The sequence below is a fragment of the Janthinobacterium lividum genome (assembly GCF_011601275.1).
Classification (GTDB): Bacteria; Pseudomonadota; Gammaproteobacteria; order Burkholderiales; family Burkholderiaceae_D; genus Janthinobacterium; species Janthinobacterium lividum_E.
In genome coordinates, this window is record NZ_JAAOLY010000005.1 from 57,672 (window position 1) to 173,014 (window position 115,343).

The following is a 115,343-nucleotide window of genomic DNA, read 5'->3' on the forward strand; positions in this document are numbered from 1 at the left end:
CGCCAGGGTATCGCCTTTGCCCAGCGGGTACGCCGGGTTCAGCATGGGTGCGCCGCTTTCCACGGGCGACCAGCCGATGTTGAAACGCCGTATCAGCGCCAGATGGTGCACATTGAGCACCTTGGGCGGCGGTGCGTCGAGGGTGGCCACGATGCGCTGGCGCACGGCGCGGGGCAGGTCGTTGTCTGCCGCGCGCGCCAGCAGGGGCGAGCACAGCAGGACACCGGCGAGGCGCAGCAGCTGGCGCCGCAGGGGCTGGAGCAGGTGCGCCATCACGGTGTCGTCAAGTCCTGGCGCTGGAATTCGATGCGGTTTTCCTGGTAGTCCCACTTGGTGTAGGGCCCGAATACGCGCCGGTTTTCCTTGCTGTCGGCATTCGACAGCTCGCGCTTCATGCGCCGCACGAGGGCGGGGTCCGTGAGTGGCGCGGTGGTGGCGGCGAACACGTCATGCCGTACGCTCTGTTTTGCGTCGGCGCCGCGCGAAATGATGGTGAGCTTGCGCGAGGCGGGATCGAAGTACAGGCGCATGGCGAAGGTATTCATGTCCTGCAAATACAGGCCGTCGTCGCGTTGTTGGGCATAGAAATAATCGCCGCAGACGGCCTTCGGTTCGCGTTTCCACTCGCAGGACAGGACGATCATCAGATGCCGGTCATCGAGCTGCTTGACCAAGATGCGACCCTTGGAATATCCCCAGGTACTGGCCGGCACGGTCGCCGACGAGGCCAGATTGTATTCGCCCACCAGCTTGGTCAAAGAACGAGGAGCTTGCGCCGAAGCGCTGATGCAGAGGGTCAAGGCGGCTGCCGCTGCGCCGCCGCGTATGCAGGAAAATGGAGTCATGATGGCCATAAAGAAAAGTTGCCATATTATAGATGGCAACTTGCCAAGATGGTCGCGCGCTTGCGCAGCGCCGGCCTTACTTCAGCTTGCTCAGTTCCGCGATGTCGATCTTGACGACCTTGTCGCCCACGGCGGCGACCAGGGTCTTGAAGTGGGGCGTCGCTTCATGCGCCGTGTGGCCTGCCTTGTCGGTCCACTCTTCCAGCATGATGAAGCGCGTGGGAATCTTGTTGTCGAGGTGCAGTTCGTAGCGCAGGCAGGCGCTTTCCGCGCGGCTCGGCGGTACGACGGCTTCCAGTGCGGCGCGCACGGCGTCGATATGTTGGGCTTGGGCATCGATGGTGGCGACGATGATCAGGGTCATGTTGGTCCTTGTGGTTGGGGTTCCGGCAGCTTAGCGCATCTGGCGCTTCCTTGCCGGCCGGCCACCGTGGGCTGCGCCGCAACGGTTCGCGGCGCAGCCGGCGATCCCTTACGCGGCTTGCAGCGCGCCGATCTGCTCGAAAGCGCCTGTCAATGCCTGCGCCCTGGCCGCGTCGCTGACCTTGACGCCTTCGGCGCGCACGATCTCGATCTGCGTGACGCCGAGGAAACCGAGGAAGGCGCGCAGATGGCTTTCCTGGTGTTCCAGACTGGCCATCGGCGTGTCGGCGCCATAGTAGCCGCCGCGCGTCGACGCGATGATCACGCGCTTGCTGCCCAGCAATCCTTCGGGGCCATTGGCGCCGTACTGGAAGGTCTTGCCGGGCACGGCCAGCGCGTCGAGCCACGATTTGAGCTGGCTGGGGATGGCGAAGTTGTACATGGGCGCGCCGATGATGATGACGTCGGCAGCCAGCACTTGCTCGAGCGTACCGGCCAGCGTTGCGCCGTCGGCGTCGCTGGGGGCGGCCGTAAATTGCGGCAGCGGTTGCGCCACCAGGTCGCGGTACTGGACGGTGGCGCCAGGCGCGGCCGCTTGCAGGCGGGTGGCGATGGCGGCGGACAACTGGCGGCTGATGGAATGCTCGCCGAGGATGCTCGAATCGATGTGCAGGATGTTCATATAGGCCTTCTTGGGTGGTATGATCGGGTGGTATATTTTTGTAACCGAGTTAAATATAGTGACTATCAAATGAACGCACAAGAAGGCACTTTTTCCACACTGGGGCACATGGATGTGACTATTGGCGACGCCGCCGCGCAAGGGGCGGAGCTGGAACGGCGCATGCGCGACGAAGGCGGCCATGCGGGCGTGGCCGCTTCCTGCCGCCCGATCACGGATATTCTCACGCGCGTGGGCGACAAATGGAGCGTGATGGCGGTGATCTTGCTGGGCAATGGCACCAAGCGCTTCAACGAGATGCGCCGCCTGATCGGCGGCATTTCGCAGCGCATGCTGACCTTGACCTTGCGCGGGCTCGAGCGCGACGGCCTCTTGACGCGCACCGTGTTTCCCACCGTGCCGCCGCGCGTCGATTACGCCTTGACGGACCTGGGCCGTTCGCTGCTGATCCCCATCGGCGCGCTGGGCGCCTGGGCGCATGGCCACCGCGACGCCATCGATGCGGCGCGTCTGGCGTTCGATGCCAGGGCCGATGCGAACGCGGCGCCAGACAGTCAGGCCAGCTGAATCACGGCCAGCATGTCATTGCCATCGGCATCCATGCCATTTTCCACGAAGCCCATGCTGGCATAGAACTGTTTCGCGTTGGCATTGCCGGGCTTGTAGCAAATCTCGATGCTGCGCGCATCCGGGCGGGCGCGGATTTCCGCCAGCGCCAGGGCGAGCGCGGCTCGTCCATGGCCTTGCCCCTGGCGCCGGTGGTCGACCATGAAGCGCCAGATCTGGTAATAGCCGGGCGGGTCGTCGGCATCGGGCGAGACAAACATCAGGAAGCCGATCACTTCCTCATCGCAATACACGGCGCGCGTATGCATGGTGGCGGGGTAGAAGCTGGCCTGCGCAATCGAATAGTCATTGCTGGCCAGATAGTTGCGCTGCTGTGGCAGCAGGGGCAGCTCGCTGATGATGTCGAAATTGTCGGCGGTAACGGGACGCAGGCTGATGGTCATGTTCAAAGATGGGATGCAAGGGCAAGGCCTGGCAGTATGGGGAGAAATTACTCAATTGGCAATGCTGTTCCACCGTCCGCGCCAGACAGCGGTGGAACAATGAGGGCATGACTGCCGTCCGCATTTACCTGGTGGCCACCGCCTGCGTTTCGTCTTGCGGCGCCTGCCATCCGCCGCCCAGCGCTCGGTAGGTGGCCACGGCCGCGCGCGCCGATGCCGTTTGCGCCTGCGTACGCGCGTCCGCTGCGCGCAGCAGCCTGGTGTCGGCCTGCAGTACGTCAAGTCGGCTGACCGCGCCTTTTTCGTAGGCGGCCAGCGAGGCGGCGCTGGCGCGCTCGAGCGATTCCACGCTTTGCGCCAGCAACGCGGCCTGTTCTTCGTGGCGCAGCAGGGCCGAACCGGCGTTTTCCACGTCTTCGGCAGCGTGCAGCACCGCGAGCCGGTAGGCCGCCAGCAGTTCGGCTTCCTGGCCGCGGGAAGCTTCGATCTGCGCGTCGATGCGGCCGAAATCGAACAGGCGCCAGCGCAGGCCCAGCATGCCGGCGGCCTGGCCGGAGCCGTTGCCGAACAGGGCGCCGCCGGCCGTGGCGCTGCCAAACAGGGCGCCCAGGCTCAGTTTCGGGTAGTACTCGGCGACGGCCGCGCCGGTGCGCGCGCTGGCGGCGGCCAGGCGCCGTTCGGCGGCGATCAGGTCGGGCCGCCTCCGAAGCAGTTCGCCCGGCGAGCCGCCGGCCGTGATGCGCGGCGCGCGCGCCGTCACGCCGGCGGCGGCCATGTCATCGCCATAGGTGCCTGGCGCCGCACCCAGCATCACGTCGAGCGCATGCAGCGCGACTTCGCGCGCCGCGTCCAGGCCGGGCACGACGGCGCGCGCCTGCGCCAGCGACGCTTCGGCCTGCCGCAGCACCGGCTCGTTCGCCAATCCCTTGCCATACAGCAGCGTGGCCAGTTCCAGCAGCGCCGCGTCGGTGTCGACCTGGCGGCGCGCCAACTCCAGCCGCGCCTGCAGGCCCTGGATCGTCAGGTACAGGTCCGCCGTTTGCGCCGCCACGGCCAGCCGCGTGGCGGCCCATCCCGCTTCGCTGGCTGCGTAATCGGCCTGCGCCGCTTCGCGTTCGCGGCGCAGGCCGCCGAACAGGTCGAGTTCCCACGACGCCTGCAGGTTCAATTCGCGCGCGCTGCCGGCGCGGTCATAGCCTGGCGTGGCGTTCAAGACCTGGCCCAGCGGCGTTTGCACCGACTGGTAGGCGCGCGCCGCCTGGCCGTCAAGGCTGGCCGACGGCCGCAGCGCGGCGTCGGCCGCACCGGTGGCCGCCCGCGCCTGGCTGACCCTGGCCTGCGCTTGCGCCAGGTCGAGGTTTTGCGCCAGCGCCACCGTTACCAGGCGGGTCAGGCGCGGATCGCCGAAGGCCGTCCACCATTGCCGCAGTTCGGCAGAGTCAGCGTCCTGGCGCGCGCCGAGCGCCGCCTGGTGCAGGTACTGCGCCGCTTGCGGCAGCTCGGGCCGGCGGTAGTCGGCGCCCACAGTGCAGCCGGCGGCGGCCAGGCCGGTGGCGATCAGCAGAAAGGGGAGGCGCAGGCGGGGCAGTAGCATGATGGTCTTCCTGTTCAAAAGAGAATAATGTGTGACTATAATACATTTTGGTCACTTATTGTGCATTCCGGCGCCGCGCGTTAAGCTGTCGCCATGAATTCCACCACACCCGACACACCAACTCCTGCACGCGGCCCCGCCGGCCACGACGTGCGCGACCAGATCGTTGCCGCCGCCACCGATTACTTCAGCCGCTACGGCTATGAAAAGACGACTGTCTCCGACCTGGCCAGGGCGATCGGCTTTTCCAAGGCCTATATCTACAAGTTCTTCGAATCCAAGCAGGCCATCGGCGAGCATATCTGCGCCAGTTGCCTGCGTCAGATCGAAACCGAGGCGAGAAGCGCGGTCGCGGCGGCCGGCCAGCCGCCTGAGCAGCTGCGGCGCATGTTCAAGGCCAGCGTCGAGGCCAGCCTGCGGCTGTTTTTCCAGGACCGCAAGCTGTACGATATCGCCGCCTCAGCCGCCACCGAGCGCTGGCCGGCCGTGCAGACCTATGAACTGGCGATGGGCGCCTTGCTGCAGGATATCTTGCAGCAGGGGCGCAAGACGGGCGACTTCGAACGCAAGACGCCGCTCGACGAAACGGCCAGCGCGATCTACCTGGTGATGCGCCCCTACGTCAATCCCTTGCTGCTGCAACACAGCGTTGACAGCAGCGAAACGGCGGTGGTGCAACTGTCCAGTCTGGTGTTGCGCAGCCTGTCTCCATAATCTGCTGATTAGGTTGTGACCATTGACTTATTTGGTCACTGGTATCAGAATGAGAACCCTGATCACTCGTTCATGGGATTCTTATGCGCTGGCGCCGCCTCGCTTCATCTGTAGTCATCTCTACCTTACCCCTGGCTTTGAGCGCCTGCGCCGACAAGGCGCAGGCCGATCCGCGCACCGCCATGCCGCTGGTGCGCGCCGTTGCGGTGCAGGGCGCCGAAGCGGGCACGCGCAGTTTTACAGGCGTGGTCGCGCCGCGCGTGCAGAGCGATCTTGGTTTTCGCGTTGCCGGCAAGGTGCACGAACGGCTGGTCGACGCCGGGCAGGCCGTGCGCCGTGGACAGCCATTGATGCGTCTCGACGCCGAGGACTTGCAGTTGCTGGCGCAGGCGCGGCAGGAATCGGTCGTCGCCGACCGCGCCCGCGCGCGCCAGGCGGTGGACGAGGAAGCGCGCTACCGTGACCTGCGCGGCACGGGCGCCATCTCGGCATCGAGCTACGACCAGGTGAAGGCGGCGGCCGACGCGGCCGGCGCCCAGCTCAAGGCGTCCGAAGCCCAGGCCGGGGTGGCGCGCAATGCGCTGCAGTACGCGGTGCTGCTGGCCGATGCCGACGGCGTCGTGATGGACACCCTGGCCGAACCGGGCCAGGTGGTCGCGGCCGGGCAGGCGGTAGTGCGCCTGGCCCATGACGGCCGGCGCGAAGCGGCGATCCAGCTGCCGGAAACCGTGCGCCCCGCGCTCGGCTCCACCGGCCAGGCCACCCTGTTCGGCCGGCCGGGCGCCGGCGTGCCGGCCACCTTGCGCCAGCTGTCGCAGACGGCGGACCGGCAGACGCGCACTTTCGAGGCGCGCTATGTGCTCGATGCGGCGCTGTCAAGTACACCGCTGGGCGCTACCGTCACCTTGCGCTTGCCCGGCGCGCAAGCTGCCGGCGGCACCGTACAAGTGCCGCTGGCGGCGCTGTACGATGCGGGCAAGGGGCAGGGCGTGTGGGTCATCGGCGGTGCGCCGGCGCAAGTGACCTGGAGGCCCGTCAGCTTGCTGCGGCTGCACGATGACGGCGCCGACGTGAATGGCCTGAAGGCGGGTGAGCGCATCGTCGCGCTGGGCGCCCATCTGCTGCATCAGGGCGAACGGGTCAGGATCGAACAGGCGCCGGTGGTAGCGGTCGCGGGAGCACGTCCATGAGCGCGGCGGGCTTCAACCTGTCGGCGCTGGCCGTGCGCGAGCGTTCCGTCACCCTGTTCCTGATTTGCCTCATTTCGCTGGCCGGCCTGCTGTCCTTCTTCAAGCTGGGGCGCGCGGAAGACCCGGCCTTCACGGTCAAGGTGATGACCATCGTCACCGCCTGGCCCGGCGCCAGCGCGCGTGAAATGCAGGACCAGGTGGCCGAGAAGATCGAAAAGCGCCTGCAGGAGCTGCGCTGGTATGAACGGGCCGAAACCTATACCACGCCGGGCCTGGCGTTTACCACCCTGACCCTGCTCGACAGCACGCCACCCGGGGAAGTGCAGGCCGAGTTTTACCAGGCGCGCAAGAAGGCCGGCGACGAGGCGGCCAATTTGCCGGCCGGGGTGATCGGCCCCATGATCAATGACGAATACGCCGACGTCACCTTCGCCCTGTATGCGCTCAAGGCCAAAGGCGAGCCGCAGCGCCTGCTGGTGCGCGAGGCGGAAACCTTGCGCCAGCGGCTGCTGCATGTGCCGGGCGTAAAAAAAGTCAATATCATCGGCGAGCAGGCCGAACGCATCTATGTCGAGTTTTCGCAGGAGCGCCTGGCCACCCTGGGCGTGCGGGCGCAGGACGTGTTCGCCGCGCTGAACGGCCAGAATGTCCTGACGCCGGCAGGCTCGGTGGAAACGCGCGGGCCGCAGGTGTTCATCCGCCTCGACGGCGCGCTCGACGCGCTGCAAAAGATCCGCGATACGCCCGTGGCGGCGCAGGGGCGCACCTTGGCGCTGTCCGATATCGCCAGCGTGCGCCGCGGCCAGGAAGATCCGGCCAGCTTCATGGTGCGCAATGGCGGCGAGCCGGCGCTGCTGCTGGGCGTGGTCATGCGCGACGGCTGGAACGGGCTGGATCTGGGCAAGGCGCTGGACGGGGAAGTGACGGCCATCGGCGCCGCCATGCCGCTGGGCATGAGCCTGGCCAAGGTCACCGACCAGGCCGTCAATATCGGCGCGGCGGTCGATGAATTCATGCTCAAGTTTCTCGCCGCGCTGCTGGTGGTGATGCTGGTGTGCTTTATCAGCATGGGCTGGCGGGTCGGCATCGTGGTGGCCGCCGCCGTGCCGCTGACCCTGGCCGTGGTGTTCATCGTGATGGCGGCGACGGGCAAGAACTTCGACCGCATCACCCTCGGTTCCCTGATCCTGGGTCTCGGTCTGCTGGTGGACGACGCCATCATCGCCATCGAAATGATGGTCGTGAAAATGGAGGAGGGCTACAGCCGCATCGCCGCCTCCGCCTATGCGTGGAGCCACACGGCCGCGCCCATGCTGGCCGGTACCCTGGTGACGGCCGTCGGCTTCATGCCCAACGGCTTCGCCCGCTCCACTGCCGGTGAATACACCAGCAATATGTTCTGGATCGTCGGCATCGCGCTGATTGCCTCGTGGGTGGTGGCGGTGGTATTCACTCCCTACCTGGGCGTGAAGCTGCTGCCTGAACTCAAACACGTCGCCGGCGGCCATGACGCGCTGTACGACACGCCGCGCTACCACCGTTTTCGCCGGTTGCTGGGAAGCGTGATCGCCCGCAAATGGCTGGTGTTCTGTACCGTGATCGGCCTGTTCGTGCTGGCCGTGCTGGGCATGGCCGTCGTCAAGAAGCAGTTTTTCCCGATTTCGGACCGTCCCGAAGTGCTGATCGAAGTACAACTGCCGTACGGCAGCGCGATCACGCAGACCAGCGGCGCGGCGGCCAAAGTGGAAGCATGGCTGGCGCGCCAGAGCGAGGCGAAGATCGTCACGGCCTATGTGGGCCAGGGCGCGCCGCGCTTTTACCTGGCGATGGGGCCGGAATTGCCCGACCCGTCGTTTGCCAAGATCGTCGTGCGCACCGACAGCCAGCAGGCGCGCGACGCCCTGAAGCAGCGCTTGCGCGTTGCCGTCGCCGCGGGGCTGGCGCCCGAAGCCAGGGTGCGCGTCACGCAACTGGTGTTCGGCCCGTATTCGCCGTTCCCCGTCGCCTACCGGGTCAGCGGCCCCGATCCCGAGGTCTTGCGCGGCATCGCCGCTCAGGTGCAAGCCGTGATGCAGGCCAGTCCCTTGATGCGGACCGTGAACACCGACTGGGGTACGCGCACGCCGACCCTGCATTTCAGCCTGCAGCAGGAGCGTCTGCAGGCGATGGGATTGACCTCGGCCGCGGTGGCACAGCAGCTGCAGTTTTTGCTCAGCGGCGTGCCCGTCACGGCCGTGCGCGAAGATATCCGCACGGTGCAGGTGGTGGCGCGCGCGGCCGGCGACGTGCGGCTGGACCCGGCACGCATCGCCGACCTGACGCTGGCCGGCGCGAATGGCGAACGCATCGCGCTGTCGCAGGTGGGCAGCGTCGAGGTGCGCTCGGAAGAGCCCGTGATGCGCCGGCGCGACCGCCAGCCGACGATTACCGTACGCGGTGACATCGCCGACGGCATGCAGCCGCCCGACGTCTCGGGCGCCATCACGGCGCAGCTGCAAACGGTCATCGACAAGCTGCCGGCCGGCTACCGCATCGAGCAGGCTGGCTCCATCGAGGAATCGGCCAAGGCCACGCAGGCCATGCTGCCGCTGTTCCCCATCATGCTGGCATTGACGCTGTTGATGATTATCCTGCAGGTGCGTTCGATCTCGGCGATGGTGATGGTGTTCCTCACCAGCCCCCTGGGTCTGATCGGCGTGGTACCCACCTTGCTGCTGTTCCAGCAGCCGTTCGGCATCAACGCGCTGGTCGGCCTGATCGCGCTGTCGGGCATTTTGATGCGCAATACCCTGATCCTGATCGGCCAGATCCACCAGAACGAGGCGGCCGGCCTGGCGCCGTTCGACGCCGTGGTCGAAGCGACCGTGCAGCGCGCGCGACCCGTGATCCTCACGGCGCTGGCGGCCATTTTGGCGTTTATTCCGCTGACCCATTCGGTTTTCTGGGGTACCTTGGCCTATACCCTGATCGGCGGCACGTTTGCCGGCACGGTATTGACCCTGGTATTTCTGCCGGCCATGTATGCGATCTGGTTCCGGATACGGGGGAAGACAGGGGGGGGCACACTAGAGCTTTAAACAGCGGGCCGGAGACGCGGGCCTGAGAAAATGCCGATGGCGGCGTTGCGGCTTCCTTGCCGTACTTGCGTACTGTCTGCGTCGCCGTGCCTTGCCCTCGACATTTTTCAGGTCCGCTTGGCCCGGGGAGCCTGTCTCCACGACTTGGGCCGTTTCGTGGTTTGGCGGTTTGCCGGTTTGCTTGTTTCTTGTGCTTGTTGCTCGTCTCTTTCTCTAGGCTCCGGCGGCATCCTGCCGGTAGCGCGCCGGCGGCAGTTCGAACTGGTTCTTGAAGAAACGGGTAAACGCGCTTTGCGAGGAAAAGCCCAGGCGGTCGCCGATTTCCGCCACGCTCAGGCTCGTTTCGCGTAGCAAACGGCGCGATTCGCGGCTCTTGGCGCGCAGTTCCAGCGCGCGGAACGAGGTCTGTTCCTGCTGCAGCTGGCGCTGCAGGGTCCAGCGGTTCATCGCCAGGCCGTCGCACAGGGCCGGCAGCAGCGAGGCGCTATCGGCATCGCCTGCGCCTTGCTGGCCCAGCAGATCGATGATGGCTTGCTCCACGCGGGCCGAAAATAGCTGCGCCCCCTGCAGCTGCTGCAATTGCCCCTGCGCGTGCCGCAGCGCGTGCGGCGCCAGCATGGCGTTGAACTGGGCGAAGGGGCGGTCCAGCGCCGGCGCGTCAAATGTCAATGTATTGCGCGCCTGGCCAAAGGTGGCGGCGGCGCCGAAGCACGCGGAAATGGCCGACGCGAACCATGGCGCCTTGCCCTGGAAGCCTGCATGGAAGGCGGTGGGCGCGCCATCGTCGTAGGCGCGCGCCACCAGCGACAGCATGCGGAAATTGGCTAGCGCCTGCATGGCGCCGCCCGATGGGCAGAACTCGGACAGGTATTCGATCTCGATGCGCGTGCCATTTTCACTCATCAGCATGAAATCGAATTCGCCGATCAGGCCCCGCAAATGCAGCAGTTCGTGCAGCGCGCTGCGCAGGGTGGGGCGGTTGAAGCAGACGTGGGCGATGCCGGAGTAATGCGCGAACCAGTGTGTCACGTCGAGGTCAAGCAAGCCGCGGTGCTGCGGCAGTTGCTGGGCGTAGGCCGTCATGCGGCGGTGCCGCTCGGCGTTGATGCGGCCGCCCGGTTCGTCCAGCTGCGCCGGCGTGATGCCCGTGCGCTGAAAAAACTCGGCGGGGTCGTGGCCATCGGCCTGCATGGCGCGCGCGCATTGCTGCGCGATGCGGTTCGAAACCGTGCGCGTGTCGGGTTTGTGCAAGGTTGTCTCCTGCTTATCCTGCTTGTTGTAGTAATTTTTCACAAATATTAGCACTTTGTAGGAGATTGTTGGTTGTTGTGCCATCTAACCAAAAATTGTTCTCGCGGGTATAAAACGCGTGCTGCGCGGTCAAGAAACTCACGCATTCTCACGCTATATTGTTTTCGGCCGGCCTTGCTGCCGCGCCTTGATACCTACAAAAACAGTCTTGGAGATAATGATGAATTGCACTTTGAAACCGATGGCCCGACTGGTCGCCGGCTGCGTCGCCACGCTTGCCCTGGCGGCCTGCGGCAACGACACCGTCAGCGAGGAATACAAGCAGCCCGTGTTCGGCGCCACCACCTATGCCCAGCTCAGGGGCGACGCCTATACCTTCAAGGACATGAACCGCAACGGCAAGATCGATCCGTATGAGGATTGGCGCCTGTCGGCCGAGGCGCGCGCGGACGACCTGTTGTCGCGCATGAGCCTCGATGAAAAAGCGGGCCTGATGATGCACGGCACGGCGCCCACCGTGGCCGACCCCACCGGCATCGGCCAGGGCGGCGCGTACGACTTGACGGCCCTGCAAGACCTGATCGTCAAGCAGTACGTCAACACCTTCATCACGCGCATGGCGGGCGACACGGCCAACATGGCGACCCAGTACAACAAGGTGCAAGCCTTGAGCGAAACGTCGCGCCACGGCATTCCCGTCTCCATCAGCACGGACCCGCGTCACCATTTCCAGTACACGGTGGGCGCCAGCGCCGGCACCAAGGGTTTTTCGCAGTGGCCTGAAACCCTGGGCCTGGCCGCCATCGGCGACGATGCGCTGGTACGCCGCTTCGGCGACGTCGCGCGCCAGGAATACCTGGCCGTCGGCATCACGCAAGCGCTGTCGCCGCAGGCCGACCTGGCCACCGAGCCGCGCTGGTCGCGCATCAACGGTACCTTTGGCGAAGACGCGGACCTGGCCAAACGCATGGTGCAGCACTATATCGAAGGTTTCCAGGATGGGAACACGGGCCTGCACGACGGCAGCGTGGTGGCCGTCGTCAAGCACTGGGTCGGCTACGGCGCCACGAAAGAGGGCTACGACGGCCACAATTACTATGGCCGCTACATGACTTACCCGGGCAACAACTTCGCTTACCACGTGAAACCGTTCGAAGGGGCATTCACGGCCAAGGCGGCTTCCGTCATGCCGACCTACGCTCTGCCAGACGGCAATATCACGATCGACGGCATCACCCTGGAACAAGTGGCGGCCGGCTTCAGCAAGTCCATGCTGACGGATCTGCTGCGCGGCAAATACGGTTTTGAAGGCGTGATCCTGTCCGACTGGGGCATCACTTCCGACTGCGACGCCAACTGCCGCAACGGCACCGCGCCAGGCGTCGCGCCTTCCTTCATGGGCTTCGGCACGCCGTGGGGCATGGAAAACGCCACCAAGGCCGAGCGCTATGTGAAAGCCGTCACGGCGGGGATGGACCAGTTTGGCGGGGTGACGGAAGCGCCGTACCTGACGCAAGCCGTGCAACGCGGCCAGCTGACGGAGGCGCGCATCAACGCGTCGGCGCGCCGTATCCTGATCCAGAAATTCAAGCAGGGCCTGTTCGAGCATCCTTTCGTCGACGCGGCGAAGGCAGCCACCACCGTGGGCAAGGCGGACTTCATCGAGGCGGGCCTGGAGGCCCAGCGCCGCTCGCTGGTCCTGCTGGAAAACAAGGACAAGGTCTTGCCGCTGGCGGCCACCGTCAAGAAGGTCTACCTGTACGGCATCGATGCGGCCGTGGCCAAGCAGTATGGCTACACGGTGGTCGCTACGCCGCAGGAAGCGGACGTGGCCCTGCTGCGCGTGGCCGCGCCGTATGAAACGCTGCACCCGAACTACATCTTCGGCAGCATGCAGCATGAGGGACGGTTGAACTACGCCGATGGCGACGCCGACTACGAGGCGATCAAGAACGCGGCGAAATTCGCGCCGAAGACGGTGGTCACCGTGTACCTGGACCGCCCGGCCATCCTCGGCAACGTGCAGGACAAGGCCAGCGCCATCCTCGCCAACTTCGGCGTGAGCGACGGCGCGCTGTTCGATGTCCTGACGGGCAAGGCCAAGCCGCAAGGCAAGCTGCCGTTCGAACTGCCATCGTCTATGGCCGAAGTGCAGGTGCAGAAATCGGACGTGCCGTATGACACGGCCCATCCGCTGTACAAGTTCGGTTACGGCCTGGCCTATTAAACGCCGTTCAACGTACGGTAACCCAGCTGCGCTCCTTGACGGAGCGCAGCGCGGCGGCGATCAGCCGGTCCACTTCGTAGCCATCGCGGAAGGTGGGCCAGACCGGCTGGCCGCTGGCGATCGCTTGCAGAAAATCGCGCGCTTCGATGACGATCTGCTCGTTGTAGCCGGTGCCGTGCCCGGCGCCCTGGCTGAACGCCAGGTAGTCGGGGTGGGCGGGTCCCATCAGCAGGCGCTGGAAACCCTGGCGCTGCGCGGGGCGGTTGGCGTCGTACAGCCAGAGTTCATTCTGGTTTTCCTGGTCGAAGGCGAGCGCGCCTTTCGTCCCCGTGATGCGGTATGTGTACCCCATCTTGCGCCCGGCCGCCACGCGGCTGAAGGTCAGGGCGCCCAGCGCGCCGCTGGCAAAGCGCAGCATCACATTCCCCTGGTCGTCATTCTCCACCGCCTCCATGCCAGCCGGCCCTTGGCGCTGCGCGTGCACGGTATTCATGTCGGCCACGAGAGAGTCGACGGGGCCGCCCAGGCGCAGGGCCAGGTTGAGCAGGTGCGAGCCCACGTCGGCCAGCGCGCCGGCACGCGTCGCTGTCGCTTCGCGCGTGCGCCACGAGGCAGGCGCGCCCGGGTCGTGCAGATAGTCTTCCACGTGTTCTGCGGCGACGTGGATGATCTCGCCGATTTCGCCCGATTCGATGATCTGCCGCGCCAGCTGGCTGGCCGGCGTGCGGATGTAGTTATAGCCCACCATGTTGGCCACGCCCGCCGCTTCGGCCGCCTGCGCCAGCAGCAGGGATTCGGCGGCCGTCATGCCCAGCGGCTTTTCGCAGAATACGGGTTTGCCCAAGGCCAGGGCGGCCAGCACGATGTCCTTGTGCGTGGCTGGCGGCGTGGCGACGACGATGGCGTCGATGGCGGGATCGGCCACCAGTGCGCGCCAGTCGCTAGTCGAGCGGTTCCAGCCCAGTTCCCGCGCGCTGCGGGCGGCGCCTGCTTCGCTGCTGGTGCTGATGCATTCGCACACGGGGTTCAAGGCCGTGTGAAAAATGCTGCGCACGGCCTTGTAGGCGATGGTGTGGGCCTTGCCCATGTAGCCGGCGCCGATCAGGCCTATGTTGATGTCTTGCATAGGGAGTCTCCGAGGGTGTCGCGGTTTGGGATCAAGCTTGCTGGCGCCAGGCATGGCTGTCCAGCGCGTCGAGGAAGCGCGTGGCGGGCCAGTCCTGCGCCAGCGCCTCGTGCATGAGCTGCTGCTGCGTGGGCGGCGCCATGCCGCCTATGGGCTGGTCGCGGTCAAGGTTGCTGGGAAAGGCGTAGCCTTCGGCGCAGGCGGCTATCGCGTGAACAATGCCGTCGGCGGACAGGACTCCCTGCGCGCGCAAGGTCTGCAGCGCCGGATACAGCGCGGCGCTCATGGCGTGGCGGTCCAGCGCTTCCATGGCGCGCCCGAATGGTGACGACACTTGCAGCAAATTCGCCATGCGGCGGATGTCGGACGAACGGTTATGGCCCGCCGCATGGAACAGGGCGGGGTTGAAGAAGACGGCGTCGCCTTGGGACAGCGGCAGTTGCACGCAATGCCGGGCGAAATAATCGCGGAAGGGCGCCTGCTGCCAGGCGAGGAAACCGGCCTGGTAGCGCTGCGAATACGGCAGGTACAGGGTGGGACCGGATTCGACCGGCATGTCGCAGTGGGCGACGGCGCCCTGCAAGGTCAAAAGGGCCGACATCTGGTGCACGGGCGCCGGGTAGGCGGCGCAGGCGGCGGCGCTCTGGAAGCCCAGGTGATAGTCGCGGTGCGGTGCCTGGGCCGCACCGCCCGGGTTGACGACGTTCACCTGCGCCGTCATCTGGTAGGCGGGGCCCAGCCACGCCTGGGCTATCCACGCAAACACGGGATTGGCGTAGTAGCGCGCGAACGCCTCGGGCGCGCGCAGACACAGTTTTTGCTGGGCGTTCCAGATGCGGTCGTTCGCGCCTGGTTTGGCGAAATGGTCGCCGCCCGCCTGGCCGCTGGCATGCTGCTCGGCGATCAGCGCGCGAAACACGCCGCTCACCTGATCCAGGGTCGCTGTGTCCTCGACGGCGTGTTTGAGCACGACGACGCCGGGGCCATCCCTCAGCACCTTGCCCCATTCAGCCTGCAGCGCGCGCAGCGACGCCTTGCTGGCGGCCAGCGCACGCACCTGGTCGCAATCGTAGACGAGAATATTTTCTTCCACCGATGCTGCATGGGGATAGTCGGCCAGCGCCGTGCGTTGGCTGACTGTGCGGATGAAATCATCGAGCTGGCAATCCTGCTGCGACAGCCAGAAGGGGGCGGGCGGCACGGCGTCTTGGGTGATCATCCGGTGTCTCCATGTTTAAGTTGTAGAATCAGTATAGGGATGAAAATCCGCATTTTTCATCAAGAAATCCATCAAAAAACCATCAATTACAATGGACATCGCATGACGCATCCGTTTCCCGTCAAGGTCGTGGCGCTGCAGGCCGGCGTCAGTGTGGCGACCGTCGACCGCGTGATCAAGCAGCGCGGGGGCGTACATGCCAATACGGTGCGCCGCGTGATGCAGGCGCTCGACGAGCTGGCGCGGCAAAGCACGCAGGCGGGCCTGGCGGGCAGAAAATTCATGCTCGACGTGCTGATGGTGGCGCCGCGCCGCTTTACGGATGCCGTGCGCACCGCACTCGAATCGGAGCTGCCGTCCCTGCATCCGGCTGTGCTGCGCTCGCGTTTTCACCTGCATGAAACGCTGGACGCGGACGGCATCGTCGACCAGCTGGAACGCATCCGCAAGAATGGCAGCCACGGCGTGCTGCTGAAAGCGCCGGACTTGCCTCCGGTGGCTGATGCGGTGAACCGGCTGGCGGCGGCCGGCATTCCCGTGGTGACGCTGGTAACGGATTTACCGTCCTCCGCGCGCCGCGGCTACGTGGGCATGGATAACCGCGCGGCGGGCGAGACGGCCGCCTGCCTGATCGGCCAGTGGCTGGGCGCGGGCCAGCGGCCCAGGAAACAGCAGGTGCTGGTGACTTTGAGCAGCAACCGTTTTCATGGCGAGGAAGAGCGCGAGATCGGTTTCCGCCGGGCGCTGCGCGAACGGCACCGCCATTTATCCATCGTCGAAGTGAGCGAGGGCCACGGCATCGACGGCGCCACGGGCGCGCTGGTGCGCCAGGCCCTGGCCGGACATCCCGGCATCGCCGCCGTGTATTCCATCGGCGGCGGCAATGCCGCCATCGTGCAGGCATTCGCGCAGGCGGGCCGGCCCTGCCGGGTCTTCATCGGCCACGACCTCGACGCGGACAACGTGGCGCTGCTCAAGTCGGGCGCCATCCAGGCCGTGCTGCACCATGACCTGGGCCAGGATATGCGCCGCGCCTGCCAGGAAATCCTGCGAGCGCAGCGCGCGCTGCCGGCCCTGGCGCAGGCGCCGCTATTGTCTGCCATACAGATCGTCACGCCGTGGAATTTGCCCGCACTGAACGGGCTGAATTGACAGGCATGCGAGGCTGGCCGATACTCGCCGCTTCGCTCATCGCTCACCTCAGGAAGGAATCCCCCGATGTCCGTCACTCCGCAATTATGCAAGACCGTGCTGGTAGCCGCACTCTCCATCGCGTTTGCCACGCCCGCCATGGCCGCCGTCCCCATCGTTTCCGCAGCTGCCGCCGCTTCATCGGCGTGGGTCGAGACCAGCAACCGCAACGCGGCCATCGTGCTGGCGGCGCAGGCGCAATTTTCGCCCGAAGACGCCTCCGACACAGGCCTGGCCCAATACGACGGCCTGGCTGCCGACCTGGGGCCTAACATCACCGAGCGCCATGTGGCGGCCATGCAGAAGGCGCGCGCGCAATTGCAGCAAAAGCTGGAGCTGGAACGCGACGAGCGCATACGCCAGGACCTGGAAATCCTGATCGGCGCCGTCGACCAGGAGATCATGGGCACCCAGCTGGAAGCCAAATACACGCTGCCGTGGGTCGATGTGCCGCAGATGGTGTTCGGCTCCATGCAAAGCCTGCTGCAGGAACAGCGTCCGGCCGCGCGCCGCGCCAAGGCGCTCGAACGCCTGCAGCGCTACGTGGGCCAGTTCCCGGGCAGCACGCCGATCACGACGCAGGCCAGGGCGCGCTTCACGGAAAAAATCGGCCAGCCTGGCCTGGCGGGACCCGTGCGCCTGCAGGTGCAGCAGTCGCTGGAAAACGTACCGACGTATATCGCCGGCATCCGCAAGCTGTTCGCCGACATGAAGATCACGGGTGCGGAAAGTGCGCTGGCGGCCATGGAGCAGCAGATGAACGAATACGCGGCGTGGGAAAAGCAAGTGGTGCTGCCGTTGGCGCGCACGGATTTCCGCATGGCGCCCGAGCTGTATGCGTTTCGCCTGAAACAGGTGGGCATCGACATCGAGCCGCGCGCGCTGGTCGAGCGGGCGCAGGTGGCTTACCTGGAAACGCGCGCCGCCATGCAGGCGCTGGCGCCCGTGGTGGCGGCCAAGCTGGCGCTGAAGGGCGTCGACGGCACGGACTACCGCCAGGTGCTGCGCGCGCTGAAGGCCGATTCCATCCCGAACGAGCAGTTAGAAGCGCACTACAAGGGCGTCAATACGCAGCTGGAACAGCGCATCACCCGGCAGCGCGTGGTCGATATTCCAGCACGCGCCATGACCATGCGCCTGGCGTCCGCCGCAGAATCGGCGGCCCAGCCGGCGCCGCATATGCGTCCGCCTCCGCTGATCGGCAATACGGGCGAACACGGCCAGTTCGTCCTCCCCGTCAGCAATCCTGCCGCCAGCGGCAAGGGCGAGGCGTATGACGATTTCAATTTCGCGGGCGCCGCCTGGACCCTGAGCGCGCATGAAGGCCGTCCAGGCCACGAGCTGCAGTTCAGCGCCATGGTGGAGCGGGGCGTGTCGCAGGCGCGCAGCCTGTATGCGTTCAACAGCGTCAACGTGGAAGGCTGGGCCCTGTACGCGGAAGCGGAGATGATCCCGTACGAGCCGGCCGAAGGCCAGTTCATCGCGCTGCAATTTCGCATGCTGCGCGCGGCGCGCGCCATGCTCGACCCGATGCTGAACCTGGGGCAGGTCACGCGCGAGGAAGCGGGGCGCATCCTGACGGATGAAGTGATGCTGTCGAAACCGATGGCGCGCCAGGAACTGGACCGCTACACCTTCAATATGCCGGGCCAGGCGGGCAGCTATTTCTATGGCTATACGCGCATCCTGCAGCTGCGTGCGGAAACGGAGTTGGCGCTGGGAGACAGGTTCGACCGCTTGGCCTTCAATAACTTCCTGCTGGGGCAGGGCTTGCTGCCGCCGGAGCTGCTGGCCAAGGCCGTGCGTGAACACTTCATCCCCGAGCAGAGAAAAACCAAAAGCTGACGCCATGGCACGGGAGCGGCAGGGAAGGGGAATTTTGCCGCTATTGTCCCCGGGCCAGTCGTATAATGACGCTCATTGTGCTGGCCCACTCAGGAGTTCCACTTGCAGCTACCGATCCGTTATCCGAACATGCCGCAACTGCTGCTGAAGGCCCGCGACAGCCTGCTCCAGCATTTTCGTCCCATCCTCAATCACTTCGGCGTGACGGAGCAGCAGTGGCGCATCATGCGCGCGCTGAATGAAAGCCCGACCCTGGAACCGCGCGAGCTGTGCGAGATCTGCCAGATTTCCAGTCCCAGCATGAGCGGCATCCTGGCGCGCATGGAAGAAATCGGCTTGATCGGGCGCAGCAAGTTCGAAGGCGACCAGCGCCGCCGCAAGGTGCACCTGTCCGAAGCGGGCGCCAGTTTGCTGATGCAGATGGGGAAGTTGATCGACCTGCAGTATGCCCACCTGGAAGCGGCTTACGGCAAGCAAGTGTTTGAAGACATGCGCCGCACCCTGGAAGCGTTTATTGCCCTTGAAACCCTGCCGGTGGCGCCCGCCATCCTGCGCTGATTTCCCCAGCCCCGCGTTTTTCTGCCTGCCTGACTATTCATCGGGCGCGTGTTTTCCGACACGCGCCGTCGCTGCTTTCCCCATGCCTGTCCCCGTGATTTCCCCGTGCTGCGGGGCGTGCGCCCGCACGCCTGCCGGATTTGCTATAAGACTAAGCCTTACAGTCAATCACTTACATGTGAGTAAATAAGCGTATAATTTGCCTCACTTGATCCAAATCAAGAAGAGCAGCGGACGCCCGTATCAATGGATGGGGCGGCAATGTGGCGCCACGCCCGTATTTCGCCAGATAAAACAGCAAAGTCAGGAAAAAAATGAACACACCATGCATGCGCGCTGCGGCGCTGGCCGTCTCCACGCTCATCGGCGCAAACGTTTGCGCCCAAAGCAATGTCACCATTTACGGCGTGGTCGACGCGGCGACCGCGTACGCGAGCAACCAGGGCGGCAAGTCGACTACCTATATGCGCAGCGGCAGCTTGTCCGCCAGCAAGATCGGTTTCCAGGGCGTGGAAGATCTGGGCGGCGACCTGAAGGCGCTGTTCCTGCTGGAAAACGGCTTTGAAAGCGATACGGGCGCGCAAAGTTCGGCCAGCTCCCTGTTCAACCGCCAAGCTTACGTGGGCTTGCAATCGGCAGCCTACGGCAGCGTGACGGCCGGGCGCCAGTACACGCCGTACTATCTGCTCGTGGGCTCGCTGGCGTCGAGCAATGTCTTGACGGGCGCCACCGGCGCTCATCCTGGCGACATTGACGGCCTCGATACCACCGTGCGCATCAGCAATTCCGTCACCTACAGCATGCCCGCATGGCGTGGCTTGCAGGCCAGCGCCCAATACGGCTTTGGCGAGGCGGCCGACGGCAATGCCGTGGGCAGCAGCTTCAGCGCCGCCGTCAAGTACAGCACGTCGCCAGCCGAATTCGCGCTTGGCTACCTGAAACTGAAAAATGGACAGAATGGCGCCGGCTGGAGCGACAACGCATCGGGCAGCTTCGGCATCTCGGCCCTCAACCAGGGCTACGCCTCGGCGGAAAGCATAGCATTCATCGCCGCCAGCGCGCGCTATACCATGGGCAAGTGGATGGTGGGCGCCAATGCCAGCAACGTGCAATACCAGGCCGGCAGCAGCTCGGCCTTCCGCGACACGGCCATCTTCAATACTGCCGGCCTGATCTCGAGCTACCAGCTGACGCCCCAGTGGTTCCTGTCCGCCGGCTACAGCGACACCTTCGCCAGCCACGCCAACGGCATTGCCGACCGCGCGCGCTACCGCCAGTTGTCGTTCGAACAGACTTACGCGCTGTCGAAGCGCACGGCGATCTACCTGATCGAAGCGCGCCAGCTGGCGCGCGGCCAGACCCTGGGCCAGGACGGCGGCATCGTCAACGCCGTCGCCTCGGTCGGCGATTCGCAAAACGGCACGCCGTCGTCGAACGGCGGCCAGACGGTGGTCATGATCGGTCTCAAGCATTCTTTCTGAACGGTTGCTGAACTCACGGGAGCTTCAATTGGACGCTACACATCACAAGGAGGGCCGCGGCCCCCTGAATCCCGGCCGCCGCATGGTGCTGGCCGGCTTGCTGTCGGCGTCGGCCGCGGCGCTGATTCCCTGGGCGCTGGCCGAACCGGTCGCCAGCGCGGAGCAGGGCGCTTTCCTGGGCGTGTCGGCCATGCTGGTCGGGCGCCAGGTGCTCGATCCCGTGCTGGCCAAGCGCCTGTATGACGCTCTGGTGGCGCAGGACGCTGTCTTCCCGACGAAGGTGCGCGCGCTGCTGGCGCTGATCAATGCGCAGGGCTTGCAGGCGGCCGGCTTGCAGGAAGCGCTCGACGGGCTCGATCCGGCCCAGTCGCCGCTGGCGGCCTTGCCGCGCCAGATCGCCAGCGCCTGGTACCTGGGCATAGTCGGCACGGGCGAGGCGGCCGTCTGCGTCGCCTACGAGCAGGCCTTGAACGCGGCCGTCGTCGCCGATGTGCTCAAGCCTCCCACGTATTCCTACGGCGCCTACGGCAGCTGGGCCAGAAAACCAATTTAAGGAGCCATCATGGCTGAAGAAATCTGCGCCGATTACCTCGTGATCGGCTCCGGCATCATCGGCTCCCTGGCCGCGCGCAAGCTGGCGCTGGCCGGCGCCTCGGTGCTGATCCTGGAAGCGGGACCGCGCGTGTCGCGCGGCGAAATCGTCGCCCGTTTCCGCAACACGACGCGCCGCAGCGATTGGATGTCGCCGTATCCATCGGTGGCCACGGCGCCGCACCCGATCTACCAGCCGAACGATAACGGCTACTTGGTGCAGGCCGGCCCGTATCCGTACCCGGCCGAATACATCCGCCAGTTCGGCGGCACTTCGTGGCACTGGGCCGCCCAGGCGTGGCGCAACGTGCCGAACGACTTCCGCATCCATACCCTGTATGGCGTGGGCGTCGACTGGCCGATCAGCTATGCAGACCTGGAGCCGTTCTACCAGGAAGCGGAAGAGATCATGGGCGTCTCGGGTGCCGACAATACGGGTTCGCCGCGCAAGCAGGCATTCCCGATGGACCCGGTGACGGAGCCGTACGCCATGCGCCGCATCCGCGAGCGCCTCGCCCCCTCGTTCAAGGTCGTCGGCAACACTGTGGCGCGCAACAGCGTCAGCTACGATGGCCGCCCGGCCTGCTGCGGCAACAACAGCTGCCAGCCGATCTGTCCCATCGACGCGCAATACCACGGCGGCATCGCCGCGCTGCAGGCGGAAGAAGCTGGCGTCAAGATCGTCTGCAATGCCAACGTCTACAAGCTGGAACACGACGCGCAGGGCAGCATCACGGCCGCCCTGTACTACGACGTGGACAAGAAGAGCCACCGGGTCACGGCCAAGACGTTTATTCTGGCCGCCAACGGCATCGAAAGCCCCCGCTTGCTGCTCGTTTCCGCCTCGGACAAATACCCGAACGGCCTGGCCAACAGCAGCGACATGGTGGGCCGCAATCTGATGGACCACCCGAGCACCTCGATCACCTTCGACGCCGATGAGGACCTGTGGCTGGGCCGGGGCCCGCAAAGCCCCAATTCCATCAACACCATGCGCGACGGCGATTTCCGCAGCCAGCATTCGCCGTACCGCCTGGATTTCACGAACATCTCGAGAGTGGACGGCGCCTCGAAGGAACTGATCGGCAAGGGCATCTTCGGCGCGGAATTCGAACAGCAGCTGCGTTTCCGCTCGGCCCGTGAAATGAGCTTGAAAAACGTGCTGGAAGTGCTGCCGAACCCGGAAAACCGCATCGCCCTCAGCAGCGAAAAGGATGCCATGGGCATTCCCAAGCCGCAGGCGCATTATGCGATCGACGAGTACACGAAGCGGGGCCACGAGCGCTCGAAGCAGGATTTCGAGCGCATCGCAAAACTGATGGGCGGCACCAATCTGCGCCATAGCAAGGAAGGCGTGTTCGCCAACAACCAGCACATCTGCGGCACCCTGTCGATGGGATCCGACCCGGCCAAGGCCGTATGCGACCAGTGGGGCCGCACGTTTGATCACGCCAACCTGTTCCTGTGCAGCACGGGCGTGCTGCCCACGTCCGGCACCTGCAACTCGACGGAAAACGGCCTGGCCGTGGCGCTGCGCACCGTCAAGCATATCCTCGACGAGCAACAGGGAGGAACGGCATGATGGCGGCTTCCAGACTGGCGGCCGGCGCCGCCTTGCTGTCCCTGGCCTTGCCCGTGCTGGCGGCGCCAGCGCCGGGCGCGGACGTGCGGGCAATCGAACGTGGCCGCTACCTGGCCACGGCCGGCGACTGCATCGCCTGCCATAGCGTGCGTGGCGGCAAGCCGATGGCGGGCGGCCTGGCCTTGGCCACGCCATTGGGCGCCATCGTCGCCACCAACATCACGCCATCGAAAACGCATGGCATCGGCAACTATACGCTGGCGCAGTTTTCCGCCGCCGTGCGCCATGGCGTGCGGGCCGATGGTGCGCACTTGTACCCGGCCATGCCCTACACGGCCTACGCCAAGGTGACGGATGACGACACGGCCGCCCTGTACGCCTACTTCATGCATGGCGTGGCGGCGGTGGATACGACGCCGGTGCAAAAGACGGCCTTGCCGTTCCCGTTCAACATCCGCCTGTCGATGGCGGGCTGGAACCTGCTCTTCCTCGATAAAAAACCGTTCGTGGCCGATAGGTCGAAGAGCATGGAGTGGAACCGCGGCGCTTACCTGACGCAAGGCCTGGCCCACTGCGCCACCTGCCACACGCCGCGCAACGCGCTGATGGCCGAGCAACTGTCGAAGGAGCTGGGCGGCGCGGACCTGGGCACGTGGTACGCGCCGAACATCACGTCGGACGTCAACAGCGGCATCGGCAGCTGGAGCCAGCAGGACCTGGCCGGCTACCTGCGCACGGGTCGCGCCGCGCATCGGGGCCAGGCGGCAGGCCCGATGGCCGAAGCCATCGACCATAGCCTCAAGCACCTGAGCGACGCGGACTTGAACGCTATCGCCCACTACATCAAGAGCGTGCCGGCCATCCGCGACAAGGCGGACGTGAAACCGGTGACGCAATGGGGCCAGGCGGGCGACGAGCTGAGCGGCATACGCGGCGTGCCGCTGCCGCAAAACCTGAACACGATGTCGGGCGCGCAGCTGTACGATGCGCAGTGCGCCAGCTGCCACCAGGCCAGGGGCGAAGGCAGTTTCGGCGGCAGCTTGCCGCCGCTGTTCCACAACTCGGCGACAGGCCGCAGCAACAGCAACAACCTGGTGATGGCGATACTCGATGGGGTGGAGCGGCGGGACGGCAAAGGTCCTCATGCGGGTCGCGCTGTCAGCCATATCATGCCTGCCTTCCGCCAGACCCTGTCGGACGAGCAGATCGTCACCCTCGGCAATTACGTGCAGCGGATGTACGGCAATCCCACCATCAAGGTGACGGCGGAGCAGGTGACGACCCTGCGCAACGGCGGCGCGCCGTCCAACCTGATCGGCCTGGCCCGCGCGGGCGTCATCGTCGGCATGCTGGTTCTGCTGGGTCTGCTGCTGTGGTGGCGGGGACGCAGGCGCAAGGAAACATCAGCAGCGTAAAAATACACCCTGAAGCAAAGGCTGGGGCCAGACCGAAAAGTCTGGCCCTTTTTTGCGCAGGATTTTGCAACTGGATTGCATCTGTCGGAATTATGTACTATCATTAGTTACATGAGACGCGACAGCAAACTATCATCGATCCTCCATGTGCTGCTGCACATGGCTCATGCGGGACGCCCGACGACGTCCGAGGAACTCTCCGGCTACCTGGACACCAACCCCGTGCTGGTGCGGCGCGTGATGGCCGGCTTGCGCGAGCGCGGCTACGTGGCGTCGGGCAAGGGCCACGGCGGTGGCTGGCGCATCGTCTGCGACCTGCACAGCGTGACCTTGCAAGACATCTACGTGGCCGTGGGATCGCCCACCATCTTCGCCATGGGCAATCGCGTCGATCAGCCGGGCTGCCTGGTCGAGCAAGTGGTCAACCAGTCGCTGGCCGGCGCCTTCGACGAAGCCGAGGCGCTGCTGATCCGGCGCTTTGGCGCCGTCACCCTGGCCGACCTGGCCGACCGTTTCAGCCAACAATACGCCACCCACAAAGGAGCATCGCATGCACATTCCTGAACCGCTTGGCGTCCCGTTCGACGCCATCATCGTCGGCGGCAGCTACGCGGGCCTGTCCGCCGCCACGCAACTGGCGCGCGCCCGCCGTCGCGTGCTGGTGATCGACGGCGGCCAGCGCCGCAACCGCCATGCCAGCCATTCCCACGGTTTCCTGACCCAGGACGGCAGCGGCACGGCAGCCATTGCGGCCGAGGGCAAGGCGCAGTTGATGGCGTATGCCACCGTCACCTGGCTGGATGGCACGGCCGCGCGGGCAGTGGCCTGCGGCGATGGCGATGGTTTTGATGTGACCCTGGCGGACGGCCGTGTCGTCCATGGCCGCCGCCTGCTGCTGGCCACCGGCGTGATCGATGAACTGCCGCCCGTCGACGGCCTGGCCGAGCGCTGGGGCGGCAGCGTCTTTCATTGCCCATACTGTCACGGCTATGAACTGGAGCAGGGCGCCATCGGCGTGCTGGCCACCGGCTCCCTGTCCATGCACCATGCGCTGATGCTGCCCGACTGGGGCACGGTGACTTTTTTCCTGAATGGCGAGTTCGCGCCCGATGTGGCGCAGCTGGCGCAACTGGAGGCGCGCGGCGTCAAGCTGGTGCGCACGCCCGTGGCGCGGATCGACGGCGTGGCCGACGTGGTCATGGCGGACGGCAGCCGCCACGCGATGGCCGGCCTGTTCGTGGCGACCCGTACCCGCCTGGCCAGTTCCCTGGCCAGTGAGTTGGGCTGCTTGCTGGAAGAGGGACCCATGGGACCGTTCGTGCGCACCGACGAGCAAAAGGCCAGCAGCGTGCCCGGCGTCTTTTGCTGCGGCGACGCGGGCCGCATGGCGGGCAGCGTGGCGTTCGCGGTGGCCGATGGCGCCATGGCAGGCGTGGCGGCGCACCGCTCGCTGATGTTCGGACTCGATCAGGCGGCAAAACCGCCATCGATCTTCAGCCCGGCGCCCGTGACGAAGGCCGCTTCCGCGCTGGCCAGGTAAGCCACCATGCCGGCGATTTCATCGGCCGTGCCGTGGCGGGGCAGGGCCATCAGGCCGTGCATCAGGTCGGCGAAGTCGCCCGTCGGCGGGTTCATGTCCGTGGCGACCGGGCCCGGTTCCACGTTGTTGATGGTGATGCCGCGCGGGCCCAGGTCGCGCGACAGGCCTTGCGTCAGGCCGCTCAGCGCCGATTTGCTCATGGCGTAGGCGGCCGCCCCGCCGAACGGCATGCGGTGCGCATTCGTGCTGCCGATGTTGATAATGCGCCCGCCCGTTGGCATGTGCGCCACGGCCGCCTTGATGGCCACGAACACGGCGCGCACGTTGACGTTCAAGGTCTTGTCGAAGTCTTCCAGCGAAAAGTCATCAATGGCGCCGGGCAGGAACACGCCCGCATTGTTGACGAGGATGTCGATCCTGCCAAACTGCGCCGCCACCTTGGCTATGGCCGCCGTCAGGGCGGAGGCGTCGGCCGCATCGGCCTGCACGCCCAGGGCCTTGCCGCCGCTTGCCTCCACTTTGGCGGCCAGGGCCTGCGCTTCGGCGGCGGAACTTTGATAGGTGAAGACGACGTTGGCGCCCTGGCTGGCAAGGCGGCGTACGATGGCGGCGCCGATGCCGCGCGAGCCGCCCGTCACAAACGCGATCTTGTCTTGCAGTGGCAGGGAAGTGCTGGTGGTGGCTTGGGTTTGCATGATGTGCTTTCGTGTGAGGAGTCGAGGAATTCAGTATCTGCCTTTCATTCCTGCCGCGCTAGCCATGAATCGCTACAATCACTTTCAACCGTGAGTATCAAATGAGCGGGTAGAATAGGCGCATGGAAGCCCTCAATCACTTGCAATCGTTTGTGCTGTCTGCCGAGCTGGGCAGCTTTTCGGCGGCCGCGCGCCGCCTGGGGCTGACGCCGGCGGCCGTCAGCAAGAACGTGGCGCGGCTGGAAGCGAGCCTGGGGCTGCGCCTGTTCCAGCGCAGCACGCGCCGCCTGACCCTGACGGAAGGGGGCGAGCGCTTCCTGCAGCAGATCGGCGGCGCTCTGTCCACCTTGCGCGAGGCGATCGCCGGCGTGGCGGAAGAGGGCGGCCAGCCGGCCGGCATACTGAAAATCAGCATGGCGCCGTCGTTTGGGCGCAGCTACGTGGTGCCCTTGCTGGGCGACTTCATCGCCCGCTACCCTGGCGTCATCCCCGACTGCCATTTCGACAACCGGCAAGTGGACCTGATCGGCGAAGGTTTTGACGTGGCCATCGGCGGCGGCATCGAACTGACGCCGGGCGTGGTGGCGCGCGAACTGGGCCACGCCCACATCGTCGCCACGGCGTCACCCGCCTTCATGCAGGGGAAAACCATGCCGACGCATCCGTCGGACCTGGCCCAATTCGACGGCGTGACGCGCCGCTCGGCCGGCAGCGGCCGATTGCGCAGCTGGATACTGCGCGATGGCGCGGGCGACGAAGGCGTGGCCGAATGCCGCCCGCGCGCCATCTTCGATGATCCTGAAGCGATGGCGCAGGCGGCCATCCTCGGTGTCGGCGTGGCGCTGCTGCCCATGCCGCACGCGCTGGCCCACTTGCGCAGCGGCGCCCTGGTCCGGCTGCTGCCCGGCTGGCATGCCGATTCCGGCCCCCTGTCCGTGTACTATCCGAGCAAGAAACTGCTGCCCGCAAAGACGCGCGTGTTCGTCGATTTTTTGCTGGAACAGTTCCGCCAGCGCGATTTCGCCGCGCAGATACGGCCCGATTAAACAATGAAAAATCTTATGCCTGACGACTACAGCCTGTTTTATACCTTCGACGGCGGTCAAGTGGGCCGCTTCCAGGAAGCGCGCGTGTTCGGCGAGACCGTCTGGACGGCCAGTGGCGCGGCCATGACTTGGGGCGCGGAGACGCGCACGCAGTACGCCAGCGTAGCCGAAGCGCAGGCCGCCTATCTGGCCCACTGCGATGCGGCTGTTGCCGATGGCTATACCCTGGCGCGCGCCATGCTCATCGACCCGGCCGTCTTTGATTTCGCGCTGCTGCAAACACTGGTTGCGGATGCCGCGCGCAGTGCTTTCGCTGCCGTGCGCCGTACCCATCCGGACCAGCACATCAACGCTTTTGCGCTGGTCAGCGATGACAGCGCCATGACCATCGGCCCGGCGGCCAACAGCCGCGAAGCGCTGGCCGCGTCGGAATACGGCGAAGAGATGCTGTGGAATCCGGCCGAATGGGCGTTTGAGGATGGGGTCGCCTATTTCGACAGCGCCTACCGCTTGCTGCTGCAGGCGCACCGCGACTTGCCGTTCGACGTCGATTTCGACACCTTCCGCACCGGCGTGTTCGACGCCTGCATTGCGGCGCTGGCGCAGCTTGACGCCGAAGGCTGTTTTGGTGCGGGAGCGCAGCGCGACGATTTCGTGCTGCTGTTCGAGATCAGCGACAGCGAAGCGGTGGAAGGCGCGATGGAACGATTGAATCCGCCGGCCGTGGCGGCGCGTTTCGCGGCGTGGATGGCCAGCTGCGCGGAGTAACGCTTACGCCGCCACCAGCCTCAGTCTCGTAATCTCCGCCGGCGCGCCGATGCGTTTCGGCGGCCCCCAGTAACCGGTGCCGCGGCTGACATAAATCCACAAGCGGCCTTGCCGGTGCAGGCCCGCCACATACGGCTGCTGCAGGGGCACGAACAGATTCCAGGGCCAGAATTGTCCCCCGTGCGTATGGCCCGACAATTGCACGTCGTAACCGGCCGCTTCGGCCTCGGGCGCGCTGCGCGGCTGGTGCGCCAGCAGGATGCGGGGGATATCGGCGGGCGCGCCGGCGATGGCCGCCTGCGGGTCGCTTTTCTGGGCAGGGTCGAAACTGGCCGCATTGAAATCGGTGACGCCGGCCAGCGCCAGGCGCGCGCCGTCGTGTTCGAGGACCGTGTGTTCATTCATCAGCACGCGCAAGCCCAGGCGGCGGAATTCCGCCACCCACGGCGCGGCGCCCGAATAGTATTCGTGGTTGCCCGTCACGAGGAAGACGCCATGGCGCGCGCGCAGCTCGCCCAGGGGCGCCGTGTGGCTGGCCAGTTGCGCCACCGTGCCGTCGACCACGTCGCCCGTGATGGCGACGATGTCGGCCCGCAGGCCGTTGGCGCGCGCGACGATGGCTTCCACATAGGCGCGCTTGATGGTGGCACCCACGTGGATGTCGCTCAGTTGCACGATGGTCAAGCCCTGCAAGGCGGCCGGCAGGCCGGCGATAGGCACGTCGACCTCGCGCACGCGCGCCACCCTGCGGGCGTTGAGGTAGCCGACGGCGGTGGCCAGCAGTGCCAGAACGAGGACGGCCACGGCGGACGCCTGCGCATGCGGTCGGGTGGCGGGAATCAGCATCAGCAACTCGCGCAGCACGGTGAGCACGAACAGCGAGGAAAAAAAGCCCATGCACAGCGAGCCGGCCCAGCTCAAGCGGTCGGCCAGGCGCCCATCGTTGGTGACGGCGCGCGCGAAGATGGCCATCGGCATGAGCATGGTCGAGGCGAGCAAGACGGCGCCGCCCAGCAGCCAGCCGGCCAGGCCGACAGGCAGGGCAGGCAACAACAGCCAGCCCAGCAGGGCGTGCAGGGCGCCCAGTATCATGGTGATGCGCAGCAGCGGCGTGCGGGTTTTCATGTCATGGTTCCAGAGGTGAGGCGGCCGCCGATTATAGCGGACGCCCCGGCAACACGCAGCCGCCACCCCCGCTCATGGCGCGATATGCAATCCCAGCATGGCCAGCTTGCCGAAATCGACAGGCTTGGCGAAGTGCTCATTGAAACCCGACGCCAGGGCCGCCTGGCGGTCGTGTTCCTGCCCATAGCCGGTCAGCGCGACGAGCAGGAATTGCTGCGGTATCGGCAGCTGGCGCATTTTGACGGCCACGTCGTAGCCGCTCATGTCGGGCAGGCCGATGTCGAGAAAGACGATGTCGGGCTTGAATTCCAAGGTGCGCTCGGTCGCCTGCGTGCCCGTGTAGGCCGTGCGCACCGTGTGGCCGTACATTTCCAGCAGTTCGGCCAGGGTATCGGCCGCATCGCGGTTGTCGTCGACGACGAGGATGCGCTGGCTGCCGCCGGTGGCCGCTTCCGGCACTGGCGCGGCCGGCTGCGGAAGGTTGGCGTCGAGCGGCAGGATGACTTCGAAGGTACTGCCCAGCCCCACGCCCGGGCTGTGCACGCTGACCTGGCCGCCGTGCAAGGTCACCAGGTTGCGTACCAGCGACAGGCCGATGCCCAGGCCGTCCTGCACCCGGTCGGGCGAGTGGCCGCTTTGCTCGAACAGGCCGAAGATGCTGTCGATGCTGGCGGCGGCGATACCGATGCCGTTGTCGCTGAGGCGGATGCGCACGTTGTCGCCGTCGCGCGCGGCGGTAATGACGATGCGCCCGCCCGGCGCCGTGAACTTGGCCGCGTTGAGCAGCAGGTTGGCGACGATCTGCGACAGGCGCACGGCGTCGCCGCAGACCCACAGTTCTTCCTTGGGCAGGTTCACGTCCAGCGCATGGCCGCGCGCTTCGACGCTGTGCGAGCTCGTCTCCAGCGCGCTGCGGATGACGCTGGCCAGGCTCACGCTTTCCCATTGCAGCGAGATTTTGCCCTGCGAGATGCGCGACACGTCGAGCAGGTCGTCCACCAGGCGCACCAGGTGGTCCGTGTGGCGGCCGATGGTGCGGCGCGCGTTGTCCTGCACGGCCGGCACGACGGGGTCGAGCTTGCACAGCAGGGCCAGCGCCGTGCGGATGGGGCCCAGCGGGTTGCGCAATTCGTGCGCCAGGGTGGCCAGGAATTCGTCCTTGCGGCGGTCCACGTCGCGCAGCGCGCGCTCGACCCGTCCCAGCCGCAGCAGCGCCTTGACGTTGGCGATCAGTTCATCGGCCTCGATCGGCTCGACCAGGTAATTGTCGGCGCCGCCATCGAGGGCGCGGATCTTGTCGGCCGAGCCGATGCAGGAAGCGGACGTTTGCAGCACGAGGATGGTGTTCGTCTCGTCGCCGCCCTTCAGTTGGCGGCACACTTCCAGGCCGTTGATGTCGGGCAGCTTGACGTCGAGGAGGATCAGGTTGGGGCGGTCCTGGCGGGCGCGCAGCAGCGCGTCGCCCCCGTTTGAGGCTTCGATGACCTTGAAGCCGGCGCGTTTGAGGATGCGCGATTTGGCGTAGCGTGCGCCGTCGCTGTCATCGACGTTCAGGATCAGAGCATCGCTGTTGTTATCCGGTAGCATGCGCATTGTCCCAGGTGGTTGTGCCTTGCGGCGGAACCGGCTCTTGCCGGTGGTGTGTATTGCCGATCAGCGCGCGCAGGGTCGCCAGCAATTGCTGGCGCGACAGCGGCTTGACGTAGTAGGCGTCGGCGCCCAGGGCCAGCCCCTTGCGCACGTCGTCGATCTCGGTGGCGACGATGACGGGTACCTGGCGCCGCAGCGGGTCGTTTTTCAGCTCGGCCAGCCAGTGCCAGGCTGTTTCGCCGTGCAGCAGGATGTCGAGGATGACGGCGGCGGGGCGCTGCTGTTCCCAGCGCTCCTGCGCTTCGCGCACGCTACGCGCGGGGACCACGCGAAATTCGCTGCCGGCCAAAAATTTTTCATACAGCAGGCGCACGGGAGGATTGTCTTCCACCACCAGCACGCCGATGCGCTGGTCGTTGCCATTGTCGTTGGCCGGCGCGCTGGGCGGCAGGCTGCCTTCGGGCGCATGGTAGCTGGTGGGCAGGACGACGGAAAACAGCGAACCGTGGCCCGGCGTGCTTTCCACGCTCACCGTGCCATTGAGCAAGGTGGCCAGGTTGCGGCACAGGGGCAGGCCCAGGCCTGTGCCCTTGACCTTGCGCTGCATGTGGTTTTCCACCTGGCTGAATTCCTCGAAGATCAGCTGCACGTCTTCGGCATCGATGCCCAGGCCCGTGTCGGAGACGGAAAAGCGGATGGCGTCCTGCTCCGGCAAGGGCGTGGCGCTGACGACGATGGCCCCGGCTTCCGTGAACTTCAGGGCGTTGGAAATGAAGTTGCGCAGGATTTGCGACAGCTTGCCTTCATCCGTGTGGATATGCAGCGCCGGGTCGGGGTCGATGAAGGTCAGGGTGAGCGTATCGGACACCAGCAGCGGGCGCAGCATGCCGCGCAGGGCGCTGAACAGGTCGGCCACCTGGAAGCTGTTGGCATGCACGTCGACCTTGCCCGCTTCGATCTTGGCCAGGTCCAGCAAGTCGTTGACCAGGTCGCTCAGGCTGACGGCGCTTTGCAGGATGAACAGCACCTGCTTTTCCTGTTCCTCGGACAGCTCGCCGTCGATGCGGTCGAGCAGCAGCTTGGACAGGGCGCGGATAGAGCTGAGCGGGGTGCGGAACTCATGGCTCATGTTCGACAGGAAGCGCGATTTCATCTGGTCGGCGCGGCGCAGGTGGTCGGCTTTTTCGTCCAGTTCCGCGAATAGCGCCACCACGCCGCGGTTGGTGTCTTCCAGTTCGCGCGTCAGCTGCAGCAGGTCGTCCTGGCGCGTCTTCAGTTCGGCCAGGGTGGTCAATAGTTCGCGGTTCTGCTGCTGCACTTCGGACAGCGTGATATCCGAGGGCAGCGCCTGCAGGCTGCCGGACAGCGTGCCGATCATGCTGCCGTCGAGCAGGGGCGCGTCGCGCGGGAACAGCTTGTGCAGCGTGATGTGCGTGCCTTCTCCCGGCGTGCTGTGGATATGGCAGCGGTCCATCAGGCGCTGCGCGCCCAGGATGCCCAGGCCCATGCCCGTCGGCGAGCGGTAGGTGCCGGCCAGTATCTTGTCGAGCTGCGCGATGCCGGGGCCCTGGTCTTCGATGCGGATGCTGAGCACCTGCGGCGCCGTCTGGCCATCGATGGCGAAATGCACCTTGCCGCTGCCGGCGTAGTTGTAGACGTTGCGCGCCAGTTCCGACACGGCCGTCGCGATGCGTACCTGGTCCTGCACGCCGAAGCCGCACAGGGCGGCGATCTGCCGCGCGCGCTGGCGTGCGCCCACCACATCGAGTTCGCTGCCGATATGGGCCGTCAATATGCGTTGCGTCATGCCGCACCTGTCCCTTCTGCTGTTTCTGCTGTTGCAGCCTGATATTCCTCATGTTCGCGCAGAACCACCACCGTGACGTCGTCGCGTCCGCGCGCAAAATCGCGGTACAGCACGGCGGCGACGAGGCTGGGATGGCATTGCGCCAGGCCCGGATACTGTTCCAGGTCCCAGCGCGTGTGCAAACCGTCCGAGTGCATGATCAATGTCGCGCCCAGCTGCCACGGATAGCAGAATTCCTGCACCTTGCGCAGGTTGCTGCCGACGATGCCGTTATGCGACAGCAGGTGCCGGCGCTGCTGCGCATCGAAGGCGCAGGCGGCGATATTGCCCACGCCCGCATAGCGCAATTCGCGGCGCGCGCTGTCGATATGCGCCACGGCCATGGCCGCGCCGCGCGTCGTGCGCAGAGCGCCGTGGGCAAGTTCGATGAAGGGGGCGGGCAGGGGCGGCAGGCCGGGCGTGTCGGTTTCCAGCAGGGCGCTGGCGCGTTCCGAGGCGCGCGCCGCCAGCGGGCCGTGGCCCAAGCCATCGGCCACCATCAGGCTCAGTTCATGCCCTTCGCACACCACGTTCCAGGCGTCGCCGCACACTTGCTCAGAGGCCAGCGGCAGGCACACGGCGCCGATGCGCCAGTTCGGATGGGCGGGAATGGCGCTGCTGGCGTGTTGGCCCCAGACCACCACCATCAGCACCGTGCCCTTGCCGGGTGCCGTGTACAGGTCGAATTCCTGGCCCAGGCGGCGTATCGCGCCCAGCCCCACGCCGTAGGTGCCCGTGGTGGAATGGCCATCCTGCATGTGCTGGCGCACATTCGCCATGCCGGGGCCGTTGTCGATGGCCAGCACTTCGATGCCGCTGGTGCCGCCGCGCAGCACCTTGCGCAGCAGGATTTCGCCGCGCTGCGCATGCTTGACGATGTTGGTTGCCGCTTCGCTGATGATGATGGCCAACTGGCCCGTGCGCACGTCGTCGAAGCCGATGCGGCGCGCCAGTTCGTTGCCGGCGCGGCGGGCCGCCGCGATCTCGCTCGGTTCGCCGATGGGAAAACTTCTTTGCCTGAGAATGTCAGGCTGTGGTTCCTGGTGGTTCAAAACAGCTTCCATTTCGCGATGGTGACGGTGGTGCCCGCGCCGGGCACCGTGTCGATGTGAAATGCGTCGGCCAGGCGCTTGGCGCCGCCCAGCCCCAGTCCCAGCCCGCCGCCGCTGGTGTAGCCATCGGTCAGCGCCAGGGGGATATCTTCGATGCCCGGTCCCGCATCGATAAAGCGCAGCTCCAGTCCCTGCCGCGCGCCATCGTAGACGCGCGCGATGCGCGCTTCGCCGCCGCCGCCGTAGCGCAAGGTATTGCGCGCCAGCTCGCTGGCTGCCGTGATGATCTTGGTCTGTTCGATCAGGCTAAACCCCATGGCGACCATGCTGTCGCGCACCTGCTTGCGCAAGCGCACGACGTCTTCATCGCTGTGCAGGGGCAGGATCTGCTGCATCTGCTGTCCCCCCGCCTGCGCCCGTTCCTGAGCCTGCGCGCCTAGCATGGCGCCCCCGTCATGCGCATGCGCCGCCCCGTTCCAGCATCTTGATGCCCAGCTCCACGTTGAGCGCCGTGCTCACGCCTTCCAGGGTCAGCCCCAGTTCCACCAGGGTGATGGCGACGGCCGGCTGCATGCCGACGACGACGGTGCGCGCGTCGAGGATTTTCGCCATCGCGGCCGTGTTGCTGATCATGCGGCCGATGAAGGAGTCGACGATGTCGAGCGCTGAAATGTCGATCAGCACGCCCGTGGCGCGGTCCGTCACGATGCGGTTGGTCAGGTCGTCCTGCAAAGTCATCGCCAGGCGGTCATGCATGTCCACCTGGATCGTCACCAGCAGCAGCCGGCCCATGCGTAAAATGGGGATTCTTTCCATAGGCGCCTCAGTGTGGTTGCTGCTGGTAGGTGATGCTGGAGCCCGTGCGTTTCAGGGCCACGACGAAGGCGTCGGCCAGGGTGGCCTTGGTCATCACGTCTTCCAAGTTGACGCCCAGGTGCACGATGGTTTGCGCGATCTGCGGGCGGATGCCGCTGATGATGCAGTCGGCGCCCATCAGGCGCGCGGCGGCGATGGTTTTCAGCAGGTGCTGCGCCACCAGGGTGTCGACGGTCGGCACGCCCGTGATATCGATGATGGCGATCAGGGCGCCCGTGTCGACGATTTTTTGCAGCAGGCTTTCCATCACCACCTGCGTCCGGGCGCTGTCGAGCGTGCCGATCAGGGGCAGGGCCAGCACGTTTTGCCACAGCTGCACCACGGGCGTGGACAGCTCCAGCAATTCCTGCTGCTGGCGCAGGATCACCTGTTCGCGCGCCTTCTGGTAGATGGCGATGGTCAGCAAGCCCAGTTCATCGAACAATTTGCTGGTGCTGACGATGGCGTCGCCCAGCAGCTCCGGCTGCGCCGTGATTGCCTTGCGCAGGTAGCCGAACAGCGGCTCTTTCAAGGCGAACATGAAGCTGGCCGTGTCGATCGGCGAATAGCCCTGGCGCACGCGCGACTGCGATATTTCCGCGATCAGCTGGCGCGTATCGTCCCAGGCGCCACCTTCGATGTCGAACGAGTCGCCGCTTTCCAGCGCGCCCGCCAGCAGGGGCAGGAATTGCGATGCCTGCTGGCGCAGCTCGTTTTCGGCGATCTTGTCGCGCCGCACGAGGCGGGCGATCAGGCCGGCCATCCAGCCGTCCAGCAGTTCCGTGTGGTGCTCGTTGATGATGCTGGCCAGTTGCTGCGAATGGCCCGTGCCCGTCTTGTTTTTCATGCTCATCCTTGGCTGGAGTAAAAGTTGCGCCGCGGCCCGCATTGGAAAGGGGGCCGTGCTGTCATGGACAAGTATAGGCAGGCACGGTTTATTGTTGTGTTCTGTGCCGCACATAGTAGGCATATCGATGCCTGTTCCGCGCATAAATGCCAGCTTTAAAGATGTATATAATTTGCATGTTTAAGTGAATTCCGCTACACTGGCCACACTCAACAAGAGAAAAACGCCATGAATATCGATAAATTCAAACAGCAGCACCTGGCCATCCTGGCCGCCATCGACGACTTGCGCCAGCTGGCGCGCGGCGGTGTGGCCGCGCAGGCGCAGGCCATCGCGGAACAGATCGTCGCCATGAGCGGCTTGATCAAGCTGCACCTGGCCGTCGAGCAGCGCTACCTGTATCCGGCCGCGCAAGCGTCCGGCGTGGCCAAGGTGGCCCAGCTGGGGCGCCAGTACGAAAACGAAATGCACGGCATCGCCGGCGCCTACCTCGATTTCGCCGGCCGCTGGAATACGCCCGTGCGCCTGGAAGCGGAACCGGAAGCTTTCCGCAGCGAAGCCAATACCGTGCTGCACGCGCTGTTCCAGCGCATGCGCCGCGAAGACCATGATTTGTACCCGGCCATCGAATCTCTGGCCTGAGACCGCTTACCCATATATACACAGGAGTTTTACATGCTGACCCAAGAACAACGCGCCATCATCACGGCCACCGTCCCCATCCTCGAGCAGGGCGGCGAAGCGCTGACGCGCCACTTCTACAAGAACCTGTTCCGCGACCATCCGGAAGTGCTGCCGTACTTTAACCAGGCGCACCAGCACAGCGGCGACCAGCAGCGCGCGCTGGCCAATGGCGTGCTGATGTATGCCAAGCATATCGATCAACTGGATGCGCTGGGCGACCTTGTGGCCACCATCGTCAACAAGCACGTGGCCTTGCAGATCCGCGCCGAGCACTATCCGCTGGTGGGCGCCAGCCTGCTGCAGGCGATCCGCGAAGTGCTGGGCGAAGAGGTCGCCAGCGACGCCGTCATCGACGCCTGGGGCGCGGCCTACGGCCAGCTGGCCGACATCCTGGCCGGCGAGGAAGGGCGCATCTACAAGGCGCAGGCGGCCGCACCGGGCGGCTGGAGCGGCGCGCGCGACTTTGTAGTGCGCGGCAAGACGGTGGAAAGCGGCGAGATCACGTCCTTCCTGCTGGCGCCCGCCGATGGCCAGCCCGTGCTCGACTTTGCGCCTGGCCAGTATATCGGCGTACTGGCCACCGTCGATGGCGTGCCCATGCGCCGCCAGTACTCGTTGTCGGCCGCCAGCAATGGCCAGACCTACCGTATCAGCGTCAAGCGCGAAGCGGGCGGCAAGGTGTCGAATTTCTTCCACGACCACGTGCAGGCGGGCGACACCGTGCAGCTGACGCCGCCATCGGGCGACTTCGTGCTGAGGGATGGCGACAAGCCGCTGGTGCTGATCAGCGGCGGCGTGGGCATCACGCCGACCCTGGCCATGCTGACGGCGGCCCTGCGCGGCAAGCGTCCCGTGCATTTCATCCATGCGGCGCGCAACCACGGCGTGCATGCGTTCCGCACGCAGATCGACGAGCTGGCCGCGCAGCACCCGCAGTTGCAGCGCTATTACTGCTATGCGGAGCATGGCGGTGAACAGGACGCGCCGGACGCCGTCGGCTTGCTGAATAAAGAGCAGCTGAAAAACTGGCTGCCGGCCTCGCGCGACGTCGACGCCTACTTCCTGGGACCGCAGCCGTTCATGCGGGCCGTCAAGCAATACTTGCGCGAACTGGGCGTGCCGGAACAGCAGACGCACCATGAATTTTTCGGACCGGCTGCCGTCTTGAACTGATTTTTCTGCCTGCCTTGTGTTGTCGCCGCGAGAAAAAACGCTGCCGTAAGGGGCGGGTAAGCCTCGCGCTGTACTGTGAATCCAAGCTCGCACAAAAGAGCACGCTTTTACATAACAGGAGGCAACACAATGCATGACGATCTGGTTCAAAAAATCAAGAGCGACCCCAGCTACCATGAGCTGGTCAAGGTACGTTCCCGCTTCGGCTGGGCGCTGACGGGCCTGATGATGCTCGTGTACTACGGCTACATTCTGCTCATCGCCTTCAACAAGGAATTCCTGGCCACGAAAACGGGCGCCGGCGTGATGACCTGGGGCATGCCGATCGGCCTGTTCGTCATCGTATTCACCGTGCTGGTCACCGGCATCTATGTGCGCCGCGCCAACAAGCAATTCGACGACCTGACCAGCGCCATCCAGGCACGGGTGCAGGCATGAGCGGCGCGCCATCGACGCAACGCCAGCTGGCCGGCCTGAGCGTTTTGGCGTTGCTGGGCGCCAGCAATGCCGCGTTCGCGGCCGGCGCCGACCTGGGCCAGGCAGTCAAGCAACCGACCAACTGGACGGCGATCATCATGTTCGCCGCCTTCGTCATTTTCACCCTGTTCGTCACCAAGTGGGCGGCCAAGAAGACCAAATCGGCCTCCGATTTCTACACTGCCGGCGGCGGCATCACGGGCTTCCAGAACGGCCTGGCCATCGCGGGCGATTACATGTCGGCCGCATCGTTTCTCGGCATTTCCGCCGCCGTCTTTTTGAACGGCTACGATGGCCTGATCTACGCCATCGGCTTTCTCGTCGGCTGGCCCGTCATCACCTTTTTGATGGCCGAGCGCCTGCGCAATCTGGGCCGCTTCACCTTTGCCGACGTGGCCGCCTACCGCTTCAAGCAGGCGCCGATCCGCATCTTTTCCGCGTCCGGCACCCTCGTCGTCGTGGCGTTCTACCTGATCGCGCAGATGGTGGGCGCGGGCCAGCTGATCAAGCTGCTGTTCGGCCTCGAATACTGGATCGCCGTTGTCCTCGTCGGTACATTGATGATGATCTACGTGCTGTTCGGCGGCATGACGGCCACCACCTGGGTGCAGATCATCAAGGCCGTGATGCTGCTGGGCGGCGCCACTTTCATGGCCGTTGCCGTGCTGGCGCAATTCAACTTCAGCCCGGAAGCGCTGTTCGCCAAGTCGGTGGACGTGCACGCCACCAAGGAAGCCATCATGGGCCCAGGCTCCTTCATCAAGGACCCGATCTCGGCCATCTCGTTCGGCATGGCGCTGATGTTCGGCACGGCCGGCCTGCCGCACATCCTGATGCGTTTCTTCACGGTGCCGAGCGCCAAGGAAGCACGCAAATCCGTATTCTGGGCCACTACCTGGATCGCTTATTTCTATATCCTGACCTTCATCATCGGCTTTGGCGCCATCGTGCTGGTGAGCACGAATCCCGAGTTCAAGGATGCGGCCGGCAAGCTTTTGGGCGGTAACAACATGGCGGCCGTGCATCTGGCCAAGGCCGTGGGCGGCAACGTCTTCCTCGGCTTCATGTCGGCGGTCGCGTTCGCCACCATCCTGGCTGTCGTGGCGGGCTTGACCCTGTCGGGCGCGTCGGCCGTGTCGCACGATCTGTATGCCACCGTCATCAAGAAGGGCAAGGCCACGGGCGCCAACGAATTGAAGGTGTCGCGCGTGACGACGATCGTGCTGGGCATTATCGCCGTGGTGCTCGGCATCGCCTTTGAAAAGCAGAACATCGCCTTCATGGTGTCGCTGGCGTTCGCGATTGCCGCCTCGGCCAACTTCCCCGTGCTGTTCATGTCGGTGCTGTGGAAAGACTGCACCACGCGGGGGGCCACCATCGGCGGCTTCCTCGGTTTGATCACGGCCGTCGCGCTGACGGTGGTGTCGAAGTCCGTGTGGGTCGACGTGCTCGGTCATGGCGAAGCGCTGTTTCCGTATGCCTCGCCGGCGCTGTTCTCGATGACGGCCGGCTTTGTCGGCATCTGGCTGTTCTCGGTGCTCGACAAGAGCCCCCGCGCGCGCATCGACCGCGCCGGCTACGAAGCGCAGCAAATGCGTTCGGAAACGGGCATCGGCGCGGCAGGCGCCAGCGCGCATTGATGTTTTAAATAGTTGCAGCAGGGAACAATGCCCGGTTCACCGGGCATTGTTGTTTTTGGCGCGCTTACTTTGCCACGCGCAGGGGAATCACGCCGGCCGCCAGCGCCGGCGCGCCTGGCGTCGCTTCGAGTATCGATGCCAGGGTCACCGTGTCGAGCACGGCCAGGAAGGCGGCCGTGGCCTGGCCCAGCTTGGCTTTCAGCAGGCAATCGGGCGTCAGCGGGCAAGTATTGTTTTCCTTGTTAAAACACTCGGCCATGAAAAAATCGCTTTCCGTCTCGCGCACGACAGTGCCGATATTGATCTCGGCCGGGTCGCGCGCCAGGCGCAGGCCGCCATTCCTGCCACGCACCGTTTCCACGATGCCGGACAGGCCCAGCTGGTGCACTACCTTCATCAAATGATTCTTCGAGATGGCATGCAGGTCGGCGATGTCCTGGATGGTCACGAGGTGGTCGCGGTGCACGCCCAGGTACATCAGGGTGCGCAGGGTGTAGTCGGTGTAGGCAGTCAGTCGCATGGGCTTCGTTCATAAAGATGTGGATGGCATCCTTGTTTCAGCCGCAGCATACAGGAGAGAGCCGGCCATGTGTGTCGCGCCGTCACTTTTCAGCTTCGAAAGACAAAAGTTGATTGCCTTTCGCTTAAATGCGTAGTAAATTTTCATATTGTTGCCCTGGCAAACAGCTCGCAAGCCCTTGTCGTCCCTTTGGGTATGATTTTTATTGATGGAAATCAAGAGGATGGTGAAGCAATAAGGTAAATTTACTACAAATTCGACGATGGGCGTTTCCCGGGCCGGGAAGCGCGTACTACGCAATCTGTGCGGTGCCGCCGTGGCCGCCCCAGGAAATGAATACCATGCAAATGAATGAAGTGAAAGACGAGCTGCTGAGCAGCGATATCCGCCAGCTGGGCCGTCTGCTGGGCGACGCCATCCGCAACCATCTGGGCGACCCCGCTTTCGAGCGCATCGAACACGTGCGCCAGTTGGCCATCCGTTTCCGCCGCGATAATGATGAAGCGGCGCGCGCGCAACTGTCGGACGCGCTGCAAGCGCTGTCGCAGGAAGAAACCACGCAATTGACGCGCGCTTTCAGCTATTTCTCGCTGCTGGCCAATATTGCGGAAGACCAGCATCACATCCGCCGCACGCGCGCCCATTTGATCGCCGGCTCGCCGCCGCGCCAGGGTAGCCTCAGCCATGCCGTCGGCAACGTGTTTGACGCGGGCAAGGCCGACGCGCTGGCATCCTTCTTTGAAGATGCGTTCGTCAGCCCCGTCTTCACGGCGCACCCGACGGAAGTGCAGCGCAAGAGTATCCAGAATTGCCAGATGGCCATCGCCCGTCTGTTGAGCGAGCGCGACCGCGTGCAAATGACGCCAGAAGAAGCGGAACAGAACGAAGAAGCGCTGGGCCGCGGCATCGTCACCCTGTGGCAGACGCGTTTGCTGCGCACGAGCAAGCTGTCCGTCATGGATGAAGTGGCCAATGGCCTGTCGTTCTACGACCACACGATTTTGCGTGAATTGCCGAAATTATATTCCTCGCTGGAAACGATGCTGGCCCAGCGCGATGCCCGCTGGGAAGATGCGGAATTGCCGAATTTCATGAAGGTCGGCAGCTGGATAGGCGGCGACCGCGACGGTAATCCCTTCGTCACGGCGGACATCCTGCGCAGCACCCTGCAAACGCAGGCCGACAAGGTGCTCGACTTTTACCTCGGTGAATTGCGCAAGCTCGCTTCGCAGCTGTCGCTGGCGCAAATCCTCAATGCCTGCAGTGAGCCGCTGCGCGCGCTGGCCGAACGCTCGGCCGATGCCTCGCCGCACCGCGTCGATGAACCATACCGCCGCGCCTTGCATGGCATCCACGCGCGCCTCGATGCCACGCGTTTTAATCTGACAGGCAAGGGCAGGCAAGCCGACGGCGTGCAGCCTTATGCTGCGGCTGCCGAACTGCTGGCCGACCTGGACGTGGTCCAGCATTCGCTGGTCAGCAATGGCTTGCGCGCGCTGGCCCGTGGCCGGCTGCGCCAACTGCGCCGCGCCGTCAAGGTGTTCGGCTTTTCGCTGGCGCCGCTGGACTTGCGCCAGAATTCCGACGTGCATGAGCGCGTCGTGGGCGAACTGTTCGCGGGCGCCCAGCCGGGTCTCGTCTACCTGGACCTCGATGAAGAGCAGCGCATCAGCTTGCTGTTGGCCGAGCTGGAGTCGCCACGCCTGCTGACGTCGCCGTATGCGCGGTATTCGGAAGAAACGACGTCCGAACTCGATATCTTCCGCGCCGTGCGCGAAGCCCACGTCAAATACGGCAAGGAATCGGTGCCGAACTGCATCATCTCGAAGGCGGCCAGCGTCTCGGACTTGCTGGAAGTGGCTTTGCTGCTGAAAGAAGTGGGCTTGCTGCGCCAGGATAGCCGTGAAGCGGACGTCAACATCATCCCCCTGTTTGAAACCATCGACGACTTGCGCGCCGGCCCCGCCATCATGGCGCGCGCGTTTGGCTTGCCGTTCTACCGTGGCTTGCTCAAGTCGCGCGCGGACCAGCAGGAAGTCATGCTCGGCTACTCGGACAGCAACAAGGACGGCGGCTTCCTGACGTCCGGTTGGGAGCTCTACAAGGCCGAGATCGAGCTGGTGACCGTCTTCAAGGAATATAACATCAAGCTGCGTTTGTTCCACGGCCGCGGCGGTTCCGTGGGGCGCGGCGGCGGACCCAGCTACGAAGCCATCCTGGCCCAGCCGGCAGGCGCCGTGCAGGGACAGATCCGTCTGACGGAGCAGGGCGAAGTCATCACTGCCAAGTATGCGAACCCGGAAGTGGGGCGCCGCAACCTGGAAGTGCTGGTGGCCGCCACCATCCAGTCGACCCTGCTGCCGCAGGCCCAGCTGCAGCCGAAGGCTTCGGCCGGCGCGGGCCACCTTGCCGCGATGGAAGAGCTGTCGGGCACGGCCCTGAACGCCTACCGCGACCTCGTCTACGGCACGGACGGCTTCGAGCAGTATTTCTGGGAATCGACGGTGATCGCGGAGATTGCCGCACTGAACATCGGCAGCCGTCCCGCCTCGCGCAAGAAATCGACCTCGATCGAGGATTTACGCGCCATTCCCTGGGTCTTGAGCTGGGCGCAATGCCGCTTGATGCTGCCGGGCTGGTTCGGTTTCGGTTCCGCCGTGCAAGCCTACCTGGCCGCCCATCCCGCCGATGGCGCGGACGTGCTGCGCGGCATGTACACGGACTGGCCATTCTTCACGTCCTTGCTGTCGAACATGGATATGGTCCTGGCCAAGAGCGACATCGCCATTGCCGGCAAGTATGCCGAGCTGGTCAAGGACAAGGCCTTGCGCGACGCCATCTTCACGCGCATCCGCGCCGAATACGCGGCTACCCTGGACGCCTTGAAATTGATCACGGGCCAGGAAGAGCTACAGCAAGCCAATCCGCTGATGCAGCGTTCGATACGCAACCGTTTCCCGTATATCGACCCGCTCAATCACGTGCAGGTGGAGTTGCTGAAGCGCTTCCGCGAGGGCAAGCAGGATGCGGCGGCGCGCACGGGCATCCATTTGTCGATCAATGGTATTGCGGCAGGGTTGCGCAACAGCGGCTAAGCGATCGATTCAAACTCAGTCATTCAAACAAGTTCAAGGAGACAGCATGACCATCAAAGTTGCCATCAATGGCTATGGCCGCATCGGCCGCAACGTCTTGCGCGCGTTTTATGAAGGCGGCAAGCAGCAGGATATCGAGATCGTCGCCATCAACGACCTGGGCGACGCCAAGTCGAATGCGCACTTGACGCGCTACGACACGGTGCACGGCAAGTTTCCCGGCGTCGTCACCATCGACGGCGACAACATGATCGTCAATGGCGACCGCATCCGCGTCTTCGCGCAGCGCGACCCGGCACTGATTCCATGGGGCGAACTCGGTGTCGACGTGGTGCTCGAATGCACGGGTTTCTTCACGACCAAGGAAAAAGCCTCGGCTCACCTGAAGGGTGGCGCAAAGAAAGTCATCATTTCCGCGCCGGGCGGCAAGGACGTGGACGCCACCATCGTGTTCGGCGTCAACCAGCACGTGCTGAAAGCCACGGATACCGTGATTTCCAACGCTTCGTGCACGACGAATTGCCTGGCGCCATTAGTAAAACCGCTCAACGACGCCATCGGCATCGAATCGGGCCTGATGACCACGGTGCACGCCTACACGAATGACCAGGTGCTGTCCGACGTGATGCATGAAGACTTGCGCCGCGCCCGCTCGGCCACGCATTCGATGATTCCCACCAAGACCGGCGCGGCTGCCGCTGTCGGCCTGGTCTTGCCGGAACTTAATGGCAAGCTCGATGGCTTTGCCATCCGCGTGCCGACGATTAACGTCTCCCTGGTCGACCTGTCGTTCATCGCCAAGCGTGATACCAGCGTCGAGGAAGTCAACGCCTTGCTGAAAACGGCATCGGAAGGCGCGCTGCAGGGCATCCTGACGTACCAGACGGAACCGCTCGTTTCCATCGATTTCAACCACAACCCGGCCTCGTCGAATTTCGATTCGACCCTGACCAAGGTTTCGGGCCGCCTCGTGAAAGTGTCGTCGTGGTACGACAACGAGTGGGGCTTCTCGAACCGCATGCTCGACACGACGGTCGCCCTGATGGCGGCCAAGTAAGAACGTAGTACCGCTGATCCAGCGCACCAGGACGGCCGGCCCACAAGGCTGGCCCTTGTAGCAACTTATTATAGAAAGCAGCAACCATGACCATGCAAGTACAGCAACGCGCCACCAAGATCGTTTCCACCATCGGCCCCGCTTCGAACGATATCGATACCCTCGTCCGCATGTTCAAGGCTGGCGTCGACGTCGTGCGCCTGAACTTTTCGCATGGCAAGGCGCAAGATCATATCGACCGCGCCCGCATGGTGCGTGAAGCGGCTGCCCTGTGCGGCCGCGAAGTGGCCATCATGGCCGACTTGCAAGGCCCGAAAATTCGCGTCGGCAAGTTTGAAGAAGGCAAGATTTTCCTGGAAAACGGCGCCAAGTTCATCCTCGACGCGAAATGGGGCGAGAACGGCGAACTGGGCAATCTCGAGCGCTGCGGCCTCGACTACAAGGAATTGCCGCGCGACTTGCGTGCTGCCGACGTATTGCTGCTCAACGACGGCCTGATCGTGCTGACGGTCGATAAAGTCGTCGGCAGCGAAATCCACACCACCGTCAAGATCGGCGGCGAATTGTCGAACAACAAGGGCATCAACCGCCAGGGCGGCGGCTTGTCGGCCCCGGCCCTGACGGCGAAAGACATGGAAGACGTGAAAACGGCGATGAGCTTCCAGGCCGATTACGTGGCCGTCTCGTTCCCGAAAAACGCCACCGACATGGTCATGGCGCGCCAGCTGGCCAACATCGCTGGCGAAGCATGGGACCACAAGCCGATGATGATCGCCAAGATCGAGCGCGCGGAAGCCATTCCTGCGCTGCAGGAAATTCTCGACGCTTCCGACGGCATCATGGTGGCCCGTGGCGATTTGGCCGTGGAAGTGGGCAATGCGGCCGTGCCGGCCTTGCAGAAACGCATGATCAAGATGGCGCGCGCATCGAACAAGCTGGCCATCACGGCCACGCAGATGATGGAATCGATGATCGTCAACGCCGTGCCGACCCGCGCGGAAGTATCCGACGTGGCCAATGCCGTGCTTGACGGCACGGATGCCGTCATGACGTCGGCGGAAACGGCGTCGGGCCGCTATCCGATTGAAACGGTGGAAGCGATGGCCGCCATCTGCCTGGACGCGGAAAAATGGGACACCTGCAAGCTGGACGCCGATTTCCTCAACGCCACGTTCTCGCGCATCGACCAGTCGATCGCCTACGGCGCCCTGTTTACGGCCCACCACCTGCGCGTGAAAGCCATCGCCACCCTGACGGAATCGGGTTCCACGGCCTTGTGGATGAGCCGCTGCAACATCGACATCCCCATCGTTGCACTGACCCCGAGCGTGGGCACGCGCCGCAAGCTGGCCCTGTACCGCAACGTCAGCACCCTGGAACTGACGTCCGGCACCGACCGCGACAAGGTCTTGCAGCAGGCGGAAGATTTGCTGGTGGAACATAAAGTCGTGGCCAAGGGCGACACCGTCGTGCTGACCTGGGGCGAGCCGATGGGCAAGGTCGGCGGCACGAACGCGCTGAAAATCATGAAGATCGGTCAGCACTGATCGTATTAGACCCGTATCCACCGCAATGGCAGATGCCCAATCTGCCATTGCGGGGATCAAATTTTCATGTCAGCATGGTTTCCTGCCTTCCAGGGCGCATCCGGAGTTTATGATGACTGCATACCTGCCTGCCTTGACCTGGTCGCTGTCGGCCTTCGCCTGCCTCTTCATTGCCAAACGCCGCTCCTTACGAATAACGGCCATCCGTGCCATCCTGGTGACTTTCCTGGGGCCGTTCGCCATTCCCTTCGTGTTGGCCGCAAGGCCCGGGATGCAGGGCCTTGCGTGCGGCCTGCGCGCGTTCCTCTTTGCTATATTTGCAGCACCTAACAAAACCGTAGCGAGCGGAAGGAAGTTGCGGTTGAGAAGCGCAACTGTACGAAGGTACAGTGAGCATCGCAGACCGCAAATTACGACGCGCAGTAGGTTTTGATAGGTGTTCTTAAACTTTTAGCTAAAAGGAATGCTTATGAAGCGCAGCGCGACCTTGATTCTGATGACTGTTTTCCCCTTGTGCGCGGCCACGTTCGCTTCGGCGGCCGAGCCTGTGCAGCGCTTGCAGCGCGCCACGGGGCTGTGGAAGGTGACGCCCGCCACCTCGCCATTTTCCTGGGAAATCTGCGTCGACCACGCGCGCGACCGCCTGATCGACGACGACCTGTGGTCCGGCTTCGAGCAGGAATGCAAGATCGAGTCGCACAGCCGCGAGGGCGACAGCTACCAATTCGCGTCCAGCTGTCCGGACGCCAGGCTGACCGGCACCTTCAAGGGCGATCTGGCCAAGGCATATACCCTGAGCGCCGATACCACCGTGCAAGTCAATGGCAAGAGCGAGATGCAGCATACGGAATTGGCAGCCGTGTTCCAGGGCGCCTGTCCGGCGGGGTTGGCGCCGGGCGCAAAGAAAATGCGCGGCGGCATGGTGATGAAGAGCTTGTATACCGACCGCTAGAAGATTGCAGCCACGCTGAAACAACAGTTTCCAAGGATAGGCAGGCGCCGGCATTGACGCCGGAGGCCATGATTTGTGATAATGAGAATTATTATCAATTAGCCGCGCCTTGCCTTGCGTGCATCGGAGTCCCTAGTGAACATTGCACAGTCCAGCGAGTCGATAGCCTGCATCTACAGCAGCCACCACGGCTGGCTGATGCGCTGGCTGCGCGCCAAGCTGCAGTGCGCCGACCATGCGGCCGACCTGGCGCACGATACCTTCGTGCGCCTGCTGACGGCGCCGCCGGAGAGCCGGCAAAGCTTGCGCGAGCCGCGCGCCTACCTGACGACGGTGGCGCAGCGCCTGCTGATCGACCACTACCGGCGCCTGTCGCTGGAGCAGGCATGGCTGGAAACCCTGGCGCAGCAGCCTGAATTGCTGATGCAGTCGCCGGAAGAGCGGCTGCTCGTGCGCGAAGCCTTGCAGCGCATCGACGCCATGCTCGACGGCTTGCCGCCGCTCGTGCGCAGCGCCTTCCTGCTGGCCCATGTCGATGGCCTTGGCTACGGGGAAATCGCCCGGCGCCTGGCCGTGAGCGAGCGCAGCATCAAGCGCTACATGGTGCAGGCGTTCGAGCGCTGCATCCTGCTGATCCTGTGAGCGGGGGCATCGATCCCCGCGCGGCGCGGGCGGCGGCGCAATGGCTGGTGCGCCTGCATGGGGGCGCCTTGACTCCGGATGAGCAGCAAGCATTCCAGGCCTGGCGCGCCAGCGATCCCGCGCATGAAGCGGCGTGGCAGAGGGCCGAGCTGGTGTGCAGCACCCTGGCCAGCGTGCCGCCTGCATTGCGCCAGACGGCGGATGCGGCGCCGCAGTCGCCGCAGCGGCGCGCCGTGCTCTACGGCCTGGCCGGGCTGATCGCGGCCGGCCCGGCGCTGTGGCTGGCCAGCCAGTCGGCGCCATGGCAAGCGTGGCGCGCCGGCATCCGCACGGCCAGGGGTGAAATCCGCCACATGGCATTACCCGACGGTACGCAACTGGTGCTCAATACGGACACGGCCATCGACGTGCGCTTTGACGACACGGCGCGGCAAGTTTTGTTGCATGCAGGGGAAATTCACGTCGCCACGGCGCACGACGCAGCCGTGCCGGCGCGTCACTTCCTCGTGCGCAGCAGCAATGGCACCGTGCGCGCGCTGGGCACGCACTTCAGCGTGCGCCACGTTGGCACCATGCTGACGCGCACGCAGGTCAGCGTCAGCGAGGGCGCCGTCGAGATCCGGCCAAGCGAAGCTCCGGACGCCTCGCGCAGGATCGATGCGGGCCGGCAGGGCAGTTTCGATGACCGTGCCGTTTCTGCCTTGACGCCGCTGGCGCCGCACGCTGCCGGCTGGCTGCAGGGCGTGCTGATCGCCGAGCGCATGCCGCTGGGCGAGCTGCTGGAACAGGTGGCGCGCTACCGTTACGGCGTGCTGCGCTGCGATCCGGCGCTGGCGGCCATGCCCGTGGACGGCATCTTCCAGCTGAACGACCCGGACAACATCCTGCTCCTGCTGCAGCGATCCTTGCCGATCCGGCTAGCGCGCCGCACGCGCTACTGGATCAGTGTCGAGGCGGCATGAGCTAGTCGCCTTACGCATGCCGGGTCTTGTAGGTCGGCTTAGCCCGCAGGGCGTAAGCCGACAGGCAATGCGGGCTGGCCTTCTCGGCTTACGCGTGGCTGCGCCCCGGTAATCCGACCTACGATGTTCCGCCAAGCCGACGAGCGCCGCTTATTTACATTTGGCCTGTCCCTTTTTCCGGATTGCTTCGTCATACAGGATAGAGAACGAACAATCTGAACCATCGAAAGGGCTTTACATGGCTTTGCAGCACCGTACCTTTACAGTAGCACGCATGACGCTCCATCCCACCACCGGCGCCGTGCGCGCCGCGCTGGTCTTGCTCCTCGCCATAGGTGCCACGGGCGCCAGCTTGCCGCAAACGGCGCTGGCCGCCGAGGCCAGCCCGGCCGCCACCGTGCGCGAGTACAGCATTCCCGCCGGCAGCTTGCGCGATGCGCTGGCCTCGTTCGCCATCGCCGCCGGAATCAACCTGTCCACCCAGGGCGTGGCGCTCGACGGCCTGGCGACGCCGGGCTTGCAGGGCAGTCATGGCATCACGGCCGGCTTGCAAAAGCTGCTGCAGGGCAGCGGCCTGGAAGTGGCGGACGGCGGCAATGGCAATTACCTGCTGCGTAAAATGAATACCGGCACGGCCGATGGCGGCCTGGCCAGCATGCCCGCCGTCGTCGTCAGCGCCGAGGCGGACCGCGCCACTGAAGGCACGGGTTTATACACGTCGAGGAATATGTCGACGGCGACGGGCTTGAACCTGTCGCAGCGCCATACGCCGCAAACGGTCAGCGTCATTTCGCGCCAGCAGATGGAGGATTTCGATTTGACCACCTTGCAGGACGTGGCGCGCGCCACGCCTGGCATCTATGGCAAGACGCAGGGCGTATCCGACCAGGAAACCACGTATTTCGCACGCGGCTTTGCCTTGAGCCACGTCAATGTCGATGGCTTGCCGCTGGACGTCACGGGTTTCAATGAGCGCAACGTCTCGGCCGACATGCTGATGTACGACAGGGTGGAAGTGGTGCGTGGCGCCACGGGCTTGATGGAAGGGGCGGGCGCGCCGTCGGGCAGCATCAACATGATACGCAAGCGCCCCACGGCCACGCCCCTGCTGAATACCTCGGCCCACCTGGGCAGCTGGAAGGACAAGCAATTGACGGTGGACGCCAGCAATGCGCTGAATGCGTCGGGCAGCGTGCGGGGCAGGGTGGCGGCCAGCTGGCGCGACAGCGACAGTTTTGTCGACGTGGTCAACAACAAAAACAGCACCGTGTATGCGATCGTGGAAGCGGACTTGACGCCGTCGACCACGGCCGGCATCGGTTTTTCGCGCCAGCACAGCCGCACCGACGGCGTGTTCGTCGGCTTGCCGACCTTTGCCGACGGACGCCACATGGACTTGCCCCGTTCGACTTTCCTGAACAACGCCGATTCCTTCCAGAAGCGCGACAACAACGTCGTCTTCGCGGACCTGGAAACGCAGCTGGAGAAGGGCTGGCGCAGCCGCTTCGCCATCACGCGTATCGACGCCTCGTCCAGCACGCGCAATACCACCAACAGCCGCATCGATGGCGAAATATACAAGCTGAATCAGTCGGAAACGGGGTGGAAGTACAACACGGAGCAAGTCGTGGCCGACTGGCGCCTGAGCGGTCCCGTCACCTGGTTTGGCCGCCAGCATGACGTGATCGTCGGCGCCAGCTACCGCCACGACGATTCCGATGCGGGCCAGAGCTGGGAAGGCGCTGCCACGCGCGTGATCGATATCCGCCAGTGGAATCCGTATGCCTACCCGATGCGCGGCGCGGCGTTCGAGCCCTACAACTGGGGCCGCAAGACGGACGAGAAGGGTGTGTATGCAGCCGGTAACTTCAGCTTGGCCGATCCCCTGCGCCTGGTGCTGGGCGGGCGTTTCGGCTGGTATGCGCAGGATGTGACGGGCTGGTATTCCACCAACCCCGCCTGGCGCCGCGGCCTGACGGAAAACGCGAAGTTTACGCCGTACGCGGGCCTCGTCTACGATGTGGACCGGCATCACTCCGTGTATGCGAGCGGCACGCAGATCTTCGAGCCGCAAAGTTCGCTCGATGCACGCGGTAATACCTTGCCGCCGTTGAGCGGCACCAACCTGGAAGTGGGCGTCAAGGGCGAATATTTCGGCGGCCGGCTCAACGCCAGCGGCGCGCTGTTCCGCATCAAGCAGAATAATCGCGCCATGGCCGACGAGATCAATTGTCCCACGGGCGGCGCCATCTATTGCGCCCGCGCGGCCGGGCAAGTGCAAAGTGAAGGCGTCGACTTGCAGGTGTCCGGTTCGCCCTTGCCGGGCTGGCAGATCGCCGGTGGCTACACCTATGTACTGGCCAAGTATACGAAGGACAGCGTGGCCGCCAACATCGGCCAGCGCATCGCCACGGACGAGCCGAAGCAGCTGTTCAAGCTGATGACGAATGTACAGCTGGGCGGCAGCCTGGCGCAATGGAACGTGGGCGCCAGCGTGTACGCACAGGATAAAATCTATCGACGCGACACGAATTACCTGACGCGGCAGGGCGGCTATGCGCTTGTCGGCCTGACGGCCGGCTACCGCCTGAGCGAGCAGGTGCAACTGCGCGTGAACGTGGACAACCTGTTCGACCGCCGTTACTACCAGGGCCTCGGCTATTCCTGGTCGGGCGGCCTGGAGCGCTACGGCGCGCCGCGCAGCGTGCTCGTCTCGCTGAACTACAAGATGTAAGGCTGGCGTAGCGGAGCGCGTCCCCGGCGGCGCCTCTGCTACACTGCCGCCGTCTCCATTTCTACACTGTTGCCATGTCCGCTACGCCCATCCTCACACCCCTGAAAAACGCATTCCAGCAATCGCGTGCGCAAAACAACATCGAGCTAATCCTGCCTGAGCTGCTGGCGGCGCAATTGCAGGTCGTCATCGGCGGCAAAAGCGAGCAGATCGACCTGTTCCTCGTGCCGTCACCGAATCCCGAGCGCCAGTGCGTGACGGTGGCGGAAGACCTGGCTTTCCTGTCCGGCATCGCCTTTCCCAAGATTCCCGTCACGGGCGCGCAATTGATCGCCTCGATTCCGGCCGAGATCGAAATCGTCCTCCTGCATGGCGATGGCGCCAACTACCTGACGCGCGAGCAGTTGGCGTGGTTTCGCCGCATGCTGGCATCGAACGCTTGAGCGGCGAGACGCCATTGCCAATAAAGGCGCGCGCCGAATGGATACGCTTTTCGGCGGCCGACGAGGCCAGCTCGCAGGCGGCGTTGCTGGCCGGCGAGCGCCCCGTGCTGTCGCGCAGCGTGCTGCTCGGTGGCTGCGCCCTGATCCTCGCCTTGATCGGGCAAGCCGTCTGGCGCGACACGCCGTATGCCGGCGAAGCAGTGTTGTTCGGTCCGCTGGCGCTGGCCAGCTGGATCGGCGGCCTCATCCTGTACCCGGGTCGCGCTTTTCTCTTCCATGTGGAACTTGACGGCGCGGGCCTGCTGCTGCGGCGCCAGGCGCGGCGCCTGCCGGGCTGGGAGCAGGCCGTGCGGCTGGACCTGGCGCAGCTGCGGCGGCTGGAACTGGTCAGCCATGGGGGCGCGCAGCAGGTGTACCGGGGCGCACAGCCGCTGGCGCGCGTGCAATTGCTGCTGCACACCACGCGCGACGATTTTCCCCTGATCCGCGTGGTGGGCCTGGACTTGCCCGTGCCGCAGCGCTGGTCCTTGCGGCAGATCAAGGACGAACTGAGCCGCCGCTGCCAGCAGGCCGGCATTCCCGTCAGCATGCAGCATGGATCGCCAAGCCAGGAGTCGGGCGCCATTCGCGCAGGCTGGCCCCCGGGCTAGGCGCGCGCGGGCCATTGTCGCATCGTCGCCGCAATAATTATCATTTTTGATAACTATATTGCTGAAGTCCTATGAATATTTTCGCAAAGCAACTATACTCATGGCTCTTTAAAAAATCATCGTCACGCTGGCGGCCAGACATCCGCGCCAGAGTTCGTACGCATTCCGCTTTTTCCCTCTGAAAAAAGCACCTTTCCCCCGCGCGGCAGGCGCGGGCGTGATGACCGAGCCTTGCCCTGGTCGACTGCTACCGTTGTCATTTCCGCTGTGTTGCCGCTTTAGTAAAAGCCTGGCGCCGGCGCGCGGTGCGCCGTCATGTTTTGCGACGTTAGGTTTCACTCTCTTATGCCACGACAGTATGCTTAGTTCCATCTTTGCCGTATCGACCGATACCATGCAGTACATCTATGGCACGCACAATGCCTGGCTGGTGCTGTTTTCCATCGGTATCGCCATCTTTGCCTCGTTGATGGCCCTGCAGATCGCCGGCATGGCGCGCAGCAGCGAGCGGGGCTTCCAGCGCCAGACGGCCATCATCACGGGCGCAATCGCGCTGGGCGGCGGCATCTGGTCGATGCACTTCATCGGCATGCTGGCCTTCGACATCTGCACGCGCGTGTCCTTCGACCCCGGCCTGACCTTGCTCTCCATGCTGCCCGGCATGGCCGCTTCGTGGGTGGCGCTGCACATGCTGGCGCGTCCGAGCATCAACTGGCGCCAGCTGGTGGTGGGCGGCGTGCTCGTCGGTGTGGGCATCGGCTCCATGCATTACAGCGGCATGGCCGCCATGCAAACGTCGCTGGCCTTGCGCTACGAACCTTGGCTGTTCGCCCTGTCGCTGCTGGTGGCGGTCACCATGGCCATGCTGGCGTTGTGGGTGCGCTTCGGCTTGAGCGCCATGCGCCAGCGCCTGAGCCCCCTGGCGTCCTTGCTGCTCAGCAGTGTGGTGATGGGCCTGGCCATTTCCGGCATGCATTACACAGGCATGCTGGCGGCGCGCTTTTCCGGCACGCCCACGGCAGGCGAGAACACGATCACGGTGCAGGCCTCGTTCGTGGCCCTGGCCGTGGCCCTGATCACCGTCACCCTGACCGTCTTCGTGGCCGCCGCGAACGGCTTGCTGCGCTACCGCCAGCTGCTGCGCCACGCCAGCGTCAGCGAATCGCGCCTGCGCGCCATTGTCGACACGGCGGCCGATGGCCTGATCACCATCGATGGCCAGGGCAAGGTGCGTTCCTTCAATCCCGCCGCGGAAAGCCTGTTCGGCTGGCGCGAAGCGCAGATCGTGGGGCGCGACGCCAGCGTGCTGCTGCAGCCGGCCGACGCGGCCGAATACGAGGGCTATCTGCGCGATTACCTGGAAACGGGCGCCTCGCGCATCCTCGACAGCGGACGCGAACTCGATGGCCGCCACAAGGATGGCGCCGTGCTGCCCATGCGCGTGGCGATCGGCAAGATCGATGCGCCGGGCCAGCCTCTGTTCGTGGCGTTTGTCACGGACATGCGTTCCTCGCGCAGCATGGAGCAGGCGCTGAAAGACAGCGAACGCCAGTACCGCACCCTGATCCGCAATATCCCCGGCGTGTCCTTCCATTGCAGCTTCGCGCCCGAATGGAAGATGATCTTCATCAGCGACGCCGTCTTCAACCTGACGGGCTGGATGCCGCAGGACTTCGCCGAAGGGCGGGTCAAACTGTTCGACCTCGTGCACCCGGACGACCGCCAGCGCGTCAACGACACCTGCGTGCAGGCGGCCGGCGAACGGCGCGATTTCGAGAATGTCTACCGCATGATCCACCGCGACGGGCGCGAGCGCTGGGTGCGCGAAAGCAGCGGCCCCGTGCTCGATAACGACGGCGTGGTGCGCTGGATCGACGGCGTCATCCTCGACATCACGGAAAGCGAATTGCGCAACGCTGAATACGAAGGCAAGGTGACGGCCATCTCGCGCGCGACGGCCGTCGCGGAGTTCGACCTGCAGGGACGCATCCTGGCGGCCAACCAGAACTTCCTCGACCTGACCGGTTACCAGCTCGAGGACGTGCTGGGCCTGCACCACAGCGTGTTTTGCGAGCCGGGCTACGTGACCTCGCCCGACTACGTCGCGTTCTGGCAGCACCTGGCGCAGGGTGAATTCAATACGGGCGAGTACAAGCGCATCGGCAAGCATGGCAAGGAAGTGTGGATACAGGCCTCGTACAACCCGATCTTCAACACGGATGGCAAGCCGTTCAAGGTGGTCAAGCTGGCCACCGACGTGAGCGAGCGGCGCGCCATGCAGGAAAACCTGCGCGCGGCGAAAGACCGCGCCGAGCTGGCCGCCGAATCGAAGACCAGCTTCCTGGCCAACATGAGCCATGAAATCCGCACGCCGATGAACGCCATCATCGGCTTTACGGAAGTGCTGCTGGGAACTGCCCTGGACAGCCTGCAGCGCCGCCATCTGGGCACGGTGCGCCAGTCGGCTCGTTCGCTGCTCGAGCTGCTGAACGACATCCTCGACATGGCCAAGCTGGAAAAAGGCGCCACCGAGCTGGAACTGGTGGACTTTTCGCTGCCGGACCTGGTCGACCACGTGGCCGCGTCGCTGCGCATCACGGCGCATGCGCGCGACCTGGTGCTGCATGTCGATGTCGATCCCGGCATGGGCCAGTTCTTCCTGGGCGACGCGCGCCGGGTGCAGCAAGTGCTGACGAATTTGATCGGCAACGCCGTCAAGTTCACGGAAGTGGGCCATGTGCGCGTGGCCGTCGGCATGCAGGGCGAGCAGGTGCATATTGCAGTGCACGACACGGGCATCGGCATTCCCGCCGACCGCCTGGATAAAATCTTCGCTCCGTTCACGCAAGCCGATTCCTCGATGAGCCGCCGTTTTGGCGGCACGGGCCTGGGCACGACGATTTCGCTGCAATTGGTCGAACTGATGGGGGGCACCATCACCGTGGAAAGTACCCTGGGCGTGGGCAGCGTGTTCCACGTGCTGCTGCCGCTGGCGCCGGGCAAGGTCGTGTCGCGCCGTAGCGAGCAGCCCGTGGTGGCCTTGCCGCCGCTGCGCATCCTGGCGGCCGACGACGTGCCGCAGAACGTGGAGCTGCTCCTGATCAGCCTGGGCGCGGCCGGCCACCAGGTGATCGCCGCCAGCGATGGCGAGAGCGCCGTGCGCGAGTTCAGCAAGGGCAGCTTCGATGTCGTCCTGATGGACGTGCAGATGCCGCGCATGGATGGCCTGGAAGCGACGCGCCTCATCCGCGTGTACGAGCGCGAGCAGGGCCTGACGGCAACGCCCATCATCGCCCTGACGGCCAGCGTGCTGGAACAGGACCGGCGCGCCGCGCAGACGGCCGGCATGAACGGCTTTGCCTCGAAGCCGCTGGAAATGCACAAGCTGACGGCGGAAATCGCGCGCCTGCTCGATATCGCCGTGTCCATGCCGCCGACCGCGGCGGCGCGTGCGGCCACCGGCCAGGTGGACTGGCAGCGCGGCATCGCCCTGTGGGGCGGCCGCGAAGCCTTGCAGCGGGCGATTGGCCGATTCGTGCAAGCCAATGGCGACTGCGCCGCCATGCTGACGGCCGAACTGGAGCGCGGCGGCAGCAGCGTGGCGGGCCATTTGCTGCACCGTATCAAGGGCGCGGCGGGCAACCTGTGCCTGGTTCAGATTGAAAGCCTGCTGGGACGCATCGAGCAAGCCATCTCGCGCCAGTTGCCGGCGACCGAACTGCTGGTGCAGCTGGCCGCCGCCTTCATGGCGCTGGCCGGCGAGCTGGAAGAATCGGGTGTGCCGGCCGTGGCCGTGGGTACGCCGGCTGCCTGCGCGCCACTCGATGCCGCCGCCGCCGGCGCCTTGCTGCGGCAAGCCATTGCCAGCCTGGAAGGCGGGCAGCTCGACGATGCCCTGATGGCGCAGATCGCGGCCATGCTGGCGCCGCACGGGCAGCAGCCGCGCCTGCAGGCGCTGGCCAGCGCCATCGACGACTTTGAATTCGCGCGCGCCGCGGGCGTGCTGCGACAGCTGCTGGCGTGGCTGGAAGCGCCTATGCCTGCCGACCTTTCCTGATATTGGGCCAACGATGACCTTACACGAAGACAAACCGATCCTGCTGCTGGTCGACGACGAAGCGACGAATCTGCAGGTGCTGCGCCAGATACTGCAGGACGATTACCGCCTGCTGTATGCCAAGGATGGCGAGAAGGCGCTGGAACTGGCGCAGAACAACCCCGTCGAGCTGATCCTGCTCGATATCATGATGCCCGCCATGACGGGCTACGAAGTGTGCCGCCAGTTGAAGGCCATGCCGGCCACGGCGCCCATTCCCGTCATTTTTGTGACGGCCCTGTGCGACGTGAAGGACGAGGCCGACGGTTTTGACGCGGGCGCCGTCGATTACATCACCAAACCGGTCAGCCCGCCCATCGTGCGCGCCCGCGTGCGCACGCACTTGTCGCTGGTGGACGCCGAAGAATTGCGCCGCTCGCGCCTGCAGGTGATCCAGACCCTGGGCCAGGCGGCCGAATACAAGGATAACGAGACGGGCATGCACGTCATTCGCATGAGCTATTACGCGCGCCAGCTGGCGCTGGCGGCCGGCTACAGCGCGGCCAGGGCGGAAGACCTGCTGAACGCGGCGCCCATGCACGACGTGGGCAAGATTGGCATCCCCGACGCCATCCTGCAAAAGCCGGGCAAGCTCGATGCGGACGAGTGGCAAGTCATGCGCAGCCACGCGGAAATCGGCGCGGCCATCATCGGCGAGCACGCAAGCGGCTTGCTGAAAATGGCGCGCACCATCGCCTTGACGCACCACGAAAAATGGGACGGCAGCGGCTATCCGCAAGGCTTGAAAGGCGAGGAAATCCCCCATGAAGGCCGCATCGTCGCCATCGCCGACGTCTTCGACGCCCTCACCAGCGAACGTCCATACAAGCGCGCCTGGACGATCGATGAAGCCATCGCCACCATGCAGCGCGACAGCGGCACGCACTTCGATCCTGAGCTGCTGGCGCTGTTCGTCGAGCAACTGCCGGCCATGCTGGAGATCAAGGACAAGTGGCGCGAGCCGGCGTGATGCTGTGTCCGTAGTCTGGTAATTTGGATTAGCGGGGCAAAGCCCCGTGTAATCCGACAACGTTGTTGGCGCTGCCCAAAGTGAAGCTAACGATGTCGCCGGATTACGGCCTGCGGCCTCGGCGGCCCCGCCTGATCCGACCTGCGCTGCTATCGCCCTGGTGACTTAATCCGGCATGCGTAGTATGCGCCGTATCTCCAGGATCGCCTGCGGACTTTCCTGCACGCTGTGCCAGGATGGGATGACCTTTTCCGACTGCGCGCCGTCGAGGTGGGCGCTGGCATACGGCACCACGCCGTCGCTCGATTCCGCCAGCGGCAGGTCCGGCGTGTCGTTGCCCATGATGGAATAGTAGCGCACGTTCGGGCTGATGGGCAGGTCGGCCACCAGGCGCACGAACGGGTCCTTGTCGCTGAGGTTATCGATGCTGTTGGGGATGCGCAGCGGCTCGCTGCTGCCCGTGTCGAGCTGCGCCAGACTGCCTGCCGCGTCCGACAACTGGTCTAGCATGGTGATGGGGAGCGTGACGAGGTTGGCGATCCAGCGCGCCACTTTGTGGTTGGCGAACGAGGTGCCGCGGTGCGGCGCGGCGATGAAGATGGCGCGGTTCACCTGCGGCATGGCCGTGAAATTGAGGTAGGGCGCCAGGCCCGCGCGCACTTTTTCCGCCTTCTTTCCCTTCAAATTGTATTCTTCCGTGATGGCGTCGAGCAGGGTGTTGCTGGCGTCGGAGACCATCAGGCGCGCCAGCACGCCGCCCATGCTGTGGCCGATCAAGACCATGTCGTTGGCCGCGTCGGCCTTGGCGGCAGGGTCGAACTGCGCCAGGGTTGCGTTCAGCGCCTTGCGAATGGCGGCGTTGTTGGCGGCCAGTGGCGCATTGCTCGGGTAGTACACCTGCCAGATCTGGTAGCGGCGGCGCAGCTGTTCGTCGCCCATCAGTTCATTTGCCACGTTGATCCACGCTTCCGGGCTGCTGGCCAGGCCATGCAGCATGACGATGGTGCGCTTGTTCGGATCGTAGGGCTGCATCAGGTGCACCTGCGGGCGCGAAATGCCGTCGGCGCTGCCGAACAGGGTGCGCAGCGCCTGCACGCCGAAGCCTGAGCGGGCCAGCCACAGGCCGTAGCCGGCCGTGAAGTTGGCCGCCACGGGCAGTTCCTGGCCGGCCATGCGCGTCGATTCGTTGCGCGTCGGGTCGACCAGCATCACCAGCAGCTGCTGCGTGGCCAGTACCTCTTGCAGGCTGTTGCCGCCGAAGCGTATCAGCGCCGTGACGACGGGGAAGCGGGTTTCCTGGAAGGCCGCGTCCCTGGCCCCGGCGGGTTTGGGCATGACGGCCACGAGGTCGGCGCCGAAGCCGTCGCGCCGGTACACATTGCGCAAGCCGGAAAACGACAGCGAGGTGGCCGGCAGCAGTTCATCGGGCAGGGTGCCGTCGTCGGGCAGGCGCAGGGCCGACAATTCGCTGTCGATCTCCCAGCCGGCGACGCGGATCACATGGCCGTCCGGCCGGTATTCGCCGCGGTGGCGGAACAGATTGCCGACGGCTTTTTGCACGGCATAGTTATAGTAGTCGCGGATTTGCGTCTGGCGTTCCTCGAAGGCGCGCTGGCCCGGCGTGCGCGTCGTGTAGAACAGGTAGGCATAGGCGTAGCGGGCCGACTCGAGCCAGGCGGCCAGCCGCTCCGCGCTCGGCTGGGCGCCCTGTTTTTCTTCCGCCAGGGCGCTTTCCAGCCACAGTTCGGACAGGGTGGCCAGGCGCTGCTCGTCGCTGAGCAGCTCGGAGCGGGCCAGGTCGGCGCGGCAGCTGCCCGTATTGGCTTCGCAGGCGGCGATGTCGCTGCCGATGATGCGCAGCACCTCGCTGGCCGAGGCGCTCAGTTTGCCCGTGGTGAGGATGTCGCCGCGCCGCTGCTGCAGGTAGTCGGCCGGCGAAATCGCGCTGACGGTGACAGCGGCGCAGCCGCTCAGCAGCGCCGCGGCACACAGGAGGGCGCATACGCGCAGACGCCGCATCAGCATGGGGGTGCGTCCTAGAACGAGTAGACCAGGGTCAGCGAGGTTTGCGTATCCGTGTTCTTCTTGTCGTCCGGTACGCGCGTGTCGTTGCGGGCGCTGAAGGCGGCCTTCATCTGCATGGTGCCGTTGATTTTTGTGCTCAGGGCCGTTTCGGCGATCGAGTGGGTGTTCGAGGTGCCTCGTTCCACGCTGACCGTCTGGGTGAACATGGCCGACTGGCTGATCTTCCACTTCATGGCGGCCGCGCCGCGCACCGTCAGGCCGTGCTCCGATTCGCCCGCGTCGTTGGTGCCGCTGAAATAGCCAGGACCGAATTCCACGTCGACGCTTTTGTCTGTCGACTGGTACCAGCGCGAGCCATGACCGACGGCCAGGGTCGAGTACTTGGTGTAGGCGCCGAATTTGTCGTTCACGTGCGAGGCCAGGACGAACAGTTTTTCATGGTCGGCCATCAGTTTGTAGGCGGCCTTGGCGGAAGCGGAAAAGCGTTCGGCCGAGCGTTCGCGGATCTTTTGTCCATCGTCGTTCGTCGTTTCGTCTTCCTTGAAGTAGCCGCTGAAGATGTACTGGTTGCTCCAGTCATCGAGTTCCTGGCGCGCGTCGATCTTGCCCGTGACGGAGGTGCCGACCGTGTTGCCCGAAGTGGTGATGGCACCCAGTTCGGCGGAAGTGCTCCAGCTGCCGATGGGGATTTCATCGAACAGCATGCTTTGTTTGGTATCTGCGGCGGCGGCGCTGCCGCAGCTGATGGCCATGGCCAGCGCCAGTGCGAGAGAGTGGGTCGATTTCATGGCTGTATTGGTTTGTGGTGCGCGCCAGGCGCGCCGGATGTTCGTTAGTGGCAGTGGTGGCTATAGAGGCCGCGGCAAGCCGGGAGGCGCCGATAAAACAGGGGCGCAGGCGCGCGGCCAAACAATGTCGAGGCCGTATTGTACCCGACCCTGTCGTCGCGCGCCGCACGCGGCGGGACTGGCAAGTGGCGCGCGCCTGGCGTATGCTGCGCCTATTTGCTGCCTGATCTTTACAAGGAAATCCCGTGCGCTGCCTGGTCATCGAAGACGAAGCCGAAACTTCCCGCTATATCTGCGCCGGCCTGCGCGAGGCGGGCCACAACGTTACCGCCTGCGACAATGGCATCGACGGCATGCGCCTGGCCTGCGGCGAGGACTGGGATGCACTGGTGCTCGACCGCCTGCTGCCCGGCGAGATCGATGGCCTGGCCATCGTCGCGCGCCTGCGCGGCATGGGCCGCAACACGCCCGTGCTGGTGCTGTCGGCCCTGTCGAGCGTCGACGAGCGCGTGCGCGGCTTGCGCAGCGGCGGCGACGATTACCTGTCGAAACCGTTCGCCATCGCCGAACTGCTGGCGCGCATCGAGGCGCTGCTGCGCCGCGCCGCGCCCGTGCCCGAATCGACGCAGCTGCAGGTGGCCGACCTGGTGCTCGACATGCGCACCATGCGCGTGACGCGCGCCAACCGGCAACTCGCCTTGCAGCCGCGCGAATTTCGCCTGCTCGAATACCTGATGCGCCACCAGGGCCAGTCCGTCACGCGCGCCATGTTGCTCGAAGCTGTGTGGGACTACCATTTCGATCCGCAGACGAACGTCATCGACGTGCAGGTGAGCCGCTTGCGCACCAAGGTGGACAAGGAATTCTCGCCGCCTCTGATCCACACGGTGCGCGGCGTCGGCTACACGCTGGGCGTGATCGACAGTGCGTAACTGGCACCGCTCGATCGCGGCCCGCCTGGCGCTCGGCTATGGCGTGCTGGTGGTCGTGTCGATCAGCATCGTCTGCGCCGTATTCTATTTCGGCACCATTGGCGTGCTCGATCGCAGCGTGGACCGAAAGCTGACCCTGCTCTCGGAGCGCCTCGCCGCGCTGTACCAGCAGGGCGGCAGCAGCCGCACGACGGCGGAAATCGCCCATTTGCTGACCGACCGCACCGACAGCGACACGGAGATTTTTTTGCTGGTGGACGCCGATGGCCGCCGCGTGGCGGGCAATCTGTCGTCCTGGCCCGACGTGGGCAGTCCCGTAGGCCGCTTGCTGCACCGCGATGTCACGCGCGAAGGGCGCAGGGTGCCCGCGCGCATGCTGATCCGCGACCTCGATGGCGGCGCGCGCCTGTTCGTCGGGCGCGACATGGAGGAGGGCAGGTCGATCCGCTCCCTGGTGCTGCGCTCGCTGGCCTATGGAGGCGGGGTGGCCATCCTGCTGGTGGTGGCGGGCGCCTGGCTGTTCCGCCGCCAGCTCGAGGCGCGCATCGGGCAAATCCGCCGCACGGCGGGGGAAATCGAGGCGGGTGACCTGAGCCGGCGGATTCCCGTCTCCAGCGAAGACGAATTCGGCTTGCTGAGCCGCGACATCAACCGCATGCTCGACCGCATCGAACACTTGATGGAAGGCGTGCGCCACGTGTCGAACGCCATCGCGCACGACCTGCGCACGCCAATGGGGCGCATCCGCAACAAGCTCGATGGCGCCTTGCGCCAGCAGCAGGGTGTGGCAGGCTACGAAAGCGCGGCGCAGGCGGCCATCGACGACATCGACGACCTGACGCGCGTGTTCGACAAGCTGCTGCAGATCGCGGCGGCCGAATCGGGCATGCGCCCCGAGAATTTCGACGATATCGACCTGCAGCAGATCGGCGCCGACATCGTGGAAATGTATGAAGCGACGGCCGACGAGAAGGGCGTGCTGCTGGTGCAGATGTATGGCGAGGGCGTGCCGGCGCGCGGCGACCGCAACCTGCTGGGCAGTGCCCTGGCCAGCCTGGTCGACAACGCCATCAAGTACGCGGGGCCGGGCGCCACGGTGGAAGTGTCGGCCGGCAGCGATGAGCACGGCAGCTGGCTGGTCGTACGCGACAACGGCCCCGGCGTGCCGCCTGAAGAACTGCCGAAACTGACGCAGCGTTTTTACCGGCTCGACAAGAGCCGTCACCTGCCCGGCAATGGCCTGGGCCTGTCCATCGTGGCGGCCATCGCGGCCCTGCATGGCGGCAGCCTGGAGATCGAGGATGCGGCGCCGGGATTGCGGCTGCGTTTCAGGCTCGCCGGTTTTGTGACCCGCTAACCCTGCTCTGCCAGCTGCCAGCTTATTGAGGGTGTAATATTGTCTTATTTGCTTCTCAATAAAACATCATGATATAATTTTTGCACTTTTTGCGGCAAACCCATTGGCGGCGGCTCGTGCCCGTTGCCGGCTGGTCGCATCGAGTGATCGCCATATCTGCCTGGTTCTCATTGCTGGCGCGGTGCGTCAGTTCGACAGACGGATACCCGGAGTAAATATGGCTGGTGCTGGCATGAAGAGTGGTCATTTCAGTGGCCGTATTGTTTCCCTCGATGGCTTGCGTGGCGTCGCCGCGATGCTCGTCGCCGTTTATCATCTGCCGGCCATATTCGGTTTCAAGATCACGCACGCCTACCTGGCGGTCGACTTTTTCTTCATCCTTTCCGGCTGGGTCATGGCGTATAGTTATGAAGAGCGCATCCGGCTTGGCATGCCATTCAGGGACTTTCTGCACAACCGTTTTGCCAGGCTGTATCCGCTATACGCCGTCGCGCTGTTGCTGGCTCTTGGCGCCACCCTGATCAAGAGCCGCATTGGTACCACGTCGGCAAACATCGCGTGCTTTTTGCCCAATGCGCTCATGCTGCCCTGCTTGCAGGATGAGGGCCCTTCGTTCCCATTGAATGGGCCAAGCTGGTCTATTTTCGTGGAGGTAGCCATCAACCTGATCTGGTTCTTTGCCGTTCGCATGGGCATGCACACTTTGCGCTGGAAGCTCGCGTTGCACTTTTTCTCAGCGCTGATGCTTTGGGGATTCGCCGTATGGGTGAACCGCTACCTGACCGGGCATGAGTCCGATGATGTACATGAAGGATTGCTGCGTGGTCTGCTGGGATTTGCAGGTGGTTTGCTGTTGTTCCAGTGCCGGATGCATGCCTGGATATTGGCTTATTTTACGGTCCTGGCGCTTGGCGTGTTGGCATCCTTTGTCGCTGGTGGTGATACCGCAGATGTCATACCGCTGGGCCTTTTCGTGATGGGCGTAATGCCGGCGACGGTATGGCTCGCCGCCAGGCTGCGTCCTGCGATGCTAGAAGGCCGGACAGCGGCCTTTCTGGGTGACTGTTCGTATGCCATCTACCTGCTGCACGTGCCGCTGGCCATGATGCTGCAAAAGCCGCTGCGCCTGATGTTTCCGGGAACGGGCATATCGGCTTACATGATGAAGGCAGTGATTTTCACCACCATTCTGCTCTTTGTCAGCAGCATGAGTTATCGCTTGCTGGAAGTACCGGCACGGCGCTGGCTGCTGCAAAGGCTCAAACGCGACGTCATGGGGCCAGCGGCGGGCTCGATCCGATGAGGTAATTGCGCGCGAGGCGCCGGGCTGACATTACCAACTTGTAACCCCCTTCATTTTCACCTCCCCCTATCATCCGCTCTACCCGGCGTAGAGCGGCTGCGTGCGCGCAGCCGCCTGTTCCGGGCTGCCTGCGGCCGTCGCCGCGTCCCGTTTATCCCGACACGTCGTAGAGCCGTTCGCATGCATACTTTTACCGCCACAGGCGACAACGCCGCGCCGCAGCAGGCGCCACTGCGCCAGCACGGCCACCGCATCAAGGCCGCGCTGGGCGCCATTGCCTTTCCCGTGCAGCGCGCGCGCTGGCAAGCCTTCATCGCGGGCACGCCGGGACTGGCGGCACTGGCGCAAGTCCATCCCAGCTTGCTGTACAAGATCTATCGCCCCTATGCCAGCCACCAGTTGGGCTGCGCGGCGCGGGTGGACCTGCTGTGCGGGCATTACCGTTTCCTGTGGCAGGCGGGCGCGCGGGCGCTGGTGGAATACGCGGCGCGCCGCGCGCTGGTACTGGCCAGCATCGAAGGCAAGGATGGCGCCACTTACCGCCTGCAGCTGACAGCCATCCACGACAGCCACCGCGAAGGCGACTTGTGCCTGCGCCTGACGCGCGACGGCGTTTCGCTGTACCTGGCCAGTTTCCTGTTCCGTCCCCAGCCCGGCGGCGCCGTCATGCAGCTTGGCGCCTTGCAGGGATTGCGCTCGCCCGCCGGAGCGCAGGCGGTGAAGGACGCCACGCGGGCGCTGCACGGCTGCCGGCCGAAAAACCTGATGGTGGCCGCCTTGCGCGACCTGGGCGACTTCTTTGGCTGCGCCCACCTGGACCTGGTCAGCAACGCCAACCGCATCGCGCTGAACTGGCGCCGGCGCCGCCATATCTCCTGCGACTACGACCTGGCGTGGCGCGAGCTGCATGCGCAGCCCACCAGCGACGGCAATTTCCGCCTGCCATGCGGCCCTTGCCGGATGCCGGAGCTGGAACTGGTGGCGTCCAAAAAACGGTCGGACGCGCGCCGCCGCGGCGCCATGCTGGTGCAACTGGCGACCGACATGCGCTGGCAAGTGGCGGCCCTGCTGCACGCGCAATGACGGCGCAGGGCGGGGTTTCTTGACCTGCGCGGCTTTTTTGCCGGGCGGTCCGGCGCAACTGGCGCGATCGGCGTATACTTATCGGCGTTGTTAACCTGAAGCCAGTCACCCCATGCCAGCACAATTCCCCACTTCGCGCATGCGCCGCCTGCGCGCGACCCCGCAACTGCGCGAGCTGTTCCGCGAAACCGAGATCAATCCGCGCGACCTGGTCCTGCCGATCTTCGTCGACGAAGGCAGCAGCGATTTCATCGACATCAAGTCCATGCCCGGCGTGCGCCGCATTCCGGAAGCGAAGCTGGCGCAGGAAATCGAGCGCTATGCGCGCGCCGGTTTGCGCTCCGTCATGACCTTCGGCATTTCGCACCACAAGGACAGCCACGGCACGGACACCCTGAACCCGGACGGCCTGGTGGCGCGCATGTCGCGCATCATCAAGGACGCCGTGCCGGAAATGGTGGTCATGTCCGACACCTGCTTCTGCGAATACACGGACCACGGTCATTGCGGCATCCTGCATGGCGACACGGTCGACAATGACAGCACGGTGCTCAACCTGGGTAAGCAGGCCGTTATCGCCGCGCAGGCGGGCGCCGACATCATCGCCCCATCGGCGGCCATGGATGGCCAGGTGGCGGCGATCCGCAGCGCGCTGGATGCGGCCGGCTTCCACGACACGCCCGTGATGGCGTATTCGACCAAGTTCGCCTCCGGCCTGTACGGCCCGTTCCGCGACGCGGCCGGCAGCACCCTCAAAGGCGACCGCAAGACCTACCAGATGGACCCGATGAACCGCCGCGAAGCCGTGCGCGAGTCCTTGATCGACGAAGCCGAAGGCGCCGACGCGCTGATGGTCAAGCCGGCCGGTGCCTACCTGGACATCATCCGGGACCTGCGCGAAGTGACGCGTCTGCCGATCGGCGCCTACCAAGTCAGCGGCGAGTACGCGATGATCAAGTTCGCCGCGCAAGCCGGTGCCATCGACGAGCGCCGCGTGGTGCAGGAAACCCTGGGCGCCATCAAGCGCGCGGGCGCGGACATGATTTTTACTTACTTCGCGATGGATGTGCTGAATAATCCGTACTAATTCCGCATGGGGCAGGGCGGGCGCCTTTTCAGCTATCATGGCGCGCTGCCCAACCTGATCTTTGTTTATGCCCCTGAAAATCTCCCGCATCCTGCACGCCGGCTATGTCTTCGAATGCGAAGGCACGGCCATTGCCTTCGACCCCATCGTCGAAAACCCGTTCAGCCGCAACTGCCACGCGTTTCCGTCCGTGCGCTTCGACCTCGACGCCGTGCGGCAGCTGCGCTGGGATGCCGTCTTCATCTCGCACTTCCACGACGACCACTGCTCGCTCGACAGCCTCGATGTGCTCGACCGCGCCACGCCCATCTATCTGTATTGCGTCTTCGACGAACTGTTCGCGATGCTGCGCGCGCTGGGTTTTACGCAGGTGCGGCGGCTGCACGTCGACGTGCCCGTGCAGGTGGGCAGCATCGAGGTGATCCCGCGCCGCGCGCTCGATGACGATGTCGACTCGCTGTTCCAGGTGCGTGCGGCGGGTCTGAACGTGCTCAACGTCGTCGATTCCTGGATCGGCCCGGAGACGCTAGAACAGCTGGCCGCCTTTGCGCCGTGGGACATGGTGCTGTGGCCATTCCAGACCATGCGCGAAATCGCCGTCATCGCGCCGTCGCAGGCGCAGCCTGGCCCGGTGGAGCTGCCAGACGACTGGGTGCCGCAGCTGCGCGCACTGGCGCCCCGGTACATCGTGCCCAGCTCCTGCCAGTTCGTGCAGGAAGACTGGTCCTGGTACAACCATGCGATGTTCCCGGTTACCTACCGCCAGTTTGCGCAGGAGGTCGGCGCCGCGCTGCCCGAGGCGCATATCTTCCGGCTAGATCCGTCCACGTCGGTGCTGCTTGATGCGCAGGGCATGGCGCCGGCCGCGCCACTGCCCTGGGTCATTCCCGTGGGCCCGCAGGACGTGGATTTCAACTACCGCCCCGACGCGCCGGCGCCCGCCACGGCCGACATCGCGCGCCGTTTCGCGCCCTTGAACGATGCCGATGCGGCGCTGGTGCTCGATTTTTGCCGCAACGGTTTGCTTGAGCGTTACCGTGACATGGAGCTGTCCGAGGACAGCTACTTCCAGCCACCGCGCCTGTGGCGCTTGTCCTTGTACGGCCATGAAGGCGCGGCCACCGTTCTCCATTACCGCACGCACGGCGACTTGATCGACCTCGTGCCGGAGACGGGCGAGGCGCCCGGCTGGACCACGGAGGTGCCGCTGATGAAATGCCATGCGGCGCTGGTACTCGGTGAATCGCTGACGTCAATGTACATGCGCATCAACGATGGCCCTTTCGATGCCGAAGCGCGGGCGGAGCTGGCGGAAGCCGACATCGTCGACGACCCGCTGATCCGCTGCCTGTTCAACGATGCCATCGGCGCCTACCAGGCGGCGCAGCTCAAGCGCTTGCTGGCCCGCTGAAGAAAGTCGCGCGACAGGGTAAGATAGCTGCTTCTGACTAGAACGGGAAAGACACCATGGCACAAGACAATGCGCAAGGCAATGAAACGGCGATCCTGGCCGGCGGCTGCTTCTGGGGCGTGCAAGACTTGCTGCGCCGTTATCCGGGCGTGATCGCCACGCGCGTGGGCTACAGCGGCGGCGACGTGGCCAACGCCACCTACCGCAACCATGGCACGCACGCGGAAGCGATCGAGATCATTTTCGACCCGAACACGATCAGCTACCGCAAGATCCTGGAATTCTTCTTCCAGATCCACGATCCCAGCACGGAAAACCGCCAGGGCAACGACCGCGGCACGAGCTACCGTTCGGCCATCTATTACACGAACGACGAACAAAAACGGGTGGCCGAAGACACCATCCGCGACGTCGACGCCTCCGGCCTGTGGCCCGGCAAGGTGGTGACGGAAGTGGCGCCGGCCGGTCCGTTCTGGGAAGCGGAACCGGAGCACCAGGATTATCTGCAGCGCTTGCCGCATGGCTACACCTGCCATTACATCCGGCAGGACTGGGTCTTGCCGCAGCGCGGGCAGTAAGGAAGCAGATATGCGTTACTGGCGCGTCGAACGGCGGCAGGCGGAAGGGCAGCTGGACTTCGGGCGTACCCTGGAGCTGATGGCCGCCATCGGCCATGCCGACGTGAATGCCGTCGCCGGGGCCATCCTGAAAACGGTCAGCACGGTCGCACCGATTGCCCAGTGCACGATCTTTGCCTATGAATTCGGCAATCGGCCCAGGACTGTCGCCGTGGCCGACCGGCGCGGCGGACGTTTCCTGCAGGATATTGCCGACAGCTACGCACGCCATTACTATGCGCTCGATGGCAACCAGCGCGTGATCGCGCCGGCGCCGGGGCGGAAAATCGATCCCGCTATCGTGCTGCACCAGCAAGCCAGCGACGAGATCGACCACCCCGGCTACCGCGCCGCCTGCTATCAAAAACCGAATGTCTCGGACCGCTTGTCCCTGCTGGTGCAGCCGGCCGGCGATATCTGGCTCTCCGTCAATTTCTACCGCGACAGCAGCCAGGGCAAGTTCCTGTCCGGCGAAGTGGCGGGCATCGAAACCCTGTCGCCGCTGTTTGCCCATGCCGTCAAGCATCACTACAGCCTGAACGGCCAGAATACGCAGGGCGTCGCGCCGATGATGCTGGCAAGGCTGCGCCAGCATTGTCCCGCCCTGAGCAAGCGCGAACTGGACGTATTGCGCTGCGTGCTTGAAGGCCTCACGGCCGTGGAAATCGCCGAGATCATGGGCGTGCAACCGTCCAGCGTGACGACTTACCAGAAGCGCGCCTATAAACGCCTGGGTATTTCCAGCCAGCGCCAGTTGTTCGCGCTGTGCATGGCGCCAGCGCCTTAGTACTTTTGGCGTAGCAATGGCTCCGCCTTTCTGACTGTTTTAGCCGCAAAACGTCCCCAAAATGGGGACAGCGGCCGGCATCGCCGTCTGCATACTGTGTTTTAAGCCGGGATCACCCGGCCGCTCTCACCCAAGAACAATAACAAGGGGAGGGCGACACCTTATGGAGACAAGCATGACCATCGCCACCCCCGCCGCCACTGCGCCCGTTCCTGACGTGGCCGCCAATCAACTGGAACAGCAGGTGATGCGCAAGGTATCGCGCCACCTGCTGGGATTTCTGTTCCTGCTGTTCGTGTTTTCCTTTCTTGACCGCATCAATATCGGCTTCGCCGGCCTGACGATGATGCAAGACCTGGGCTTGAGCGGCACCCAGTTCGGCTTTGCCACCACCCTGTTTTATATCGCCTACATCGCGTGCAGCATCCCCAGCAACATCGTGCTGGCCCGCATCGGCGCGCGTAAATGGATAGGCAGCATGATGATCGCCTGGGGCCTGGCCTCGACGGCGACCCTGTTCGCCAGCGGTCCGGCCAGCCTGTATGCGCTGCGCTTTCTCGTCGGCGTGACGGAGGCGGGCTTCCTGCCCGGCATGCTGCTGTACCTGACTTACTGGTTTCCCAGCGCCTACCGGGCACGCGCCAATGCCCTGTTCATGATTGCCATGCCTGTCACGGCCGCCATCGGTTCGGCCCTGTCGGGCCTGATCCTGGGGCTCGATGGCCACTGGGGCTTGAAGGGCTGGCAATGGCTGTTCTTGCTCGAAGGCATGCCATCCGTGCTGCTGGGCCTGGCCGTGTATGGCTACCTCGACGACTCGCCCAACAAGGCGAACTGGCTTAGCAAGCTGGAACAGCAAGTGCTGGCGCGCATGCTGGCGGCCGAGCGCAAGCCGGCTGCAGTGCACATCGCGCCCCGGCAAAACACCTCGGTGCTGGCGGAAATGCTGTCGCCCACGGTATTGAAATTCGGCGTCGCCTATTTTTGCCTGGTGAATACTTTGGCCATGGTGGCCGTGTGGACGCCTTTGATCGTGAAAAGTTTTAATAGCAACGCCAGCAATACGCAGATCGGTCTGCTGGCCGCGATTCCGCAAGTGTGCACCGTCATCGGCATGATTGCCTGGGGCCGCCGCTCGGACCGCTTGCAGGAACGCCGCTGGCACATCGTCTGGCCCATGCTGCTGTCGGCCGCCGGTTGGATGTTTACGGCCTACTCGGCCAACCCCATCGTGCAACTGCTGGGCGTTTGCATGGCTTCGACGGGCGCTTACACGGCCATGTCCATCTTCTGGACGACACCGGACCGCGCCCTGAGCCTGGGCGCGCGCGCCATCGGCATCGCCGTCATCAACGCGACGGGCAATATCGGCTCGGCCCTGAACCCCGTCGTCGTGGGCTGGCTGAAGGATTTCACGCACAGCTTTGCCACGGGCTTGCTGTACGCCAGCGTGCTGCTGGTGGCGGGCGCGGCCATCGTGCTGACCCTGCCCATCGCCCGTGGCGGCAAAGAACAATCTTGATTGAAGAGGACCCATCATGAGCGACACGTTCCACCCTTATCCCCATGTGCCGAAGGTGTATCCGCCCGGCAAACCGGCGGGCGCCGCCACGCAGCATGTGCCCGTCTTGATCGTCGGCGGCGGCCCCGTGGGCCTGGCCACGGCCCTGGGCCTGGCGCGCCACGGCGTGCGCAGCGTGCTGATCGAAGCGGACGATGGCGTGTGCACGGGCAGCCGCGCCATCTGCATCTCGCGGCGCAGCCTGGAAATCATCGAACGCCTGGGCGCGCTTGACGGTTTCCTGGCCAAGGGCTTGCCTTGGGCCGGCGGACGCAGCTTTTACCGCGACGCAGAAGTGCTGCACTTCACGATGCCGCAAGACGCGAACCAGAAGTTGCCGCCCATGGTCAACCTGGCGCAATACCATATCGAGCAATTCCTGCTCGACGCGGCCGAACGCCAGAGCGAACTGATCGATATCCGCTGGCAAACGCGGGTGACTAACGTGGACCAGCGCGCCGATGGCGCCATCGTCACCGTGGCCACGCCCGATGAAACGTACCGGATCGAGACGGACTGGCTGGTGGCGGCCGATGGCGGGCGCAGCGTCATGCGCGATGCGTTGGGCTTGAAACTGCAGGGCACCAGCTATGAAGGGCGCTATGTGATCGTCGACATCCACCTGAAAAGCGAGCGTCCCACCGAGCGCCTCGCGTATTTCGATCCGCCGTCGAATCCCGGTTCCACCGTGCTGGTGCACAAGCAGCCCGACGATATCTGGCGCATCGACTACCAGCTGCGCGACGACGAGGATGCACAGGCGGCCGTGCTGCTGGAAAACGTGACTCCCCGTGTCGACAGCCTGCTGGCCATGATGGGGGAGACACAGCCTTGGCATCCCGTGTGGATCACCATCTATAAAGCCAACGCGCTGACCCTGGAAAAATACCGGCACGGTCCCGTGCTGTTCGCGGGCGATGCGGCCCACCTGGTGCCCATCTTCGGCGTGCGCGGAGCCAATTCCGGCATCGACGATGCGGACAACCTGGCTTGGAAGCTGGCCTACGTCGTCAAGGGCCGGGCGCCGGACAGTTTGCTCGACAGCTATTCGGACGAGCGCGTGTACGCCGCCCATGAAAACCTGCGCCACGGCACCAAAAGCACGGAATTCATGGCGCCGCCCACGTTCGCTTTCGAGCTGATGCGCATGGCCGTGCTGGGCCTGGCGGGCAAGCATGCGCACGTGCGCTCCCTGATCAACCCGCGCCAGACGAGCGCCATCGCGTACGTGCAGTCGGCCTTGAATGTGTTCGATTCGGATGTGTTTGCCGCCGGCCCGACACCGGGCACGGTCTTGCCCGAGTGTCCGCTGGCGCTGCCGCACAACGGCGGGCAAAAAGCGGGGTATATTACCGATTTGGTGAACCGCACTGATAGCAATTTCACGGGGCTGTACTTCAGCGACGATGGCGCCGTGCCTGTTGAACTGCTGGCGCTGGGCGATACATTGCCGTTGACGACCGTGGCGATCGCCCGCAGTAGCGTGCAAGGCGCTTGGGACCACACGGCGCAGGTATTCCCGCTGTTCGATGCGCAGCCTGGCACTTTTTACCTCGTGCGTCCGGACGGGCATGTGCTGGGGCGCTGGCGGCTGGTGCGGGCGGGGCAGGTGGCGGCAGCGCTGGCGAAAGCCGGCGTCGCCCAATCAAAGTAACAAGGAGACAATATGAGCGACATCGAACTGGATAACCTTTACACCGAGCTGTGCCACACAATGGGCGGCCTGGGCGAACAGCGTTCGCCCTTGTTCCTGGCCCGCTTCGCCTTGCTGGCCATGGGCGCCATCGGCAAGGCCGACGTGGTGCAAGGCTTGCTGCGCGACGCGGCCGACGGCCTGGCGGAGCGCACATGATAGGCGCCGGCTACCAAAGCGGCTTCGGCAACGAATTTGCCACGGAAGCCGTACCCGGCGCCTTGCCGCAAGGGCAGAATTCGCCGCAGCGTTCGCCGCTGGGCCTGTACGCGGAGCAACTCTCGGGCACGGCCTTCACGGCGCCGCGCGCACAGAACCGGCGCTCGTGGCTGTACCGCATCCTTCCCGCCAGCCAGCATCCGCCATTTACCTTGTTGGCCAACACGCGCATCGTCAGCGATTTCCATGCGATTCCGCCCACGCCGCCGAACCAGTTGCGCTGGGACCCGCTGCCGCTGCCCGACAGCGCGACGCCAACAGACTTCATCGACGGCTGGCAGACGATGGCCGGCAATGGCAGCGCCGAAGCGATGAGCGGCTGCGCCATCCACGTGTACACGGCCAATCGTTCCATGCAGCGTTTCTTTTATTCGGCCGATGGCGAATTGCTGATCGTGCCGCAGGAAGGCCGGCTGGCGATTGCCACGGAACTGGGCTTGATCGAGCTGGAACCGCAGGAAATCGCCGTGATCCCCCGCGGCGTGCGCTTCCGCGTGACCCTGCCCGACGGCGCGGCGCGCGGCTATGTGTGCGAAAATTTCGGTACGGCCTTCCGCCTGCCGGACATGGGGCCCATCGGCTCGAACGGCCTGGCCAACAGCCGTGACTTCCTCACGCCGCACGCGGCGTATGAAGATATCGATGGCGAGTGCGAACTGGTGGCCAAGTTCGGCGGCCATCTGTGGCGCGCGACACTCGACCATTCGCCGCTGGACGTGGTGGCCTGGCATGGCAATTACGCGCCGTATAAATACGATCTGCGCCGCTTCAACACCATCGGCTCGATCAGCTACGACCATCCGGACCCGTCGATCTTCCTCGTGCTGCAGGCGCCCAGCGAGAACCCCTTATTCGGCGCCATCGATTTCGCCATCTTCCCGCCGCGCTGGCTGGCCGCCGAACACACTTTCCGCCCGCCGTGGTTCCATCGCAACGTGGCCAGCGAATTCATGGGGTTGATCCACGGCGTGTACGACGCCAAGGCGGCCGGCTTCGTGCCGGGCGGCGCCAGCCTGCACAACTGCATGTCCGGCCACGGCCCCGATGCGCAGACGTTCGAAAAGGCCTCGCACAGCGACACGTCCGCGCCCGCGAAGGTGGCCGACACCATGGCCTTCATGTTCGAGACGCGCACCATCCTCAAGCCCACGCCGTTCGCCTTGAACAGCGAACTGCTGCAAAACGACTACTTCGAGTGCTGGCAAGGTTTGCGCAAGCATTTCGACCCGGAACAGTAATGGTCACGCCGCCCGCGCCAGCGTATGCGGGTTGGCGGGCCGCGCCAGTCCCAGGTGGCCGCGCAGGGTGCTGCTTGCATATTCCGTGCGGAACAGGCCGCGCCGCTGCAGTTCCGGCACCACCAGCCGCGTAAATGCCTCGAAGCCTTGCGGCAGCAGCGGCGGCACGACGTTGAAACCGTCCGCTCCCCGTTCCACGAACCATTGCTCCATCAGGTCGGCCACCGTCTTGACGGAGCCGATCGCTTGCAAGTGGCCGCGCGCCACGCGAAAGCGCAGCACCAACTGGCGCAAGGTGAGATTCTCGCGGCGGGCCAGTTCCAGCTGCTGTTGAAAGCGCCCCTTGCCATTGTCGCCCGCCTCGTAGGGCAGGTCCGGCAGCGGGCCGTCGAGCGGATAGCCGGACAAATCAAAGCCGCCAAATTCCAGGTTGCCGAAGTCGACCAGGTCCTGCAGTTCGCCAAATTGATCCTGCGCCTGCTGGTCCGACTCGGCCACCACCACGGACAGTCCGGGCGTGACCTTCAGCTGGTCTTGCGCGCGGCCGTATTTCGCCATGCGAGCCTTGACGTCCGCGTAATACGCTTGCGCCACGGGCAGCGAGGTGGCGGAGCAGTACACCATCTCGGCCAGGCGCGCGGCAAACTCGCGGCCCGTTTCGGAATTGCCCGCCTGGACCAGCACGGGGTGGCCCTGCACGGGGCGTGGCAAGTCCAGCAAGCCTTGCGAGGAAAAATATTCGCCGTGGAAATCGAGCGCATGGCCCGCAGCGGGCGGGTAGAACTGGCCGCTGGCGCGGTCGGGCCGGTCGAAGGCATCGTCATCCCAGCTATCCCACAGGGCCTTCGACAGGGCGACGAATTCTCCGGCCCGCGCATAGCGGTCCGCATGGCTGCGCGGTGCATCGATGCCGAAATTACGCGCCGTATGCTCGCCAAACGAGGACACGACATTCCAGCCCGCGCGTCCGCCGCTCAGGTGGTCGAGCGAACTGAATTTGCGCGCCACGTGATACGGGTGCTCGTAATTGGTGTTGACGGTGGCGATCAGGCCGATATGGCGGGTGACGGCGGCAATGGCCGACAGCAGGGTAAAAGGTTCGAACGGCAGGCCGATGGCGGTGCGGCCCGTTTCCGGCGTAACGTCGCCGGCGCGGCCGATGAAGTCGGCGATGAAAAAACTGTCGAATTTGGCTGCTTCTGCCAGTTGGGCTGCGCGCAGCCACCATGCGAGGTCGGGTCGGCCGCTGGCGCTGGCCGATGGATGGCGCCAGGCGGCGGGATGGTGGCCGTGGCGTTGCAAAAAGACGTTCAGGACAAGCTGGCGTGCTGGCATGGGGAGGTGCTCCGTGGTGGGCAGGCGACATTGCCTGCTCCTTTGCCGCAGCAAGGTTCGGGCCAACGCCCCGTATATGCAAAATCCGGATAAGCTAGCGCGGCACCATTCGTTCACGCCTGCGGATGGAGCGCGGTATAGTCGGCTCATGGAACTCTTAGCCCACAACTTCAGCAGCGATTTCGCGCGCAGCGCCCACCTTGCCCGTGGCGCCGGCGATGACGGCGACAGCGAGGCGCTGGTCGCCTTCCGCGACCCGCAGCAAATGAGCTTGCTGGTACGTGCCACGGCCTTTGTCTTTGCCGATCCCCGCTCGCGCCAGTTGCACGAGCTGATCGAACGCATTGCGCCCAGCGAGGCGACGGTGCTGATCACGGGCGAAACGGGAACGGGAAAAGAGCTGATTGCGCGCCACGTGCACGGCTTGAGCGGGCGCGCCGAACAGACGTTTGTGGCGATCAACTGCGGCGCGTTTTCCGAAACCCTCGTCGAGAGCGAGCTGTTTGGCTATGAAAAAGGCGCGTTTACGGGCGCGCAGCAGGGTAAACCTGGCTGGTTCGAGACGGCCAGCGGCGGCACACTGTTCCTCGATGAAATCGGCGACTTGCCGCTGGCGATGCAGGTCAAGCTGCTGCGCGTGCTGCAGGAGCGCGAAGTGGTGCGCCTGGGCGCGCGCCGCGCCATCCCCATCGACGTGCGCCTGATCGCGGCCACCAACGTGGACCTGGCCGAAGCCGTGCGGGCCGGGCGCTTCCGCGAAGACCTGTATTACCGGCTGCAGGTGATCGGCCTGCCGCTGCGCCCCTTGCGCGAGCGTCCGGGCGACATCATGCCGCTGACGCGCCACTTCATGGCCATCTATGCGCAGCGCCTGCACCTGGGCGAGGTGGAACTGGGTCCAGACGCGCAACAGGCCTTGCTGGGCTACCCTTGGCCGGGCAATATCCGCGAACTGGAAAACGTCATCCACCGCGCGCTGCTCGTGTGCCGCAGCGGCGAAGTGCGGGCCGAGGATCTGAGCTTGTCCGGCTGGCACCGCGCGCCTGCCGCCGCACCTGTCTCTGCGCCTGTTCCCGACGTCTGGGCTGGCGGCGCCGATATTGCGTATGCGGCCCATGGCGCGGCCGGACAGGACGACTTGCTGGCCGCCGAGCGCTTTGCCCGCGCCTGGCAAGCCTTGCTCGACTCGGGCGAAGCCGTGGAATTCGAAGCGATGCAGCAGGAACTGGTGCGCGCCGCCTGGGAGCGCAATGAGCGCAACCAGGTGCGCACGGCGAAGCACCTGAACCTGAGCCGCAACATCCTGCGCACCTTCTTGAAAAAGGCGGGCGCCATCGACTAGGCGCTCGATGGACCTCCTGGAGCCGGACCCGCAGCGATGCGGCTCCGGCTTTTTTCATGGCTGCTGCGCGCGCAACACGTTGCTGCCGTGGCTGCAGCCGATTGCTGCGTAAGCAGCAGCTTCGGGCGTCGATGGGTAGCCAGCGCATGGCATGTTTTCTGCGAGGAGGAAAGGGCAGATCGCTACGCACGATGCGCCGCGACCTTTTTTCGATCCACGACAGGAGTCCATGCATGACCATCGAATTCATCTGGCAATTGCCCATCGGCGGCGACGGCCGTTACGCGGCGCCCGGCATCACGCGCCGGGGCGAGCGGGCCGCCGGCGCGCCCAGTCCCCTGCAGGCGGGCGTGAGCGACCCGCGTGGCGCCCGCCCCCCCTTCAATTATTTCGACTACCTGCACCAGATCGCCCGCGCGGCCGACCTTTCGGGCTTCGACGGCATCCAGATACGCCACGATACGCAGGGCGATGAAAGCTGGATCGTCGCCGGCTATCTGGCGCGCAGCACGCGGCATCTGAAACTGATCGTCGAATTCGACGCGGCCTGGGGTTCGGCCGTGTACGCGGCGAAGAACGCCGTCAGCTTCCAGCGCTTCACGGGCGGACGTTTCGCCTGGCAGATCGGCCACGGCGGCGATGCCGCGGCGCGCCGGCGTCAGGGCGATGCTGTACCGGACGCTGACATCTTGCCCCGCATCGATGAATTCATCACGGTGGCGCGCGGCGTGCAGAGTACTTCGCCGTTCAGCTTCAAGGGCAAGTTCTTCGAGGTGCAGGACGGCGGCTTCAAGGGGCCGCTGGCGAACCATCCCGTCAACAGCATCTATTTGACCGGCGATACCGCCGAAGCATTGGCCCTGTCGGCGCGCCAGGCCGACGTGCACGTGTTTGACGCGGCGCCGCTGGCGGATTTGCAAGCGCACCTCGCCAGCCTGGCGGAGCAGGCGCGCGATCTGGGGCGCGCGGTGGCGGCGGGCTTGCGCATCGATGTGCTGGCGCGCGAAACGTTCGAGGAAGCCTTGCGCGACGCGCGCCGCTACCGCGGTGGCGCGGGGCTGGCCGACGATGCGCCATTCGATGCCGGTGCCGCAGCCTTCTGGCCCGGCTTTGCGCAAGCGCAGACGGGTGCCCACGGCGCGCTGGTCGGCAGCTATGCACAGGTCAGCGCCGCGCTGGAGGCGTATGCGCAGGCGGGTATCTCCAGCTTCGTGCTGGCGGCCATCCCCCATTTCGAGGAAGCCTACCGCATCGGCGAGCACGTGCTGCCTCGTGTGCGGGCGGCTTTGTACACGCAACGGCAAGCAGCCTGAATCCCCTTATTTGAAGGAGTACCACTACATGGCAATCGATTTTTTCTGGCGCATCCCCACGCATGGCGAGCCGAGTTCGCACCGCGCCCGCACGCCGTTTCGCGGCGACTGGTTTCCCGGCAATGACAACCTGCGCCAGGCCGGCCTCGGTGGCGGCGGCGCCGATGGTTTTACGTATATCGACTATCTGGCGGAAATCGCCCGCGCCGCTGAACTGTCAGGTTTCCAGGGCGGCCTGATTCCGTCCTTCCCGATGACGGATGAACCGTGGGCCATTTCCGCACTGCTGGCGCGCGAGACGAGCACCTTCCGCTTCATGATCCCGTTCCAGCCCGGCTTCTTGAATCCCGTGGTGGCCGCGCGCATGACGGCCAGCCTGCAGCGGGCTACGGGCGGCCGCGCCCTGTACAACGTGATCACGGGCGGCGGCGGTCCGGCGCAGCTGTGGTGGGGCGATTCGGCCGGTCACGACGACCGCTATACCCGCACGACGGAATTTCTCGACGTGGTGCGCGGCGTGTGGCGCGGCGGGCCATTTTCCTACCAGGGCAAGTTCTACCAGGTGGAAGACGCGGGCCTGGCCACGCCGCTGTCGGAGCAGGATTTCCCCGAGATTTATTTTTCCGGCTCGTCCGATGCGGCCCTCGGCTCCGCTTCCAAGCACGCCGATTACTACCTGACGTGGCTGGAACCGTTCGAGCAGCTGCGCGAAAAATTCGCCCGCGTGCATGAAAAGACGGCGCTGCTGGGCCGCAAGATCAAGTGCGCCGTGCGCGTCGACATCGTGGCCCGCGCCACGGAAGAAGAAGCGTGGGACGAAGTGCGCAAGGGCTTTGACGCCGTGGACCCCGCCACCTTGCGCCAGTTTCTCGGCGCCGATGGGGGCGATTCCGTGGGCGCGGCGCGCCAGCGGGGCAACCGCCCGACCACCCTGAACAGCTACAAGGACTTGATCACGGCGCCGAACATCTGGTCCGGCTTCAATTTGCTGCGCGGCGGGCAGACGCAGGGCATCGTCGGCAGCTACCAGCAGGTGGCCGAACGACTCGACGAGCTGGTGCAACTGGGCGCCGACGCCTTCATCCTGGCCAGCACGGCGCACCTGGAAGAAGCGTACCGGGTTGGCGAGGAAGTGCTGCCGCTCGTGCGCGGGCATACGGCGGCAATCTTGCGCGCCGCCTGAGGCATTCCCCTGTTGCCGCGACAGCAGTCCCACCTCCTGCTGTCGCGCAGGCAGCACGCGGCGGCGCCGCTGCTGCCAAATCAACAGCACTATCATGACGATAGTCTTCCTTTTAAATCAATCACTTAAGAACGTTTTGCTGCACTGCGGCAGCAGGCATGCGCCTTGCAATACAGGTCATCACCATCTCGCATTTTGACTTTACTCAAGGATAATCACCCATGCGCCGTTCGACCGCCCCCGCCGCCGTTTCTTCTTTCTCCTTTCATTTGACGCCAGTGCGCCGCGCGCTGCGCTCGGCCTTCGCCATCGGCGGGCTGATGGTCGCTTCGAGCATGGCCCATGCCGAAACGCCTGGCGTAGAGGCCATTGCCGCGGCCGACGCGAACGGCGGTGGCGAGGGCGCCTCCCTGCAATCGGTGACGGTAACGGCGCAAAAGCGCGAGGAATCGGCGCAAAAGGTACCGAGTGCGATCACGGTCCTCGGCGGCAAGGAGCTGCTCGACACGGGCATCGGCCGCTCGGCCAGCGAAATTCTCAATTACGTGCCGAACGCTTCGGCCGGCACGCAGCAGCATGGCCGCCCCCGCTGGTGGATACGCGGCGTGGGAGCGGGCCAGCAGCAGGTGGATTTCCCGAACCCCGTCGGCTTTTACCTCGACGACGTCTACATCAGCAATTCCAGCGCCACGGGCTTTCCCCTGTTCGACCTGGACCGGGTGGAAGTGCTGCGCGGCCCGCAAGGTACCTTGTGGGGCAAGAATACGACGGGCGGCGCCATCAACGTCATTTCGCGCAAGCCCTCGTTCAAGTCCAGCGGCTACGCCAAGCTTGACTACAGCAGCTACGACACCAAGCTGGCCGAAGGCGCCATTGGCGGCGCGCTGGTCGACGACGTGCTGGCGGGGCGCCTCTCCTTCCACACGGAGCAGCAGGACAAGGGCCGCTTCCACAACCAGTTTACGGGCGAGCGCGATGGAAAGCTCAAGGACAGCGCCATCCGCGGCCAGCTCAAGGCCCTGATCGGGCGCGACCTGACGGCCAACCTGAACCTGCATTACCGCGACTACACGACCAAGGGCGCCACGACGACGGTGGCCAGCTATGGCGCCAATGGCGTGTACCGCAATGGCTACATCCCCAGCACCGATCCCGATGACGTCAGCACGAACGCGCCGGCCGACAGCGACGTGAAGCAGGGCGGCGCACAGCTGAACCTGGAATACGCGCTGGGCGAGCTGACCCTGACGTCGATCACGGGCTATGAAAACTTCCGCAACGAGGCGACGGGCGACAGCGACAACACGCCGCTGGAAGTGGGCCGCAGCCGTTCAAAAGCCAGCAGCCGGCAAGTGTCGCAGGAGCTGCGCCTGACGTCGCCGCAAAACGGCGCCGTGAGCTGGGTGGCGGGCCTGTTCTACTTCAATGAAAAGATCGATTCCGATTCGGCCGGCGCGCGCCTGCCCAACGGCACGGTTCCGGCGCTGGCGGGCAGCACGCAGCCCGTCGGCTACAACCGCACCATCTACCAGCACAAGGCGCGCAGCGCGGCCATCTTCGGCAGCACGACCGTCAACTTCAGCGAACAGTTCCTGTCCACTTTCGGCTTGCGCTGGACGACGGAAACCAAGGACCTGGACTTGCAGCGCGTGCAGGCCGCATCGAATACGGTGACGTTTGGCGATGCGGCCAACTGGTGGAACACGGTCCGCGGCGGCAATTACGCGGCCGCATCGGTGGCCAACAACAACTTCACGTCGAATCCTTCGACCACGTGGAATGCGCTCACGTATGACGTGACACCGGAATACCGCTTCAGCCGCACCCTGCGCGGCTATTTGAAATACGCGCACGGCATCAAGTCGGGCGGCTACAACACGAGCGCCACGGACGTGCGGGCGCTCAATACGGTGAAACCGGAAACCCTGAACTCGTTCGAGGCCGGCATCAAGTCGGAATGGCTGGATGGACGCCTGAACTTCAACGCCAACGTTTTTCATTATGACTACAAGAACGTGCAGGTGAATATCACGGGCGTGTACAACGGCGACCCCACGCAAAGCGTCAATTACCTGCAGAACGTGCGCAAGGCCCACGTGAATGGCGCGGAATTCGAGATCGAGGCGCAGCCGACGGACAACCTGCACATCAATGCCAACGTGGGCTTGCTGCGTACGGAGTTCGACGATTTCGCCATCCAGAACAATGGCGGCGATCGCTCCGGCAACGAATTCGTGCGCTCGCCCCATGTGACGGCCTTGCTGGCGGCCGATTACCGCTACCCGCTGGGCAATGGCGCGCAGCTGGTCTTCAGCGGCGACGTGCGCTATACATCGAAACAGTACTATTATGTCGACCCGCAAAACGCCGCGCGCGACTTGCTGAACCAGGGCGGCTTCGCGCTGGCCAATGCGCGCCTGTCGTACGTGCTCCCCGGTGGCAAGCAGCGCATCACGGCGTATGCGAACAACCTGGCCGACAAGGTCTACCGCAACCATACGCTCACCAGCTTCGTGCCCGGTGCCGTCAACGGCGATACCGTCATCATCGGCCAGGGCCGCACGGTGGGCGCGTCGTACACGATCCAGTTTTGAACGTGACTGCCTGATGTAGAAAGGCCGGCAAATTTGCCGGCCATTTTTTTGTTGATCAAGTAGGTCGGCTTAGCGAAGCGTAAGCCGACAACACCACTACCGCATCAAGCCGCTATCCGCAGCAGCGCCTCCAGCCGCCGCTGCGCTTCCTCCAGCGGCCGCCGGTCGATCCAGCTTTCGATATCCACGTCGCGATCGAGAAAACCGTGCTGCAGCTGAAAATCCTTCTGCTGGCGGAACAGCGCCACCTTGTCGTCTGACAGGTCGGGCGCCAGGGTCAGATGGAAACCGTCCCGATAGGCTTCCGCGACGGCGTCGGCGCCGGCCCGCGTCTCGCCCTGCAGGATGGCCAGCACGTCGGCCTGGTGGCTGCGGGCCCAGTGGGCGGCGCGCAGGGTCTGCGTCAAGAAGCGCACGACCAGCTCGAAATGCTGTTCCAGCATCGTCTCATGCACGGTGATCGGGCGCGGCGTGCCGTTATTTACGCGAAAGCGCCGGTCAGGCAGGGCGTCGATATCGATCCCCACTTCCAGTCCCGCCGCGCGGGCCGCCTCGGCCGCCGCCGCGCCTTTGACGTAGACGGCATCGACTTCGCCGCGCAGCAGCGGCGCGATGCCTTGCCACAGGCCCGCACCGAGATTGACCGGTGCCTGGGCGTCGGCTCCCACTTCCACCAGATGTACATCGTCCAGGGTGAGGCCGGCCGAGGCCAGCACACCCTTGTAGCCGGCCAGGCTCATGCCGCGCGCGATGCTGCGCCCGCGCCGGTTTTCGCGCAAGTCCTCGGCGCGAAACGCTGGCAGCGCCAGGCGCTTGCCCTGCAGCTGTGCCGGTGAGGTGATGCCCGAGCCGGGGCGCACGAGTATGGCCTGCCATTCATCGATCCACGTCAGGCCGATCAGGCGCGTGGGCGCCCCTTGCGCGCGCGCGGGCAGGGCCAGCAGGTTGCCGCCTTCGCGCACGAGCGTGGACAGGCCGTGGTCGTAATGGTGGCGTGCCAGTTCGCCGCCCACTTCCTGCAGGGTTTTCAGGGCGATGCCGTCGCGGGCGAATTCCTCATCCAGCCAGCCCAGTTTATAGGCCAGGCCCGTCGCCGTGGGCACGGGGCAGCGCGTAAACCATACGGTATCGACAGCGGGGGAGAGTGCGGTAGTCATGGGATTCCTTGGTGGTGGGTGGAGCCTGGAACCGTGCAGGAAACGTGCCCGCGCCGCTTGCTGGCTTGCCGACAGCGCGTGTGCAGACTCCTGCTGCCACGCCAGCAGCCGCTGTTGCGCAGGCAGCAGCACTTCCCCATTTCCCTGGCCTTGGCGCTGGCACGCCTCTTGCAAAAGTAGAGGCATGACTGACCCGTATTCCAACCCAACCAAATGGAGCATGACATGACGGACGTGGCACAAGCGGAAGCACAACAAGTACAGGCTCAGGATCTGACGGCGGCCGAACTGGCATTCGTGGAGCAGGTGCGGCGCGACGCGCAGATCGCCTTCGACGGCTTGCGCGAGACGGGCAGCCTGACGGCCAACGGCACGGTGGGCTTTGTCGAGCGCACCCCTGGCGGCGACAAGGTGGTGATGGTCAACGATCCGGGGCCGTTCCGCCGCGGCCAGTCCTTGAAGGCGGCCGTGCTGGCGCTCGATGGCACGGTGATCGTGGGCGACGCGAACAACGGCGGTGCGCGCTATCTGAAACTGTTCCGCGAACGGCCGGAAGTCACGTCGATCTCGCACGTGCATTCGCCGTCCCTGGGCGCGTGGGCGCAGACGCACCGCACCCTGCCGATCCGCTACGTGCCCGTGCAGCGCTTTCAGCTGATCCGCGAAATTCCCATCTATATCGATCGCCGCCAGCCGGAAGTCGATTTCATCCTCGGCGAAATCGCCCGCAATACGCATGCGACGGCCATCCTGGAAGCGAACGGCGGCGCCACCGTGTGGGGCAAGCAGGGCTTGCTGAAGCTGGCGGAATTCATCCTGCTGCTGGAAGAGGGCGCGCAGATACAGATCGCGGCCGAAGCCATCGGCGGTTCGCGCGACTTCGGCCCCGGCGTGCTGCTGCAGCAATGGAAGATGAGCAAGCTGATCGACACGGCGCGCGCCTTGTCGTTATTGCCCGCCACCGACCTGGTGTAACCCTTTCAAGAACAGGCCCACTATGTCATTGAAATTCTTACGTTTGAGCTGGCGCAAAATACTTGTTACCGCCGTGGCGGCCAGCCTGCTGGCGCCTATGATTGCGGCGGCGGCCGAGCCGCTGCCGCCAGCCGTGCGTATCGCCGTCGTGGCCCGCACGGCGCCGTCCGGCAAGACCGTGTTTGCCGGCTCGGCCGCCCAGGTAGCATCCCAAGGCTGGCTGGCGGCCGAACTGGGCAAGCTGGGCGTGAAGCTGGAATGGGTGCCCGTCACGACCAATTCCGTGGCGACGCAAGTCAACGAGGCGTTTGCCAACCATTCGATCGATCTGGCCCAGTATGGCGACTTGCCGTCGATTATCGCCAATGCCTCGGGCTTGCAGACGCGGCTGATCTTGCCCGGCGGCAGCGCCAACAATACCTACCTGGTGGTGCCGAACGGCTCGACGGCCAGGTCGATCAAGGATTTGAAGGGCAAGAAGATCGCGCTGCACCGTGGCCGGCCGTGGGAATACCCGTTTGCGCGCCTGCTCGAAGCCAATGGCATGAGCTTGCGCGACGTGAAGATCCTTAACCTCAATCCGCAGGCAGGCGCGGCGGCCGTGGCGACGGGCGGAGCGGACGCCTTCTTTACCCTCAGCGACGCTTTCCTGCTGGAAGATAAAAAGGTGGGCAAGATCATCTGGGCTAGCAAGGCGCCGCCGCAGGACTGGAAGATGCGCGCGGAACTTTGGGCGGACAGCGGTTTCCTGCAACGCTATCCGCAGCTGGCCCAGCTGGTGGTGACGGCCTATGTGCGCGAGCACCACCGGGCCGCCGGCGCGGGCGGCGAAGACGAGTATGTGCGCACCGAGGCGGCCGCGGGCCAGGTGGAAAGCGTGGTGCGGCGCGAACTGGCGGGCGACCATACGCCGTGGCAGGCGCGCTGGTCGCCGTTGTTTACGGCCAGTCTGCGCCAGCATTACCTGGGCGAGGCGGCGTACGCGAAGAGCGCGGGCCTGATAGCGCGACCCCTGCAAGTGGACAGCCTGTTCGCGCCCCAGTTCGTCAACCAGGCGCTGGCGCAGCTGAAATTGCAAACCTACTGGGCGCCATGACTTCCTTCACTATCGCCTTGCCGCGCGCCACTGCGCCAACGCGTGCGGCTTCTGTTCCCTGGCTGCGGCGCTTCGTGCGCTCGCCCTGGTCCGTGTGGGCGTCGCCGCTCGTCTTGCTGCTGCTGTGGACGGCCGCCACCACGTTCGAATGGATGCCTGCGCACATCTTGATGTCGCCATGGCAAGTGCTGCTGACGGCCCGCGACCTGGCGGAAAGTGGCGAACTGGGCCAGCACCTGGGCATCAGCCTGTTCCGTCTGCTGGCCGGTTTCGGCCTGGGCGCCAGCGCGGGCCTGGCCTTTGGCGTCGTGCTGGGCCTGTCGCCTGGCTTGCGCAGCTATGTCGACCCCACGTTCAATGTCTTGCGCCAGCTGCCGACCGTGGCCCTGATCCCCCTGTTTATCTTGCTGTTCGGTATAGGTGAGAGTTTCAAGGTGTTTATCGTGGCCAAGGCCAGCTTCTTTATCGTCGCGCTGGCCGTGCATGACGCCATCCGCAACTTGTCGCAGCGCTACTTTGAGGTGGCGCAAGTGTATTGCTTCTCGCGCTGGCAGCGCATCCGCCTGATCGTCTTGCCCGCCATCGTGCCGGCCGCGCTGACGGGCATGCGCATCGCCCTGTCGCGCTCGTGGATGGTGCTGGTGGGGGCGGAATTGCTGGCCGCCGACAGCGGCCTGGGCCAGATGATGGAAATGGGTCGGCAAATGTTCCGCCTCGACGTGGTGATGGTGGGCGTGGTGCTGACGGGCGTGATCGGCTTTGGCCTGGACCGGCTTTGCCACGCGCTGGAAGCGCGGCTGATGCGCTGGAAGCGTAGCGGGGAGTTCAAATGAAGCAACGGATAATACTCATTATCAAGGGCGCGCTGTTGCCGCTGGCCTTGCTGGGTGCCTGGCAATGGGCTTCCGGCCAAGGCGCGGCGGCCGCCTACATCTTCGTGTCGCTGGGCGACCTGGCGCACAGCTTGCGCGACCTGGTCTTGACGGGCGAACTGTGGGTGCATCTGCGCGCCAGCCTGGGCAGGACATTGGCCGGCTTGCTGCTGGGCGGCAGCGCCGGCATCGTCACGGGGGCGCTGATGGCGCAGTCGCCGCTGGCGGACAGGCTCATCGGGCCGTTGTTCCACAGCATCCGCCAAGTTCCCTTGCTGGGCCTGATTCCCTTGCTGGGCTTGTGGGTGGGCAATGGCGACGGCGCCAAGCTGCTGGTGATCGCTATCGCCGCCTTTTATCCAACCGTGCTCAACACCTATGCGGGCATGCGCCAGGTGGAGGGGCGCTTGCGCGAGGTGGGGCAGGTGCTGACCCTGACGCGCACGCAGACCCTGCGCCAGATTCTGTTGCCGAGCGCCATGCCGACCATCGCCACGGGCGTCACGCATGCGCTGGCGTTCGCCTGGCTCGCTTGCCTGGGCGGCGAACTGCTGTTTTCGGCTGGCCCCGGCATGGGTTCATTGCTGCTCAACGGCGAAGTGTCGGGCCGCATGGACGTCGTCTTGCTGGCCGTGCTCGTGATCGCCTTGCTGGCACAGGCGATGAACGTGGCGTTTGCGCGGCTCGCGCGCCTGCTGGTGAAGGGGCGCAGCAGTGAGTGAATCGTTGCCATTCCAGCCAGACGCGGCCGTCAGCGCCCGCGAAGGCGAGCTGCGCGCCTTTCTGCTGCGCTTTATCGGCTTGACCTTGCTGTCGGGCGTGACCATCGGCATGAACAAGGTGCTGGCCACCTTGCTGGGCTTGCACCTGCACGTGAGCAATTTCCAGCTGGCAGCGATCAGCAGCGCGGAAACCCTGGCCATGGCGCTCGGCACCATTCCGGCTGGCTATATCTTGTCGCGCGGCAATCCCAAACATTTGTATGCGGGAGTGAGCCTGAGCCTGGCGCTGGCCTTTTGCGTGCTGCCGTGGCTGCCCGGCTGGCAATGGGTGGCCTTGCTGATGTTCTTGGTGGGCCTGTGCATCTCGCTGCGCATCGTTGCCATGAGTACGGTCTTCCTTGTGCGCTTGCCGGAACTGGGCCAGGGCAAGGCGGGCTGGTACAAGGGGACCTTGATCCTGGGCATGCAGTTTCTGGGACCCTTGTGCGGCAATTACCTGATCGCACAGCTGGGGCTGAAGGCGGGCTTTTTGATTTCCGCCCTGATGTTCGCCATCCTGGCCGTGCTGGGCTGGCAAGTGTTGCCCAGCAATACGGCGCCGCGCAAGCTGGACGGACATGCTGCCGTACCCGGCGTGGCCAGCCTGCGCGAACTGCTGCGCCTGCCTGTCGTGCGCGTGACGTACCTCTTTGAAATCCTCGCCAGCTTCACGGCGTCCAGCGTGGGCGTGTTTTCCATCTTGCTGGCCATCCGCGTGCTGCACTGGCCTGCGCATCACTCCGTCTGGCTGATGGCCGTGCAGGGACTCAGCTGCGTGCTGGTACTGCTGTTCCTCGGGCGCTTCGTGCTGGCCAGCCGCTACCGCGAGCAACTGTATGGCGGCGCGCACCTGGCCATCATGGCCGCCTTGCTGATCCTTGGCCTGTGGCCTTCCAGCATCGCCTACCTGGCTGCCTCCGCGCTGCTGGGCCTGGGCCTGGGCGTGAATAACCTCGTCAACACGGACAATATCGCCCGCGCGCCCGTCGACAAGGCCAGGGTCTCGGCCCATTTGACCCTGTTCGGCATGGTGGGCGGCACGGCTGGCGCGCTGGCGGCGGGGCGCCTGGCCGACCTGACGGGGCTGCGTAATGTGTTCCTGATCTGGCTGGCGCCGTGGCTGGCCGCCTGGCTGGTTTTCCACGGCAGCCGCTGGCTGCGCCGGGCGCCGCCCGCCGCCATTCCTTCCCTAGCCCCACCGCAGAGAGTGCGCCATGAATGATTTTGTTTCCCCATCGACCTTGCTGCCCCAGCGGCAGCACCTGAGCGGCGGCTTGCAAGTGCAGCACGTGAGCAAATCGTTTGCGCTGAAAGGCGCGCCGCTGCCCGTGCTCGACGATATTTCGCTCACCATCGCGCCGGGCGAATTCGTCGCCATCGTGGGTGCGTCCGGCTGCGGCAAGTCCACCTTGCTGCGCCTGCTGGCAGGCCTGGACACCGATTACACGGGCTTGCTGCTGCACGATGGCGTGCCGATTCGCGGCACGGATCTGCACCGGGGCCTCGTGTTCCAGGATCACCGCCTGTTCCCCTGGCTGACGGTGCAGCAGAACGTGGCCGTGGCCTTCAGCAATACCAAGGTGCCGCTGGCCGAGCGCGCGCAGCGCGTGGCGGCGGAAATCGCGCGCGTGGGCCTCGATGGCTACGCAGACGCCTATCCGCATCAGTTATCGGGCGGCATGTCGCAACGGGCAGCCATCGCCCGCGCCCTCGTCGGGCGGCCCGACGTGCTGCTGCTGGACGAGCCGCTCGGTGCGCTCGATGCGCTGACCCGCTTGCGCTTGCAGCAGGAACTGCGCCGGCTGTGGCAGGACGAGGGCATCACCATGGTGATGGTCACGCACGACATCGATGAAGCCGTCTACCTGGCCGACCGCATCGTCGTGCTTGACGCCCGCCCGGGCAAGGTGCGCCGGGTGCAGGAGGTGCCGCTGGCCCACCCGCGCCAGCGCGGTTCGCCCGGTTTTGTGTCCATCCGCGATGGCTTGCATGCGGATTTCAGCGACCTCGACGAATCGCATGCGCCCGTGGGGCAGGAAGAACACCCCAGCAGCTTGTGGGATGGCAATGAATGGGCGCGCAGGATGGCGCTGTAGTTTCCTTTTTGACTGGTCCACCCACTCTGGAGATACAAGATGAGCAATGAAAATCAAGTAGAAAAGCAAGCGCTCGACACCCTGTGGTACACGCGCTGCCCCGTCCCAACAGGCTTGGGAATTGCCTTGCAGCAAGGCTGGCTGGAAGAAGCGTTGCGCGCCGACGGCACCAGCCTGCGCTCCTTGCGTGAATCCGACCAGGAAGCCGTGCGCGAATCGCATTTCGACCATACCTTGCAGAATTCCGTGCGTCACGGCGGCAATATTCCCGCCCTGTGGGCACGCGCGGCGGGGCGCGAGACGCGCGTGATCGGCCTGTCGTGGTCGGACGAGACGCAGCTGATCTTGACCCTGCCCGGCAGCGGCATCAAGACGGTGCGCGACTTGAAGGGGCGGCGCTTCGGCTTGCCCCTGTGGGCCAGGGCGCAGATCGATTTTGCGCGCGCGCAAGCCTTGCGGGGGCTGGAAAATGCGCTGAGCCTGGAAGGGCTGGCGGTTGCTGACGTGGAACTGGTCGATTATGTGGTCAACACGGGCCAGAGCGAAACGGCGCCTGAGCAGGGCGCGGCGACGAATCTGTTCAGCGGTGCACGGCGCGGCGGGCAAAGTCCGGAACTGCTGGGACTGCTGCGGGGCGAGGTGGACGCCATCTTCCTGAAAGGCGCCTCGGCCGCCCAGCTGGCGCAGCAATTCGGCTTGCATACGGTGATCGATACGGGCATCCATCCGGAACCCTTGATCCGCGCCAACAATGGCACGCCGCGCACCCTGAGCGTCGATGCGCACCTGCTCGACAACCATTTCAATTCCGCCGTGACCCTGGTCGACCAGGTGCTGCGGGCCGAAGCGTGGGCGCGCGGCCATGCGGACGAGACGCGGCGTTTCCTTGCGCGCGAATCGAATGCCAGTGAACACTGGGTGCAAGTGGCGTATGGCAAAGATGCGCATCTGCGCCTGGACACGGACCTGGCGGAAACGTCGGTCGCGGGTTTGCAGGATTTCAGCGACTTTTTGTTCCGCTGGAATTTCTTGCCCAGCAAGGTCGACGTGCGCGCCTGGATCGATCCCCGTCCTTTCGAGGCGGCGCTGGCGCAGACGCGCCGGGCGGCTTGAGCGGGAAGCACGTCAACAGTGGCCATGTTCGATGATGAGGAGAATGCGATGCGGCGACGCACGGTGATGGGCGGGCTGGCCTTGCTGCCCCTGGCGGGACAGGCGGTGTCGGCAGTGTCGGCAGCGAAAGGGGCGGGGGCGCCGCCGGCGGCCCTGCGCATCGCCTCGACGGGTTTTTCGGAAAACGGCAAGGCGGAACTGGGCGGTATCGCTTACCGGGTGCAGCAGGAAGGCTGGCTGGCGCGCGAACTGAAGCAGCGGGGCGTGCGGCTGGAATGGCTGCCCGTCACGGGCGATACGGGCGCGACCATGAACGAAGCGTTTGCCAGCGGGCGCATCGACATGGCCGCGTATGGCGACTTGCCGTCCGTCATCCTCAACGCGGGCGGCGTGCGCACGCAGGTGATCGTGCCGGCGGGGCGGGGCACGGACCAGTTCCTGCTGGTGCCCACCAGTTCGCGCGCCACGTCGCTGGCTGACCTGAAGGGCAAGCGCATCAGCGTGCACCGGGGCCGGCCGTGGGAACTGGGCTTGCGCCAGCTGATCGCCGACCAGCGCATGTCGCCCACGGATTTTCGCTTGATTAACATGGATTTGAAACCGGGCACGGCCGCGCTGGCCACGGGTGCCGTCGATGCCTTGTTCATGATCAATGGCTATCCGCTGGAAGACAAGGGCATCGGCCGCATCATCTGGTCCAGCAAGGGGCTGCCGGAACGCAAGATGCGCGCGGAACTATGGGCGCGGCGCGACTTTACGCAAGCCCATCCCGACATCGCCGAACTGGTGGCCACGGCCTGGCTGCGGGCCCAGCACTGGGCGGCGCTCGATGGCAACCGCGAAGCGATCATCAAGGATGGCACGCGCAACGGCACGCCCGACAGTGTGGTGCGGCGCAGCTATGACGATCCGGGCTTGCAGTGGAAAGAGCGCTGGTCGCCCCTGTACGACGACGCCGTGTACCGCCATTACCGCCGGGTGCTGGCGTTTGCGCAGGAACAAAAGCTGATCCGCCAGCCTTTGACGGCGGAAGAATTGCTGGAACCGCGTTTTGTCGCGGCAGGCCTGAAAAAGCTGGGCCTGGCCAATTACTGGGAGCCGGCCAAGGTGTAGTTCTGAAAGATGGGCGCGTGGCTCAGTGCGGTAGGCACACGCGTCCCGCCACATTGGTGACATCGTCGCCCGCATGTGCGCGCAGTTGCAGCAGCATCAGGGCCACGCCCAGCATCAGCGCCGCGGCGCAGAGTTTCTTGTGCATCGTCTTTCCTGTTCGTACGTTCGATGGAGGTTTGCCAGCATATTATTGCCCAAATTCAGCGTGCGGATGAGTAAATTGCCAAGTGTGCTCTACAATTATGCATCTGCGCATCCGCGCCATCTGAATTCTATGCATAGTATGTGAAGGGAATGACAAGCCTGTGACTTCCAAGCCGATCAAGATCGCCGCCACCGTTGTCGTGGCTCTCGCCGCTGGGGCCGGCATTTATACGTACACCCGCCCGGCCGTCACGGCCACGCCCGGCGCACCCGCATCGGGCAGCCCGGCCGCCGCGCCCCAATCGACCGTCGATACTGCCGCCGTGGCCAGCCAGTTCCGCGACTTGCTGGGCAATTTCCGCAAGATCATCGTGCTGCTGGCCGACGAGCAAAGCTTGCCCGAAGGCGCGCGCGACGAAGCCCGTAAAGTGGGGCAGGCGCTGTTCCATGACAACCAGGAACGCATCGCCAGACTCGATCTTGCGCTTGACCAATTGACGGCGCCCACCAATCCGGGCCGCTTCGAGGCGCTCGACAGCCTGCTGACGTATATCGAATCCGATCCCGGCCTGTACGACGCGGACCGCCTGGCTTTCCGCGAACTGCTGCAAAGCATGCTGGCTGACGTGGCCAAGGATTCCTCCTTGCCGGCGATCAAGCTGCACAAACGCATTTCCGAAGACCTGGACGCGCTGGGCGAGATCGAGCGCAATTACGAGAAGGAAATCCGGCAAATCTTCGGCAACCTCGGCCAGCGCGCCATCGAACTCAAGCGCGAGCGGTGGGACGATTATGTGGCGCAGCTGAAAAAACTCTACAGCCGCGAACAGATTTTGAAAGAAAACGGCATCGTCGTGCCGTATGCGGTGCCGCCGGCAGGTTCTGTGCCCGAAGCCCAGCCCGCGCCAAAGAAAGACGAGGCGGAGATCTTCGGCCTGGGCTTGCCGAAGAAGACCATCGTGCTGACCTTTGACGACGGCCCGCATCGCCGCTACACGGAAGAAATCAGCGCCATCCTGAAACAATATGGCGTGCCGGCCGTTTTCTTCAACGTGGGCCGCAATCTCGGTTCGCTCGATGCGGAAGGCCACGCCAAGCTGAACGCGGGCGCGGAAGTGAGCCGCAAGCTGATGAAAGAGGGCTATGCCGTGGGCAACCACAGTTTCAGCCACGCACAATTGTCGAAACAGACGGGCGACAAGCTGAAGGGCGAAATCCTCGGCACCGACACTTTATTAAAGGCCATCAGCCCCGAGCGGGCCGCGCTGTTCCGCTTTCCGTACGGCGCGCGCAACAGCGAAGGCATGGCCGCGCTGGCCGATGCGCATCTGAAATCCGTGATGTGGAATATCGATTCGCTGGACTGGGCCGACCCCGTGCCTAGTTCCATCACGAACCGGGTGCTGGCGTCCGTCGACAAGGCGGGGCGCGGCATCATTTTGTTCCACGACATCCACGAACGCACGGTGAAAGCCTTGCCGGCCGTGCTCGACAAGCTGATCGCCGAAGGCTATCAATTCGCGGGCTGGGATGGCACAAGCTTCCAGGTGGCAAAAAGCTCGGCGCCCGCGCCGGAAAAGGTGCCCGTGACCACCGGTTACGCCAATTCCTGGGCCGTGGTGATCGGCATCGACGATTATGCGAAGTGGCCGAAATTGCAATATGCGGTGCGCGACGCGCAAGGCATCCGCGAAACCCTGATTGAAAAGTTTGCGTTTGCCCCCGAGCGCGTCGTGACCCTGAAAAATGGCGAAGCGACGCGCAACAATATCCTGGCCGCCTTCCACGACAAGCTGGCCCATGGCGGCGTGCAAAAGAATGACCGCATCTTCGTCTTCTTCGCCGGCCACGGCGCCACGCGCAAGCTCAGTTCCGGGCGCGACCTCGGCTACATCGTGCCCGTCGATTCCGACCCGGCGCAGTTCGCCACGGATGCGATTCCGATGACGGAAATCCAGAATATCGCGGAATCCCTGACGGCCAAGCACGCGTTCTTCGTCATGGACGCGTGCTATAGCGGCCTGGGCCTGACGCGCGGCGCCGGTTCCAGTTCCTTCCTGCGCGACAACGCCAAGCGCATCGGCCGGCAAATGCTGACGGCCGGCGGCGGCGACCAGCTGGTGGCCGATGGCGGCCCGAACGGCCACTCCGTGTTCACGTGGACCCTGCTGCAGGGCCTGGCGGGCAAGGGCGACCTCAACGGCGACGGCCTGATCACGGCCACGGAACTGGCGGCCTACGTGGCGCCGGCCGTGTCCAGTGTATCGAACCAGACGCCCGCGTTCGGCAGCCTGCCCGGTTCGGAAGGGGGCGATTTCGTCTTTGAATTGCCGGGCGAAACGGAATTCCTCAGCCCGAACACGACGCAGCTGTCGACGGAAGCCATTGCCCTGAATAGCAAGCTCGACGCCAAACCGGCAGCGGCCAGCGTGACGGTCAAGGATTTGCAGGGCGGCGAACAGAAGATCGTCACGCCAGGCGCCGTGCCAAGCTCGACGCGCCAGCTGGCGCAGCGGGCCAACGACCGCGGTTTGCAGCTGTACAAGGAGAAACAGTATGCGGCGGCGGAAGCGCAATTTACGGAAGCGCTGAAATTGCGCCCCGACTTCGCGCTGGCGGCGAATAACCTGGGCTTTGTTTTCTACAAGCAGGAAAAATACCGCGAAGCGGCCCGCTGGTTTGAAAACACGGTCAGGATGGACCCGTCGCGCGCCATCGCCTATCTGAATCTGGGCGATGCCTATGCCAAGGCCGGCGATGCGGCCAAGGCGAAAGCCGCCTATAAAACCTATCTGGAACTGGCGCCGACGGCCTCGACGGCCCCGGCCGTACGGCAAAAGATGGAGAAGCTGTAGTTGGCCAATACTTTGCCCATCGTCCACGTGTTTGCCTGTAGTGGCCGCTTCCGCAGCTGGGAAGCGCTGCAGGCATATTTGTCGCCCACGTACACGGAAGATGGCGATGCCGTGCCGTCGTCATTCATCCTGGAAACGGGCCTCACGTGCTACGAGCCGGCATGTTTTGAAAGCGCCATGCTGGCGTCGCCCGCGCCGCTGGCGCAATTGCTCGATGGCGTGTCGTATCCCGACAGCTGGCTGGCGCAGGCATGCGCGGACGCGGATGGGCGGCACTTGTTGGCCGATACGGCCGTCTGCGTGTTTGCACCGAACCAGCTGGCGCACCCGCAGCGCAGTTCGTTGCATTACGTGGGCAGCTATGCCTACGTTGGTGGCTGAGCACCATCCTCGCGTTGCTCATGCAGTAGCTTGTTGATTGCCGCCAGAAGGCTGGTGCCCGACGTGGTGATGAAACGGGCGCCTGCCGCCTGCGCTTCCGTGCCGTAGCTGGCCACCGTATCCTTGCTGCAATACACGACGATGGGCAGCTCCGGCAAGGTCTGGCGCACTTCGCGCACCGTGCGCACGCCCGCGTCCTTGATGTGCCGGCGGTTTTCCACCCTTGCCATGTCCGTGATTAGCAGCGCATACGGTTTCTGTTGGAGCATGGACAGCGCTTGCCGCGTCGATACGGCCTGATCCACCTTGATGTTTTCCCGTGCCAGCTGTTCCACCAGCAAGGTATTGTTGCGCGGATGGTCGTCCAGCCACAGCACGAGGCTGGCCGGCTTTTGCGCCGTCGGCACGCCAGCCAGGGCCGTGACGGCCGCGCCGCCATCGGGCGGGTGGGCCAGCAGCAGCTGCGTGACGGCTTCCTGCATGTCGTCGAGCGATTTTTGCTGCAAACGGCTCAGTTCCGTCACTTCGATTTCCTTGCCGCTCTCCAGGCGCACGGACTCGTTCTTGACAAGGCTGTCGGCCCGCTTGATGATGATGGACAGGTAAATGCGCGTAAGAAGGTAGCCGATCAGGAAACCGTGCACGGAAAAGAACAGCATGATGCCGCCGACCACCGCCATGGCCGTGGCCGTATCCGTGGCCAGGCTGGGCGCGATGAAGGCGGCCATGCTGCGCGCGCTGCCGGGCAGGCTTTTGAGCTCGATCAAGCCCACGCCGACGATGATTTTCGTCAGCCAGTCCGATACTTCCACCAGATTCGAATTGATTTCCATGGGCGTGGGCGTGCCCAGGAACAGGGTATTGCTGGTGTTGCCGGCCGCCGCATCGGCCCCGGCGGCTGGCGGCTCGTCCGTGGGACGGCCCTTGCCACTGGCCCGCTCGTCGGATGGGGCCATGTTGACGGTGCCCGAAGGCAAGGTGCGCGGGATGCCGAACAAAAAGCCCAGCAGCATGCCGCTGACGCAAAAGCCCAGGCTCCACAGCAGGGCCGGCACGGCGTGGTAATAGGGAGGCAGCAGGGCGCCCGCCAGTACGGCCAGCAAGCCCGCCAGCAGGATGAACAGCAGGATGTAAGGCAGTACGTCGCGCTTGCGCACGGCAGCGGCGGCAGTTTTTGTTGCTTTTCCGTTGCTGTCACTCTGGTCCACGGCCGCTCCTTGAAAAATCCTGAATCCAGGCACCGAGCCTGCCGCGTATATAGTTCGTGGGAAGCCCATACTGACATCATAAAAACGGGAGACGCGATGCGATTGATAAAAAGCAAACGGATGGCAGCTTGTGCATTGGCATTGTTGAGCGTGGGACGTCAGGCGCTGGCGCAGGACGGGGCCGCAACAGTTGCCGATGAGACGCGCACCGTGCGCGTGACAGGCCACTACGACAACGCCGTCGGCACGTCGGACGCGGCCAGCCAGGGCGTCATCACGACTGAGTTGATTGTCAACCGGCCCGCCTTGCGCACGGGCGAATTGCTGGAATTCGTGCCCGGGCTGATCGTCACCCAGCACAGCGGCGACGGCAAGGCCAACCAGTATTTCCTGCGCGGCTTCAATCTCGACCATGGCACGGATTTCGCCACTTACGTCGACGGCATGCCCGTCAATATGCGCACGCATGCGCACGGGCAAGGCTATTCCGACCTCAATTTCCTCATTCCCGAGCTGGTGCAGCGCATCGATTACAAGAAAGGACCATATTTCGCCGGCGAAGGCGATTTCGCCTCGGCAGGCGCGGCGCGTATCCGTCTGGCCGACAAGTTGCCGCAGGGTCAGGCCAGCGTGTCCGTCGGCCAGCACGGTTATGTGCGCGGCGTCGTCGCCGACTCGTTCGGTGCCGGGCCTGGCACCTTGCTGGTCGGCCTGGAAGTGAACCGCAACAACGGTCCTTGGGACGTTCCGGAGCGCGTGCGAAAATACAGCGGCGTACTGCGCTACAGCCAGGGCACGCCGGACGACGGCTTCAGCGTGACGGGCATGGCGTATAAAAACAGCTGGAACGCCACCGACCAGGTGCCGTTGCGCGCCGTGGAATCGGGCCAGATCGGCCGTTTCGGCAGCCTGGCGCCCAGCGATGGCGGCGATACCTCGCGCTACAGCCTGTCGTACGCGATGCGCAAGCGCACGGACAACCGGCTGTTCGAATTCGACGCCTACGTGATCCGCTCGCAGCTGGAACTCAATAGCGACTTCACGTATTTCCTTGCCAATCCGCAACAGGGCGACCAGTTCCAGCAAAGCGAGCGGCGCACGGTGGCCGGTGTGAACGCCAGCGAAAGCTGGAATACGCAACTGTTCGGTCTCCCCCTGCGCAACAAGCTGGGCGTGCAGGCGCGTTTCGACCGGCTCTCGCCCGTGGGCCTGTACAACACGGTGGACAGAGTACGCCAAAGCACGGTGCGCGAAGACCGGGTGCGCGAAAGCAGCATCGGCGTGTATGGCGAAAACACCGTGCAATGGCTGCCCTGGCTGCGTTCCGTGGCGGGCGTGCGCTATGACGCCTACCGTTTCAACGTGGACAGCAGCATCGCCGGCAACAGCGGCGCGGCGAACGACCACGTGGTGTCGCCGAAACTGTCCTTGATACTTGGGCCGTGGAGCAAGACGGAATTTTTTGTCAATTACGGCAAGGGCTTCCACAGCAACGATGCGCGCGGCACGACGCAGACGCGCTTGCCCGACGGCACGCCATCCACGCCCGTCACGCCGCTGGTGCCGACGAAAGGCATGGAACTGGGCGCGCGCACGGAATGGCTGCCTGGCCTGCAAAGCTCGCTGGCCCTGTGGCGCCTCGATATCGCGTCGGAATTGCTGTTCGTGGGCGACGCGGGCGAGACGGAAGCGAGCCGCGCCAGCCGCCGCCACGGCATCGAGTGGAACAACCATTATATTGCCGCACCGTGGCTGCTGTTCGACCTGGACCTGGCCGCTTCGCGCTCGCGCTACACGGAAAACGACCCCGCCGGCAACTATATACCCGGTTCAATCGACAAGGTGGCCTCGTTCGGCGTGACCGTGACGGACCAGGGCCCGTGGTCGGGCGCCTTCCAGCTGCGCTACTTCGGCCCCCGTCCCCTGATCGAGGACAACAGCGTGCGCTCGGCCTCGACCACCCTGGCGTATGCGAGAGTGGCGTACCAGCTCAACCGCAAGACGCGCTTGTCGCTTGACGTGTTCAACCTGTTCGACAAGCGCGCCAGCGACATCGATTATTACTACGTCTCGCGCCTGCCCGGCGAGGCCACGGAAGGGGTGAATGACCGGCATTTCCATCCGGTGGAGCCACGTTCCGCACGCCTGACCTTGTCATACGCGTTCTGATAACGGTAGACTGGGGCATGACAGATCACTTAGTAAATACCAGTAAATTCCTTTCCCTCATACTGCGCCACGCCCCCGAAAAAATCGGCCTCGCGCTCGATCCCCAAGGCTGGGCCGACATCGCCCAGCTGCTGGCGCTGGCGACCCAGCATGGGCGCCGCATTTCGCGTGAACAATTGGATGACGTGGTGGCGCGCGACAGCAAGACGCGCTACGCCATCAGCGCCGACGGCTTGCGCATCCGCGCCAACCAGGGGCATTCGCTGGCGGCCGTCGATATAGCCTTGCCGCCCGCCACGCCACCCGCCATGCTGTACCACGGCACGGCCAGCCGTTTTGTCGAGGCGATCCGCGCCGGCGGTTTGCTGCCGGGAGCGCGCAACCACGTGCACCTGTCCAGCAACCGCGAAACGGCCGTGGCCGTTGGCGCGCGCCATGGCAAGCCCGTTGTGCTGTCGGTCGATGCGGCTGCCATGCAGGCGCAGGGCCACGCATTTTATGTGTCGGACAATGGCGTGTGGCTGACACAGGCCGTGCCGGTGGCCTTCATCGGCTTTCCCTGACTAATTAATGACTTAGCGCTTTGGCCCTGGCTTGCCCCTGGCGCTTGCGGCGCCAGATCAGCACGCCCGTCACGCTCAAACCCGCCACCAGCATGCCCATGGCGCAGATGAACATTTTGAAGGGCCAGCCCCACATCGAGGCCATGTGCAGGGCGCTGATCCAGCTGCGGATGGTGTCTCCGCTGGCCGCGCCCGTGGGCAGCCAGGTGGCCAGCTGCCGGCCGCTGGCCGCGTCGAAAAAGATGGTGGTCAGGCCTTTGTGGGCGCGCACGTCGCGGCTGCTGCGCACGTTGTAGCTGTACACGCCCAGCGCGCGTTCGTAGGCCAGGGCGTTTTCCTCGAGGATGGTGAATCCGTGCTGACGCGCCAGCGCGTCCATCAACTGGCGGCCCTGCGCGCGCGCGGCCGGCCAGTCCAGCTGCGGCCCCGGCGACGGCGTGTGCCGCGCGACGATTTCTTCGGCACCCTGGTGGGCAAACAGCGGATGCATGACGGCCGCATAGGCGCCGTACAGGTTGAAGGCGACGCCGCTCCAGGCAAACACCAGCAGCATGGCCCACAGCCACAGGCCGCCCGCGCGGTGCAGGTCGAATACGAGTTTATAGCTGCCGCCGTTGCGGCGCAGCAGCCATGACGGGCGCCAGCGCAGCAGCCACGGTTTGCTGCCCGGCGAGCGTTTTTTCAGGCGAGCGGGGAAGGTCAGGGCGGCGCCGATGAAGCAGTCGACCGTCCACACGATGGCGATCAGGCCGAACATCAGCAAGCCCGTGTCGCCCAGCGCCAATGCGTAATGCAGGCGCTCGATGAAGGGCAACAGGTTGATGGCGCCCTCGCTGATCTGGCCCCAGCGACGCTGACCCAGCACGGCCCCCGTGTAGGAATCGACGAACACTTCGTCGCTGGCCAGCGGGGCGTCGTCCGCCGTACGCAGGTAGAACACCATGCTGTGGCCGGGTGGCGCCGACAGCGGCGCGTAGCTGACCTGCGCCTGGGGAAAGCGCGCAGCGATCGTCTCGCGCAGCAGCAGGGCGTCGAGCGGCGCAGCGCCCGGCGTGGGCGGCGCCACCCGGAAGACGGCGGGCAGCATGGCCGCCTCCAGTTCATCCTTCCACGCGAGCGCGCTGCCCGTGACGCCGGTCACGATGAGGAAGCCGGCCATCAGCAGGCCGGCATAGCGGTGCATGGCCGCCAATACAGGGCGCATCAGAACCTGTACATGGCGCTGACGTTGGCCGTGCGTTCCGCATTGCGGTAGCACAGGTTGGGCAGGTAGCCGCAGTCATACAGGGTCTGCTTGTTCAGTACATTGTTGACGTTGAGGGCAAACTGCCACGGCCCGCGCGACACGCCCAGCGCCGCATCCCACTGGGTGATGCCGCCATTGCGGATGTTCAGGTTTTCGCCGTCGGAATTCGAGCGCATGGCGCCGAGAAAACGCATGCCCAGCGCCGCATACGCGGGCAGGCTGCCGGCCAGCGTGAACGATTGGCGGGCCCAGGCCGAGGCGCTATGGCGCGGCGCGCCCGCTTGCTGCAAACCCAGGTCGCCATTGTTGCTCTTTATGACCTCCGTATCGAGGTAGGTGTACTGGGCGATCAGGCTCAGACGGCTGGCGAACTCCGTGCGCGCTTCCAGTTCGACGCCGCGCGACTTGACCTGGCCCGTCTGCAGCAGGAAACCCGGATTCCCGATGTCGGACGTGGAGACATTGTCGCGCACCAGGTCGAACACGGCTGCCGTATAGCTGGCGCGCTGGCCCACAGGTTCGTAGCGGACTCCGGCTTCGAACTGCTTGCCGCGCGACGGTTTCAAGGCGCCGCCGCCCATCGTCGTGCCCAGTTCGGGCGAGAATGAACTGGCATAGCTGACATACGGCGCCCAGCCGTCATCGAACAGGTAGACGGCGCCCAAGCGGCCCGTGGTGGCCGATGGCGACTGGTGGTAGTCGGGTTTGACGGCGCCGGTATTGAGGTCCGTGACGTCGCGCGATTGCGTGGTCTTGTCGCGGCGCAGGCCCGCCGTCACGACCCAGCGCTCCCATTTCAGTTGATCCTGCGCGTACAGACCCAGCTGGCGCGAAGGGGCAGCGGCACGCGTGGGCGCCTTGGACGGGACCAGGGGCTGCTTGCCGTACACGGGCTGGTACAGGTCGAGCGGTTCGATAAAGCCCCGCTGATGGCGGTAGTCGTCCGTGTTGCGGATGTTCGCGTAATCGACGCCCAGCAGCACCTGGTGCGTCAGGCTGCCCGTGGCAAACTTCGCCTGCAGCTGGGTATCGGCGAACAGGCTTTTCGAATCCGTGTCGACGGGCCAGAAATATCGATCAACGGTACCGTCGTCGTTCAGGCCTCCGGGGAACATGTCCGTGCGGTCGTTCTTCAGGCGCGTATAGCGCAGGTTCTGGCGCAGCGACCACGTATCGTTGAATGTGTGCTCGAACTCGTAGCCCAGCATGGTGTTGCGGCGCTTGAAGCGGTTATCGTCGCCCATCAGGTTGACTCTTGGATCGACCTGGCCGCGCGGGCCAGGCACCAGCAGCTGGTTCGGGAACGCGTACTGCTGGTTGTCCTGCTCGTAGCGGGCCAGCAGGGTCAGACGCGTGGCGGGGCCTGCCTGCCAGGTAAGCGAAGGCGCAAAGTACAGGCGGTTGTCGCGGTCGCGGTCCAGCCGCGTATGGGCTTCGCGACCCAGCATGACGACCCGGTAGGTCCAGGCGCCCGGCGCGTCGATGGTGCCGCCCACGTCGGCTTTCAGCTGGCGGCGCTGGTAGCTGCCGTACTCAATTCCCACTTCGCGCACGGCGTCCGCGCTGGGACGCTTGCTGACGGCGTTGACCATGCCGCCCGGCGGTATCTGCCCGTACAGCACGGACGCGGGGCCGCGCAGCACTTCCAGGCGTTCCAGGCCATACGGTTCGATCGAGGCGCCAAAAGTGCGGCCCGAGTTGCGCAAACCATCTTGCAGGATGCCGTTCGTCTCAATGGTGAAGCCGCGCAGCAGCGAGGAATCGTCGCTGCCCAGCGGGCGCTGGTTCGGTGTCACGCCGGCCGTGTAGCGCAGGGTTTCGTCGAGCGACTCGGCATTGCGGTCGCTGATTTCATCGGCCGTGACGACGGACACGGATTGCGGGTTTTCATTCAGAGCCGTATCTGTCTTGGTGGCCGAGCCGGCGCGCCTCGCCACGTAGCCGCGCACGGGTCCCGTCGCCGTTTCGCGTTCGCTGCTGGCATTGATGGTGATGGCGGGCAGGGTGGCACTGGCCTGGGCCGGCGTGGCTGCCGGCGCTGGCGCAGTCTCCGGCCGCAGCGCATACGCGCCGTTGGCGCCCGCCACCACGCGCACGCCCTGGCCGCGCAGCAGCTCCTCGAAACCCTGGCGCACCGTGTAGCTGCCCGCCAGGCCGCCGCTGCGCTTGCCCTGCAACAGGGCCGCGTCGGCCGACAGTTCCACGCCGGCCGCGCTGGCGAACGTTGTCAATGCCCGCTCCAGCGGTCCGGCGGGTACCGCGTACTGGCGCTTCGCTTGCGTATTCTCTAACGTCTGGGCGTGGGCGGCAGGGGCAGTGACGGCCAGGGCACCGACGGCGGCGCCAGCGAGGAACAGGGCCTGGATGGCGGCGGCGAGGGGAAACGGACGCAGTTTGTGCGCGGGTGCGGTCAGGCGAGGGGGCATGGTGCAAATCCTTGGAAAGTGGCGGGAAAAAATTGGTTCTTCCCGTATTCCGAATGAAAAGCCAAAACCCTCAACGTTTTTTCACTTATTTTTTTCAGGCGGCCCGGCGCGGCCCCACGCTGACCCAGTAGCGCGTGCGATAAACCAGCTGCACAGGCAGGCTGGCGGCCAGGTTGGCCAGCGAGCGATCCGTGTCGCGCAGCGAATACACGCCCGTCACGCGCAGGCCGGCAATGGATTCGTCGCAGCGCAATACGCCGTGACGATAGCGCCCCAGCTCGGCCAGCAGCTCGTCCAGGCGCATGCGCTCGGCCACCAGGCTGCCATCGGCCCAGGCGGCGGCACTGTTTTCGACGTTCGTGACATCTTGCACGTCCAGGCGCGTGTAGCCAGCCTGCTGGCTCGCCTGCAAGTGCAGGGAGGGGGCGCCCTCCTGCAGCGGCTGCAGGGCCACGGCGCCCTGGAACACGGCGACACGGCTCTCGCCGTCATCGAGGCGCACACTGAAACGCGTGCCCAGCGCCGTGACCGTGCCCTGCGGCGTTTCCACCAGCAGCGGACGGTAAACGGGCGTCGTTTCATGCGCGCTGGTGACGAGGATGGCGCCCGCGCGCAACACGATGCGCCGTTCATTGGGGCCGTAGCGCACGTCGATGGCGCTGGCCGTGTCGAGCACCACGTGCGTGCCGTCGGCCAGCACGATGGCGCGCGTCTCGCCGACCGACGTGCGGTAGCCGCTGGCGGCGCTCTGCCACAGGCCCGTTTCGTGCGCCAGCATGGCCGTACCGCCGCCCGCGGCGATCAAGCCCAGCAGCTGCAAGGCGCGCCGGCGTCCGGTGACACGGCGCTGAACCGGCGCCAGGGCGCCGCGCGCCACCTCGCGTGGCAGTGCGTCGAATTGGCGGGCAAAACGCTGCAGCCGCGCCCAGGCCCGTTCGTGTTCGGGGTGGGCGGCGCGCCAGGCGGCGCAGGCGTCGGCATCGGCCGCGCTGGCGTCTTCCGCCCACAGCCGCGCCATCCACTCGGCGGCGCGCTGCAGCACGGCGGGGGCGATGGGGGCGTTATCCAGTTGGAAACTCATGCGAATTGCGCCGCGCAGCAGGCCAGCAAGGCGCGGGCGATGTATTTTTCCACCGACGAGACGGACACCTCCAGGCGCGCGGCGATGTCGGCGTAGGCCATGCCTTCGAGTTTGCACAGCAAGAAGGCGTCGCGCACTTTAGCGGGCAGTCTGGCCAGGATGGCGTCGATTTCCATCAGCGCCTCGACGATCAGCGCACGCATTTCCGGCGTGGGTGCGGCTGCTTCCGGCTGCGCGGCGACGGCGTCCGCGTAGGCTGATTCGATATGCCGGCGGCGGAACAGGTCGACCACGAGGCCGTTGGCGATCTGCGCCAGGTGCTGGCGCGATTCGTCGCGCCCGGGCGCGCGGCCCCGCGCGAGGATGCGCAGATACGTGTCGTGCGCCAGGTCGGCTGCATCGAAGGCGTTGCCCAGCTTGCGACGCAGCCAGCCCTGCAGCCAGCCGTGGTGGTCGCTGTAGAGCACTTCGATTTGCCGGTGCAGTTCCAGTTCGGGGCGTAGCATGCAACCTTTCCATGCCATGGTCCGCGGACAAACAGGCCTTGATGCGATTGAGAATTGTTCGTATTGTAGCCCGGTTGCGCGTGCTTGTGGCTGACTAGTGGTTCGCTAGTGGCGGGCCAGCAACGTCATTAAGCTGAAATCAGCTTGATATCGGCAACCCGCTCCACCAGCCAGACGGCCGCCACCAAGGCGATGGCCAGCGAGCCGACGGTCAGCACTTGCCGGTACAACCAGGTCTTGCGCAGCAGCCAGGCGAGGGGCAGGAAGGCGGCGACGATGGCCAGCTGGCCGATTTCAACGCCCACGTTGAAGCCCAGCAGGCTGGCCAGCAATGAACCCTGCGGCAAGCCCAGGTCGCGCAGAACGCTGGCAAAGCCGAAACCGTGGATCAACCCAAACGCGAAGGCGGCTACGGGGCGCTTGCCCCGGAACAGCGGCAGCAGGTTATTCAGCGCGGCCAGGATCACGGAAGCGGCGATGGCCGATTCGACCCAGCGCGATGGCAGCGAGACGAGCGACAGGCTGGCCAGGCTCAGGGTGATGGAATGGGCAAGCGTAAATGCCGTGACGACTTTCAGTACGTCATAGAACGCTGCTTTCAAACCTTGCTGCTGCTCGCGCAAGCCAGGCAGCAGCACGGCCGGCAGCAGCAAGGACAGCAAGAACAAAATATGGTCGTAGCCGATCCAGATATGCCAGATGCCGTGTTTCACGTAGGCGCCGAACTGCGCCAGGCGGTCGGGCGCTGCCAGGGAAATCGTCTGGCGCGGGCTGTCCGGGTCGAAGATTGCCGTTTGCGTGGCGCCGCCGCTATCAATCTTGAGCAAACCCTTGTGCTGCGGATCGAGGTCGGCGAACAGGGTGTAGCCGATGGCAAGGCTGGCCGGGGCAGCGCCGGGGCAGCTGGCCTGGAAGCGCAGCACGCTGTAGGAGCCGTCTGTGTGATGATCGATCAGCTGCTCCGTGGCCTTCAGGGGGCAGATGCCCTGGTCGCTGGCCACTTGTAGGCGCTGCAAGGCGTAGGCGGCGATGGCGTCGTGGCGCGCGCGGATTTCATCCCACGTCAGCGCGCCGTCGCCGTTGCCATCGAGGCCGATGGCGAAATCGAGGTCGCGCAGGGCGATATCCCATTGCCCCTCGATCTGCTGGCCATGCACGGCCAGGCTCAGGTAACTGTCGCTGGGCTTGTGGGCTTGCGCGGGCGCGAGCCAGGCGCACAGCAGCAGGATGAACAGGCATCGCTTCACAGTACACCTGCCTTCTTCGCAGCACTGATTTTTGCGCCATCCTGCGGCCCCAGCTGCCTGACGAGGCGCTGCAAGGCCACGTCTTCCACGCCATTGGCCGCGATCCAGGCCAGCACGGGCTGTGCCGCCGTATAGTTGCGCGCGGCCAGCGATGCTTCCAGCAAGATGCGCATGTCGGGCACTTCCTTCTGGATGGCCCAGTTTTTCTGCGCCAGTTGCAAGGCGGCGGGGACATCCTGCTGCAAAAACAGGGCGAAACGGGCTTGTTCGCGCTGGTGCACGGTGTCGCCCCGCTGCATGGCGGCGTTGAAGCGGGCCGCCAGTTCCGCTTTCGCCGGCAGGAACGCCGGCTGCTGGCCAGGCTGCGCCTGCAGGGCCAGCGCGTAACGCAGCAGCAGGGCGTCGATGCGCTGCTGCTCTTTCAGCAGCTTGACGACTTCCTGCGGGCGCTGGCGGTCGAGCAGGAAATCCGCGTAGGCGCCCAGCAGATAGCTGTCGCGCGGCTGCTGCGCCAGCGCCTTGGTGTAGCGCGCCTCGGCCAACGCCCACTCTCCGCGCCGCGTGGCCATTTCCGCCAGCAGGGTTGCTGCCCAGCTTTCCAGTTCGGGCGCCGCGCCAGCGCTGCGCTGCAAGGTCAGGTCCAGCAAGCGCTCGCTGGTGGCGGCGCGGCCCGTGACGCTGGCCACGTTCGCAATGCAGGTGACGGTGACAAGCTGCGCCGTCAAGGCTGACAGCCGGGCGCAGCTGGCCGTCGCTTGCGCGTAGTCGCCTTGCACGGTGAGCACGGTGGCGCGCGTCAGCCAGGCCTGGCCGTTGCCCGGTTCCTGGGCGATGACGGCATCGAGGTCTTGCAGGGCGGCGCCGAAATGGTGGGTGCTTTGCAAGATGGTGGCGCGCAGCAGGCGCACGGGCACGGGCGGCGCAGCCTGCCGCCACCAGGGCGCCAGCGCCGCCTGCGCATAACCGAGGTAGCGCGGATCCGTTTCGCTGCGGGCAAGGGCGATGTAGCGCTGGGCCAGGCCGGCGGCCAGGGCCAGGTCTTGCGGCGCGGCGTCGAGTTGCTGGCGCAGGCCGCGCAGGGCCAGTTGCGTGGCGTCGGCGCGGCGCGGCAGCTGTTCGATGACGGCGCCGCCATCTTTCGGCGTGTAGGGCGCGGCCCATGCCAGCAAGGGCAGACAGGCGCACAGCAGGGAAATCGGTGTTTTCATCGGGGATGCCATCGATGGTGGAGTGACACGGGCGCCGGAGAACGCTGTCTCCGGCGCCCGCGCTCAGTTACAGCGCGTTACAACGGTACCGGCTCCGTATTTTCCGGAGACGTCGCCATGATGGCGTCGATGGCCACGCCATCCTTGTCATCGCTGGTGGTCAGGATGACGTTGCTGACGGCCACATAAAACGTGTCGAGCAGTACGACGGGAGGCGGGTTGTTGCCGCCGTTATCGCCGCTGTGGCTGCTGCTGCCGCCACCGCAGCCGGCCAGCAGGACCGTGAGCGCCAGGGCGCCGCATGCATAGAGCTTTTTCATCGCGTTCTCCTGGTTACAGCTGCGGCGAACCGGCCACGGGGTTTTTCAGGTAGGGGAAACCTGCCGTGAACGACGTTTCGTCGAGGAAGGCGCCATCCGTGAAATGCAGGCCGCCGGCGGGAGCGTCGGCCGGGGCGCAGCCGATGTTCAGGGTGCACAGCTTGCCCATGGCCACGCGCAGGACCACGTCGACCACGTCGTCGCCGGGGCGGCGGCCGTTCGGGAAGCCCGCGTTATCGCCGCCGATGACGCCGAGGCGGTTTTGCGCACCGACGTTGGTGGCCGCGATCGAGGTGTTCAGGCGCAGCATTTCGGACGCCGTCACGGTGACGGGCTGGTTCACGCCCTTGATGCCCGTCAAAAAGGTGGCGACCAGGTCGTTGCGGGGAAAGTTGGTGGGCGCCTTGGCGCCGGCCGAGCCGTACAGCACTTCCACCAGGGCGGGAGCGGTCGGGTTGGTGACGTAATCGGCAAATTGCGCGTCGCCCGACGGCTTGCTGGCGTTGAAGCGGTCCTTGTCCTTTAGGCCGATCACCAGCTCATTTACCAGCGGCATGCCCAGGCGCGACACTTGCACCCACGCGCCGCCTTCCTTCGAGGCCGCGGTGGCCGTGCCCGGCGCCGGGTTCAGCAGGCGGCCTTGGCGCAGGCTGGCCGTGGTCCAGCCGCCGATGACGGGGTCCAGGCCCGCCGTCAGGCAGGCGGTCGGCACTTCCATCTCGATGGCCGTGACGTTTTTCTTGGCCAGGTCATCCTTGGCAGCGGACTCCGCATTCGCGGCAAATTCCGTGGCGGGCGCCTTGATGTTGATCAAGTCGAACGTTTCGCCCAAGTTCACCACGAACGGGTCCTTGCGCTGGCCGACGAACATGCGCGCCGGCGTGGCGCAGCCGGGAATGTTCACGGCGTACACATGCTGCGCGGCATACGCGGCGTAGTTGGGGATGGCTTTGTTGCCGATATTGTCGACGGGCTTGTCGAAGGTCGTGCCGCCGCCCGTGGCGTTCGTGACGCTGCTGCGCGTGCCCGTGCGGCGGTCGCCCCGCACCACGGTGACGCTGTAGGTTTCGCGCACGTTCAGGCCGGCCGGGTTGACCGTGTCGATGGCGCCGCCGTTGATGACGAGCGGAATCGATACTTTCTTGCCGCCCACGGTGAACTGGCCATCCTTGATGGTGTTGGTGAAGCGAAACTGGAAGGTGAGGTCTTCCTTGCCGTCGCCATTGTTGTCGATATGGATTTCGTACAGGGCGTTCGGGTCCATGGCGAAGTAATTCGGGCCGCCGTAGGCGTCCTGCAGGGGAATATAGTCGGCCACCAGCGTGGTGTAGGCGCCGCGTCCCGTTTCATAGCTGCGGAACATATAGAAGTCGGTGGCGTCGACTTTCGGGTTTTGCGTGATGAACGGCGCTTCGCGGTGGCTGGAAGCGTAGGCGGCTGGCGCGATGGCCAAGGCCAGCAAGTTGCCCAGAAGGGCGGCACCCAGTGCGGTTTTTGAACGGAACAATGACATGTCGATTCTCCCTGAATTGTTATACGCATACATAGGACTAGTCTGGATTACGAGGCTGCATGACTTGTACGGGGCGCCAGCACGATCGGATTCACTGCCTACGAATTATTTTTTGGGTAGTGCAATGAACGGACGTCGATCGTCAGAGGCTGGCGCGCGAGCTTGAATCTACGCGGGTATTGCAGATCAGCAAGAAAAAATATTTTGTGGACAAGAACAGACAGCCGCGCCAGTGATGGCGATAGCCTGTTGCGCTATGTCAAGGCCTATGTCAGGGCAGCGCGGGGAGGGGGAGAATGCGTGACTTTGCGGATATGAAGTCGATAGACGCGAAAAAGCCGCTTGACCGGCGTCCCGCTTGCGGGGACAGTGCGTTCACCAGGCCAGTGCTTTAGGGCCGATGGCCGCGCCGATGGCGGTCGGCACCAGCATGCCCAGCACGTACCAGAAACCGACGAAGCTGGCGGCCAGCTCGGGGCAGTGCAGGCAGTACACGAGGGCCGCCATGGCGCCAGCGGCAAAACCGGCGGCCGCGCCGGCCAGGCGCAGGCGCGTGGGCGCCAGCTGGCGCATCAGGCGCAGCACGGCGGCCAGGATGGGCAGCGACAGCAGGGCGATGAGTAAGGGGCAGCTGCGCCAGGTGGCGCCCCAGAACAGCTCGGCGCGTTGTCCGGGCGGGGCTTCCTGCAGGATGATGGCGCCCAGCGCCCACATCAGCAGCAGGGGCATGGCGAGCAACAGGGGCAGGGCGCGGGTGGCGGCGCCCGGCATGCACAGGCGGCGGCTGACATGCCAGGCCGCCAGGGAGAGGCAGATGACGAAACCGACCTTGATCCAGAAGTCGGGCAGCAGGGCCAGCTGTTCCAGGTTGGGCCGCACGCCCAGCAACATGGCCATCAGCGCCACGCTGGCCAGCAGCCCGGCGCCCAACGTGCCCGCGGCGCGCCAGTGCGTGCCGGGCGGCGGCGCGGCGGCCACGTCGGGGCCGCTGGCCAGCATGGCGATCAAGTCATCGGTTTTCATGGTGCTATCCCTTCATTGCCGGTTCTTAAATTGGCCGCCAGTGCCTTCAAGCCGCGATGCACGGCCACTTTGACGCTGGCTTCCGAAATGTCCATGGCGGCCGCCGTGTCGCGCACGGACCAGCCGTCGAGCTTGGTATGCACGATGGCGTTACGCTGCTGCGCGGGCAAGGTGGCCAGCAGCTTGGCCAGGTCGCGGCTGGCTTCGGCCGCCTCGGCATTGGCGCTGGAAAACAGTTCTTGCGCGCTATCTTCTTCGTCATACGGCAAGTGCTGCGCCTCGCGCCGCCCATGCCGGCGCAGCCAGTCGATCAATTTATACCGTGCGATCGCATGGATCCACGACGTCAGCGGCACACCCGTATCGTAGGTCAACCGCTGGTTGTGGATGGCCAGCAGACACTCCTGCACCAGGTCTTCCACCTCGTCCGGCCAGCGCTGCAGGCGTTTGCGCAGGAACGCGCGCAAATGGCTGCTGGTGGCCTGCAAGAAACTGCGGTAGGCCGCCGCATCGCCATCGAGCCCGCGCAGCATCAAGCCATGCAGCCGCAATTCCGTGCCATGCAGGCGTTCGCTTACAGGTATTCGTTGCATGCAGGCCTTTGGTGACAGGCGTTGGAAAAAATAAATTCAAAAAATAATGGAGGGTGGCTGTAACCAATCCGCGGCATGCGGCGAATTGACAGGCAAGCACGCTTCTTAATTCAATATACCGGGTAAAGACCATGGACATCAAGCACCGCCTTGCAACACTCTTTTTACCCGTCCTGGGCATGGCCGTGGTCGCCCCGGCCTTGGCGCAGATGGCGGCCGGCCAGCGCTGCGCCGTGCAAAGCGGGCCGCGGACGGCGGCGCTGGTGGAACTCTACAGCAGCGAAGGCTGCTCCAGCTGTCCGCCCGCCGACCAGCGCCTGAGCGCCTTGCGCAAGGAAGCGGGAGCGGCCAGCCTGATCGTGCCGCTGGCCTTGCACGTCACCTACTGGGACCAGATCGGCTGGACGGACCCGCTGGCGCAGGCGCAATTCGATGCGCGCCAGGCCGAGCTGTTGCGCCACCAGCCGCGCCACGTGGCCTATACGCCCCAGTTTTTTGTGGGCGGCACGGAATTGCGCAGCTGGGATACGCAGCTGCCGGCCGCCATCCGCCGCATCAATGCGACCGCCGCGCCCGTCAATATCAACCTGTCCGCCACGCCGGGGCCGGGTAGCAAGCTGCTGCTGGAAGCTGATGCCAGCGCGCCGGACGCGCGGACGGGCGGCCAGTTATATGTGGCCATCAGCGAAAGCGCCATCGTGTCCAAAGTGCTGCGCGGCGAAAACCGCGGCGCCACCCTGCGGCACGATGCGGCCGTGCGCCTGTGGCTGGGACCGGTTGCGCTGGCGCAGGGCCGCGCCCAGCTGCGCCGCGAAGTCAAGCTGCCCACCAGCTGGCGTCCGGAACAGCTGCAAGTGGTGGCCTTCGTGCAGCGCAGCGACAGCAGCGCCATCCTGCAAGCCGTCAGCACGGCATCCTGCGCGAAGGGAGCGATGTGATGAACGGGCAAGCAAACGTGATCCACCCCGCCTGGCTGCGCATCACGCACTGGCTCAATGCCGTGGCCGTCGTGGTGCTGGCCACCAGCGGCTGGCGCATCTATAACGCGGCGCCGTTTTTCCCCTTCGAACTGCCGCGCGCCCTGACCCTTGGCGGCTGGCTGGGCGGCGCCCTGCAGTGGCATTTTGCCGCCATGTGGCTGCTGGTGGCCAATGGCTTGCTGTATCTGGTGATTAACATCGTCTCGGGACGGCTGCGGCGCCAGTTCTTCCCCCTGTCGCCACGTCTGCTGCTGGCTGATTTCATGGCCGCGCTGAAGGGCAAGCTGGCCCATGCGGACCCGCGCCACTACAACATGGTGCAGCGCGCCGCCTACCTGTTCGTCATGCTGGACTGCATGGTGCTGGTGCTGTCCGGCCTGGTGTTATGGAAATCCGTGCAATTCCCCCTGCTGCGCGAGCTGATGGGCGGCTACGAGAGCGCCCGCAGGGTCCACTTCATCGCCATGGCGCTGCTGGCGGGGTTTGTCGGCGTGCACCTGCTGATGGTGGCGCTGGTGCCGCGCACCCTGGTCGCCATGCTGCGCGGCCGCTAAGGAGACGGTCATGAAAAAATCCATCCTCGTGCAAGAAGAGGGCCAGGCCATGCTGGCCGACGCCTTGCGCCAGATTAAACAACCGTCGCGGCGCCTGTTCCTGCAGCGCAGCTTGAGCCTGGGCGGCCTGTCCCTGTTGACGGGATGCAGCGCCAGCGACCCGGCCGGCATCGAAACGGCTTTGACGGCGGTGTCGCGCATGAACGACCGGGTACAAGGCTGGCTGTTCGACCCGAGCAAGCTGGCGCCCACGTATCCCGATTCCATGATCACGCGGCCGTTTCCGTTCAACGCGTATTACGGCGAAGATGAAGTGGAAGAGGTCGACGGCGACGCCTGGCGCCTGGAATTGAGCGGCTTGATCGCCGACAATAAGCCGTGGACCCTGTCGCAGCTGCGCGCCTTGCCGCAGGAAACGCAGGTGACGCGCCATATCTGCGTGGAAGGCTGGAGCGCCATCGGCAAGTGGGGCGGCGTGCCATTTTCCCATTTCCTCAAGCGGGTGGGCGCCGACACGACGGCCAAATACATCGGCTTCAAGTGCGCCGACGATTACTTCACGAGCATCGACATGGCCACGGCCCTGCATCCGCAAACCATCATGGCCCTGACCTACGACGGCCAGGAATTGCCGCCCAAGTATGGCTACCCGATGAAACTGCGCATGCCGACCAAGCTGGGCTACAAGAATCCAAAACACATCCAGGCAATTTTCGTGACGAACACCTACCCGGGAGGGTATTGGGAAAACCAGGGCTACAACTGGTTCGGCGGCTCTTGATCACTTTTAGTAACACCTGTAGCACAGCAACAGCTTTACCACCGGGCAATCTTGCCCATCCCACACTGAGACAAGGACATATCATGAAAACCACCATCACCGCCATCATCGCTTCCGCCATCCTCATGTCGGGCGCCGCTTTCGCCCAGGACGCCATGAAAAAAGATCCGATGGCCAAGGACGCTTCGGTCGACGCCATGCACAAGGATGCAATGGGCAAGGACGGCATGAAGAAGCCGATGGCCAAGAAGCACATGAAAAAAGACCACATGGCCAAGGATGGCATGGCGAAAGACGGCATGAAGAAGGATGAAATGAAGAAAGATGGCATGGCCAAGGATGCGATGGCCAAGTAAGGATAAGTAAGGCGGCTTGCCTTGCGCCGCTGTCAGCCTCGACCGAAGCTGACAGCGATGCTAGTTGCATCAGGGTTCCATTGGAGCATGCTATATTTGTATTATCTTTCTCTCAATGCGGGAATTTTCCGATGCGCTATATCGACGTCACATGGTTCCATGAGAACAAGGCTGATCCGGTGCGCCTGATGTCCGAGCTTGACCGTAACGGTTATGAAACGCGCAAACTGGAATTTTTCATCGATGGCGGCGTCGGTTTCGCCCATGTTACGGCGGCATCGATGGCTGTCGAACTGGGGAACGTGCCAGTCCCGCCGCTGGACGAGATCAATGCTCATGCCGAGTTTTCCGGCGTAGAAATTTGTCAGGCGGACTTTGAGCAGGCGTGGCGCCAGGCGCTAGGCAATCAATGCTAGTGCGGCGCAAGCTTGCTTGGCGCTGCCAAATCAAGATGATCCGCGCCGATTGGTGTAAGCTGATCGCCTCCTGATTTCCCGCATGTACCGTCATTCATGACCGACCCCTCCGCCACCTCGCTGTCCGCCACCTCCACCGTTACCGACAAATCCCTGCGCCGCCGCTCGCTGTTCGCCGCCTGCAGCGCGCATGCCGTGCACGACGGCCTGACGGACGTGATCTATGTGCTGCTACCCATCTGGCAGGCGCAGTTTGCCATCAGCTATGCCATGGTGGGCCTGTTGCGCGGCTCGTACTCGGGCATGATGGCCGGCTTCCAGTTGCTGGCCAGCCGCATGGCCAGGCGCTGGGGGCGCGAACGCCTGCTGGTGGGCGGCACGGCGCTGGCCGGCGTCGCCTATCTGGTCGCGGGGCAGGCGGGCGGCCTGGCCGTGCTGCTGTTCGCCTTGCTGCTGGGCGGCCTGGGCGCCAGCACCCAGCATCCGCTGGCCTCGTCCATCGTCACCGACACGCACGAGGCGGGCGGCGGCGTGAAGGAGGCGCTGTCGCACTACAACTTTGCCGGCGATATCGGCAAGACCCTGATACCCGCGCTGGTGGGTTTGCTGTTATTAGTGTGCAGCTGGCAAGCCAGCGTCTCGCTGCTGGGCTTGCTGGGGCTGGCGGCGGCCGGCTTGCTGTGGTGGCTGCTGCCCAAGCCCGGCGACATCCAGGCCAGCCAGAAAAAAGTCAGCAAGCCCATTGCGGGCAATGGTTCGCCCGCGAGCTTCCGCGCCTTGCTGGCCACGGGCACCCTGGACAGCGCCGTGCGCATGGGCTTTCTCACCTTCTTGCCATTCTTGCTGAAAAGCAAGGGGGCGGGCACGGCCGGCATCGGCGTGGCCTTATCGTTGCTGTTCGTGGGCGGCGCCTTTGGCAAGCTGCTGTGCGGCTATCTGGGCGCGCGCATCGGCATGATGAAAACCGTATGGCTGACGGAATCGATGACCTCGCTGCTGATCGTGCTGGCCCTGTGGCTGCCGCTGGCCGGCGTCATGGCCATGCTGCCGCTGCTGGGGCTGGCGCTGAACGGCACCTCGTCCGTCCTGTATGGCGCCGTGCCGGAACTGGCCGAGCCCGGCAAGCGCGAGCACGCGTTTGCCCTGTTCTACACGGGCAGCATCGGCGGCGGAGCGCTGTCGCCTGTGCTGTTTGGCGCGCTGGGCGACCATACGAGCGTGCCCACGGCCTTGCTCGTGCTGGCGGCCGTGTTGCTGCTCACTTTACCGCTGGCGTGGAAAGTGCAGCGGGGCCTGGCGCACGGCGGCGCCGCATGACACCACGCATGACTCTGCCATTGCCACGCGATAAACACGATACGCAGCATGCGCAAGCCCTGATCGCATTGCCATGGGACGACATTGCTCCTGCCATGCCGCAGATCCTGGAGTGGGTGCAGGATGCGAACTGGCCCGTGGCCGCCGTGCTGCTGCCGTATCTGGCGGATATCGGTCCGCGCCTTGGCCCGCATGTGAAAACGGTACTGGCCGGTAACGACGAACAATGGAAGTATTTTATTTTGCAGGGCATCGTGCGCCATGCTCCTGGGCTGGCGGCGGCCTTGAACGGTGAATTGACCCGCTTTGCCCTGACGCCAACGCCTGGCGAGCTGGAAGAGGGCGTGGCGGAGGTGGCCCGGGCCATTTTGGGGATATCCAGGGATTTTGAATGAATTGTTCAGATAATTTATCGACGGCCACGGCGGACGCGGCCAGCCTGATCGCCTGCATTGAACGCGAGTTCGCTGGTACGCAGCGCGCGGAAACATCTTTGCGCCAATTTCTCTTGACGGATAAATACGGTATGTCGGAGGACATCAGCGAGAGGGAATGGGTGGCAAGCGGCAAGGATCGAGTCGATTCGATTTGGCAAGAGATTCCCGATGCTGAAATCGAGGAGTGCGAAGGTTTGCTCGCCCATATGGAGGCTGAGGAATTTCTGTATTACTTGCCGGCATACATGCGCTACGCCGTGGCATATCAGCATAGGACAAGCTGGGAAACAGATGTGCTTGGAATGACGGTGCATGCGCTTTCTCCGTTTGAACGGAACCGGGATTTGCGCGCGCATGCCATCGCGAAATACGCCGTCTTCAATGCGGCGCAAAGACATGCCGTCGTGCTATTCCTGACATTTGTCGCGCAGGTGGATGAGAGCCTGTCCGGACAGTATGCGCTGGACGCCCTGGCAAATTACTGGCAAGCCGATACGGCACGACTTGCCCGCCAGCACTGCCATCGTCTACACTCGCCGCATGAAAAATTTTGAAAAGCGGCGCGACCGCTATGACTTGTTCCGGGCGTTTGACAATCCCCTCGTCAACATCAATTTCCAGCTCGACGTGCCGGATTTCCGGCCCTGGTGCAAGGAACGGAAAATTCCCGTATTCCACTTTTTCCTGTTTTGCCTGCTCAATACGGTCAGGGAGATCGACAATTTCATGTACCGCATCTACCAGGGCGAAGTGATCAAGATCGACGATTTTCCCGCTTCCTACACCGTCATCAACGGCGACGAAAACCTCAACTACACGCGCTTCGCGATGACGGACCAGCTCGATCTCTTCATCGCGCGCAGCCTGGAAGCGAAACGCCTTGCCGAAGCAAGTTCCGCGCTGATCAATACGGGTGAAGGAGAGACCGAGCGCGAGCAACGCAATAATATCTTCATCACCTGCCTGCCTTGGCTGGAGCTGGCAGCCATCGAGCACCCTGTCTACCGCCACGGCGACGCCGATATCCCGACCTTTACTTGGGGCAAGTTCGGCCCCGCTCAGGACGATGGCCGCATGCGCGTGCCGTTTTCCGCGCAAGCCCACCATGGCTTTGTCGACGGCTACCATGTGCAGAAACTGGCGCAGGCGCTGGCGCAGCGCATCGCCGCCATCATTTCCTAGGTTAAATAGTCGCTGGGCGCCTGGCCCAGTACGCGGCGGAAGGCGGCCGTGAAGGCGCTGGGGCTGGCATAGCCGAGGTCGAGCGCCACGCGGGTGACGGCTTGCCCCTCGGCCAGCCGCGTGATGGCCGCCAGCAGGCATGCTTGCTGGCGCCATTGGGCAAAGCCCAGCCCCGTCTGGGCGCGGAACTGCCGCGTAAAGGTACGCCGGCTCATGCCGGCCTGCGCCGCCATCGCATCGAGGCCGCTGTCCACGCTCGGTTGCTGGAGCATCTCCATGCATAGCCGCGCCAGCCGCGGTTCCTGCGGCAGGGGCGCGCTCAGGGGCAGGGGCCGGGCGGCGGCAATCTCATCGAGCAGCAAGGCCATCAATCGTCCGGCCCGAGATTGCTCCGCATACAAGGCATCGACGGTCATGGCCTCGGCCAGCAACTGGCGCAGCAGCGGCGGTGTGTCCAGCACCTGGCAGTGGGACGGCATGCCGGCTCCGGCGATGGCTGGTGCATCGATAAATATATTGTGCATGGTCACGGCGCCATGCATGCGCATGCCGTGGACGAGCTGGGCCGGTACCCAGCAGGCGCGTTGCGGCGGCACCAGCCAGTTGCCTTGCGGCGTGTGCACGCTGATGACGCCGCGCGCCGCATGCGCAAATTGCCCGCGCGCATGGCTGTGACTCGGAAACATTGCGCCTGCCGCATAGTCGCGCACCGTGGCGACCAGTGGGCGGGGCACTTCCGTATAAAAATCATCCATGGCCCATACTCTACAGTATTTGACCTGCTAGTGAAGGCGGGCCGCTTGCTTGTCGCTTACCATC

The 115,343-nt window shown here is 64.8% G+C and carries 103 protein-coding genes (1 of these 103 only partly in view); 68 read left to right on the top strand and 35 right to left on the bottom strand.

The genetic code is table 11. From position 1 onward, the window contains the following. The 4 genes from GYK42_RS09270 to GYK42_RS09285 form a co-directional block, all read right to left on the bottom strand. Positions 1-273 carry the 5' end (the start) of a hypothetical protein gene (locus tag GYK42_RS09270; protein WP_166447262.1) on the bottom strand. Its footprint begins 459 nt before the window's first position, so the window shows 273 of its 732 coding nt (coding positions 1-273); the start codon lies at positions 271-273; its stop codon lies beyond the left edge, outside the window. Next, positions 273-854 (bottom strand): hypothetical protein, encoded by a 582-nt coding sequence (locus tag GYK42_RS09275; RefSeq protein ID WP_240943525.1) that lies wholly within the window; start codon positions 852-854, stop codon positions 273-275. The genes GYK42_RS09270 and GYK42_RS09275 overlap by 1 nt, the downstream gene beginning before the upstream one ends. Positions 855-921: 67 nt before the next feature. Next, entirely contained in the window at positions 922-1,209 is a 288-nt protein-coding gene (locus tag GYK42_RS09280) for a putative quinol monooxygenase (protein WP_166447263.1), read from the bottom strand. Between the two features lie 108 nt (positions 1,210-1,317). After that, entirely contained in the window at positions 1,318-1,890 is a 573-nt protein-coding gene (locus GYK42_RS09285) for an FMN-dependent NADH-azoreductase (RefSeq protein ID WP_166447264.1), read from the bottom strand. A 162-nt stretch (positions 1,891-2,052) separates the two neighbouring features. Between GYK42_RS09285 and GYK42_RS09290 the strand changes: the two genes are divergently transcribed. Next, on the top strand, positions 2,053-2,457 hold the full coding sequence (locus tag GYK42_RS09290; protein ID WP_205711348.1) for a winged helix-turn-helix transcriptional regulator: 405 nt from the start codon (positions 2,053-2,055) through the stop codon (positions 2,455-2,457). Here GYK42_RS09290 and GYK42_RS09295 read toward each other — a convergent pair. Both GYK42_RS09295 and GYK42_RS09300 read right to left on the bottom strand, forming a co-directional pair. Next, positions 2,445-2,900 (bottom strand): GNAT family N-acetyltransferase, encoded by a 456-nt coding sequence (locus GYK42_RS09295; RefSeq protein ID WP_166447266.1) that lies wholly within the window; start codon positions 2,898-2,900, stop codon positions 2,445-2,447. The two genes, GYK42_RS09290 and GYK42_RS09295, sit on opposite strands and share 13 nt — an antisense overlap. A 124-nt stretch (positions 2,901-3,024) precedes the next feature. Further along, complete coding sequence (locus GYK42_RS09300) at positions 3,025-4,494, bottom strand: efflux transporter outer membrane subunit (RefSeq protein WP_166447267.1); 1,470 nt, start codon at positions 4,492-4,494, stop codon at positions 3,025-3,027. Between the two features lie 93 nt (positions 4,495-4,587). On the opposite strand from GYK42_RS09300, the gene GYK42_RS09305 reads away from it, so the two are divergent. The 3 genes from GYK42_RS09305 to GYK42_RS09315 all read left to right on the top strand — a co-directional run bounded on the left by GYK42_RS09305 (position 4,588) and on the right by GYK42_RS09315 (position 9,475). After that, positions 4,588-5,208 carry a TetR/AcrR family transcriptional regulator gene (locus GYK42_RS09305; protein ID WP_166447268.1) on the top strand — a complete coding sequence of 207 codons (621 nt, stop codon included), beginning with the start codon at positions 4,588-4,590 and terminating at the stop codon, positions 5,206-5,208. 83 nt (positions 5,209-5,291) lie between these two features. After that, the gene (locus GYK42_RS09310; protein ID WP_166447269.1) at positions 5,292-6,398 is read left to right on the top strand and encodes an efflux RND transporter periplasmic adaptor subunit; all 1,107 of its coding nucleotides are present in this window, start codon (positions 5,292-5,294) and stop codon (positions 6,396-6,398) included. Beyond that, on the top strand, positions 6,395-9,475 hold the full coding sequence (locus tag GYK42_RS09315) for an efflux RND transporter permease subunit (protein ID WP_166447270.1): 3,081 nt from the start codon (positions 6,395-6,397) through the stop codon (positions 9,473-9,475). The genes GYK42_RS09310 and GYK42_RS09315 overlap by 4 nt, the downstream gene beginning before the upstream one ends. Before the next feature lie 213 nt (positions 9,476-9,688). Here the strand turns inward: GYK42_RS09315 and GYK42_RS09320 are convergent, their stop codons facing one another. Next, complete coding sequence (locus tag GYK42_RS09320; RefSeq protein ID WP_166447271.1) at positions 9,689-10,726, bottom strand: helix-turn-helix transcriptional regulator; 1,038 nt, start codon at positions 10,724-10,726, stop codon at positions 9,689-9,691. A gap of 217 nt (positions 10,727-10,943) precedes the next feature. Between GYK42_RS09320 and GYK42_RS09325 the strand changes: the two genes are divergently transcribed. After that, positions 10,944-12,953, top strand: a complete 2,010-nt coding sequence (locus GYK42_RS09325) for a glycoside hydrolase family 3 protein (RefSeq protein WP_205711340.1) — start codon at positions 10,944-10,946, stop codon at positions 12,951-12,953. Between the two features lie 7 nt (positions 12,954-12,960). Here the strand turns inward: GYK42_RS09325 and GYK42_RS09330 are convergent, their stop codons facing one another. Beyond that, positions 12,961-14,079 (bottom strand): Gfo/Idh/MocA family protein, encoded by a 1,119-nt coding sequence (locus tag GYK42_RS09330; RefSeq protein ID WP_166447272.1) that lies wholly within the window; start codon positions 14,077-14,079, stop codon positions 12,961-12,963. A gap of 31 nt (positions 14,080-14,110) precedes the next feature. Then, positions 14,111-15,298 (bottom strand): phytanoyl-CoA dioxygenase family protein, encoded by a 1,188-nt coding sequence (locus GYK42_RS09335; protein ID WP_166447273.1) that lies wholly within the window; start codon positions 15,296-15,298, stop codon positions 14,111-14,113. Positions 15,299-15,400: 102 nt separating this feature from the next. Here GYK42_RS09335 and GYK42_RS09340 point away from each other — a divergent pair, with 102 nt between their 5' ends. The 9 genes from GYK42_RS09340 (at position 15,401) to GYK42_RS09380 (ending at position 25,501) form a co-directional block, all read left to right on the top strand. Beyond that, positions 15,401-16,450, top strand: a complete 1,050-nt coding sequence (locus tag GYK42_RS09340; RefSeq protein WP_166447274.1) for a LacI family DNA-binding transcriptional regulator — start codon at positions 15,401-15,403, stop codon at positions 16,448-16,450. Positions 16,451-16,516: 66 nt separating this feature from the next. After that, on the top strand, positions 16,517-18,334 hold the full coding sequence (locus GYK42_RS09345) for a DUF885 domain-containing protein (RefSeq protein WP_205711341.1): 1,818 nt from the start codon (positions 16,517-16,519) through the stop codon (positions 18,332-18,334). A gap of 102 nt (positions 18,335-18,436) precedes the next feature. After that, positions 18,437-18,892 (top strand): homoprotocatechuate degradation operon regulator HpaR, encoded by a 456-nt coding sequence (gene hpaR, locus GYK42_RS09350; protein WP_233516081.1) that lies wholly within the window; start codon positions 18,437-18,439, stop codon positions 18,890-18,892. A gap of 314 nt (positions 18,893-19,206) precedes the next feature. Continuing rightward, complete coding sequence (locus GYK42_RS09355; RefSeq protein WP_240943526.1) at positions 19,207-20,373, top strand: porin; 1,167 nt, start codon at positions 19,207-19,209, stop codon at positions 20,371-20,373. Between the two features lie 28 nt (positions 20,374-20,401). Continuing rightward, positions 20,402-20,926, top strand: a complete 525-nt coding sequence (locus GYK42_RS09360) for a sorbitol dehydrogenase family protein (protein ID WP_240943527.1) — start codon at positions 20,402-20,404, stop codon at positions 20,924-20,926. A 9-nt stretch (positions 20,927-20,935) separates the two neighbouring features. After that, on the top strand, positions 20,936-22,546 hold the full coding sequence (locus GYK42_RS09365) for a GMC family oxidoreductase (protein ID WP_166447275.1): 1,611 nt from the start codon (positions 20,936-20,938) through the stop codon (positions 22,544-22,546). Next, positions 22,543-23,961, top strand: coding sequence for a cytochrome c (locus GYK42_RS09370; RefSeq protein ID WP_166447276.1), 1,419 nt, complete (start codon positions 22,543-22,545; stop codon positions 23,959-23,961). Before GYK42_RS09365 ends, GYK42_RS09370 begins: the two co-directional genes overlap by 4 nt. A gap of 111 nt (positions 23,962-24,072) precedes the next feature. Next, positions 24,073-24,525 (top strand): RrF2 family transcriptional regulator, encoded by a 453-nt coding sequence (locus tag GYK42_RS09375; protein WP_166447277.1) that lies wholly within the window; start codon positions 24,073-24,075, stop codon positions 24,523-24,525. Continuing rightward, entirely contained in the window at positions 24,512-25,501 is a 990-nt protein-coding gene (locus tag GYK42_RS09380; RefSeq protein ID WP_166447278.1) for an NAD(P)/FAD-dependent oxidoreductase, read from the top strand. Before GYK42_RS09375 ends, GYK42_RS09380 begins: the two co-directional genes overlap by 14 nt. Here the strand turns inward: GYK42_RS09380 and GYK42_RS09385 are convergent. Beyond that, on the bottom strand, positions 25,429-26,196 hold the full coding sequence (locus GYK42_RS09385) for an SDR family oxidoreductase (RefSeq protein ID WP_166447279.1): 768 nt from the start codon (positions 26,194-26,196) through the stop codon (positions 25,429-25,431). The genes GYK42_RS09380 and GYK42_RS09385 overlap by 73 nt on opposite strands. A 122-nt stretch (positions 26,197-26,318) precedes the next feature. Here GYK42_RS09385 and GYK42_RS09390 point away from each other — a divergent pair, with 122 nt between their 5' ends. Both GYK42_RS09390 and GYK42_RS09395 read left to right on the top strand, forming a co-directional pair. Next, a complete protein-coding gene (locus GYK42_RS09390) occupies positions 26,319-27,242 on the top strand; it encodes a LysR family transcriptional regulator (RefSeq protein ID WP_166447280.1) in 924 nt (307 codons plus the stop codon). 15 nt (positions 27,243-27,257) lie between these two features. After that, on the top strand, positions 27,258-28,010 hold the full coding sequence (locus GYK42_RS09395) for a DUF4303 domain-containing protein (protein ID WP_166447281.1): 753 nt from the start codon (positions 27,258-27,260) through the stop codon (positions 28,008-28,010). A 3-nt stretch (positions 28,011-28,013) separates the two neighbouring features. On the opposite strand, the gene GYK42_RS09400 is transcribed toward GYK42_RS09395, so the two are convergent. From GYK42_RS09400 to GYK42_RS09430, 7 genes are all read right to left on the bottom strand, one after another. Further along, positions 28,014-29,135 carry a metallophosphoesterase gene (locus GYK42_RS09400; RefSeq protein WP_166447282.1) on the bottom strand — a complete coding sequence of 374 codons (1,122 nt, stop codon included), beginning with the start codon at positions 29,133-29,135 and terminating at the stop codon, positions 28,014-28,016. A 72-nt stretch (positions 29,136-29,207) separates the two neighbouring features. After that, positions 29,208-30,722, bottom strand: a complete 1,515-nt coding sequence (locus GYK42_RS09405; protein ID WP_166447283.1) for an ATP-binding response regulator — start codon at positions 30,720-30,722, stop codon at positions 29,208-29,210. Further along, a complete protein-coding gene (locus GYK42_RS09410; RefSeq protein WP_082127613.1) occupies positions 30,709-32,532 on the bottom strand; it encodes an ATP-binding protein in 1,824 nt (607 codons plus the stop codon). Before GYK42_RS09410 ends, GYK42_RS09405 begins: the two co-directional genes overlap by 14 nt. Continuing rightward, positions 32,529-33,623 (bottom strand): ATP-binding SpoIIE family protein phosphatase, encoded by a 1,095-nt coding sequence (locus tag GYK42_RS09415; RefSeq protein ID WP_240943528.1) that lies wholly within the window; start codon positions 33,621-33,623, stop codon positions 32,529-32,531. The genes GYK42_RS09410 and GYK42_RS09415 overlap by 4 nt, the downstream gene beginning before the upstream one ends. Continuing rightward, complete coding sequence (locus GYK42_RS09420) at positions 33,620-34,066, bottom strand: ATP-binding protein (RefSeq protein ID WP_240943529.1); 447 nt, start codon at positions 34,064-34,066, stop codon at positions 33,620-33,622. The genes GYK42_RS09415 and GYK42_RS09420 overlap by 4 nt, the downstream gene beginning before the upstream one ends. 10 nt (positions 34,067-34,076) lie before the next feature. Continuing rightward, entirely contained in the window at positions 34,077-34,439 is a 363-nt protein-coding gene (locus GYK42_RS09425; protein WP_046682875.1) for an STAS domain-containing protein, read from the bottom strand. Between the two features lie 7 nt (positions 34,440-34,446). Beyond that, positions 34,447-35,325 (bottom strand): STAS domain-containing protein, encoded by an 879-nt coding sequence (locus GYK42_RS09430; RefSeq protein ID WP_046683105.1) that lies wholly within the window; start codon positions 35,323-35,325, stop codon positions 34,447-34,449. Between the two features lie 228 nt (positions 35,326-35,553). Between GYK42_RS09430 and GYK42_RS09435 the strand changes: the two genes are divergently transcribed. From GYK42_RS09435 to GYK42_RS09450, 4 genes are all read left to right on the top strand, one after another. Next, entirely contained in the window at positions 35,554-35,967 is a 414-nt protein-coding gene (locus GYK42_RS09435; protein WP_166447285.1) for a hemerythrin domain-containing protein, read from the top strand. Positions 35,968-36,000: 33 nt separating this feature from the next. Then, positions 36,001-37,182, top strand: coding sequence for an NO-inducible flavohemoprotein (hmpA, locus tag GYK42_RS09440; protein WP_166447286.1), 1,182 nt, complete (start codon positions 36,001-36,003; stop codon positions 37,180-37,182). Positions 37,183-37,311: 129 nt separating this feature from the next. Beyond that, the gene (locus tag GYK42_RS09445) at positions 37,312-37,620 is read left to right on the top strand and encodes a DUF485 domain-containing protein (protein WP_166447287.1); all 309 of its coding nucleotides are present in this window, start codon (positions 37,312-37,314) and stop codon (positions 37,618-37,620) included. After that, a complete protein-coding gene (locus tag GYK42_RS09450; RefSeq protein ID WP_166447288.1) occupies positions 37,617-39,299 on the top strand; it encodes a cation acetate symporter in 1,683 nt (560 codons plus the stop codon). The genes GYK42_RS09445 and GYK42_RS09450 overlap by 4 nt, the downstream gene beginning before the upstream one ends. A gap of 64 nt (positions 39,300-39,363) precedes the next feature. Here the strand turns inward: GYK42_RS09450 and GYK42_RS09455 are convergent, their stop codons facing one another. Continuing rightward, entirely contained in the window at positions 39,364-39,819 is a 456-nt protein-coding gene (locus GYK42_RS09455; RefSeq protein WP_166447289.1) for an RrF2 family transcriptional regulator, read from the bottom strand. Between the two features lie 341 nt (positions 39,820-40,160). On the opposite strand from GYK42_RS09455, the gene ppc reads away from it, so the two are divergent. The 11 genes from ppc to GYK42_RS09510 all read left to right on the top strand — a co-directional run bounded on the left by ppc (position 40,161) and on the right by GYK42_RS09510 (position 56,967). Beyond that, on the top strand, positions 40,161-42,914 hold the full coding sequence (gene ppc, locus GYK42_RS09460) for a phosphoenolpyruvate carboxylase (protein ID WP_205711342.1): 2,754 nt from the start codon (positions 40,161-40,163) through the stop codon (positions 42,912-42,914). Positions 42,915-42,960: 46 nt separating this feature from the next. Beyond that, entirely contained in the window at positions 42,961-43,971 is a 1,011-nt protein-coding gene (gene gap / locus GYK42_RS09465) for a type I glyceraldehyde-3-phosphate dehydrogenase (RefSeq protein ID WP_166447290.1), read from the top strand. 86 nt (positions 43,972-44,057) lie between these two features. Next, positions 44,058-45,518, top strand: a complete 1,461-nt coding sequence (gene pyk, locus GYK42_RS09470; protein ID WP_081922461.1) for a pyruvate kinase — start codon at positions 44,058-44,060, stop codon at positions 45,516-45,518. A gap of 469 nt (positions 45,519-45,987) precedes the next feature. Further along, the gene (locus GYK42_RS09475; RefSeq protein ID WP_166447291.1) at positions 45,988-46,470 is read left to right on the top strand and encodes a DUF3617 domain-containing protein; all 483 of its coding nucleotides are present in this window, start codon (positions 45,988-45,990) and stop codon (positions 46,468-46,470) included. 135 nt (positions 46,471-46,605) lie between these two features. Then, positions 46,606-47,112, top strand: coding sequence for a sigma-70 family RNA polymerase sigma factor (locus tag GYK42_RS09480; protein WP_166447292.1), 507 nt, complete (start codon positions 46,606-46,608; stop codon positions 47,110-47,112). After that, the gene (locus tag GYK42_RS09485; protein ID WP_166447293.1) at positions 47,109-48,074 is read left to right on the top strand and encodes a FecR domain-containing protein; all 966 of its coding nucleotides are present in this window, start codon (positions 47,109-47,111) and stop codon (positions 48,072-48,074) included. The genes GYK42_RS09480 and GYK42_RS09485 overlap by 4 nt, the downstream gene beginning before the upstream one ends. 274 nt (positions 48,075-48,348) lie before the next feature. Beyond that, positions 48,349-50,808, top strand: a complete 2,460-nt coding sequence (locus tag GYK42_RS09490) for a TonB-dependent siderophore receptor (protein WP_240943530.1) — start codon at positions 48,349-48,351, stop codon at positions 50,806-50,808. Positions 50,809-50,882: 74 nt separating this feature from the next. After that, complete coding sequence (locus GYK42_RS09495) at positions 50,883-51,251, top strand: hypothetical protein (RefSeq protein ID WP_166447295.1); 369 nt, start codon at positions 50,883-50,885, stop codon at positions 51,249-51,251. Next, positions 51,218-51,901: a hypothetical protein gene (locus GYK42_RS09500; RefSeq protein ID WP_166447296.1), complete on the top strand. Its 684-nt coding sequence runs from the start codon at positions 51,218-51,220 to the stop codon at positions 51,899-51,901. Before GYK42_RS09495 ends, GYK42_RS09500 begins: the two co-directional genes overlap by 34 nt. 358 nt (positions 51,902-52,259) lie before the next feature. Further along, entirely contained in the window at positions 52,260-55,958 is a 3,699-nt protein-coding gene (locus GYK42_RS09505) for a PAS domain S-box protein (RefSeq protein WP_166447297.1), read from the top strand. Positions 55,959-55,971: 13 nt separating this feature from the next. After that, positions 55,972-56,967 (top strand): response regulator, encoded by a 996-nt coding sequence (locus GYK42_RS09510; RefSeq protein ID WP_166447298.1) that lies wholly within the window; start codon positions 55,972-55,974, stop codon positions 56,965-56,967. Between the two features lie 165 nt (positions 56,968-57,132). Here GYK42_RS09510 and GYK42_RS09515 read toward each other — a convergent pair whose 3' ends face one another. Both GYK42_RS09515 and GYK42_RS09520 read right to left on the bottom strand, forming a co-directional pair. After that, positions 57,133-58,992 carry an esterase/lipase family protein gene (locus GYK42_RS09515; protein ID WP_166447299.1) on the bottom strand — a complete coding sequence of 620 codons (1,860 nt, stop codon included), beginning with the start codon at positions 58,990-58,992 and terminating at the stop codon, positions 57,133-57,135. An 11-nt stretch (positions 58,993-59,003) separates the two neighbouring features. Continuing rightward, positions 59,004-59,780, bottom strand: coding sequence for a DUF481 domain-containing protein (locus tag GYK42_RS09520; protein ID WP_058049215.1), 777 nt, complete (start codon positions 59,778-59,780; stop codon positions 59,004-59,006). A gap of 245 nt (positions 59,781-60,025) precedes the next feature. Here GYK42_RS09520 and GYK42_RS09525 point away from each other — a divergent pair, with 245 nt between their 5' ends. The 12 genes from GYK42_RS09525 (at position 60,026) to hmgA (ending at position 73,068) form a co-directional block, all read left to right on the top strand. Beyond that, positions 60,026-60,712 (top strand): winged helix-turn-helix domain-containing protein, encoded by a 687-nt coding sequence (locus GYK42_RS09525; RefSeq protein WP_166447300.1) that lies wholly within the window; start codon positions 60,026-60,028, stop codon positions 60,710-60,712. Then, positions 60,705-62,069 (top strand): ATP-binding protein, encoded by a 1,365-nt coding sequence (locus GYK42_RS09530; RefSeq protein ID WP_166447301.1) that lies wholly within the window; start codon positions 60,705-60,707, stop codon positions 62,067-62,069. Before GYK42_RS09525 ends, GYK42_RS09530 begins: the two co-directional genes overlap by 8 nt. 217 nt (positions 62,070-62,286) lie before the next feature. Then, positions 62,287-63,372, top strand: a complete 1,086-nt coding sequence (locus GYK42_RS09535) for an acyltransferase family protein (RefSeq protein ID WP_166447302.1) — start codon at positions 62,287-62,289, stop codon at positions 63,370-63,372. Positions 63,373-63,552: 180 nt separating this feature from the next. Continuing rightward, the gene (locus GYK42_RS09540) at positions 63,553-64,455 is read left to right on the top strand and encodes a VirK/YbjX family protein (protein ID WP_166447303.1); all 903 of its coding nucleotides are present in this window, start codon (positions 63,553-63,555) and stop codon (positions 64,453-64,455) included. 112 nt (positions 64,456-64,567) lie between these two features. Then, the gene (hemB, locus tag GYK42_RS09545; RefSeq protein WP_070218449.1) at positions 64,568-65,542 is read left to right on the top strand and encodes a porphobilinogen synthase; all 975 of its coding nucleotides are present in this window, start codon (positions 64,568-64,570) and stop codon (positions 65,540-65,542) included. A 67-nt stretch (positions 65,543-65,609) separates the two neighbouring features. Further along, positions 65,610-66,953 (top strand): MBL fold metallo-hydrolase, encoded by a 1,344-nt coding sequence (locus GYK42_RS09550; RefSeq protein ID WP_166447304.1) that lies wholly within the window; start codon positions 65,610-65,612, stop codon positions 66,951-66,953. Between the two features lie 56 nt (positions 66,954-67,009). Further along, positions 67,010-67,531, top strand: coding sequence for a peptide-methionine (S)-S-oxide reductase MsrA (gene msrA, locus GYK42_RS09555; RefSeq protein WP_166447305.1), 522 nt, complete (start codon positions 67,010-67,012; stop codon positions 67,529-67,531). 10 nt (positions 67,532-67,541) lie between these two features. Further along, positions 67,542-68,357 (top strand): helix-turn-helix domain-containing protein, encoded by an 816-nt coding sequence (locus GYK42_RS09560; RefSeq protein WP_166447306.1) that lies wholly within the window; start codon positions 67,542-67,544, stop codon positions 68,355-68,357. Positions 68,358-68,532: 175 nt separating this feature from the next. Then, entirely contained in the window at positions 68,533-69,879 is a 1,347-nt protein-coding gene (locus GYK42_RS09565) for an MFS transporter (RefSeq protein WP_205711344.1), read from the top strand. A gap of 16 nt (positions 69,880-69,895) precedes the next feature. Next, a complete protein-coding gene (locus GYK42_RS09570) occupies positions 69,896-71,572 on the top strand; it encodes an FAD-dependent oxidoreductase (RefSeq protein WP_166447308.1) in 1,677 nt (558 codons plus the stop codon). Between the two features lie 12 nt (positions 71,573-71,584). Beyond that, on the top strand, positions 71,585-71,770 hold the full coding sequence (locus tag GYK42_RS09575) for a hypothetical protein (protein WP_166447309.1): 186 nt from the start codon (positions 71,585-71,587) through the stop codon (positions 71,768-71,770). Further along, entirely contained in the window at positions 71,767-73,068 is a 1,302-nt protein-coding gene (hmgA, locus tag GYK42_RS09580) for a homogentisate 1,2-dioxygenase (RefSeq protein ID WP_166447310.1), read from the top strand. Before GYK42_RS09575 ends, hmgA begins: the two co-directional genes overlap by 4 nt. 3 nt (positions 73,069-73,071) lie before the next feature. Here hmgA and GYK42_RS09585 read toward each other — a convergent pair whose 3' ends face one another. Continuing rightward, positions 73,072-74,403 (bottom strand): LLM class flavin-dependent oxidoreductase, encoded by a 1,332-nt coding sequence (locus tag GYK42_RS09585; RefSeq protein ID WP_166447311.1) that lies wholly within the window; start codon positions 74,401-74,403, stop codon positions 73,072-73,074. Positions 74,404-74,551: 148 nt separating this feature from the next. Here GYK42_RS09585 and GYK42_RS09590 point away from each other — a divergent pair, with 148 nt between their 5' ends. From GYK42_RS09590 to GYK42_RS09605, 4 genes are all read left to right on the top strand, one after another. Continuing rightward, complete coding sequence (locus GYK42_RS09590; protein WP_166447312.1) at positions 74,552-75,745, top strand: sigma 54-interacting transcriptional regulator; 1,194 nt, start codon at positions 74,552-74,554, stop codon at positions 75,743-75,745. 233 nt (positions 75,746-75,978) lie between these two features. After that, complete coding sequence (locus GYK42_RS09595) at positions 75,979-77,058, top strand: LLM class flavin-dependent oxidoreductase (protein ID WP_166447313.1); 1,080 nt, start codon at positions 75,979-75,981, stop codon at positions 77,056-77,058. A gap of 28 nt (positions 77,059-77,086) precedes the next feature. Then, positions 77,087-78,241 carry an LLM class flavin-dependent oxidoreductase gene (locus tag GYK42_RS09600; RefSeq protein WP_166447314.1) on the top strand — a complete coding sequence of 385 codons (1,155 nt, stop codon included), beginning with the start codon at positions 77,087-77,089 and terminating at the stop codon, positions 78,239-78,241. Positions 78,242-78,462: 221 nt separating this feature from the next. Further along, a complete protein-coding gene (locus GYK42_RS09605) occupies positions 78,463-80,835 on the top strand; it encodes a TonB-dependent receptor (RefSeq protein WP_166447315.1) in 2,373 nt (790 codons plus the stop codon). Positions 80,836-80,939: 104 nt separating this feature from the next. On the opposite strand, the gene GYK42_RS09610 is transcribed toward GYK42_RS09605, so the two are convergent. Beyond that, positions 80,940-81,992 (bottom strand): ABC transporter substrate-binding protein, encoded by a 1,053-nt coding sequence (locus tag GYK42_RS09610; RefSeq protein WP_166447316.1) that lies wholly within the window; start codon positions 81,990-81,992, stop codon positions 80,940-80,942. A 225-nt stretch (positions 81,993-82,217) separates the two neighbouring features. On the opposite strand from GYK42_RS09610, the gene GYK42_RS09615 reads away from it, so the two are divergent. From GYK42_RS09615 to GYK42_RS09650, 8 genes are read left to right on the top strand one after another with little or no spacing between them, the layout of a single operon-like run. Next, positions 82,218-82,967 carry a class II aldolase/adducin family protein gene (locus GYK42_RS09615; protein ID WP_166447317.1) on the top strand — a complete coding sequence of 250 codons (750 nt, stop codon included), beginning with the start codon at positions 82,218-82,220 and terminating at the stop codon, positions 82,965-82,967. Positions 82,968-83,010: 43 nt separating this feature from the next. Next, positions 83,011-84,063, top strand: a complete 1,053-nt coding sequence (locus GYK42_RS09620; protein WP_240943531.1) for an ABC transporter substrate-binding protein — start codon at positions 83,011-83,013, stop codon at positions 84,061-84,063. Continuing rightward, the gene (locus GYK42_RS09625; RefSeq protein ID WP_166447319.1) at positions 84,060-84,896 is read left to right on the top strand and encodes an ABC transporter permease; all 837 of its coding nucleotides are present in this window, start codon (positions 84,060-84,062) and stop codon (positions 84,894-84,896) included. The genes GYK42_RS09620 and GYK42_RS09625 overlap by 4 nt, the downstream gene beginning before the upstream one ends. Further along, positions 84,893-85,657 (top strand): ABC transporter permease, encoded by a 765-nt coding sequence (locus tag GYK42_RS09630; RefSeq protein WP_166447320.1) that lies wholly within the window; start codon positions 84,893-84,895, stop codon positions 85,655-85,657. The genes GYK42_RS09625 and GYK42_RS09630 overlap by 4 nt, the downstream gene beginning before the upstream one ends. Then, the gene (locus tag GYK42_RS09635; RefSeq protein WP_166447321.1) at positions 85,650-86,918 is read left to right on the top strand and encodes an MFS transporter; all 1,269 of its coding nucleotides are present in this window, start codon (positions 85,650-85,652) and stop codon (positions 86,916-86,918) included. Before GYK42_RS09630 ends, GYK42_RS09635 begins: the two co-directional genes overlap by 8 nt. Continuing rightward, positions 86,911-87,792, top strand: coding sequence for an ABC transporter ATP-binding protein (locus GYK42_RS09640; protein ID WP_166447322.1), 882 nt, complete (start codon positions 86,911-86,913; stop codon positions 87,790-87,792). Before GYK42_RS09635 ends, GYK42_RS09640 begins: the two co-directional genes overlap by 8 nt. A gap of 39 nt (positions 87,793-87,831) precedes the next feature. Continuing rightward, entirely contained in the window at positions 87,832-88,905 is a 1,074-nt protein-coding gene (locus tag GYK42_RS09645; protein WP_166447323.1) for an ABC transporter substrate-binding protein, read from the top strand. A gap of 48 nt (positions 88,906-88,953) precedes the next feature. Continuing rightward, complete coding sequence (locus tag GYK42_RS09650) at positions 88,954-90,018, top strand: ABC transporter substrate-binding protein (protein ID WP_166447324.1); 1,065 nt, start codon at positions 88,954-88,956, stop codon at positions 90,016-90,018. Between the two features lie 22 nt (positions 90,019-90,040). Here GYK42_RS09650 and GYK42_RS29555 read toward each other — a convergent pair whose 3' ends face one another. After that, positions 90,041-90,163, bottom strand: a complete 123-nt coding sequence (locus GYK42_RS29555) for a hypothetical protein (protein ID WP_277346582.1) — start codon at positions 90,161-90,163, stop codon at positions 90,041-90,043. A gap of 160 nt (positions 90,164-90,323) precedes the next feature. Between GYK42_RS29555 and GYK42_RS09655 the strand changes: the two genes are divergently transcribed. Together GYK42_RS09655 and GYK42_RS09660 are read left to right on the top strand one after the other, a co-directional pair. Further along, positions 90,324-93,017: a polysaccharide deacetylase family protein gene (locus GYK42_RS09655; protein ID WP_166447325.1), complete on the top strand. Its 2,694-nt coding sequence runs from the start codon at positions 90,324-90,326 to the stop codon at positions 93,015-93,017. Further along, positions 93,018-93,398, top strand: a complete 381-nt coding sequence (locus GYK42_RS09660; protein WP_166447326.1) for an immunity 22 family protein — start codon at positions 93,018-93,020, stop codon at positions 93,396-93,398. It begins immediately after the preceding gene. Here GYK42_RS09660 and GYK42_RS29670 read toward each other — a convergent pair. After that, positions 93,383-94,606 (bottom strand): response regulator, encoded by a 1,224-nt coding sequence (locus GYK42_RS29670; protein ID WP_166447327.1) that lies wholly within the window; start codon positions 94,604-94,606, stop codon positions 93,383-93,385. The two genes, GYK42_RS09660 and GYK42_RS29670, sit on opposite strands and share 16 nt — an antisense overlap. A gap of 96 nt (positions 94,607-94,702) precedes the next feature. On the opposite strand from GYK42_RS29670, the gene GYK42_RS09670 reads away from it, so the two are divergent. Together GYK42_RS09670 and GYK42_RS09675 are read left to right on the top strand one after the other, a co-directional pair. Then, entirely contained in the window at positions 94,703-96,775 is a 2,073-nt protein-coding gene (locus tag GYK42_RS09670) for a TonB-dependent receptor (RefSeq protein ID WP_166447328.1), read from the top strand. Positions 96,776-96,792: 17 nt separating this feature from the next. Then, on the top strand, positions 96,793-97,338 hold the full coding sequence (locus GYK42_RS09675; protein WP_166447329.1) for an RNA 2'-phosphotransferase: 546 nt from the start codon (positions 96,793-96,795) through the stop codon (positions 97,336-97,338). Positions 97,339-97,342: 4 nt separating this feature from the next. On the opposite strand, the gene GYK42_RS09680 is transcribed toward GYK42_RS09675, so the two are convergent. From GYK42_RS09680 to GYK42_RS09725, 10 genes are all read right to left on the bottom strand, one after another. After that, positions 97,343-98,542, bottom strand: coding sequence for a PepSY-associated TM helix domain-containing protein (locus GYK42_RS09680; protein ID WP_166447330.1), 1,200 nt, complete (start codon positions 98,540-98,542; stop codon positions 97,343-97,345). Next, a complete protein-coding gene (locus GYK42_RS09685; RefSeq protein WP_166447331.1) occupies positions 98,542-101,010 on the bottom strand; it encodes a TonB-dependent siderophore receptor in 2,469 nt (822 codons plus the stop codon). The genes GYK42_RS09680 and GYK42_RS09685 overlap by 1 nt, the downstream gene beginning before the upstream one ends. Positions 101,011-101,104: 94 nt before the next feature. Then, the gene (locus tag GYK42_RS09690; protein ID WP_166447332.1) at positions 101,105-102,091 is read right to left on the bottom strand and encodes a FecR domain-containing protein; all 987 of its coding nucleotides are present in this window, start codon (positions 102,089-102,091) and stop codon (positions 101,105-101,107) included. Further along, positions 102,088-102,597 carry a sigma-70 family RNA polymerase sigma factor gene (locus GYK42_RS09695; protein ID WP_166447333.1) on the bottom strand — a complete coding sequence of 170 codons (510 nt, stop codon included), beginning with the start codon at positions 102,595-102,597 and terminating at the stop codon, positions 102,088-102,090. Before GYK42_RS09695 ends, GYK42_RS09690 begins: the two co-directional genes overlap by 4 nt. 128 nt (positions 102,598-102,725) lie before the next feature. Beyond that, positions 102,726-103,844 (bottom strand): HupE/UreJ family protein, encoded by a 1,119-nt coding sequence (locus GYK42_RS09700; RefSeq protein ID WP_166447334.1) that lies wholly within the window; start codon positions 103,842-103,844, stop codon positions 102,726-102,728. Beyond that, positions 103,841-105,052, bottom strand: a complete 1,212-nt coding sequence (locus GYK42_RS09705; protein ID WP_166447335.1) for a hypothetical protein — start codon at positions 105,050-105,052, stop codon at positions 103,841-103,843. The genes GYK42_RS09700 and GYK42_RS09705 overlap by 4 nt, the downstream gene beginning before the upstream one ends. 77 nt (positions 105,053-105,129) lie before the next feature. After that, a complete protein-coding gene (locus tag GYK42_RS09710; protein WP_166447336.1) occupies positions 105,130-105,372 on the bottom strand; it encodes a hypothetical protein in 243 nt (80 codons plus the stop codon). 13 nt (positions 105,373-105,385) lie between these two features. Then, a complete protein-coding gene (locus GYK42_RS09715) occupies positions 105,386-106,885 on the bottom strand; it encodes a DUF4331 domain-containing protein (RefSeq protein WP_166447337.1) in 1,500 nt (499 codons plus the stop codon). A 375-nt stretch (positions 106,886-107,260) separates the two neighbouring features. Beyond that, positions 107,261-107,908 carry an NrsF family protein gene (locus GYK42_RS09720; protein ID WP_166447338.1) on the bottom strand — a complete coding sequence of 216 codons (648 nt, stop codon included), beginning with the start codon at positions 107,906-107,908 and terminating at the stop codon, positions 107,261-107,263. Continuing rightward, on the bottom strand, positions 107,905-108,501 hold the full coding sequence (locus GYK42_RS09725; protein WP_166447339.1) for a sigma-70 family RNA polymerase sigma factor: 597 nt from the start codon (positions 108,499-108,501) through the stop codon (positions 107,905-107,907). Before GYK42_RS09725 ends, GYK42_RS09720 begins: the two co-directional genes overlap by 4 nt. A 131-nt stretch (positions 108,502-108,632) precedes the next feature. Here GYK42_RS09725 and GYK42_RS09730 point away from each other — a divergent pair, with 131 nt between their 5' ends. The 9 genes from GYK42_RS09730 to GYK42_RS09770 all read left to right on the top strand — a co-directional run bounded on the left by GYK42_RS09730 (position 108,633) and on the right by GYK42_RS09770 (position 114,524). Beyond that, positions 108,633-109,439 carry a DUF1223 domain-containing protein gene (locus GYK42_RS09730; protein ID WP_240943532.1) on the top strand — a complete coding sequence of 269 codons (807 nt, stop codon included), beginning with the start codon at positions 108,633-108,635 and terminating at the stop codon, positions 109,437-109,439. Next, the gene (locus GYK42_RS09735) at positions 109,439-110,035 is read left to right on the top strand and encodes a cytochrome b/b6 domain-containing protein (protein ID WP_166447340.1); all 597 of its coding nucleotides are present in this window, start codon (positions 109,439-109,441) and stop codon (positions 110,033-110,035) included. Before GYK42_RS09730 ends, GYK42_RS09735 begins: the two co-directional genes overlap by 1 nt. A gap of 49 nt (positions 110,036-110,084) precedes the next feature. Further along, positions 110,085-110,816 (top strand): molybdopterin-dependent oxidoreductase, encoded by a 732-nt coding sequence (locus GYK42_RS09740; protein ID WP_431190166.1) that lies wholly within the window; start codon positions 110,085-110,087, stop codon positions 110,814-110,816. An 83-nt stretch (positions 110,817-110,899) separates the two neighbouring features. Continuing rightward, a complete protein-coding gene (locus tag GYK42_RS09745; RefSeq protein ID WP_166447342.1) occupies positions 110,900-111,172 on the top strand; it encodes a pentapeptide MXKDX repeat protein in 273 nt (90 codons plus the stop codon). Between the two features lie 131 nt (positions 111,173-111,303). Next, the gene (locus GYK42_RS09750; RefSeq protein WP_166447343.1) at positions 111,304-111,588 is read left to right on the top strand and encodes a DUF6881 domain-containing protein; all 285 of its coding nucleotides are present in this window, start codon (positions 111,304-111,306) and stop codon (positions 111,586-111,588) included. 96 nt (positions 111,589-111,684) lie between these two features. Then, a complete protein-coding gene (locus GYK42_RS09755) occupies positions 111,685-112,905 on the top strand; it encodes an MFS transporter (protein ID WP_166447344.1) in 1,221 nt (406 codons plus the stop codon). A gap of 8 nt (positions 112,906-112,913) precedes the next feature. Next, the gene (locus GYK42_RS09760) at positions 112,914-113,300 is read left to right on the top strand and encodes a DUF5071 domain-containing protein (protein WP_166447345.1); all 387 of its coding nucleotides are present in this window, start codon (positions 112,914-112,916) and stop codon (positions 113,298-113,300) included. Further along, positions 113,297-113,896 carry a DUF6714 family protein gene (locus GYK42_RS09765; protein WP_166447346.1) on the top strand — a complete coding sequence of 200 codons (600 nt, stop codon included), beginning with the start codon at positions 113,297-113,299 and terminating at the stop codon, positions 113,894-113,896. Before GYK42_RS09760 ends, GYK42_RS09765 begins: the two co-directional genes overlap by 4 nt. Further along, entirely contained in the window at positions 113,883-114,524 is a 642-nt protein-coding gene (locus GYK42_RS09770) for a CatA-like O-acetyltransferase (RefSeq protein WP_166447347.1), read from the top strand. Before GYK42_RS09765 ends, GYK42_RS09770 begins: the two co-directional genes overlap by 14 nt. Here GYK42_RS09770 and GYK42_RS09775 read toward each other — a convergent pair. Continuing rightward, positions 114,521-115,279 carry an AraC family transcriptional regulator gene (locus tag GYK42_RS09775; RefSeq protein ID WP_166447348.1) on the bottom strand — a complete coding sequence of 253 codons (759 nt, stop codon included), beginning with the start codon at positions 115,277-115,279 and terminating at the stop codon, positions 114,521-114,523. The two genes, GYK42_RS09770 and GYK42_RS09775, sit on opposite strands and share 4 nt — an antisense overlap. Positions 115,280-115,343: the final 64 nt, after the last annotated feature.

Bases quoted from the DNA above. Each gene is read 5' to 3' on its own strand.
- GYK42_RS09715 (WP_166447337.1), bottom strand. From the start codon at position 106,885: ATGTCATTGTTCCGTTCAAAAACCGCACTGGGTGCCGCCCTTCTGGGC.
- GYK42_RS09600 (WP_166447314.1), top strand. From the start codon at position 77,087: ATGGCAATCGATTTTTTCTGGCGCATCCCCACGCATGGCGAGCCGAGT.
- GYK42_RS09685 (WP_166447331.1), bottom strand. From the start codon at position 101,010: ATGCCCCCTCGCCTGACCGCACCCGCGCACAAACTGCGTCCGTTTCCC.
- GYK42_RS09325 (WP_205711340.1), top strand. From the start codon at position 10,944: ATGATGAATTGCACTTTGAAACCGATGGCCCGACTGGTCGCCGGCTGC.
- GYK42_RS09710 (WP_166447336.1), bottom strand. From the start codon at position 105,372: ATGAAAAAGCTCTATGCATGCGGCGCCCTGGCGCTCACGGTCCTGCTG.
- GYK42_RS09385 (WP_166447279.1), bottom strand. From the start codon at position 26,196: ATGCAAACCCAAGCCACCACCAGCACTTCCCTGCCACTGCAAGACAAG.
- GYK42_RS09455 (WP_166447289.1), bottom strand. From the start codon at position 39,819: ATGCGACTGACTGCCTACACCGACTACACCCTGCGCACCCTGATGTAC.
- GYK42_RS09520 (WP_058049215.1), bottom strand. From the start codon at position 59,780: ATGAAATCGACCCACTCTCTCGCACTGGCGCTGGCCATGGCCATCAGC.
- GYK42_RS09355 (WP_240943526.1), top strand. From the start codon at position 19,207: ATGAACACACCATGCATGCGCGCTGCGGCGCTGGCCGTCTCCACGCTC.
- GYK42_RS09335 (WP_166447273.1), bottom strand. From the start codon at position 15,298: ATGATCACCCAAGACGCCGTGCCGCCCGCCCCCTTCTGGCTGTCGCAG.
- GYK42_RS09760 (WP_166447345.1), top strand. From the start codon at position 112,914: ATGACTCTGCCATTGCCACGCGATAAACACGATACGCAGCATGCGCAA.
- GYK42_RS09495 (WP_166447295.1), top strand. From the start codon at position 50,883: ATGTCCGCTACGCCCATCCTCACACCCCTGAAAAACGCATTCCAGCAA.
- GYK42_RS09420 (WP_240943529.1), bottom strand. From the start codon at position 34,066: ATGCTAGGCGCGCAGGCTCAGGAACGGGCGCAGGCGGGGGGACAGCAG.
- GYK42_RS09745 (WP_166447342.1), top strand. From the start codon at position 110,900: ATGAAAACCACCATCACCGCCATCATCGCTTCCGCCATCCTCATGTCG.
- pyk (WP_081922461.1), top strand. From the start codon at position 44,058: ATGACCATGCAAGTACAGCAACGCGCCACCAAGATCGTTTCCACCATC.
- GYK42_RS09330 (WP_166447272.1), bottom strand. From the start codon at position 14,079: ATGCAAGACATCAACATAGGCCTGATCGGCGCCGGCTACATGGGCAAG.
- GYK42_RS29555 (WP_277346582.1), bottom strand. From the start codon at position 90,163: ATGCACAAGAAACTCTGCGCCGCGGCGCTGATGCTGGGCGTGGCCCTG.
- GYK42_RS09695 (WP_166447333.1), bottom strand. From the start codon at position 102,597: ATGCTACGCCCCGAACTGGAACTGCACCGGCAAATCGAAGTGCTCTAC.
- GYK42_RS09730 (WP_240943532.1), top strand. From the start codon at position 108,633: ATGGACATCAAGCACCGCCTTGCAACACTCTTTTTACCCGTCCTGGGC.
- gap (WP_166447290.1), top strand. From the start codon at position 42,961: ATGACCATCAAAGTTGCCATCAATGGCTATGGCCGCATCGGCCGCAAC.
- GYK42_RS09505 (WP_166447297.1), top strand. From the start codon at position 52,260: ATGCTTAGTTCCATCTTTGCCGTATCGACCGATACCATGCAGTACATC.
- GYK42_RS09430 (WP_046683105.1), bottom strand. From the start codon at position 35,325: ATGAAAAACAAGACGGGCACGGGCCATTCGCAGCAACTGGCCAGCATC.
- GYK42_RS09365 (WP_166447275.1), top strand. From the start codon at position 20,936: ATGGCTGAAGAAATCTGCGCCGATTACCTCGTGATCGGCTCCGGCATC.
- GYK42_RS09590 (WP_166447312.1), top strand. From the start codon at position 74,552: ATGGAACTCTTAGCCCACAACTTCAGCAGCGATTTCGCGCGCAGCGCC.
- GYK42_RS09575 (WP_166447309.1), top strand. From the start codon at position 71,585: ATGAGCGACATCGAACTGGATAACCTTTACACCGAGCTGTGCCACACA.
- GYK42_RS09615 (WP_166447317.1), top strand. From the start codon at position 82,218: ATGACGGACGTGGCACAAGCGGAAGCACAACAAGTACAGGCTCAGGAT.
- GYK42_RS09370 (WP_166447276.1), top strand. From the start codon at position 22,543: ATGATGGCGGCTTCCAGACTGGCGGCCGGCGCCGCCTTGCTGTCCCTG.
- GYK42_RS09275 (WP_240943525.1), bottom strand. From the start codon at position 854: ATGGCCATCATGACTCCATTTTCCTGCATACGCGGCGGCGCAGCGGCA.
- GYK42_RS09585 (WP_166447311.1), bottom strand. From the start codon at position 74,403: ATGCCAGCACGCCAGCTTGTCCTGAACGTCTTTTTGCAACGCCACGGC.
- GYK42_RS09690 (WP_166447332.1), bottom strand. From the start codon at position 102,091: ATGAGTTTCCAACTGGATAACGCCCCCATCGCCCCCGCCGTGCTGCAG.
- GYK42_RS09305 (WP_166447268.1), top strand. From the start codon at position 4,588: ATGAATTCCACCACACCCGACACACCAACTCCTGCACGCGGCCCCGCC.
- GYK42_RS09435 (WP_166447285.1), top strand. From the start codon at position 35,554: ATGAATATCGATAAATTCAAACAGCAGCACCTGGCCATCCTGGCCGCC.
- GYK42_RS09755 (WP_166447344.1), top strand. From the start codon at position 111,685: ATGACCGACCCCTCCGCCACCTCGCTGTCCGCCACCTCCACCGTTACC.
- GYK42_RS09380 (WP_166447278.1), top strand. From the start codon at position 24,512: ATGCACATTCCTGAACCGCTTGGCGTCCCGTTCGACGCCATCATCGTC.
- GYK42_RS09765 (WP_166447346.1), top strand. From the start codon at position 113,297: ATGAATTGTTCAGATAATTTATCGACGGCCACGGCGGACGCGGCCAGC.
- GYK42_RS09445 (WP_166447287.1), top strand. From the start codon at position 37,312: ATGCATGACGATCTGGTTCAAAAAATCAAGAGCGACCCCAGCTACCAT.
- GYK42_RS09550 (WP_166447304.1), top strand. From the start codon at position 65,610: ATGCCCCTGAAAATCTCCCGCATCCTGCACGCCGGCTATGTCTTCGAA.
- GYK42_RS09390 (WP_166447280.1), top strand. From the start codon at position 26,319: ATGGAAGCCCTCAATCACTTGCAATCGTTTGTGCTGTCTGCCGAGCTG.
- GYK42_RS09450 (WP_166447288.1), top strand. From the start codon at position 37,617: ATGAGCGGCGCGCCATCGACGCAACGCCAGCTGGCCGGCCTGAGCGTT.
- hmpA (WP_166447286.1), top strand. From the start codon at position 36,001: ATGCTGACCCAAGAACAACGCGCCATCATCACGGCCACCGTCCCCATC.
- GYK42_RS09645 (WP_166447323.1), top strand. From the start codon at position 87,832: ATGAGCAATGAAAATCAAGTAGAAAAGCAAGCGCTCGACACCCTGTGG.
- GYK42_RS09490 (WP_240943530.1), top strand. From the start codon at position 48,349: ATGACGCTCCATCCCACCACCGGCGCCGTGCGCGCCGCGCTGGTCTTG.
- GYK42_RS09375 (WP_166447277.1), top strand. From the start codon at position 24,073: ATGAGACGCGACAGCAAACTATCATCGATCCTCCATGTGCTGCTGCAC.
- GYK42_RS09610 (WP_166447316.1), bottom strand. From the start codon at position 81,992: ATGACTACCGCACTCTCCCCCGCTGTCGATACCGTATGGTTTACGCGC.
- GYK42_RS09640 (WP_166447322.1), top strand. From the start codon at position 86,911: ATGAATGATTTTGTTTCCCCATCGACCTTGCTGCCCCAGCGGCAGCAC.
- GYK42_RS09395 (WP_166447281.1), top strand. From the start codon at position 27,258: ATGCCTGACGACTACAGCCTGTTTTATACCTTCGACGGCGGTCAAGTG.
- ppc (WP_205711342.1), top strand. From the start codon at position 40,161: ATGCAAATGAATGAAGTGAAAGACGAGCTGCTGAGCAGCGATATCCGC.
- GYK42_RS09750 (WP_166447343.1), top strand. From the start codon at position 111,304: ATGCGCTATATCGACGTCACATGGTTCCATGAGAACAAGGCTGATCCG.
- GYK42_RS09475 (WP_166447291.1), top strand. From the start codon at position 45,988: ATGAAGCGCAGCGCGACCTTGATTCTGATGACTGTTTTCCCCTTGTGC.
- GYK42_RS09340 (WP_166447274.1), top strand. From the start codon at position 15,401: ATGACGCATCCGTTTCCCGTCAAGGTCGTGGCGCTGCAGGCCGGCGTC.
- GYK42_RS09410 (WP_082127613.1), bottom strand. From the start codon at position 32,532: ATGACGCAACGCATATTGACGGCCCATATCGGCAGCGAACTCGATGTG.
- GYK42_RS09625 (WP_166447319.1), top strand. From the start codon at position 84,060: ATGACTTCCTTCACTATCGCCTTGCCGCGCGCCACTGCGCCAACGCGT.
- GYK42_RS09565 (WP_205711344.1), top strand. From the start codon at position 68,533: ATGACCATCGCCACCCCCGCCGCCACTGCGCCCGTTCCTGACGTGGCC.
- GYK42_RS09510 (WP_166447298.1), top strand. From the start codon at position 55,972: ATGACCTTACACGAAGACAAACCGATCCTGCTGCTGGTCGACGACGAA.
- GYK42_RS09595 (WP_166447313.1), top strand. From the start codon at position 75,979: ATGACCATCGAATTCATCTGGCAATTGCCCATCGGCGGCGACGGCCGT.
- GYK42_RS09725 (WP_166447339.1), bottom strand. From the start codon at position 108,501: ATGCAACGAATACCTGTAAGCGAACGCCTGCATGGCACGGAATTGCGG.
- GYK42_RS09425 (WP_046682875.1), bottom strand. From the start codon at position 34,439: ATGGAAAGAATCCCCATTTTACGCATGGGCCGGCTGCTGCTGGTGACG.
- GYK42_RS09740 (WP_431190166.1), top strand. From the start codon at position 110,085: ATGCTGGCCGACGCCTTGCGCCAGATTAAACAACCGTCGCGGCGCCTG.
- GYK42_RS09670 (WP_166447328.1), top strand. From the start codon at position 94,703: ATGCGATTGATAAAAAGCAAACGGATGGCAGCTTGTGCATTGGCATTG.
- GYK42_RS09310 (WP_166447269.1), top strand. From the start codon at position 5,292: ATGCGCTGGCGCCGCCTCGCTTCATCTGTAGTCATCTCTACCTTACCC.
- hmgA (WP_166447310.1), top strand. From the start codon at position 71,767: ATGATAGGCGCCGGCTACCAAAGCGGCTTCGGCAACGAATTTGCCACG.
- GYK42_RS09515 (WP_166447299.1), bottom strand. From the start codon at position 58,992: ATGCTGATGCGGCGTCTGCGCGTATGCGCCCTCCTGTGTGCCGCGGCG.
- GYK42_RS09775 (WP_166447348.1), bottom strand. From the start codon at position 115,279: ATGGATGATTTTTATACGGAAGTGCCCCGCCCACTGGTCGCCACGGTG.
- GYK42_RS09400 (WP_166447282.1), bottom strand. From the start codon at position 29,135: ATGAAAACCCGCACGCCGCTGCTGCGCATCACCATGATACTGGGCGCC.
- GYK42_RS09300 (WP_166447267.1), bottom strand. From the start codon at position 4,494: ATGCTACTGCCCCGCCTGCGCCTCCCCTTTCTGCTGATCGCCACCGGC.
- msrA (WP_166447305.1), top strand. From the start codon at position 67,010: ATGGCACAAGACAATGCGCAAGGCAATGAAACGGCGATCCTGGCCGGC.
- GYK42_RS09560 (WP_166447306.1), top strand. From the start codon at position 67,542: ATGCGTTACTGGCGCGTCGAACGGCGGCAGGCGGAAGGGCAGCTGGAC.
- GYK42_RS09315 (WP_166447270.1), top strand. From the start codon at position 6,395: ATGAGCGCGGCGGGCTTCAACCTGTCGGCGCTGGCCGTGCGCGAGCGT.
- GYK42_RS09285 (WP_166447264.1), bottom strand. From the start codon at position 1,890: ATGAACATCCTGCACATCGATTCGAGCATCCTCGGCGAGCATTCCATC.
- GYK42_RS09295 (WP_166447266.1), bottom strand. From the start codon at position 2,900: ATGACCATCAGCCTGCGTCCCGTTACCGCCGACAATTTCGACATCATC.
- GYK42_RS09650 (WP_166447324.1), top strand. From the start codon at position 88,954: ATGCGGCGACGCACGGTGATGGGCGGGCTGGCCTTGCTGCCCCTGGCG.
- GYK42_RS09405 (WP_166447283.1), bottom strand. From the start codon at position 30,722: ATGCTACCGGATAACAACAGCGATGCTCTGATCCTGAACGTCGATGAC.
- GYK42_RS09290 (WP_205711348.1), top strand. From the start codon at position 2,053: ATGCGCGACGAAGGCGGCCATGCGGGCGTGGCCGCTTCCTGCCGCCCG.
- GYK42_RS09630 (WP_166447320.1), top strand. From the start codon at position 84,893: ATGAAGCAACGGATAATACTCATTATCAAGGGCGCGCTGTTGCCGCTG.
- GYK42_RS09540 (WP_166447303.1), top strand. From the start codon at position 63,553: ATGCATACTTTTACCGCCACAGGCGACAACGCCGCGCCGCAGCAGGCG.
- hemB (WP_070218449.1), top strand. From the start codon at position 64,568: ATGCCAGCACAATTCCCCACTTCGCGCATGCGCCGCCTGCGCGCGACC.
- GYK42_RS09675 (WP_166447329.1), top strand. From the start codon at position 96,793: ATGACAGATCACTTAGTAAATACCAGTAAATTCCTTTCCCTCATACTG.
- GYK42_RS09735 (WP_166447340.1), top strand. From the start codon at position 109,439: ATGAACGGGCAAGCAAACGTGATCCACCCCGCCTGGCTGCGCATCACG.
- GYK42_RS09605 (WP_166447315.1), top strand. From the start codon at position 78,463: ATGCGCCGTTCGACCGCCCCCGCCGCCGTTTCTTCTTTCTCCTTTCAT.
- GYK42_RS09535 (WP_166447302.1), top strand. From the start codon at position 62,287: ATGGCTGGTGCTGGCATGAAGAGTGGTCATTTCAGTGGCCGTATTGTT.
- GYK42_RS09720 (WP_166447338.1), bottom strand. From the start codon at position 107,908: ATGAAAACCGATGACTTGATCGCCATGCTGGCCAGCGGCCCCGACGTG.
- GYK42_RS09570 (WP_166447308.1), top strand. From the start codon at position 69,896: ATGAGCGACACGTTCCACCCTTATCCCCATGTGCCGAAGGTGTATCCG.
- GYK42_RS09705 (WP_166447335.1), bottom strand. From the start codon at position 105,052: ATGAAAACACCGATTTCCCTGCTGTGCGCCTGTCTGCCCTTGCTGGCA.
- GYK42_RS09680 (WP_166447330.1), bottom strand. From the start codon at position 98,542: ATGCGCCCTGTATTGGCGGCCATGCACCGCTATGCCGGCCTGCTGATG.
- GYK42_RS09345 (WP_205711341.1), top strand. From the start codon at position 16,517: ATGTCCGTCACTCCGCAATTATGCAAGACCGTGCTGGTAGCCGCACTC.
- GYK42_RS09770 (WP_166447347.1), top strand. From the start codon at position 113,883: ATGAAAAATTTTGAAAAGCGGCGCGACCGCTATGACTTGTTCCGGGCG.
- GYK42_RS09280 (WP_166447263.1), bottom strand. From the start codon at position 1,209: ATGACCCTGATCATCGTCGCCACCATCGATGCCCAAGCCCAACATATC.